The organism is Paenibacillus sp. PK3_47 (assembly GCF_023520895.1).
In the GTDB taxonomy this organism is placed as follows: Bacteria; Bacillota; Bacilli; order Paenibacillales; family Paenibacillaceae; genus Paenibacillus_AQ.
On record NZ_CP026029.1, the window covers coordinates 6,514,433 to 6,629,775 of the forward strand.

The 115,343-nt window shown below is 50.7% G+C and carries 100 protein-coding genes and 3 rRNA genes (2 of these 103 running past the window's edge); 20 read left to right on the forward strand and 83 right to left on the reverse strand.

What is annotated here, in order from left to right:
• Positions 1-494, forward strand: the 3' portion of a protein-coding gene (locus C2I18_RS28265; RefSeq protein ID WP_249899014.1) for an L-lactate dehydrogenase. Its footprint begins 433 nt before the window's first position; only the last 494 of its 927 coding nucleotides appear in the window; its start codon lies beyond the left edge, outside the window; its stop codon occupies positions 492-494.
• A gap of 193 nt (positions 495-687) precedes the next feature.
• Here the strand turns inward: C2I18_RS28265 and C2I18_RS28270 are convergent, their stop codons facing one another.
• Together C2I18_RS28270 and C2I18_RS28275 are read right to left on the reverse strand one after the other, a co-directional pair.
• Positions 688-1,671 carry a glycoside hydrolase family 113 gene (locus C2I18_RS28270; protein ID WP_249899015.1) on the reverse strand — a complete coding sequence of 328 codons (984 nt, stop codon included), beginning with the start codon at positions 1,669-1,671 and terminating at the stop codon, positions 688-690.
• 212 nt (positions 1,672-1,883) lie between these two features.
• Complete coding sequence (locus C2I18_RS28275) at positions 1,884-2,825, reverse strand: tyrosine-type recombinase/integrase (protein ID WP_249899016.1); 942 nt, start codon at positions 2,823-2,825, stop codon at positions 1,884-1,886.
• Between the two features lie 156 nt (positions 2,826-2,981).
• Here C2I18_RS28275 and C2I18_RS28280 point away from each other — a divergent pair, with 156 nt between their 5' ends.
• A complete protein-coding gene (locus tag C2I18_RS28280) occupies positions 2,982-3,932 on the forward strand; it encodes an alpha/beta hydrolase (RefSeq protein WP_249899017.1) in 951 nt (316 codons plus the stop codon).
• A gap of 70 nt (positions 3,933-4,002) precedes the next feature.
• On the opposite strand, the gene C2I18_RS28285 is transcribed toward C2I18_RS28280, so the two are convergent.
• Positions 4,003-4,359 carry a hypothetical protein gene (locus tag C2I18_RS28285; protein ID WP_249899018.1) on the reverse strand — a complete coding sequence of 119 codons (357 nt, stop codon included), beginning with the start codon at positions 4,357-4,359 and terminating at the stop codon, positions 4,003-4,005.
• 213 nt (positions 4,360-4,572) lie between these two features.
• Between C2I18_RS28285 and C2I18_RS28290 the strand changes: the two genes are divergently transcribed.
• On the forward strand, positions 4,573-5,889 hold the full coding sequence (locus tag C2I18_RS28290) for an outer membrane protein assembly factor BamB (RefSeq protein ID WP_249902279.1): 1,317 nt from the start codon (positions 4,573-4,575) through the stop codon (positions 5,887-5,889).
• 16 nt (positions 5,890-5,905) lie between these two features.
• Here C2I18_RS28290 and C2I18_RS28295 read toward each other — a convergent pair whose 3' ends face one another.
• Positions 5,906-7,135: an aminotransferase class I/II-fold pyridoxal phosphate-dependent enzyme gene (locus tag C2I18_RS28295; RefSeq protein WP_249899019.1), complete on the reverse strand. Its 1,230-nt coding sequence runs from the start codon at positions 7,133-7,135 to the stop codon at positions 5,906-5,908.
• Between the two features lie 346 nt (positions 7,136-7,481).
• Here C2I18_RS28295 and C2I18_RS28300 point away from each other — a divergent pair, with 346 nt between their 5' ends.
• The 3 genes from C2I18_RS28300 to C2I18_RS28310 are packed head-to-tail and all read left to right on the forward strand — an operon-like array spanning position 7,482 to position 8,322.
• The gene (locus C2I18_RS28300) at positions 7,482-7,685 is read left to right on the forward strand and encodes a helix-turn-helix transcriptional regulator (protein ID WP_249899020.1); all 204 of its coding nucleotides are present in this window, start codon (positions 7,482-7,484) and stop codon (positions 7,683-7,685) included.
• Positions 7,682-8,098 carry a hypothetical protein gene (locus C2I18_RS28305; RefSeq protein WP_249899021.1) on the forward strand — a complete coding sequence of 139 codons (417 nt, stop codon included), beginning with the start codon at positions 7,682-7,684 and terminating at the stop codon, positions 8,096-8,098. The genes C2I18_RS28300 and C2I18_RS28305 overlap by 4 nt, the downstream gene beginning before the upstream one ends.
• Positions 8,099-8,154: 56 nt before the next feature.
• Positions 8,155-8,322, forward strand: a complete 168-nt coding sequence (locus C2I18_RS28310) for a hypothetical protein (protein ID WP_249899022.1) — start codon at positions 8,155-8,157, stop codon at positions 8,320-8,322.
• Positions 8,323-8,434: 112 nt separating this feature from the next.
• Here the strand turns inward: C2I18_RS28310 and C2I18_RS28315 are convergent, their stop codons facing one another.
• The 10 genes from C2I18_RS28315 to C2I18_RS28360 form a co-directional block, all read right to left on the reverse strand.
• Positions 8,435-9,418: a cation diffusion facilitator family transporter gene (locus C2I18_RS28315; protein WP_249899023.1), complete on the reverse strand. Its 984-nt coding sequence runs from the start codon at positions 9,416-9,418 to the stop codon at positions 8,435-8,437.
• Positions 9,419-9,651: 233 nt separating this feature from the next.
• Entirely contained in the window at positions 9,652-10,995 is a 1,344-nt protein-coding gene (locus C2I18_RS28320; protein ID WP_249899024.1) for a hypothetical protein, read from the reverse strand.
• Positions 10,996-11,200: 205 nt separating this feature from the next.
• Entirely contained in the window at positions 11,201-11,593 is a 393-nt protein-coding gene (locus C2I18_RS28325) for a PucR family transcriptional regulator (RefSeq protein ID WP_249899025.1), read from the reverse strand.
• A 38-nt stretch (positions 11,594-11,631) separates the two neighbouring features.
• Positions 11,632-13,032: an allantoinase AllB gene (gene allB / locus C2I18_RS28330; protein WP_249899026.1), complete on the reverse strand. Its 1,401-nt coding sequence runs from the start codon at positions 13,030-13,032 to the stop codon at positions 11,632-11,634.
• Between the two features lie 56 nt (positions 13,033-13,088).
• Positions 13,089-14,141: a DUF6282 family protein gene (locus tag C2I18_RS28335; RefSeq protein WP_249899027.1), complete on the reverse strand. Its 1,053-nt coding sequence runs from the start codon at positions 14,139-14,141 to the stop codon at positions 13,089-13,091.
• A 41-nt stretch (positions 14,142-14,182) separates the two neighbouring features.
• Positions 14,183-15,052: a carbohydrate ABC transporter permease gene (locus C2I18_RS28340; protein WP_249899028.1), complete on the reverse strand. Its 870-nt coding sequence runs from the start codon at positions 15,050-15,052 to the stop codon at positions 14,183-14,185.
• Positions 15,052-15,951, reverse strand: a complete 900-nt coding sequence (locus C2I18_RS28345) for a carbohydrate ABC transporter permease (protein ID WP_249899029.1) — start codon at positions 15,949-15,951, stop codon at positions 15,052-15,054. The genes C2I18_RS28340 and C2I18_RS28345 overlap by 1 nt, the downstream gene beginning before the upstream one ends.
• Before the next feature lie 20 nt (positions 15,952-15,971).
• The gene (locus C2I18_RS28350; protein WP_249899030.1) at positions 15,972-17,309 is read right to left on the reverse strand and encodes an extracellular solute-binding protein; all 1,338 of its coding nucleotides are present in this window, start codon (positions 17,307-17,309) and stop codon (positions 15,972-15,974) included.
• A gap of 75 nt (positions 17,310-17,384) precedes the next feature.
• Entirely contained in the window at positions 17,385-18,047 is a 663-nt protein-coding gene (locus tag C2I18_RS28355) for a GntR family transcriptional regulator (protein ID WP_249899031.1), read from the reverse strand.
• 352 nt (positions 18,048-18,399) lie between these two features.
• Entirely contained in the window at positions 18,400-19,281 is an 882-nt protein-coding gene (locus C2I18_RS28360; RefSeq protein ID WP_249899032.1) for a LysR family transcriptional regulator, read from the reverse strand.
• Positions 19,282-19,415: 134 nt separating this feature from the next.
• Between C2I18_RS28360 and C2I18_RS28365 the strand changes: the two genes are divergently transcribed.
• Complete coding sequence (locus C2I18_RS28365) at positions 19,416-20,840, forward strand: MATE family efflux transporter (protein WP_249899033.1); 1,425 nt, start codon at positions 19,416-19,418, stop codon at positions 20,838-20,840.
• Here the strand turns inward: C2I18_RS28365 and C2I18_RS28370 are convergent.
• The 4 genes from C2I18_RS28370 to C2I18_RS28385 all read right to left on the reverse strand — a co-directional run bounded on the left by C2I18_RS28370 (position 20,837) and on the right by C2I18_RS28385 (position 24,285).
• Complete coding sequence (locus tag C2I18_RS28370; RefSeq protein ID WP_249899034.1) at positions 20,837-21,574, reverse strand: ZIP family metal transporter; 738 nt, start codon at positions 21,572-21,574, stop codon at positions 20,837-20,839. The genes C2I18_RS28365 and C2I18_RS28370 overlap by 4 nt on opposite strands.
• Positions 21,575-21,849: 275 nt before the next feature.
• Positions 21,850-22,347 carry a zinc ribbon domain-containing protein gene (locus tag C2I18_RS28375; RefSeq protein WP_249899035.1) on the reverse strand — a complete coding sequence of 166 codons (498 nt, stop codon included), beginning with the start codon at positions 22,345-22,347 and terminating at the stop codon, positions 21,850-21,852.
• Positions 22,348-22,356: 9 nt separating this feature from the next.
• The gene (locus tag C2I18_RS28380; RefSeq protein ID WP_249899036.1) at positions 22,357-23,145 is read right to left on the reverse strand and encodes a class I SAM-dependent methyltransferase; all 789 of its coding nucleotides are present in this window, start codon (positions 23,143-23,145) and stop codon (positions 22,357-22,359) included.
• A gap of 183 nt (positions 23,146-23,328) precedes the next feature.
• Entirely contained in the window at positions 23,329-24,285 is a 957-nt protein-coding gene (locus C2I18_RS28385) for a helix-turn-helix transcriptional regulator (RefSeq protein WP_249899037.1), read from the reverse strand.
• A gap of 115 nt (positions 24,286-24,400) precedes the next feature.
• On the opposite strand from C2I18_RS28385, the gene C2I18_RS28390 reads away from it, so the two are divergent.
• A complete protein-coding gene (locus C2I18_RS28390; protein WP_249899038.1) occupies positions 24,401-25,339 on the forward strand; it encodes a Gfo/Idh/MocA family protein in 939 nt (312 codons plus the stop codon).
• A 1,380-nt stretch (positions 25,340-26,719) separates the two neighbouring features.
• On the opposite strand, the gene rrf is transcribed toward C2I18_RS28390, so the two are convergent.
• The 14 genes from rrf to C2I18_RS28460 form a co-directional block, all read right to left on the reverse strand.
• Positions 26,720-26,836: ribosomal RNA gene (gene rrf / locus C2I18_RS28395) — 5S ribosomal RNA — on the reverse strand.
• A 127-nt stretch (positions 26,837-26,963) separates the two neighbouring features.
• A 23S ribosomal RNA gene (locus C2I18_RS28400) occupies positions 26,964-30,011 on the reverse strand.
• Between the two features lie 400 nt (positions 30,012-30,411).
• Positions 30,412-31,969: ribosomal RNA gene (locus C2I18_RS28405) — 16S ribosomal RNA — on the reverse strand.
• The 16S, 23S and 5S rRNA genes sit together here, the layout of an rRNA operon.
• 799 nt (positions 31,970-32,768) lie before the next feature.
• Complete coding sequence (gene nagZ, locus C2I18_RS28410) at positions 32,769-34,382, reverse strand: beta-N-acetylhexosaminidase (protein ID WP_249899039.1); 1,614 nt, start codon at positions 34,380-34,382, stop codon at positions 32,769-32,771.
• 27 nt (positions 34,383-34,409) lie between these two features.
• Complete coding sequence (locus C2I18_RS28415) at positions 34,410-35,963, reverse strand: glycoside hydrolase family 3 protein (RefSeq protein WP_249899040.1); 1,554 nt, start codon at positions 35,961-35,963, stop codon at positions 34,410-34,412.
• Between the two features lie 18 nt (positions 35,964-35,981).
• Positions 35,982-37,289: a 6-phospho-beta-glucosidase gene (locus C2I18_RS28420; RefSeq protein WP_249899041.1), complete on the reverse strand. Its 1,308-nt coding sequence runs from the start codon at positions 37,287-37,289 to the stop codon at positions 35,982-35,984.
• Positions 37,274-38,266 carry an N-acetylglucosamine kinase gene (locus tag C2I18_RS28425; RefSeq protein WP_249899042.1) on the reverse strand — a complete coding sequence of 331 codons (993 nt, stop codon included), beginning with the start codon at positions 38,264-38,266 and terminating at the stop codon, positions 37,274-37,276. The genes C2I18_RS28420 and C2I18_RS28425 overlap by 16 nt, the downstream gene beginning before the upstream one ends.
• Before the next feature lie 25 nt (positions 38,267-38,291).
• Positions 38,292-39,965, reverse strand: a complete 1,674-nt coding sequence (locus C2I18_RS28430; RefSeq protein ID WP_249899043.1) for an extracellular solute-binding protein — start codon at positions 39,963-39,965, stop codon at positions 38,292-38,294.
• A 23-nt stretch (positions 39,966-39,988) separates the two neighbouring features.
• Positions 39,989-40,882 carry a carbohydrate ABC transporter permease gene (locus C2I18_RS28435; protein ID WP_249899044.1) on the reverse strand — a complete coding sequence of 298 codons (894 nt, stop codon included), beginning with the start codon at positions 40,880-40,882 and terminating at the stop codon, positions 39,989-39,991.
• A gap of 22 nt (positions 40,883-40,904) precedes the next feature.
• On the reverse strand, positions 40,905-41,840 hold the full coding sequence (locus C2I18_RS28440) for an ABC transporter permease (protein ID WP_249899045.1): 936 nt from the start codon (positions 41,838-41,840) through the stop codon (positions 40,905-40,907).
• Between the two features lie 97 nt (positions 41,841-41,937).
• Positions 41,938-42,873, reverse strand: coding sequence for an AraC family transcriptional regulator (locus C2I18_RS28445; RefSeq protein WP_249899046.1), 936 nt, complete (start codon positions 42,871-42,873; stop codon positions 41,938-41,940).
• Positions 42,874-43,082: 209 nt separating this feature from the next.
• Positions 43,083-44,186 (reverse strand): AbrB family transcriptional regulator, encoded by a 1,104-nt coding sequence (locus C2I18_RS28450; RefSeq protein WP_249899048.1) that lies wholly within the window; start codon positions 44,184-44,186, stop codon positions 43,083-43,085.
• A 128-nt stretch (positions 44,187-44,314) separates the two neighbouring features.
• A complete protein-coding gene (locus C2I18_RS28455; RefSeq protein ID WP_249902280.1) occupies positions 44,315-45,202 on the reverse strand; it encodes an aldo/keto reductase in 888 nt (295 codons plus the stop codon).
• 109 nt (positions 45,203-45,311) lie between these two features.
• The gene (locus tag C2I18_RS28460; RefSeq protein WP_249899049.1) at positions 45,312-45,818 is read right to left on the reverse strand and encodes a GNAT family N-acetyltransferase; all 507 of its coding nucleotides are present in this window, start codon (positions 45,816-45,818) and stop codon (positions 45,312-45,314) included.
• A gap of 164 nt (positions 45,819-45,982) precedes the next feature.
• Here C2I18_RS28460 and xerS point away from each other — a divergent pair, with 164 nt between their 5' ends.
• Positions 45,983-47,065, forward strand: a complete 1,083-nt coding sequence (xerS, locus tag C2I18_RS28465) for a tyrosine recombinase XerS (protein WP_249899051.1) — start codon at positions 45,983-45,985, stop codon at positions 47,063-47,065.
• 30 nt (positions 47,066-47,095) lie between these two features.
• Complete coding sequence (locus C2I18_RS28470) at positions 47,096-47,968, forward strand: pentapeptide repeat-containing protein (protein WP_249899052.1); 873 nt, start codon at positions 47,096-47,098, stop codon at positions 47,966-47,968.
• Between the two features lie 159 nt (positions 47,969-48,127).
• Here the strand turns inward: C2I18_RS28470 and mobB are convergent, their stop codons facing one another.
• From mobB to C2I18_RS28515, 9 genes are all read right to left on the reverse strand, one after another.
• On the reverse strand, positions 48,128-48,670 hold the full coding sequence (gene mobB, locus C2I18_RS28475; protein WP_249899053.1) for a molybdopterin-guanine dinucleotide biosynthesis protein B: 543 nt from the start codon (positions 48,668-48,670) through the stop codon (positions 48,128-48,130).
• Positions 48,660-49,949, reverse strand: a complete 1,290-nt coding sequence (locus tag C2I18_RS28480) for a molybdopterin molybdotransferase MoeA (protein WP_249899054.1) — start codon at positions 49,947-49,949, stop codon at positions 48,660-48,662. Before C2I18_RS28480 ends, mobB begins: the two co-directional genes overlap by 11 nt.
• A 196-nt stretch (positions 49,950-50,145) precedes the next feature.
• Positions 50,146-50,652 carry a DUF4178 domain-containing protein gene (locus C2I18_RS28485; protein WP_249899055.1) on the reverse strand — a complete coding sequence of 169 codons (507 nt, stop codon included), beginning with the start codon at positions 50,650-50,652 and terminating at the stop codon, positions 50,146-50,148.
• 36 nt (positions 50,653-50,688) lie between these two features.
• A complete protein-coding gene (locus C2I18_RS28490; RefSeq protein ID WP_249899056.1) occupies positions 50,689-51,096 on the reverse strand; it encodes a DUF350 domain-containing protein in 408 nt (135 codons plus the stop codon).
• A 129-nt stretch (positions 51,097-51,225) separates the two neighbouring features.
• Positions 51,226-51,894, reverse strand: a complete 669-nt coding sequence (locus C2I18_RS28495; RefSeq protein WP_249899057.1) for a PspA/IM30 family protein — start codon at positions 51,892-51,894, stop codon at positions 51,226-51,228.
• 72 nt (positions 51,895-51,966) lie between these two features.
• Entirely contained in the window at positions 51,967-52,305 is a 339-nt protein-coding gene (gene lpdD / locus C2I18_RS28500) for a prenylated flavin chaperone LpdD (protein ID WP_249899058.1), read from the reverse strand.
• A gap of 61 nt (positions 52,306-52,366) precedes the next feature.
• A complete protein-coding gene (locus tag C2I18_RS28505) occupies positions 52,367-53,299 on the reverse strand; it encodes a dihydroorotate dehydrogenase (protein WP_249899059.1) in 933 nt (310 codons plus the stop codon).
• Positions 53,292-53,996, reverse strand: coding sequence for a dihydroorotate dehydrogenase electron transfer subunit (locus tag C2I18_RS28510; RefSeq protein ID WP_249899060.1), 705 nt, complete (start codon positions 53,994-53,996; stop codon positions 53,292-53,294). Before C2I18_RS28510 ends, C2I18_RS28505 begins: the two co-directional genes overlap by 8 nt.
• 209 nt (positions 53,997-54,205) lie before the next feature.
• Entirely contained in the window at positions 54,206-55,246 is a 1,041-nt protein-coding gene (locus tag C2I18_RS28515; RefSeq protein WP_249899061.1) for an NADH:flavin oxidoreductase/NADH oxidase, read from the reverse strand.
• A 192-nt stretch (positions 55,247-55,438) separates the two neighbouring features.
• Here C2I18_RS28515 and C2I18_RS28520 point away from each other — a divergent pair, with 192 nt between their 5' ends.
• Complete coding sequence (locus C2I18_RS28520) at positions 55,439-56,326, forward strand: polysaccharide deacetylase family protein (RefSeq protein ID WP_249899062.1); 888 nt, start codon at positions 55,439-55,441, stop codon at positions 56,324-56,326.
• Between the two features lie 113 nt (positions 56,327-56,439).
• On the opposite strand, the gene C2I18_RS28525 is transcribed toward C2I18_RS28520, so the two are convergent.
• Complete coding sequence (locus C2I18_RS28525; protein WP_249899063.1) at positions 56,440-57,105, reverse strand: 3D domain-containing protein; 666 nt, start codon at positions 57,103-57,105, stop codon at positions 56,440-56,442.
• Between the two features lie 312 nt (positions 57,106-57,417).
• On the opposite strand from C2I18_RS28525, the gene ppk1 reads away from it, so the two are divergent.
• A complete protein-coding gene (gene ppk1 / locus C2I18_RS28530) occupies positions 57,418-59,532 on the forward strand; it encodes a polyphosphate kinase 1 (RefSeq protein ID WP_249899064.1) in 2,115 nt (704 codons plus the stop codon).
• Here ppk1 and C2I18_RS28535 read toward each other — a convergent pair.
• The 7 genes from C2I18_RS28535 to glgB form a co-directional block, all read right to left on the reverse strand.
• Complete coding sequence (locus tag C2I18_RS28535) at positions 59,483-61,009, reverse strand: Ppx/GppA phosphatase family protein (RefSeq protein ID WP_249899065.1); 1,527 nt, start codon at positions 61,007-61,009, stop codon at positions 59,483-59,485. The genes ppk1 and C2I18_RS28535 overlap by 50 nt on opposite strands.
• 119 nt (positions 61,010-61,128) lie before the next feature.
• Positions 61,129-61,851 carry an amino acid ABC transporter ATP-binding protein gene (locus tag C2I18_RS28540; RefSeq protein WP_249899066.1) on the reverse strand — a complete coding sequence of 241 codons (723 nt, stop codon included), beginning with the start codon at positions 61,849-61,851 and terminating at the stop codon, positions 61,129-61,131.
• Positions 61,838-62,497 carry an amino acid ABC transporter permease gene (locus tag C2I18_RS28545; protein ID WP_249899067.1) on the reverse strand — a complete coding sequence of 220 codons (660 nt, stop codon included), beginning with the start codon at positions 62,495-62,497 and terminating at the stop codon, positions 61,838-61,840. The genes C2I18_RS28540 and C2I18_RS28545 overlap by 14 nt, the downstream gene beginning before the upstream one ends.
• A 147-nt stretch (positions 62,498-62,644) precedes the next feature.
• Positions 62,645-63,469 carry a transporter substrate-binding domain-containing protein gene (locus C2I18_RS28550; protein ID WP_249899068.1) on the reverse strand — a complete coding sequence of 275 codons (825 nt, stop codon included), beginning with the start codon at positions 63,467-63,469 and terminating at the stop codon, positions 62,645-62,647.
• 209 nt (positions 63,470-63,678) lie between these two features.
• The gene (locus C2I18_RS28555) at positions 63,679-63,900 is read right to left on the reverse strand and encodes a hypothetical protein (RefSeq protein WP_249899069.1); all 222 of its coding nucleotides are present in this window, start codon (positions 63,898-63,900) and stop codon (positions 63,679-63,681) included.
• An 803-nt stretch (positions 63,901-64,703) separates the two neighbouring features.
• Entirely contained in the window at positions 64,704-66,206 is a 1,503-nt protein-coding gene (gene glgA, locus C2I18_RS28560; protein ID WP_275100944.1) for a glycogen synthase GlgA, read from the reverse strand.
• Positions 66,207-66,242: 36 nt separating this feature from the next.
• Complete coding sequence (glgB, locus tag C2I18_RS28565) at positions 66,243-68,075, reverse strand: 1,4-alpha-glucan branching protein GlgB (protein WP_249902281.1); 1,833 nt, start codon at positions 68,073-68,075, stop codon at positions 66,243-66,245.
• A gap of 304 nt (positions 68,076-68,379) precedes the next feature.
• Between glgB and C2I18_RS28570 the strand changes: the two genes are divergently transcribed.
• Positions 68,380-69,603, forward strand: coding sequence for a glucose-1-phosphate adenylyltransferase (locus C2I18_RS28570; RefSeq protein ID WP_249899070.1), 1,224 nt, complete (start codon positions 68,380-68,382; stop codon positions 69,601-69,603).
• 114 nt (positions 69,604-69,717) lie between these two features.
• Here the strand turns inward: C2I18_RS28570 and C2I18_RS28575 are convergent, their stop codons facing one another.
• From C2I18_RS28575 to C2I18_RS28595, 5 genes are all read right to left on the reverse strand, one after another.
• Positions 69,718-71,151, reverse strand: a complete 1,434-nt coding sequence (locus C2I18_RS28575; RefSeq protein WP_249899071.1) for a sensor histidine kinase — start codon at positions 71,149-71,151, stop codon at positions 69,718-69,720.
• The gene (locus tag C2I18_RS28580) at positions 71,148-71,846 is read right to left on the reverse strand and encodes a response regulator transcription factor (protein ID WP_249899072.1); all 699 of its coding nucleotides are present in this window, start codon (positions 71,844-71,846) and stop codon (positions 71,148-71,150) included. Before C2I18_RS28580 ends, C2I18_RS28575 begins: the two co-directional genes overlap by 4 nt.
• Positions 71,839-73,128, reverse strand: a complete 1,290-nt coding sequence (locus C2I18_RS28585; RefSeq protein WP_249899073.1) for a hypothetical protein — start codon at positions 73,126-73,128, stop codon at positions 71,839-71,841. The genes C2I18_RS28580 and C2I18_RS28585 overlap by 8 nt, the downstream gene beginning before the upstream one ends.
• A 28-nt stretch (positions 73,129-73,156) precedes the next feature.
• A complete protein-coding gene (locus tag C2I18_RS28590) occupies positions 73,157-73,882 on the reverse strand; it encodes a phosphonate ABC transporter ATP-binding protein (RefSeq protein ID WP_249899074.1) in 726 nt (241 codons plus the stop codon).
• 90 nt (positions 73,883-73,972) lie between these two features.
• On the reverse strand, positions 73,973-75,100 hold the full coding sequence (locus tag C2I18_RS28595) for an MFS transporter (RefSeq protein ID WP_249902282.1): 1,128 nt from the start codon (positions 75,098-75,100) through the stop codon (positions 73,973-73,975).
• Positions 75,101-75,295: 195 nt separating this feature from the next.
• Between C2I18_RS28595 and C2I18_RS28600 the strand changes: the two genes are divergently transcribed.
• The 3 genes from C2I18_RS28600 (at position 75,296) to C2I18_RS28610 (ending at position 77,844) form a co-directional block, all read left to right on the forward strand.
• Positions 75,296-76,213, forward strand: coding sequence for an ArsR/SmtB family transcription factor (locus C2I18_RS28600; RefSeq protein WP_249899075.1), 918 nt, complete (start codon positions 75,296-75,298; stop codon positions 76,211-76,213).
• 44 nt (positions 76,214-76,257) lie between these two features.
• Positions 76,258-77,010, forward strand: coding sequence for an HAD family hydrolase (locus C2I18_RS28605; protein WP_249899076.1), 753 nt, complete (start codon positions 76,258-76,260; stop codon positions 77,008-77,010).
• A 96-nt stretch (positions 77,011-77,106) separates the two neighbouring features.
• Positions 77,107-77,844, forward strand: coding sequence for a thioredoxin domain-containing protein (locus tag C2I18_RS28610; protein ID WP_249899077.1), 738 nt, complete (start codon positions 77,107-77,109; stop codon positions 77,842-77,844).
• A gap of 116 nt (positions 77,845-77,960) precedes the next feature.
• Here the strand turns inward: C2I18_RS28610 and C2I18_RS28615 are convergent, their stop codons facing one another.
• Positions 77,961-80,258, reverse strand: a complete 2,298-nt coding sequence (locus C2I18_RS28615) for a type IA DNA topoisomerase (RefSeq protein ID WP_249899078.1) — start codon at positions 80,256-80,258, stop codon at positions 77,961-77,963.
• Positions 80,259-80,442: 184 nt separating this feature from the next.
• Positions 80,443-82,155 (reverse strand): proline--tRNA ligase, encoded by a 1,713-nt coding sequence (locus C2I18_RS28620; protein ID WP_249899079.1) that lies wholly within the window; start codon positions 82,153-82,155, stop codon positions 80,443-80,445.
• A gap of 483 nt (positions 82,156-82,638) precedes the next feature.
• On the opposite strand from C2I18_RS28620, the gene C2I18_RS28625 reads away from it, so the two are divergent.
• Positions 82,639-84,639: a methyl-accepting chemotaxis protein gene (locus C2I18_RS28625; RefSeq protein ID WP_249899080.1), complete on the forward strand. Its 2,001-nt coding sequence runs from the start codon at positions 82,639-82,641 to the stop codon at positions 84,637-84,639.
• A gap of 104 nt (positions 84,640-84,743) precedes the next feature.
• Here C2I18_RS28625 and C2I18_RS28630 read toward each other — a convergent pair whose 3' ends face one another.
• The 8 genes from C2I18_RS28630 to pdhA form a co-directional block, all read right to left on the reverse strand.
• A complete protein-coding gene (locus tag C2I18_RS28630) occupies positions 84,744-86,231 on the reverse strand; it encodes a glutamate synthase subunit beta (protein ID WP_249899081.1) in 1,488 nt (495 codons plus the stop codon).
• A gap of 239 nt (positions 86,232-86,470) precedes the next feature.
• On the reverse strand, positions 86,471-86,965 hold the full coding sequence (locus C2I18_RS28635; RefSeq protein WP_249899082.1) for a dihydrofolate reductase: 495 nt from the start codon (positions 86,963-86,965) through the stop codon (positions 86,471-86,473).
• Positions 86,966-87,014: 49 nt separating this feature from the next.
• Positions 87,015-87,809, reverse strand: coding sequence for a thymidylate synthase (gene thyA, locus C2I18_RS28640; RefSeq protein ID WP_249899083.1), 795 nt, complete (start codon positions 87,807-87,809; stop codon positions 87,015-87,017).
• A gap of 117 nt (positions 87,810-87,926) precedes the next feature.
• Positions 87,927-88,898 carry a S66 family peptidase gene (locus C2I18_RS28645; RefSeq protein ID WP_249899084.1) on the reverse strand — a complete coding sequence of 324 codons (972 nt, stop codon included), beginning with the start codon at positions 88,896-88,898 and terminating at the stop codon, positions 87,927-87,929.
• Positions 88,899-89,110: 212 nt separating this feature from the next.
• A complete protein-coding gene (gene lpdA, locus C2I18_RS28650; RefSeq protein WP_249899085.1) occupies positions 89,111-90,523 on the reverse strand; it encodes a dihydrolipoyl dehydrogenase in 1,413 nt (470 codons plus the stop codon).
• A gap of 3 nt (positions 90,524-90,526) precedes the next feature.
• Complete coding sequence (locus C2I18_RS28655) at positions 90,527-92,176, reverse strand: 2-oxo acid dehydrogenase subunit E2 (protein WP_275100945.1); 1,650 nt, start codon at positions 92,174-92,176, stop codon at positions 90,527-90,529.
• Positions 92,177-92,298: 122 nt separating this feature from the next.
• The gene (locus tag C2I18_RS28665) at positions 92,299-93,276 is read right to left on the reverse strand and encodes an alpha-ketoacid dehydrogenase subunit beta (RefSeq protein WP_249899086.1); all 978 of its coding nucleotides are present in this window, start codon (positions 93,274-93,276) and stop codon (positions 92,299-92,301) included.
• Between the two features lie 15 nt (positions 93,277-93,291).
• Positions 93,292-94,359, reverse strand: coding sequence for a pyruvate dehydrogenase (acetyl-transferring) E1 component subunit alpha (pdhA, locus tag C2I18_RS28670; RefSeq protein ID WP_249902284.1), 1,068 nt, complete (start codon positions 94,357-94,359; stop codon positions 93,292-93,294).
• Positions 94,360-94,625: 266 nt separating this feature from the next.
• On the opposite strand from pdhA, the gene C2I18_RS28675 reads away from it, so the two are divergent.
• Positions 94,626-95,357, forward strand: a complete 732-nt coding sequence (locus tag C2I18_RS28675) for an alpha/beta hydrolase (protein ID WP_249899087.1) — start codon at positions 94,626-94,628, stop codon at positions 95,355-95,357.
• Positions 95,358-95,500: 143 nt separating this feature from the next.
• Here C2I18_RS28675 and C2I18_RS28680 read toward each other — a convergent pair whose 3' ends face one another.
• Entirely contained in the window at positions 95,501-95,965 is a 465-nt protein-coding gene (locus tag C2I18_RS28680) for a low molecular weight protein-tyrosine-phosphatase (protein WP_249902285.1), read from the reverse strand.
• 134 nt (positions 95,966-96,099) lie between these two features.
• Between C2I18_RS28680 and C2I18_RS28685 the strand changes: the two genes are divergently transcribed.
• On the forward strand, positions 96,100-96,741 hold the full coding sequence (locus C2I18_RS28685; RefSeq protein ID WP_249899088.1) for a thiamine diphosphokinase: 642 nt from the start codon (positions 96,100-96,102) through the stop codon (positions 96,739-96,741).
• A 292-nt stretch (positions 96,742-97,033) separates the two neighbouring features.
• Positions 97,034-97,543 carry a C40 family peptidase gene (locus tag C2I18_RS28690; protein ID WP_249899089.1) on the forward strand — a complete coding sequence of 170 codons (510 nt, stop codon included), beginning with the start codon at positions 97,034-97,036 and terminating at the stop codon, positions 97,541-97,543.
• Between the two features lie 10 nt (positions 97,544-97,553).
• On the opposite strand, the gene C2I18_RS28695 is transcribed toward C2I18_RS28690, so the two are convergent.
• The 18 genes from C2I18_RS28695 to C2I18_RS28780 all read right to left on the reverse strand — a co-directional run.
• The gene (locus C2I18_RS28695) at positions 97,554-98,327 is read right to left on the reverse strand and encodes a winged helix-turn-helix domain-containing protein (protein WP_249899090.1); all 774 of its coding nucleotides are present in this window, start codon (positions 98,325-98,327) and stop codon (positions 97,554-97,556) included.
• A 79-nt stretch (positions 98,328-98,406) separates the two neighbouring features.
• A complete protein-coding gene (locus tag C2I18_RS28700) occupies positions 98,407-98,709 on the reverse strand; it encodes a Dabb family protein (protein ID WP_249899091.1) in 303 nt (100 codons plus the stop codon).
• A 20-nt stretch (positions 98,710-98,729) separates the two neighbouring features.
• On the reverse strand, positions 98,730-99,767 hold the full coding sequence (locus C2I18_RS28705) for a ThiF family adenylyltransferase (RefSeq protein WP_249899092.1): 1,038 nt from the start codon (positions 99,765-99,767) through the stop codon (positions 98,730-98,732).
• Between the two features lie 14 nt (positions 99,768-99,781).
• The gene (locus C2I18_RS28710) at positions 99,782-101,335 is read right to left on the reverse strand and encodes an ABC-F family ATP-binding cassette domain-containing protein (RefSeq protein ID WP_249899093.1); all 1,554 of its coding nucleotides are present in this window, start codon (positions 101,333-101,335) and stop codon (positions 99,782-99,784) included.
• A 140-nt stretch (positions 101,336-101,475) separates the two neighbouring features.
• Positions 101,476-102,981, reverse strand: a complete 1,506-nt coding sequence (locus C2I18_RS28715) for a serine/threonine protein kinase (RefSeq protein ID WP_249899094.1) — start codon at positions 102,979-102,981, stop codon at positions 101,476-101,478.
• Between the two features lie 134 nt (positions 102,982-103,115).
• On the reverse strand, positions 103,116-104,183 hold the full coding sequence (locus C2I18_RS28720; RefSeq protein ID WP_249899095.1) for an SAM-dependent methyltransferase: 1,068 nt from the start codon (positions 104,181-104,183) through the stop codon (positions 103,116-103,118).
• A gap of 1 nt (position 104,184) precedes the next feature.
• The gene (locus C2I18_RS28725; RefSeq protein WP_249899096.1) at positions 104,185-104,961 is read right to left on the reverse strand and encodes an ABC transporter ATP-binding protein; all 777 of its coding nucleotides are present in this window, start codon (positions 104,959-104,961) and stop codon (positions 104,185-104,187) included.
• On the reverse strand, positions 104,961-105,293 hold the full coding sequence (locus C2I18_RS28730; RefSeq protein ID WP_249899097.1) for a thioredoxin family protein: 333 nt from the start codon (positions 105,291-105,293) through the stop codon (positions 104,961-104,963). The genes C2I18_RS28725 and C2I18_RS28730 overlap by 1 nt, the downstream gene beginning before the upstream one ends.
• Positions 105,286-105,630, reverse strand: coding sequence for a cyclic-phosphate processing receiver domain-containing protein (locus C2I18_RS28735; RefSeq protein WP_249902286.1), 345 nt, complete (start codon positions 105,628-105,630; stop codon positions 105,286-105,288). The genes C2I18_RS28730 and C2I18_RS28735 overlap by 8 nt, the downstream gene beginning before the upstream one ends.
• Positions 105,631-105,648: 18 nt before the next feature.
• Positions 105,649-106,494, reverse strand: a complete 846-nt coding sequence (locus C2I18_RS28740) for a deoxyribonuclease IV (RefSeq protein ID WP_249899098.1) — start codon at positions 106,492-106,494, stop codon at positions 105,649-105,651.
• Complete coding sequence (locus tag C2I18_RS28745) at positions 106,484-107,299, reverse strand: Fpg/Nei family DNA glycosylase (protein ID WP_249899099.1); 816 nt, start codon at positions 107,297-107,299, stop codon at positions 106,484-106,486. The genes C2I18_RS28740 and C2I18_RS28745 overlap by 11 nt, the downstream gene beginning before the upstream one ends.
• A gap of 47 nt (positions 107,300-107,346) precedes the next feature.
• On the reverse strand, positions 107,347-108,135 hold the full coding sequence (locus tag C2I18_RS28750) for a TIGR01457 family HAD-type hydrolase (protein WP_249899100.1): 789 nt from the start codon (positions 108,133-108,135) through the stop codon (positions 107,347-107,349).
• Between the two features lie 290 nt (positions 108,136-108,425).
• On the reverse strand, positions 108,426-109,358 hold the full coding sequence (gene rnz / locus C2I18_RS28755) for a ribonuclease Z (RefSeq protein ID WP_249899101.1): 933 nt from the start codon (positions 109,356-109,358) through the stop codon (positions 108,426-108,428).
• A gap of 184 nt (positions 109,359-109,542) precedes the next feature.
• Positions 109,543-112,920 carry a methionine synthase gene (gene metH / locus C2I18_RS28760; protein ID WP_481857962.1) on the reverse strand — a complete coding sequence of 1,126 codons (3,378 nt, stop codon included), beginning with the start codon at positions 112,918-112,920 and terminating at the stop codon, positions 109,543-109,545.
• Between the two features lie 175 nt (positions 112,921-113,095).
• The gene (locus tag C2I18_RS28765) at positions 113,096-113,518 is read right to left on the reverse strand and encodes a FixH family protein (RefSeq protein WP_249899103.1); all 423 of its coding nucleotides are present in this window, start codon (positions 113,516-113,518) and stop codon (positions 113,096-113,098) included.
• A gap of 258 nt (positions 113,519-113,776) precedes the next feature.
• Complete coding sequence (locus C2I18_RS28770) at positions 113,777-114,562, reverse strand: HAD family hydrolase (RefSeq protein ID WP_249899104.1); 786 nt, start codon at positions 114,560-114,562, stop codon at positions 113,777-113,779.
• Positions 114,563-114,590: 28 nt separating this feature from the next.
• Complete coding sequence (locus tag C2I18_RS28775) at positions 114,591-115,118, reverse strand: hypothetical protein (protein WP_249899105.1); 528 nt, start codon at positions 115,116-115,118, stop codon at positions 114,591-114,593.
• Between the two features lie 48 nt (positions 115,119-115,166).
• Positions 115,167-115,343: the 3' portion of a DUF896 domain-containing protein gene (locus C2I18_RS28780; RefSeq protein ID WP_249899106.1), read on the reverse strand. Its footprint extends 33 nt past the window's final position; only the last 177 of its 210 coding nucleotides appear in the window; the start codon falls outside the window, past its right edge; its stop codon occupies positions 115,167-115,169.

Below are 115,343 nucleotides of genomic sequence, written 5' to 3' on the forward strand. Positions count from 1 at the left end.
TCGGTTCAGGTACGGTGCTCGACAGTGCGCGCTTCCGCTATCTGATCGGCAAGCACAAGGAAATCGATCCGCGCAGCATCCACGGCCAAATTATCGGAGAGCACGGGGATTCCGAGCTGCCGGTATGGAGTCTGGCCAATGTAGCCGGTATCGACCTCGGCTTTGATGAAGAGGAACGCAACGAGATTTTTGAAGACACCAAAAATGCCGCTTACGAGATTATCGAAGCCAAAGGCTCCACCTCATACGCAATCGCACTCGCGCTGGACCGGATTGTCGTCTCCATTCTCGACAACGAAGGCGCTGTGCTGAACGTCTCCACACTGCTTAACAATTATAACGGTGTATCGGACGTATTCCTCGGTGCGCCATGCATTGTTGACCGTTCCGGTGTACGTGAAGTGCTGGATCTGCCGCTGAGTGAAGATGAACAGCTCCTGTTCCAGAAATCCGCAGAGAAGCTCAAGTCGGAAATTGCCAAGCTTGAATTGTAATCCATTGCTCTAACAAAAGGTTGTCCGGTTGTCATGCGATGACCGGCCAGCCTTTTTGTTTTGGTGCAGGCATACAAAAGAAACCGCCCCTCCGGTGGATGGAAATGAACCACCACGAAAAGGACGGCTTTTCTGTTAATAATATAACATGAATTAAAATGGCCTGCCAACGGATTAAATCACATGCTGTAAATTACCATTCATATGATCTTGTAACAGGTAATTTGTAATATTCCTTCAGAATGCCCTCGGCTTCCTTGCCGTAAATATCAAATCCTACGTTAGAAGCGGCTTCCTCTAGCGGGTACAGGCGTGTACTCCAGTCCCACCAGAAAAATCCGGCGAACCAAGGCTCATTCCAGAAGGCTTCTAGTGCGGAACGGTAGAAATTTGCCTGTTCACGCTGTGACACCGGCAGCTCCTTGTGCTCAAAGTCCCAAGGCATGGTTGCACAGCCATGGGCGCTGCGGCAGCCGATTTCAATAAAGACCAGCGGCTTGCCGAACCGTTCCGCCAGCGCTTTCAGTCTCGGCTTTTGCTTCTGCCAGGCAGCGAGCATATTCTCATAGGAATCCCCCGGCACGGAGGCTACCGGATAATAGGCACTCGTTCCGATCAGGTCAACGGCATCCAGCCACTGAATCCCTTCTTCCTTGCCGTGATTGGCGTTGTATACGATCGGTCCTGTGTAGAGTCTTCTGACTTCTTCAATCAGTGTCCGCCACTCAGCCTCTCTTGCTTCCGTACCCACCATTTCACAGCCGATGCAGAACATCTCGCAGCCAAGCTCTTCCGCCAGTTCCGCATAATGCTTAATAAAGTTCGTATAGGAACGGAACCATGCCGCCCAGTAAATATCCGCATCCTCAGGAAAACCGATCCGAGCTCTCCAGATCCCGTCCCGTGAGTTAACAACCGGTTTGAGGCAGACCTTGAGTCCCAGCTCCTTGGCCAGGCGGACGGAATGTTCAACATCCCGGTCTGTCGGCGTGTAACCGTAATCAAAATGAATGTCGGTGGAATGAATGGTATCCTGCCAAGTCCAGAATGACAGGGCGATCCACTCACTGCCGGTTTCGGCAAGCTTGCGCAGTGAATCCTCCGCATAAGCCTTGCGGTACTCCCCTCTTGGGGTCTCCCAGCCGTAAGTCATGCCTTTAAGGAAAATATCTTTCACTATCATGTCCTCCTACAAGTTAGTATCAGAAACAGACAATATAAAAACACTTATATTCGTTAGAATAAATCAAACATAATATAATAACAAGTTATTTTTTTGTTATAAAAAACCGGCTGCTCCACACTTCGTACTGGAAAAGGTTGACCAGTAATCGGTAGGCACAGCCGGTCCTATTATACTTAGATCCATATTAGTTTACATAATATTCGTTATGTCACTTTTTTTGCGGCGGCCGCTTTGTTATTAGGCATAGCAATCTGCAGCTTCGCCATCGCCTCTTCTTTTTCGCGGTTTGTAATATGAGTGTACACTGTCGTAGTCTGAATGGATGAATGGCCCAGCAGCTCCTGAACCGTACGCAGGTCCGCGCCTTTACGCAGCAGCATCGTGGCGAATGAATGACGCAGCTTGTGGCTGGAGTACGGGCGGCGCTGTCCTGCAGGCACATCCTGCTGAAAGCGGCCAAAGGTATCCGCAGCTATGCCCTGGATCCCGCGGATGGACAGCCGCCGGCCTTTTTGCGAGATGAACATCGCTTCCTCTTTACTGCGCCAAGGCGTCAGGCGTTCGTCTATTGCCTGCTGCAGATAAGGAGCGATATCTTCAGGCACAGGTACATTCCGCCATTTGCGGCCTTTTCCGAATACCCGGAGAGAGCGGCGCTCTGTATTATAATCCCCTAAATTGAGCGTATGAACCTCTCCTACCCGAAGCCCCATATAGGACATCAGCAAAAAAACGGCCAGATTGCGGCTCTGATACTTTCCCCCTACAGCATTCAGGAAGTGCTGCAGCTCATTTTCATCGAGATAGACCGGTTCGCGGTTTTTTTCAGTTTTGGACTTCTTGATGCCTGCCGCCGGATTCGCCGTCAACAGCTCCATTTCAATCAGCGCCCTAAACAGGCAGTTCACGGAGGCATGCTTGCGGTTCCGGGTAGCATCGCTCACCCCGCGTTCACGTACAGAGGTCAAATAAGAGACTACATGAAGCTTTTTGACAGATTCAAGAGGTTTGCCGCCCAGTCTATCCAGAAACTCATGCACATCGGCGAGGTAAGACTTTTGGGTGTAGGGAGTATACCCGGCATCCTTCATCCAGATTACAAAAGCCTCCAGCTCTTCCTCATAGTCAGTTCCTGGTTCAATCATGCCATCCCCTCCTTTCGCCTGACTGCATTTTTTCAATGGATCTATTATCTGACACTCTATACCTAAATACAAGAAAAGCGTAACGTTTCAGAAAGTATTCAAAGGGTTATGAAAGGGTAGAGCCTGACCTATACCCATTAAAGGAGACTAGAAACCATGCCTGAGCCTAAAAAGATTGTTCTCGAACCCGCAGCACAGAAATTTGCAGACGATAATGCCGAGCCCCCGTTTCTGCCGGACCTCGGTCCTGAAAAAGGACGGGAAACCGTAAATTCTGTACAGTCCGGTGAGATTTCTAAACCTGAGGCAGATCTTCAGGATCTCACGGTTTCCGGTGGTCCCGGCGGTGAGGTTAAAGTAAAGGTTGTCCGTCCGGTTCATACAGCTTCCGCCTCCCTTCCGGTGATCCTGTACATTCATGGAGCAGGCTGGGTGTTCGGCAACAGCCATACCCATGACCGGCTCATCCGCGAACTGGCTGTTGGCGCTGAGGCAGCAGTCGTATTTCCGGAATACAGCTTATCACCCGAAGCCAAATATCCCACAGCCATCGAAGAAATCTATGCAGTACTGGAATGGATTGTACGCGAAGGGGCTGAGCATGGCCTGGACAGCAGCAGGCTGAGCGTAGCCGGCGACAGCGTCGGCGGAAACATGACTGCAGCAATTACACTAATGGCCAAAGAACGCAGCGGACCGAAGATTTCCAAGCAGCTGCTGTTCTATCCGGTTACCGATGCTTCCTTCGATACCGAGTCCTACCATTTGTTCGCAGAAGGCTATTTCCTGCAGAGAACAGGTATGAAATGGTTCTGGGATCAATATACCACGGACCCGGAAGAACGGGCGCAAGTTACGGCTTCTCCGCTGAGAGCCAGCCTTGAGCAGCTGAGTGGGCTGCCTGAAGCCCTTATTATTACCGGGGAAGCGGATGTGCTCCGTGATGAAGGTGAAGCTTATGCCAACAAACTTCGTGAAGCAGGCGTACCTGTAACAGCGGTAAGGTTCCAGGGGATCATTCACGACTTCGTCATGCTGAATGCGCTGGCGGATACGAACGCCAAAAAAGGCGCGATTCTGCTGGCCACTTCCTGGCTCCGCCAATAAGATGTGAATAGAAAAAGGCCGGCAGCGGGACTCTGTCCCCTGCCGGCCTTTCTTTTATAATGAAGAAACTCTATTTACGCTGGGAATAAAACTCCACGGCTTTCACCAGCATATCCTTTAACGAGCCAAAAGAGGTCGTTTTGCTGACATGCTCGTCCACCTCCTCCCGGGGCAAAGATTTAAGGTCCTCTGCTGAGGAAGCATGAAATCCGCCGCTTTGCAGCAGCTCGCTTATTGAACCAAAGGACGTAAATTTTTGCAGAAAAGAGCTCGACAGCAGCTGGTCTAACGGAAGTTTTTGCAACAGCTGATCAATAGGAAGCTGATCCAGCGGCAGCTTTTGCAGCAGCTCGCCTACTTTACCCTCTTTTAGATTGCCCACGAGACCCTGAATTTTGTCGCCGAAGCCTCCAATGTTAAAGCCCATAATGTTATACCTCCTGCACATTGTAGTTGCTCCTATATTACCCGGATTACGACAAAATGAATTTAGGTATACATAATTAAGATTATGTTAACATTTCTTGTGGTTACCCGCTCACATCTCCACCATCTCTAATTCCATCTTCTTAGCAACTAATCTCCTGCGCCGGCGTCTACATCTTATGGAAATATTAAGGAGATGAGTCTGTTGACTATAATGAACAAAACACTGGCCATGTTTACCACAGCATCTTTACTCTTATCTGCGGTAACCGGTCCACCCATTGGGGCAAACGAAAGTGCAGCATCCGCACAATCCGCAAACGCATCCGGCAGAGCAGCTGTAACAGCTCCTTCACTCACACTTAAATGGAAAACTCCTACAGACGGCAGCGGAATCTATGAGGAGCAGCAGCCGGTGCGTAACGGAATGATCTTGTATTCTGCAGACAATACACTCTACGCCCGGAACATTGCTACTGGACAGATCAAGTGGTCATTCAAAAATGGCGGGCGGCCGCAAATTCTGACCAACCATTCGGTTTTCTTTATTGATCCTAACCAGCAGCTCGTCAAAGTATCCCTGGGAACAGGCAAGCTGATCTGGAAAGTCAAAGTTGCCAAGCGTCCAATGGAGATCGGCGGTCAGGCCCGTTTAATCAACGGGAAGGTTATTTTCGCTAATGAGAGCGGCGGTATCGCAGCATTTCATCCGGTGACCGGCGCAAAGTTATGGGAAAACAACAACATCCCTATGTACGCGGGAAGCATCTACGGAGAATACAAAGATACGCTTGTGGTGTCTAGTACGGTAAATAATATCCGCAGCCAATTCTTTGGAATAAATCCTGAGACAGGTGCACGCATATGGAGAATTGAGGGGGTTTACTCTTTTTTAGCACATGAAGCGGGGCAGCTTGTTCTGCTTGAAAGTGATTTAAACCGGTACAGCACCTCCCCCAATCCTGTTCCCGGACATCTGCTGACACTGGTCAATCTGGATCCTGCCACAGGAAAAATCTCCAATCAGCAGCACTACCAGCCGCTTGAAGATGTAAGAGGAGTCAGCCAATATTACGTTTCCACCCAAGGCTCCTATCTTTATTCAGCGGACACCAAGTCGGATCAGGATGAGACCATACTTACCCGCTTTGCGCGCGGACAGAGCTCAGATTATGCTTTTAAAACCTATGACGACTTCGGCAGCTGGGTGGCTGGGCCGGTACAAGGGATGGCCTTCTTTATGAAGGGGGCACAGCTTAGAGGTGTTAACATGGCAGATGACAGCGTGGTGGAATTTGATCATCCTTCAGGCAAAATTGTCCGGGTGACGCGGTCCGGCAAAGTTGTGTTTGCTTCTTTTGAAAACGGTGATTTTTCGATCCTGAATGCATCGACCGGTAAACTGCTGGGGACCCTTCCAACCGGAGCCAAGCATCCGTACTTTGGCAGTATCGCTATTGTCAATCGCACGGTGCTGGTTCCGACTGAATCTGCTCTGCTGGCGCTGGCGCTTCCAAAAGAACTGCAGTAGCGCACTTCTTACCTGATTACAGCGAGCGAAGATACCTTCCGATTCTCCGGGCGGCTTCCAGAAGCCGTCCTTCTTCTTCTACAAGCGCAATCCGCACATACCCTTTACCCTGCGAGCCAAAAGCATCTCCCGGTATGACTGCAACGCCCGCATTCAGCAGAAGCTCATAGGCGAACTTGCGCGAATCACCATCTGTATAACAAGCCGTATAAGCCTCAGGCAGCGGAGCCCAGATAAACATCGTAGCTTTAGGTTTGGGTACATTCCAGCCTTCCCGCGCCAAGGCTTCCACAAAAGAATCCCGCCGCTTCTGATACACCGGAGCAACCGCAAGCCTTGCCCCATCTGTCATGGCCAGCTCCAGCGCATGTATTGCCGCTTCCTGAACCGGTTCAAACACACCGTAATCGACATTACTTTTGAGTTCTCTCAGCGCACTGACGGCTTCCCGGTTCCCTGTCATAAATCCGATCCGGCAGCCGGCCATGTTGAAGCTTTTGGAGAAGGAATGAAATTCAACCGCGGTATGTATCGCACCCGGAACCTGCAAAACACTTACCGGCCGGTATCCGTCAAAGCCCATTTCCGAATAAGCGAGGTCATGAATGACCAGCACATTCCACTTTTTGGCAAGCGCGATCAGCTTCTCCATATAAGCAAGGTCCACTGTAACGGATATCGGATTGCCCGGAAAACCAACCAGTATAAATACCGCCTCCTGCCACACCTCATCGGGAATACTGTCCAGATCAGGGACAAAGCCGTTACGCTCCAGCAGCGGAAGATGCCATGCCCTCACCCCTGCAATGGCAAGCGCCCCGGAATAGATCGGATAACCCGGATCAGGAACAATAGCCAGATCTCCCGGGTTGCAGATCGATAGTGCCAAGTGGGCCAGGCCGTCCTGTGAACCCATCAGGGCAACCATCTCCTCTTTATCATCTACATTAACGCCAAAACGCCAGTTCATCCAGGCAGCCGCCTGCTTGCGGAAGGCATCGCTTCCTTTGGAAGCCGGATAAGAGTAGCTGTCCGTTCTAAGCACAGCTTCACTTAAGCTATCACGGATTTCCTGCACGGGTGCCTGGTCCGGACTGCCGATTCCAAGATCAATCACATCCCGGCCCGCTTGTACTGCTTCCCCTTTCCATGCTGCCACCTCTGAAAAAATAGACGAGCCCAGCTGAGACAGCTTGTCTGCCCGCCATCCTTTTTTCGGTTCAAAACGCTTGGTAGTCAATTTCATGCACCCACTTGTTTTTTTGAATTATTATAGCATGTCTCCTGCAGGGATGGCTGAGAGGTTCAAACCATTTTCCTGAAGCATAAGTGCCTGCACTATATGTAATGGTTATTTATATGATATCTACTATAATGTTGCTATAATTTTAGTCCAACATATGCTCGTGTGTCGCAATAAAAATCCCTCAGAATCAAAACAGCGTATAATTTATGTTATACGCTGTTTTTTTGCCGCTCATCATTATCTGTTTAAGCTCATATCATGGAAAGCAGGCTTTACATTTTCTATCGGTAATGATATCTTTAATCATGGAAAGCAGACTTTCCATTCACAGGCGTGAGGTGATCTTTTGAATAACAGACTAGAGGAAATCCGCAAACAGCACGGCATCAAACAGGAGGAGCTAGCTGCAGCTCTGGAGGTATCCAGACAAACCATCGGATCGCTTGAAAACGGCAGATACAACCCTTCCATCATTTTGGCTTTCAAAATCGCACGTTTTTTCAACCTGCCGATTGAGGAAATTTTTATCTATGAGGAGGAAATAAAATGAGAAGATCAAGTGTCTTTTATGTAGGACTGCTGATTCTCGGTGCCTGCCTGGTAGCGGCAAGCTTCTTTTTTGACAATGAGGAATTCAAGGCTGTATCGGGTACTTTGATTGGAATTGGAGCGGGTAGTGCAGGATTAAGCGTATCTAACTTATTGATGATCCGGGCAGCACGCAAAAATCCCGGGCATGAAAAGCAAATCCGGATTGATTATCACGATGAACGGAACACCCTTATCCGTAACCGCGCCAAAGCTAAAGCCGGGGACATCACCCAGTGGCTGGTTATGGCCATTGCCTATATTACCATCCTCATCTCAGCACCTTTATGGGTTACCATGGCTGTAGTGGCAGTTTTTCTGATTTACAATTTCATGAGTCACTACCTGATTTTCCTGTACCAAAAGAACATGTGATGTGACGCCTGGCCCGGGCATAGGATAGAGTATTACAGGTGAAAGTGGGAATACTCATGTCCAAGAACAAACGCGGCAAAGCACTCTGGCGCCTGCCTTCCCGTGCAAGAGGCACTTGTCCGATCTGCAAAAGCACACGCATCAAGCTGCTGTACCTCGGCAAAGGAGCCGACGGCGGAAAGCTGGATGTCTGCAAGAAATGTGAAGGCAAACAAGCGGGCTGAATGTACAGAACCGTCCGGTTCAGGAGGGTGTACACAGCACAGCAAAAAGCCGGTTGAGCCCCTTCGCTCCACCGGCTTTTATGTTTACAGTACTCTTTTTATATAATCTTTGTCACCCGTCCTGCTGCGGCACCCAGTTGCGTACCCCGTTATCCTCCAGAATGCCAAGCGTCACGTCCGAGATATGCGGATCAGCCAGCAGCTTGTCCCTGACCTTGAACTTAATATCATCGGCATCTGCCAGCGTCATCCCCTTCTTCAGCTCTATGAGGCCTTCAACATGATAATAACGGCCTTCCTGCAAAATACGCATCTGATAAATATCCGTAACCAGCGGTTCATCCAGAATAATCTTCGCAATGCGCTCCTCAATATCCGGCGGGGCGGCGACACCAATCAAACCGACCATGTTGTCGTATCCGACCCGGAAGGCTACCGCGATCATCATAAAGGCGATCAGAATACTGCTCACGCCATCCAGCAGCTTGAAATTCGTGAATGCCGTAACCAATACCGCAATCAGAGCCAGCAATCCGCCGCTTGTCGCAACCAGATCCTCATAGAACACGAGCCGGGTCGGGGGAGCGGCTCTTTTTACATTTTTGAGTGATAACGTGAATTTGCGCAGTCCCTTCGCCTCGACTCTGGAATCATGGAGCACTTCATTCATTGCCTTCACCCAGACAAACCCGTCGGCAGCAATGGATAAAATCAATACCGCCACATTAATCCAGTATCCTTCGGATTCTTCAGCCGGATGCTGCAGTAAATGAAAGCCTTCGAGCATCGTTTCATACGCCATAATGGTTACTACAATGACTGCAACCATACAAAAAAGATTAATGACACGGCCGAAACCGTCCGGGAACCGCCTTGTCGGTTTTTTCTCCGCAAGTACACTGCCCGTAAATACAAACATCTGATTCACTGCATCCGCGATGGAATGCATCATGGTCGCAAACATGGACCCGCTGCCGGTAAGGGCAAAAGCAACTCCCTTAACAGCAGCAATGCAAGTATTGCCGATCGCTGCCGAGCCTGAAGACTTGTTGCCTTTCTTGATTAGGCTTGCGAGACTTTCCTTCTGTTCTGTCATGGGTCATTGATGCCTCCTTACACGTCTGCTCCCGATTATGGAGTATCCCGCCTGCCGGCCTGCCGGCTCTTTAATCCATGTAATCCGGGTCTATGATTTTACTTAAACTATTTAAGCAATTTTATATCACCTTCGCCGTATCCGTGCACCACAAAAAGACGCAGCCTGCTTCAAATGAAGGTGATTGCGCCTTTTTTGACCGTATAACCGGTTTGCTATGTAGAAGTATAGTTCTAGTCCATTTTCAGGAGCTCTCCTGTGCAGGCATCACACAACCAGTCACAATCCAGAGCATAGGTAAGTATTGCCCTCTTGCCGGCTGTTTCAGGTCTGTTTTCGTCAAAATAGTATTGCAGCTTGAACTCCAGCTTATCCTTCATTTGCTCCCAGGCTATCGCTGGTAAAAAGGTTGCTGCCTGCAGCTTACTCATATCCAGCCCCTTAGCTTCACGGATAAAGTCCAGTGTATCCACAACATTTTTAACTTCCCAGGTATGATGATCGATTACCAACCGGATCCCTGCACCTGTAATTGGAATATCATTGACTACCCGCTGAATCTCCACTACAACCTGGTTGCCCCGCATACTCTCAACAACGTCACGCCCCGGTCTCCCTATAAAAGCAAATTTGCAGGGATCTGCAGCGTGATGTGTTTTCAGATACGAGACAGCGATGTCCCGGGCCCGTAATTTCTCTTCCTCTGTAATCAGCGTAAAAAAGGAATGCGGCGCATACGGTTCAGCCTCCTGTACTCCGTCTTCCAGCTTCAGGCTGTCATAATCCGCATCAAAAATCGGCACCCTTAACACTGTAATCTTCTCATTACGCTGCGGTTCAGTTGTGGACAGGTCGATATTTTCCTGCAGCACCGCCTGATCCGAATATACCAGCTCCCCTGTCACTGCATTATAGATATCCTCCCGGCAGGCATAAAAAGGATGATTGGACTTAAGCAGATTGATATAGGTAAGGGACAGCTGATCAACCCCAAAAGCGGCTCTGAACTCTTTTTCCGGAATCAAACCGGCCTGCTCTGTAAATACGCAGTCATCCCATGTACAGTTTAAATGGATCAACTCATAATTGTGATTCAGCTTGATTTCCAGGGCCTGATAATCTCTGATGGCAATTCCCTGATAGTGCCGCTGAAAGCTCAGCCGGAACATCTCTTCACCGATAACGGTTTTACGGACAAGTCTCAGTTCCTGCGGGTCAATATGCAGACTTAATTTGTTTATCCAGTTCAGAACATGCGGATACAGGGCTTCAAAGGTGCTTTCATCCATTTCTTTCTCTTTCTGTTCCCGCACCCGCCTATGGTCATGCCTGTAAAAAGCAAGCAGTCTGCCCGTACTGGCGTCCAGCTCTGCACGTATATGATACCGGCTGACCAATCCCTCTTCATCCAGCTCTGCTTCCCCTTTTTTATTCCATTCCAGTTCAACTTTATAAAAAGGCTGCTGATGGTACTCCGGATTGCGGTAGATTCCGCTGTTAATCAGCTCATGGGAAGCCGGAATATGGACCCCTTGTTCCACTTGAGTAATTGCCTGCTCTATTGAAATCAGCTTCATGCGCTTATGCCTCCTGTCTAAATCCTATCCATTAGAAGATTATCGTATAGATATCCGGATGAGGCAATGGAACTTTTGGCAGGGTTGCAACAAGCTTGGATCTGCGCGAAAAAAAGCCATACCCTTTAATGGCTGTTAAAGGGTATGGCCTTGCTGTATATGTCTATAAATTAATTCTATTATATTTCTCTAATTATGAAGAAGATTAACGGCTCCGGTTGCCAGGGGCAAGGAGGCCGTTGCCGGGCAGTTCAGTCTTCTCTGCTTCTAACAGCCTGCAGAACAGGAATACCATATTGAGCAGCAGCAGGTTTTCCGGTTCTTTCAGCGGAATACCCAGGAGCCGCTCCAGCTTCTCCAGGCGGTACGCCGCCGTGTTCCGGTGAATGTACAGGCGGGAGGACATTTCATTCATATGGCCGTTACAAGACGCATACATTTCCAGCGTCTGCAGCAGCTCCGGGTCGTAACCGTCTGCCGCCAGCAAATTACCCAAATAGCGGTCGACATATTGCAGCATTAACTCCCGGGGAATCCCTTGGATCAGCAGAAGGAGATCTTTATGAACGGCGGATATTCCGCCGGCTGTTGCTGTCATCGCTTTCCCTCCCTTTGAAAAAAACGTCCTCTATGCAGCTAAGTACTTACATTCATTACTCCCGGATACACGGGAGTGAGCTCCCTTCCGGCACCGCAGTGATGAAGCCCGGTACCATCGCTATAGACCAGCCGGCCCCGCAGGAGTGTCATCTTTACCTTGCAGCCAAAGCTGCGGCCGATGTACGGCGATTGGCGGTGCCGCTGATAAAGATCCGATGCATGCAGCGTGTAGGAGGCATTCAGGTCAACAAGCGCCAGATCGGCATCACAGCCTGCTGCGATTCTCCCTTTCGTATGCGCAAACCCGAATCGCTCGGCCGGAGCTCCTGACAGCAGCCGTGCCAGTACCGGCAGAGAAATTCCCCGTTTCAGGTGGCCTTCATCCAGCATCAGCGTTAATGTACTCTGCACACCCGCAATGCCTCCCCAGGCTTCGAACAGATCATTGCCTGCCTTCATGCCGGGAGGGCAGGGCGAATGGTCCGAAGTCAGGTAATCGAACCAGCCCTCCTGTAATCTGTTCCATAGTCTCCCTTGTTCTTCCCTGTCACGCAGCGGTGGCGCACATTTGGCAACTGCACCCATGACAGCGAAGTCTTTGTCAGTGAGGCAGAGATAATGCGGACAGGTTTCCAGAGTTACATCAAGTCCCGTTTTACGTGCATCGCGTATCCTTCCGGCAGCGGATTCGCTGCTGATATGGACAAAGTGCAGCCGGCATCCGCTTTCTGCAGCATAATGCAGGGCCTTCTCCACTGCTTCCACCTCTGCCTCTACCGGGCGGGAGGCGGTATAGCTCTCCGGGCCGGACTGGCCCCTGCTGCGGGCTTCGAGCGTGAGCCGGGATACGGTCGGCTCATGTTCTGCATGAAGCGCCAGTATCTTGCCCGTCTGGGCAATAATCTTCATCCCTTCTCTCAGTGTGTCGTCGTCCGAGCGGCGGAACCCGTCCTTGTCCTTGTCCCCCGGAGAGGACATGAAGGCCTTGAACCCCATAACTCCGGCATCCGCCAGCAGCGGCAGCTCCTTTAAATAACCCGGCATCAGTCCGCCCCAGAAGCCGTAATCCGCATAAGTTCTGTCTTTTGCGCAGTCTCTTTTCCGCTGAAGCGCACTGACCGTCACCGTAGGAGGAAGGGCATTTAGCGGCATATCCAGAAAGCTGGTCCCCCCTCCGGCGGCAAGAGCGGCAGAACCCGTCCGGAGTCCTTCCCAGGCTTCAAGTCCAGGCTCATTGAAATGCACATGAGTGTCAATCACGCCAGGCATTACCGTCAGTCCCCGTCCATCGATGACCTGCGCTCCCTCCGGATCTATACTTGTGGAGATTTCGGTAATTCTGCCATCAAGAATTCCGATATCCTTACGCTCCACGTCCGTTTCTGTAACGATAGCTCCGCCAGTGATGACCAGATCATAACGCCCTGCGGATCCCATATTCTTCTCCTCCTCGTCGGTGCTTAGGGTTACTTCGGCAGACCCGTGTATCTCTATTAGCTGATTCCGATTAATCTTGCCGGGTTCGTAGCTACCATACGGTAAATATCATCCGGGGCGAACTGGTAATCCAGCATACTGGCAATCATTGTCCTCATGCCTTGTACTGGCGATGAGGCAGCGCGGATGCCATAATCTGTGCCGAGCACGAACTGGTCGATTCCGACTTCCCGGATCGTTTTCATCCATTTCGTCGCATTGGAGAACCTGCCAAGTTCAGCGCCCATGTCCATATACTCCCTTTCCACATAGTAATGGGTCCGGGGAACATCAGGGTACAGCCAGTCTACAAGGCAGGCTTCCAGGAAAGCCCCTCTGGCTGCAGCGGCTTTCTGCTCCTCAACCGTCATCTTACCGCGTACAGGATGGGCAATCAGCACTTTCGCAATGCCGTATTGTTCCGCAAGATCCAGCAGGCGGAGCGCTTCCGCAACAGATACATGACCGGTATTCAGATACACTTCCGGGTGTTCGGCCACCAACCTTAATATTTCATCCAGTTCTTCCGGAACGGGTCCATCCAGCGGGATCGATGTTGCCACAGGCAGCTCCTTTTCGGCAAATTTCGGAAAGGCATCCTTGAACGGAACCAGTTTGCCATCGATCAGTGTCGATTCCCGCTCAGCCGAATGGCGTGTACAGTGTGATCCGAAGCTGATGAAGCGGCAGCCCTCTTCCATATGCAGCGCGGTTTTGACGGAACGCGGATTCATGCCGCCGTGGCAGGAATTCATCAGGTAGCCTCCATAGGTATGAATGCCGGGTACATGACGGTTCACCACCCAGGCCATTCCTGATGCCCAGCCGAACACATCGTAATATACAATGCTTTTCATGCCGGCGGCTGCAGCTTCCTGCGCTACCTGAATCGGATCCAGATGACCGGGATTTGAATTTAATACCGGACCGGCATGCACATGACTGTCAATGGCGCCAATCAGCAGCTCATCCGGAAGTTCCATTGATCTGCGGTAAAAGCTTTCGCTCCATTTGGAACGGTCCGGCGAGTGTTTCAGGGGTTGTTCTTGATTCTGATCATAATTAAGCATAGTGTTCCCTCCATTAACGGTAGATTTAGATTAACTAGCGGTTATCCCTTCACAGCTCCGGACATGACTCCGGATATAATCCGTGAACTGAATGCAAAGTATATGATGGTAACTGGCAGCATGGACAGAATCATTCCGGCCATCAGCTGCGGATAGTTGGTGCTGTGCTGGGATTTGAAGTAAGACATGCCAAGCGGAACTGTACGTAGCGACTCATCTTTGAGAAGTACCAGGGCAAAGGAAAATTCATTCCAGCAGGAAAAAAACTGCAGGATAGCGACGGTGGTCAGAACCGGCACGGCTATAGGGAGGATAATGCGGTACATTGTTCCGCTGAAGCTGAGGCCGTCGATGGCTGCAGCTTCTTCAATCTCCTTTGGAATGCCCATCACGTAGCTGCTGACCAGCATGATCGGCAGGGACAGATTAAAGGCAATATACGGGATAATCAGTGTATACCACTGATCTGCCAAGCTGAAATTTTTAAACAGCAAATAGGTTGGGACAAGCAGCGCATGAATGGGCACCAGCATGCCAAAGAGGTAATAAAAGATCATCGCCTGCTTACCCTTGAAGTCAAGCCTTGCTGTGATATAGCCTGTTACGAATGAGATCGCTGTAATACCCAGGACTGACAGGATTGTCACTCTTGCGCTGTTCCACGACAGCTGGAGCATGTTCGTCAGCTTGATCGCTTCCATATAATTCGCAAACTGGGGTGCGCTGGGCAGGCTAAGAATGCTGTTGGCGAATTCGGCTTGTGTTTTCAGTGATGAATACCCGATCCAGACCAGCGGTATGATGCAGCTGGCAGTAAAGAGCAGCATCAGCGCATTCACTGCCAGCTTAGCCGGACTGGGAAGAAAACGGCGGGTACTGGGCTGTGATTTCAATTCCAGTTGCAGCTCCATTAATACACATCTCCCTTCTGATGTCTCCGGCGCTGAAGCGCGAGTGTCGAGAGCAGGATCATGAGCATGGTCAGCGCAATGATGGCTATAGCCAGCGCAGAACCATAGCCATACCGGAAACGCAGGAAAGAAGTTTCGTACGCATACAGGGCCATTACAGAGGAGGAATTACCCGGACCGCCCCCGGTCAGGGCATAGATATGTTCAAAGCCGCGCATGTTGTTGGCGATGCAGAGCAGTGAAGCAACAACCAGGGTGGGCTTGGCTAGAGGAATAATGATATACCATGCCTTACGTATACCTGTTGCCCCGTCCAGCTCGGCAACCTCCAGGACCTCCTTATTAATCGACGATAGACCAGCCAGCATTAGCAGTGTAAAAAATCCGATATTTTGCCAGGACAGAGGGATGGAAGCCAGCAGGACGATCGGACCAGTCAGGTCAAGCCAAGATTGCACAAAGCTGCCAAGGCCAAGCTTGGTTAGTCCGGCGTTCAGTAAGCCGTAGTTGTAGTTATAGATCAGCATCCATAGAAAGGCGATAATTACCGGAGCTAGTGTGGAGGGAAAGTAACTCATTGTCCGGTGAAGACCCTTTAGCTTTACCATTTTGGACATCAGCAGCAGAGCGAAAACAAAGGCCAGCCCGACTTGTCCGATTAACCCGTAAACTGTCATCAGCACATTATTGAGAAAGGAATGCCAAAATACATGGTCCTGAAGAATTTCCTTATAGTTCTCAATACCGATATAGGTTTTTTTGGGGCCTCCCGTCCAGGAATAGAAGCTGTCTCTTAGAGCGGCAAGTATGGGAACCAGCACGACAAAGGAATAGATTAGTAGTCCCGGAAGAAGGTATGCCAGAAGCACCCAGCTTTTCGGGCGCAGTGCCTTGCCCATGTTCTCACCCCTTTAGTGGTTTAAGGTTTGTTCAATAATGTCTCATAGGCCTGCTGGGTTTCCTCAGCCAGCTGTTCCGGTGTACTGGAGCCTGCCATCACACCTTGAATCCCTGTATTCAGTACCTCTACGATCGAAGCATCAAACCAGAGGTCGAAAATCTTAGTCGCATCCGCTGCAGCACTTGCCTCGTAAGCAGCCTGGGCTACCGGATGCAGCTTGCTTTTATCGAATTCACCGGGATCATAGGCAGGAAAGCCGCCGACTTCTGCCATCAGCTTGGCGCTGTCCGCACCGGTCATATAATCCAGCATCGTCATGATGGCATCCAGCTTCTCCCCTGCTTCTATACCGGAGTTAACACTGTAATAGACGCCGGCGCCTCCGGAAGAACTAAGCGGATTACCAAGTCCGCCTTCCACACCCGGGAACACCGCGACCCGGGTCGCTGACGTAATCTCTTCGGGGGCATTGTTCACGACATTCATCGCGGACCAGATGCCGCTGACAAATGCTGCTGAGCGGCCTTCAAAATAATAATTGACCATCGTGTCAGTATCTACAGAATTTAAATCCTTGTTCAGATAACCTGCTTTAGCCAGCTCACTCATCATGCTGATGCCTTTGACAAAACCGTCATCGGTAAATTTGGCACCGCCGCCGTTCAGAATGGATTCGGTCCAATCGGGACCGTTAATCCGGTCGGTCAAAGCACTGATCCAGCTGGACATGGCATAGCCCTTGGATTTGTCTCCGTAAGAAAACAGGTTGATTCCTTTCTCTTTCAGTTTTTCTCCGGCATCCATCAGCTCCGGCCAGGTAGACGGGAACTGGTCATAGCCTACACTTCCGAACATATCAGCATTATAATAGATGAGATGTGTAGGACCGGCTGCAATCGGTATACCGTACACTTGCCCTTCGCGGGTTCCGGCATCCAGTGTTCCCGGGCGGTAACCGTCGCGCCACTCAGGACGCTTATCCATTTCGCCGTTCAAGGGAAGTACGATTTCGTTAGTCACGAAATTATCCATCCAGGAGCCGGGCACGATGAACACATCGGGCATATCGTCCGCCGCTGCCAGTGCCTGAGCTTTAATCGAGTAGTCCTCGTTCTGAAGCTGCTCTTCTATAATCTCGACATTCGGATAATCTGCCCGGAACCGCTGCAATCCGTCAAGCACTGCAGTATCCTCGGGACTTTTGCCGATATTGGATTCCTGATACCTGTGCATCAGCGATATTGTAATGGTACTGCCGCTTTCGGCTGCCGCTTCTTCATTCTCCCCGTTTCCGCAAGCACTCAGCACAGACGCTGCTGCCACCATTACCCCCAGCATGAATGACCGTTTTTTCAAATTTCCCCACTCCTTTGTATGCATTTTCAGGTGATTTTGGAATCCAACATTGGATACAATCTAATCTAAAAAAAATCACTTCTGAAAGATCTCTTTGAAATTCAGGACATTGGTTGCCGTTTCGGCGAAATTCAGCGAGCGTTCAATTTGCCATAGATGATCTGTCATAATACGCGCAGCAAGCTCTCCGTCCTGCTGCATTACAGCTTCCAGTAAGTCAACGTGATCATGACAGAAGCTCTGATTGGTCCCGTAGAGGGCAATGATAACTGAAGTCAGCGAGACCAGCTCTTCGAGAAAATGATAATAATAATAGTTATCCGTCAGCTCCGCCAGTTTAAGATGGATATCTACAGTAACATCCAGCGCACCTACAATGTCGCCTTCGTGGCTGGCCTGGTGTTCCTCATGGATCAGAACCTCCAGCGGTTTTAATTGCTCCGGCTTTACCATCGTGCACAGCTTCCGGACCATCGAAGTTTCAATCACTCTTCGCATTTCGAAGACCTCTCTGGCTTCCTCGACGCTGGGACAAGAGACAAAGGCTCCCCGGTAAGGAATAACCGTAACCAGCTTCTCCATCGCGAGCCTCCGCAGCACATTTCTTATCGGCGTCCTGCTGACTTCAAAAGCTTCTGCCAGCGCATCCTCCACAAGCTGCGAGTTAGGCAGTATCTTATGCTGTGTGATCGCCAGTTTGATGTGCCGGTAGATTTCCAACTCCTTCCTTTTGGTCATATGCGGCATCACTCCGTCTCTCTTTAAGGGGTATAAGATCATTAAGAAAGTCTCCTTAATTGAGTATTATGATAAATTCAGTATCATTTAACGTCAATATATGTAACGTTTTTTCGGAAAAATGCACAACATTCTAAATATAAACCGCTTTCTTTAACGTTCGAATTGAAAAATCCGAATTAAATATGACATGAATATGTGAGTCTCAGCTCTTCCAGGGAAATAAGGGTTGTCAGAGACCAGTATGGTTTGCATTAAAAAACCGCCCTCGGCTGCCGGGGCGGTTTGATCTATAAGCGAATTTTGCAAAGCTGATAACACTATTTTAACGGCTTATGTCCCTGCAGTCCTTCTACGCTGGTTCCCGCCACATTAGTTCTACGGCAGCCGCGATCTCCCGCAGGAGCGGATCGTTCAGCTTCTCTTTCGGATAGCCAAAGTATAGATCGACATACAGATCGATCCCTTTCCAGATCTTAAGGTTGTTCTGTTCTGCAAATTCAAGAGCTGCCGGTTCAGGAAGGAGTGCACAGCCAACTTCGTTCCGGACCAAACTTCCGATCAAAGCGTCGTCATCGGCATACATCACTTTGTTCGGTACTATATTCCGCTCCAAAAAGTAATCATTAGACATTTTATAAAAGAAGCAGCCCCGGGTCGTCCAAATCCACGGCTTCGCAGCAAAATAGCTCTCAGACAGCTCTTCCGGCGGTTCCCAGCTTTCCGGATACACCACGGCCATCCGGAAGGAATGCAGCTTGACCGCTTCCAGACCCGGATCCAATTCGTCAGTGTAAAAAAAGCCTGCCTCAATCTTTGAATCGGCCAAATTTCGTACAAAGTCCTCGCTTTTGGTATGAATAAATTGGAGCTCCACCTGCGGCAGCAGCGCTCCTACCAAACTGATCAGATGGCTGATCCGCATCAGTTTTCCTTCAGAGCCAACTCCTATCCGTACTGTTTCCATAATACGATTCTGAAGCACGCCCACCTTCCGGTAATAGCTGCCCATGGCGTCAGAGATTTTACGCGCTTCGACCAGCAGCTCTTCTCCGTGTTCCGTCAGGATCATTCCTTTGGGGGTACGGTAAAAAAGCGGGAAGCCCGTCTCGCCCTCCAAAGCTTTAAGATGGGCACTTGCAGCCGGCTGGCTCGTGTTCAAGCTCGCAGCTGCCTCGGTCAAATTGCCTGTCCGGGCGATTTCAATAAAGGTTTTTAACTGGTACAGCTCCATCTGACCGCTCCTTGCCGCGCTTCATATGCGCACATCCGTTTTTCTGATCGGCTCAATCCATACATACAATTGGACGGTGAGTACACGCCGGAGTATATTATCCCCAGGAATATTGTATAAAAAGTTATTTGTAAATGTCTATCCTATTTGAATGTGAAGAAACGGAGAACAAAATGACGACTCAGAATACGAAACGCCTGACCTTGTTTGGGCTGACCTGGCCTATTTTTATTGAATTATCACTGCAAATGCTGATGGGAAACGCCGATACACTGATGCTCAGCCAATACTCCGATCATTCAGTGGCGGCGGTAGGTGCAGCCAACCGGCTGATCTATATTGTCATCCTGTTCTATGGGGTGATCGCTACAGGCGTTTCTGTTCTGGTGGCGAGACATCTCGGTGCAGGGGAGCATTTGCAGGCCTCGGAATCCGCTGCAATTGCAGTCTCAGTCAACCTTCTTATCGGCCTCGGATTCAGCGTTATGATGCTGGTATGCGGGCAGGACCTGCTGCATGTTATGGGACTGCCGGGTGAATTGTACAACGAGGCCATGCCCTATGTAATATGGGTGGGCGGGTTTTCTTTTGTAACCGCGGTAAGTCTGGTACTCAGCGCCGTGCTTCGCAGCCATGGCCACACCAGGGATATTATGTTTGTCACGTTTGGAATGAATCTGCTTGATCTTATCGGCAATTATTTGTTTATTTTCGGCCCTTTTGGGATTCCGGTTTTGGGTGTGACAGGAGTTGCAGTGACGACCACGATCAGCAAAACGTTAGGGTTGATTGTCCTGCTTTTCTTAATAAGAAGACATGTCCGCCATCCTCTTCCATTCTCCCGGCTGTTCCGTCTGCCACGGGTTCATTTACGGAATTTGCTGCAAATCGGTATCCCTTCTGCGGCAGAGCTTATGTCCTACCATACGTCGCAGCTGGCCGTGACCATCATCGCTTCAACACTTGGGACTGCAGTGCTTACAGCAAAAGTATACACCGAAAATCTGATGATGATCATTTATCTCTTCAGCATGGCTATCGGCCAAGGTACGCAAATTTTGGCCGGGCATCTGGCAGGTGCGGGACTGCTTCAGGACATCTACAAGCGCTGTCTGCGCAGCGTGGGCATTTCTTTTGGCGTATCGGCAATAACCGCTGTGCTTATATTCGTCTATTCCTGGCCGCTCTTTTCCCTGTTCACCGACAATACGGGTATCATCCGTACCGGCCGCACACTCCTCTTCATCACTATTTTTTTGGAACCCGGTCGTTCTTTGAATTTGGTTATTCTGGGAGCATTGCGCGCTTTGGGAGATATTAAATTTGCTGTGTATTTGGGGATTGTATCCATGTGGGGGATCGGTGTGGGCTTGGCTTACTTTCTTGCGATACCGCTTGGACTTGGACTGGCCGGAGTCTGGATCGCTTTTGCTATTGATGAATGGCTTCGGGGGATTGTCCTGCTGCAAAGATGGAACCGCAGAGTGTGGCAGCAGCGTTCGAAACGTAAAAATAGCGCTTCCGGAAGCGCTATTTTTACAAGTGGCTCAAAAGGTTAAAGATGATCCAGGACAAGGGAGGCCAGCAATCCCAAAGCCGCCATAAAACCAATAGCGGGTCCTCCTTCTTCATAGGCTTCAGGCATCATGGTGGATGCAACCATAGCAATGATGCCGCCGCCTGCGAAGGATGCGACAATAGCAGTGATATATTCCCCTGCACTGTCCATGAAAAAGTAACCACCAAGAGAAGCGAGGGAAGAAATTACCAGAACACTGGCCCACAGGCCGATGATTTTCCATTTGGTAAATCCGCCTTTTTTCAGTCCGATCGTACTGGACAGGCCTTCCGGAATGTTACTGATGAAGATTGCAATCACAAGCAGCATACTGACTCCTTTGCCGGTGACCAGACTGGCGCCGATCATAATGGATTCGGGAATAGCGTCCATCACAGTGCCGACAAAAATCCCTAAACCGCCTGATGCATCTGTCTTTGCCTTATCCTGATCTTTGGAACGTTTGCGTCCGGAACCGCCTCTTTTTGAAATAATCCAGTCCAGGGTTGTAAAAACCACTGCACCTGCCATGAAACCGATCAGTGTCGGCTCCAGTCCCCCTTTTTTTACGGACTCTCCTACTAATTCATAGGTCGCCGCACCAATCAGCACCCCTGTTCCAAAAGCCATAATAAAGCCGGTCAGCTTCCTGGGAATCTTGAGGAACAGAGCCAGCAAAGCTCCCAGCAATACGGCAGAACCGGATATACCTCCCCACATTGCTGCAGTCCACATCGTCAATTTCCTCCGTTAATGAATAGTCAATTTTCTTCTTGTGTCTGCTGTCAGCAGGGTCCAAGCCATATTTATTAATATATAAAATGGTTGGCAAGCTTACTGTTTTTTAAACAGGGATATTTGCTGTTAAACAAAATTGGTCCTGCGTCATAACCGGGCGGGGTCTTTCGTTCGCAGCATTTAATATTGAAACAGCGGCAGCCGCGGACGGATTCGTCACGGGCTGCCGCTGTTTTTGTGAGATGATATAAAAATACCCATCAGAATAATGCCTAACCCTGCTTCAGTTCTTTCCCGCAACTGGGGCAGAACCGGTAAGCTTCATTTGCCAGCTTATTTCCGCAATAAGGGCAGTACGTAAGGTTATCTTCACTGCTGTAGGCGTCGGTGCTGTAGGATGCTGAACTTGAGGATGATTTTCTAAAATAAGAATCTAACGGATCCGGTTCTTCATTGCCACTGGTAATATCCATCAAGGACATACGGTTTTTCCCTGTCGCATTTTTATAATGATAAATTCCCTGGGCTACCGCAATCCCGACAAAAATAACACCAAAGCCTACAAAAAATAACGGCGCTCCCATCTGTGCTGCCCCGATCGTCCACAAGACCCCGAATAAGCCGGCGCCAATACTTCCTATCGCCCCCATGCCGGAAGGGCCGCGCCCTGGTTTGACGCTTCTCATTTGCACACCACCACCCCTCAGTAAATTAAAACCAGCTATAAGATCTTTCAATATCCATACCACAAAATGGATGAATATAAGCAAGAGGGTTGTCTAGCGATACAACGGTGTTAGTTGAACTTCCAGCTTATCTGCAATAAGGGTATAGAACTCCGGAAAACTGGGATCCCCGGCATACCTTATTTCTTCAAAAGTGCGGATACACAGCCCTGCGGCTGCCGCTGATGATATAATATCGCCAACCGTCCAGCTCCGTGTCAGCACTGTGCCTAAGCCCTGCCGTTCTTCTTCCGGAAGCAGCTTGGCAAATGCAATTTCACCTTCGTGGATGCTATCATCAAAATAGCGCCCTGTCGGGTTCTGCAGGTTAACCGTCTGTTTCCATGTTCTGGCGAACGGGTGGAAGTCTGTTAACAGCAGCCGTCCATTTGGGGCCAGTCTTCTGCCCGCCAATGCAAATATGGGGCTCAGCTCTGTAAAATAATGCAGAATCCCAAACTCCATCAAAACGTAGTTAAACTTCCCAAGCGTCTCTTCATCAGGAATATGTAATACATCTGCGCAAATATAGTTCAGGTTAACTCCTGCAGCCGCTGCCAGCCCTCTGGAATATAAGGCGTTTTCTTCTGATATATCCACGACGGTAACATCAGCACCTAGCAGAGCCAGACAAACTGCTTTTTTACCGTGGGAGCCAAGCAGATTCAGCACTTTTTGACCGGAAGGATTTCCTGTGTACTTCAGCCAGTAGCGCAAAGGATGCCTGGGGTCCTCCTTCAATCGGCAAGCATGCACCTCGGGTGTCCCGTGTTCCCTGACCCATGCCTGATAAGCCTTCGTTTCCCACGCCGCTTTGTTTATCTGCGAAATGTATTCTTGCATAGAACCCTCCTCAGTAAGTTTGGGAAATATTCACACTCGTATAAGCTTAACTTTGTTAAGGGGAACTATCAATTGTATTTTTGGTTAGATGTTTTTGTTTTTAATCTTTATTAAGGGTTTGGGAAAATAGGTTTACATAATATTATATATGTTAACTAATTCCCGTTATGTACTCTGCCGTTATTAAAAGTACACTTTTTGCAGCAGCAGGATCTTTTCCTTTATGTACTCTCTCAGCATTACCGGCTCCAGAACCTCAATGTCTGCCGGCAGCGTCATCACCTTGTCGCAAGCCTGCTCATAGCTGTACATATTTACGGTCAGGATGTGATCGTTCCTTTTCACAAGTGTCTTCATCACTTCCAGTTTGGATATGAGCTCAGGGTGAGGCTTCCTCATTTTGATCAGGACCGGGTAGAACTCCTCTGCTCTGCGGTTTTGCCTGAAAATCTTTTCCCTGCTGCCCCAGAATGCCTCTAACGAAAAATCTTCAGGAATCGTATATTCCTCTTCCAGCCCCTCCACAGAAGTAATCCGTTCACACTTGAAAGTACGCAGTTCCCCCGCCGTTTCGCAAAAGCCCACCAGATACCAGTCCCCCTGCTTCACAACAAGCCCGTAAGGCTGCAGCTTGCGGCAGGAGAGTTCCCCGTTTACTTTACGGTAGATAACTTTGATTTTATAAGAACGCCACAGAGCGGCCCTCAGGCTCTCCAGACAGGGAAGCGCAGGACGTTCACTCCACCAGGGGGTATCATCGAACAAAAAAGCACTCCGGGCTTTGCGGATATCCTCCTGATAGGGCGCGGGCAGGCTTTTTTCCAGCTTGAGCAGGGCATTTTTCAGTTTCAGGCCGGATTCGTTCTGGGCTCCCGGATAAAAGCCTAATCCCGACAAATAAAGATTAATCACTTCGTCCCCGTTCAGCTGCCGTAAATTTACCGTGTAGCCTTCCATTAGCGAGATCCCGCCGTTTGGACCGGAAGTTGTAGTCATCGGTATGCCCGCTTCCGCCAGCACGTCAATATCTCTATAAATAGAGCGTACAGAGGTTTCAAGGGCAAGCGCCAGATCCTTTGCCTTTATTTTGCCGCGGGATTCCACCAGCAGTAAGATTGCGATCAGACGGTGTACACGCATTGCGGGCCCCCTTTTATCAATTAAAAACATTTAACCCGCCAATCATTCCTGCCAATATATTGTCAACAATAACTATCTATAATGAGAATGTATCAGATGAGAGGAGTGTTTGTATATGAATATTGGTATTCTGGGAACAGGATTTGGCGCCTATCATGCCGCATTATTGAACAAACTTGACGGTGTCGGCCGGATCACGGTATTCGGAAGGAATGAAGATAAGCTGAACAAGCTGAAGGAAGAGTTCGGGGTTGAGATTACGCAGTCTGCTGCGGACATTATGAATGATCCTTCTATAGGCGTAGTTGATATTTGCCTGCCTTCTAATCTGCATAGCGAGTACGCAGTGATGGCGCTTAAAGCCGGAAAAGATGTGTTTTGCGAGACCCCCGTAGGTCTTACCTTGGAAGATGCCAAGAAAATGGCTGATGCAGAGAAAGCTTCCGGACGACGCGTACTCGTTAACCAATTCATTAAGTTTGAGCCCGCTTATCAATACCTGTATAACGCAGCCAAGCAGGAAACCTACGGAAAGCTGTTAAAATTAACCTTAAAAAGAGAATCCGCCCCCCTCTGGGGAGATCTCGGCCTTGAGATGATTACTCCCACATTTATGATTCATGAACTGGACTTCATTACTTGGCTGCTGGATTATCCTGAAATTTCTGATGTTTGGGGCACAACCGGTGTTAATGCCGAACAGTCTCTGGTCTCCGCCTCATTTTATAAACAGGATATTTCTGCCGGGGTCCTGGTTTCTTCATTAATGCCGGATACATATCCGTTTACTGTAGAGTACGAGGCTTATTTTGAACGGGCAAAGTTAAAATTCCACGAATGCGATGACATGAAGGGCGGCGTTGATACCGCATTATATGAGTATACAGCCTCCGGCAGAAAGCGTATTGAATTAACCGCACAGAATCCATATGAAAAAAGCCTGCAGTACGCATTGACATGCTTCCAGAATGGGTCGGAATCAATTTTAGCGCTCCCGCATGCTGCCCGGTCCCTGCAAATGGCATTATCGTTGAGGCGGCAGCTTATAAAGTAATTTCACTGTGATTACGCGGTAGGAGTAAATTTAACTTTGCATTAAGGGGTTGATTGGACTGCTGATTCGGGTTAGGATTTTACCTTTTTCTGATTTTGGTAGGTTAGCAGGTTAATGGTATGCGTGTGTGGGATGGGGGGTCGCGGGTCGTTTTTTGTTGTTTTCTGTTTTGAATTTTTCATATGTTGAAATATTTATATAAGAAAATGGATCTTTTTTAAGGTCTATTTTTAAAAATGTTGTTTTTGTATAGTAGGTCTTCTTAATGTGAATTTTTCATATGTTGAAATATTATTTGATGATATTATCGTTGTTTGGAAATGTGCTTTTTTATTGTGGAAAGCAGTTCAATATATGTTACCATATTATTTATTATGTAAACTATATTGTTAGGATTCTTCTATGGAATCTGCCAGAACTATTTAAAGCTGCTACGGAATAGGCAGGGTCTTTATTGTAATAATGGCGCTCTAACCGTAACGCCCACGCTGTTATCTGTGTGATACCGGCTAAACTAGCTTTTCAGAGTATATTCATATTCACTTTGGCCACGACCTAAGAATGAGATTAGTCTAAAGCCTAAAGCTTCTAACCACAAATACAAAGCCACTGCTGAGCGGTCAGCAATGGCTTTGTGTGCATAAAGACATCCTGCTCTCCATTGGACCTTTCACTCCTAGTACAGTTAGATAAAATTCATAACCTAAGATTAACTCATGAAGTGGCTTAGTGGCTTAGTCGTTAAAGTGGCTTAATGCCTAAATGTAACCGCGCTTTTTAGCAGGCACTTCTCAGGTTAGTTGGAATTTCTCCTGCTAATATCAGCATTCTTGATCATATAGCATAATTAATTGGAAATGTTCCACCTATTTCAGTGTATATCAGTGTCTGGGGGCGTATCCGGCATATTTAAATGGAGTTTTTCCAACTAACCTTGAATTAATGTGATTTGACCGAGATTTAGAGGGAGAAAATCCACTTAGGTTTTAATACAGGTATTATGATTCGTCATGCACGATACGTCTGCAGTATCCCAACAGCCGGCTGGATAGAAGTTTACTTTAAAGTAGAATCTCTTGTACTCAATGCTACCTTACACGTACGTTTTGCTCATTTACCGCCTCGGAAGCACATTGTATTCAATTTTTCGCATACATCTGCGTATTGCCCTCTCGCGGTAGCACATTTTAGTCGATTTTCCGTATACATTTGCTCCTTAGCCCTCTTGGTAGGAATATTGTATTCGATTTTTCGCATACATTTGGCTCGTTTATTTGCTCATACGATACTTATAAAGCGGGGGAAGCAATTCTTCCTTTGTGGCAAGCTTCTAAATACAACAAAAAAGCCACTGCTGAGTGATCAGCAGTGGCTTCATGTGCTTGGCGGCGTCCTACTCTCCCAGGACCCTTCGGTCCAAGTACCATCGGCGCTGGAGGGCTTAACGGTCGTGTTCGGGATGGGTACGCGTGGAACCCCTCCGCTATCGCCACCAAACATGCGTTTGTGAAACAAACGCTGGCGCTAGAAATTACGTTCATCACGGTTGTGTGAATGAATTTCGTTGCGTACAGGCTTGATCGCCTGAAAACTGAATCCGAAACGAATTTGTGTGTTAGTTTTTTTGGATAAGCCCTCGACCGATTAGTATTGGTCAGCTCCATGCATTACTGCACTTCCACCTCCAACCTATCTACCTCGTCGTCTTCAAGGGGTCTTACTCATTGGGAAATCTCATCTTGAGGGGGGCTTCACGCTTAGATGCTTTCAGCGCTTATCCCGTCCGTACGTAGCTACCCAGCCATGCTCCTGGCGGAACAACTGGTGCACCAGCGGTACGTCCATCCCGGTCCTCTCGTACTAAGGACAGCTCCTCTCAAATTTCCTGCGCCCACGACAGATAGGGACCGAACTGTCTCACGACGTTCTGAACCCAGCTCGCGTACCGCTTTAATGGGCGAACAGCCCAACCCTTGGGACCTACTTCAGCCCCAGGATGCGATGAGCCGACATCGAGGTGCCAAACCTCCCCGTCGATGTGGACTCTTGGGGGAGATAAGCCTGTTATCCCCAGGGTAGCTTTTATCCGTTGAGCGATGGCCCTTCCATGCGGTACCACCGGATCACTAAGTCCGACTTTCGTCCCTGCTCGACTTGTAGGTCTCGCAGTCAAGCTCCCTTATGCCTTTGCACTCTTCGAATGATTTCCAACCATTCTGAGGGAACCTTTGAACGCCTCCGTTACTCTTTAGGAGGCGACCGCCCCAGTCAAACTGCCCGCCTGACACGGTCCCTGTACCCGCTTAGGGTACCAGGTTAGAACCTAGATACGATCAGGGTGGTATCCCAACGGCGCCTCCACAGAAGCTTGCGCTCCTGCTTCTACGGCTCCCACCTATCCTGTACAGATCGTACCCAAATTCAATATCAAGCTGCAGTAAAGCTCCATGGGGTCTTTCCGTCTTGTCGCGGGTAACCTGCATCTTCACAGGTATTAAAATTTCACCGGATCTCTCGTTGAGACAGCGCCCAAGTCGTTACGCCATTCGTGCGGGTCAGAATTTACCTGACAAGGAATTTCGCTACCTTAGGACCGTTATAGTTACGGCCGCCGTTTACTGGGGCTTCGGTTCATAGCTTCGGGTTACCCCTAACCACTCCCCTTAACCTTCCAGCACCGGGCAGGCGTCAGCCCGTATACTTCGCCTTGCGGCTTCGCACAGACCTGTGTTTTTGCTAAACAGTCGCTTGGGCCTTTTCACTGCGGCCCCCTCGGGCTATTCACCCTACCGAGGCACCCCTTCTCCCGAAGTTACGGGGTCATTTTGCCGAGTTCCTTAACGAGAGTTCTTCCGCGCGCCTTAGAATTCTCTTCTCGCCTACCTGTGTCGGTTTGCGGTACGGGCACCTTCTCCTGGCTAGAGGCTTTTCTTGGCAGTGTGAGATCATGACCTTCGCTACTGTAATTTTCGCTCCCCATCACAGCCCAGCCTTACGGTGTGCGGATTTGCCTGCACACCAGCCTCACTGCTTAGACGGACATCCATCAGTCCGCGTCACTACCCTCCTGCGTCACCCCATCGCTCATAACGGATTACGGTGGTACAGTAATTTCAAACTGTTGTCCTTCGACTACGCCTGTCGGCCTCGCCTTAGGTCCCGACTTACCCTGAGCGGACGAGCCTTCCTCAGGAAACCTTGGGCTTTCGGCGGATCAGATTCTCACTGATCTTTTCGTTACTCATACCGGCATTCTCACTTGTGTACTCTCCAGCGCTCCTTACGGTACACCTTCAACGCATACACAACGCTCCCCTACCCCTGGATCGACTTCACTCCAGCTTCGAAGCACATGTGTTTATCCCCTGGAAGCATTTAGCCATTCATCCTTGCAGATGATTCCTGGCAACAATGTCCTCCGGACAAACACCGCCTCAAAGACGCAGTGAAGTCGATCCAAGCCATAGCTTCGGTGGTGTGTTTAGCCCCGTTACATTTTCGGCGCAGAGTCACTCGACCAGTGAGCTATTACGCACTCTTTCAATGGTGGCTGCTTCTAAGCCAACATCCTGGTTGTCTGTGCAACTCCACATCCTTTCCCACTTAACACACACTTGGGGACCTTAGCTGATGGTCTGGGCTGTTTCCCTTTTGACAATGGATCTTAGCACTCACTGTCTGACTCCCGGCAAGAAGTAAATGGCATTCGGAGTTTGACTGAGCTTGGTAACCCTTGCGGGCCCCGCACCCAATCAGTGCTCTACCTCCACCACTCCATTCACCGAGGCTAGCCCTAAAGCTATTTCGGGGAGAACCAGCTATCTCCGAGTTCGATTGGAATTTCTCCGCTACCCCCACCTCATCCCCGCACTTTTCAACGTACGTGGGTTCGGGCCTCCAGTGCGTGTTACCGCACCTTCACCCTGGACAGGGGTAGATCACACGGTTTCGGGTCTACGTCCACATACTTAGTCGCCCTATTCAGACTCGCTTTCGCTGCGGCTCCGGCTTCTCACCTTAACCTTGCATGTTAAACGTAACTCGCCGGTTCATTCTACAAAAGGCACGCCATCATCCATATAGAGGACTCTGACTTCTTGTAAGCACACGGTTTCAGGTTCTATTTCACTCCCCTTCCGGGGTGCTTTTCACCTTTCCCTCACGGTACTGATTCACTATCGGTCGCCAGGTAGTATTTAGCCTTAGCAGATGGTCCTGCTGGATTCATACGGGGTTTCACGTGCCCCGCACTACTCGGGATCCGTCTCGGAGGGGTTAAACTTTTGGCTACAGGGCTTTTACCTCTATCGCGGGCCTTTCCAGACCTCTTCGCCTAACCTAACCTTTTGTAACTCCATGTGAGACGTCCCACAACCCCAGGAGGCAAGCCTCCTGGTTTAGGCTGTTCCGCGTTCGCTCGCCGCTACTGACGGAATCACTATTGTTTTCTCTTCCTCAGGGTACTTAGATGTTTCAGTTCCCCTGGTCTGCCTCAACACACCCTATGTATTCAGATGTGAGTGACTGCGAATTACCACAGCCGGGTTTCCCCATTCGGACACCCCCGGATCAAAGCTTGCTTACAGCTCCCCGAGGCAGTTTCGTTGTTCGCCACGTCCTTCGTCGGCTCCTGGCGCCTAGGCATCCTCCGTGTGCTCTTATTAGCTTAACCAACGCTACGGTGTTTCGCTTGTTCGCTCATCTTGTTTTGAATAGCGCGTCCGGATCACTCCGTACGCTAGAATATTCAAAGCCAAAAGTCGCTGCACAATCGAAAACCTTCGCTTTCAGCATCGCTATTAAATCTTCACTTGTTTACACAAGTTCAGCTTAAAGGAATGTTCTAAAACGCAAATTCGTTTCGGTATCCAGTTTTCAAGGATCAAGTGTTCCGGATTTAACCCCGGAAGAAGATCATATCATATTTCAAAACCTCTTGACTACAAGCAAGTTTTGGAAAAGATATGCCTTTGAGAGCTTAAACTCTCAAAACTGAGCAACGAGTGAGCATCTAACCGACCGGTTAGATTTAAGATTTGAATGTCTTCATTGCAGAAGACGATTCTCCATAGAAAGGAGGTGATCCAGCCGCACCTTCCGATACGGCTACCTTGTTACGACTTCACCCCAATCATCTACCCCACCTTCGGCGGCTGGCTCCCTTGCGGGTTACCCCACCGACTTCGGGTGTTGTAAACTCTCGTGGTGTGACGGGCGGTGTGTACAAGACCCGGGAACGTATTCACCGCGGCATGCTGATCCGCGATTACTAGCAATTCCGACTTCATGCAGGCGAGTTGCAGCCTGCAATCCGAACTGAGACCGGCTTTGCTGGGATTGGCTCCACCTCGCGGCTTCGCTTCCCGTTGTACCGGCCATTGTAGTACGTGTGTAGCCCAGGTCATAAGGGGCATGATGATTTGACGTCATCCCCACCTTCCTCCGGTTTGTCACCGGCAGTCACTCTAGAGTGCCCAGCCTTACCTGCTGGCAACTAAAGTCAAGGGTTGCGCTCGTTGCGGGACTTAACCCAACATCTCACGACACGAGCTGACGACAACCATGCACCACCTGTCTCCTCTGTCCCGAAGGCCGCCTCTATCTCTAGAGGATTCAGAGGGATGTCAAGACCTGGTAAGGTTCTTCGCGTTGCTTCGAATTAAACCACATACTCCACTGCTTGTGCGGGTCCCCGTCAATTCCTTTGAGTTTCAGTCTTGCGACCGTACTCCCCAGGCGGAGTGCTTACTGTGTTAACTTCGGCACCAAGGGTATCGAAACCCCTAACACCTAGCACTCATCGTTTACGGCGTGGACTACCAGGGTATCTAATCCTGTTTGCTCCCCACGCTTTCGCGCCTCAGCGTCAGTTACAGCCCAGAAAGTCGCCTTCGCCACTGGTGTTCCTCCACATCTCTACGCATTTCACCGCTACACGTGGAATTCCACTTTCCTCTTCTGTACTCAAGCGACCCAGTTTCCAGTGCGACCCCAGGTTGAGCCCAAGGTTTAAACACCAGACTTAAATCGCCGCCTGCGCGCGCTTTACGCCCAATAATTCCGGACAACGCTTGCCCCCTACGTATTACCGCGGCTGCTGGCACGTAGTTAGCCGGGGCTTTCTTCTCAGGTACCGTCACTCCGGTAGCAGTTACTCTACCGGACGTTCTTCCCTGGCAACAGAGCTTTACGATCCGAAAACCTTCATCACTCACGCGGCGTTGCTCCGTCAGGCTTTCGCCCATTGCGGAAGATTCCCTACTGCTGCCTCCCGTAGGAGTCTGGGCCGTGTCTCAGTCCCAGTGTGGCCGTTCACCCTCTCAGGTCGGCTACGCATCGTCGCCTTGGTGAGCCGTTACCTCACCAACTAGCTAATGCGCCGCAGGCCCATCCCGTAGTGACAGATTGCTCCGTCTTTCATTCTTTCTTCAGGAGAAAAAAGAAATTATCCGGTATTAGCTACCGTTTCCGGTAGTTATCCCAGGGCTATGGGGCAGGTTGCCTACGTGTTACTCACCCGTCCGCCGCTAAGCAACGGTTTCCCAAGGGAAACCGTTAGCTCCGCTCGACTTGCATGTATTAGGCACGCCGCCAGCGTTCGTCCTGAGCCAGGATCAAACTCTCCAATTAGGACGCTTGCTTCGCAAGCGTCGCCTGTATCCTCTTCGGTCCAGCTCAGCTGAGCGGATGAAGAGGATACAGTATAGAAAGAGCGACAGCTCATTTTGAAACATCTGACGAGAATTTGCATTCTCAGGATGAATTTCTAAAGCGTACCAGACGCTGTGAAAATCATCAATTTTTGGAATTCACCGAAGTAATTTCCGATACTCACTCGTTGTTCAGTTTTCAAAGATCAAGCTCGTCATCACTAACGATCACCTCGTCAGCAGCAACTCTTATAATATATCACATAGTGTGTAACATTGCAAGACTTTATTTTAACTTATTTATTCACCAGTCGCTGTCAGCGGCAGGATTAATAATATATCACGGATTGAACAAATAAGACAACCTCAAAATATTCCATCTGTTAAAGTGAATTTACCCGAAACTAAAATCCCGCTGAGTTTGATGCAGAGCTTATGGTTATCCGTTTTGCAGCTACTCGCTGCAGGCCATCCACCAGTTCTAAAAAAGAGCATTGAAAATTTAATTGTTACTATCATCTTTAAACATCCGGCCGGGGCTTCTGTATCTCCTCAATTAACCACACCGCATATCGGACGTTGAGATGGCAGCGCTGAATCATATCTGGAAACCCGCCACCAGCGATTTGCTGCATTCCCCTCATAAACAGCATTCAGAACATACTGACTCCCTCTATAATAGAAAAACGGCTATCCATCCCCAAACTAAGGAAGATACCCGCCTTCTATAGAAGCCCCAACTATTCACATCATACTCATAAAAGGAACTCACAAACTTTTCAGTGAATACTCCCCGAGCCGTAAGCAAACTCACCGACCGTCACCGGAAGGACCCCCCTCGCAATGCTTTGCCCTGCCAGAATTTTAGCCACTGACTGCATGGCCAGCGCTTTGTTCTCATAACTGGCTAGATAAGTGCGTATCCCGGGTACGGCAGTGTAGTCATACGGGTTGCGTACCGCTACTACGACCAGCCTGCCCTCTGTCCTTGCTGCGAGTTCCTGTAAAATCATACGCTGGCCTGGTGAGAAATCAGCATTATAAGTGGCGGCAACGATCTGACTGAAGGATTGGCTCTCCTCAAGAACCTCCCGGATTTCTTCATCAGAAGGGTCCACACCAATAATCCGCTCACGAACATTGTTAAAATAAGGCTTCAGGGCAGTTCCCAGAGTCATGCTTTCCTGCAGCGCCTCTACCACTTCATGGCTGACGCGGACTTCTGGCCAGATGACGTAGATACCTTCCTTTTCCATAAGCGGAAGCTGTCCATCATCGCACAGCAAAGTAATGCTCTGTTCACTCAGTTCACGTGCAACCTCCAGTGAGGCTTCGGAAGCGAGCTTCACCTTAATATCAGCAAAGGCTGGCGGCTCTTCCTTTGTAATCTCCCGCTTCTTTTTCAGTCCTGCGAGCCGCTGCACGGATGCGTCAATTCTTGTTTCAGGTATCTCTCCACTGACGACTGCCTCAACCACAGCTTCGATCGCTTCGACCTGCCAATCATACGTATGACTTACGAGAATCAGATCAGCTCCGGCTTTGACAGCCTGCACCGCCCCCGGCCCGACACCAACGGTCTGCGATATCGCATTCATCTCCAGACAGTCGGTCACAATGACTCCATCAAAAGCCAGCTCCTCGCGCAGCAATCCTGTCAGGATTTTTTCGGAGAGCGTTGCGGGAATATCTTCATCTTCATAGGCTTTAAAAACGACATGTGCAGTCATAACCGCATCCACTCCAGCTTCGATGATCCGCTTAAAAGGCAGCAGCTCAATTTCCGCCAGACGTTCACGCCCGTGCCCGATACTCGGAAGGGCCAGGTGGGAATCTGTATCCGTATCACCATGGCCCGGAAAATGCTTGATCGTTGCCGCAACGCCCGCCTGCTGAAATCCGTCAGCTGCGGCAGCCCCCATCTCACTTACTAATACCGGAGATTCACCGTAGGAGCGGACACCAATGACCGGGTTGGCCGGATTGTTATTTACATCCACACAGGGTGCAAAATTCATGTTAATACCTAAGTGTCGCAGCTCCCTCCCGACAACTACAGCCGCTTGCCGCACTCCTTCCACATTACGGGTTGCACCAAGTGCCATATTGCCGGGCATCAGCGTCACATCATCTTCAATTCTCGCCACCATCCCGCCTTCCTGATCAACAGCAATCAGCAAAGGCTCGGCGGCAGCCTGCTGCAGCGCGGCCGAGCAGGCATAAACCTGCCGGGCCGTCCCTATGTTGCGTCTGAAATAGATGATGCCGCCAATGAAGTATTCCTTTATCAGCTTTAGAATATCATCGTTTGGTGTGGTATCCGTAAATCCGCACATAAACATCTGCCCGACCTTCTGCCGGATCCGGATGTCCGGATGCGATGACGCTTCCATATGAGCTTCAGCCCCTTTGATCTTATGTTATGGTTCTGTACTTCCGGAAGTCAGGACATCGGCGAGCGCCGCCAGCGAAAAGGATGAAGTTCCGCAAACCAGAATGACGGACGCTGCTGACGGCAGCCGTCCGGCATCATAAGGATTGCGCAGCACAGCGGCAATCAGCGGCTTATGAAGAACAATGGCCGCCGCCAAATTCACCTGTCCGCTAAAAACATGAGCATTCCAGGTGCCCATAATAACGGCATCACAATTCTCCAGCCCCTCCATCACTTCAGCTATAGTCCCTTCATCAGGGTTATTGGGAATAAACTTCACTTTAACCTGAAGTCCCCTATCCGTAAGAAGTCTTCCCAGCCCGAGGTCACTGCTGTCGGTATTGTCTGCCAGCGTCAGTCTCTCGGGCCGCGGCAGCAGCAGCAGGTAGCGGACTCCTGCCGCAAGCGGCAGCTGTTGACCCGGATCACGTTCAAGCTTCACAGTCCTGCGGGTCAGCTCAACAATCCTATCCTTCCACTCCGAACGCGGCAGTGGTGAGGCATGCCGGCTGTGCTGGAGCATCCGCTCCTGCAGCCGGGCAATCCGCTTAAGAGATTCATCAATTCTGGATTCAGCAATCCGGCCTCCGCGCACCGCAGCTGCAATTCCACAGATGACGCGGTCCTGGAAACCCGGCGTGTGGCACATGAGAATCAGATCATTACCGGCAATCACCGCCAACTCGCTGATAACTTCCGGTTCGAAGCTGTTCCGGATGGCTCCCATTTCGACATCATCGGTGCAGATGACACCTTCAAAGCCCAGCTCTTTACGCAGCAGTTCTGTAACAAAATACGGGCTAAGAGAAGCCGGCAGTCCCGCCGACTGCGGAATAGCCGGGAAAACAATATGGGCCATCATGATGGCATCGCATCCAGCGGCAACAGCAGCTGTGAATGGAAGAAGCGGTCCGGATTTCAGCTCCTCCAGGGTCAGCCCGCAAAAAGGCAGCTCAATATGTGAATCACCATCCACTTGTCCGTGACCCGGAAAGTGCTTGGCCGTTACGGCTATACCCGCCTCATGCATACCGCGGATATAAGCGGCGCCAAGCTCAGCTACTGCAGCCGGATCTTCGCCAAATGAGCGGACACCGACTACCGGGTTCACAATGTTCGTATTCACATCGAGCACCGGTGCCCAGTTCATCGGAATGCCCAGTGCAGCGAGCTGGCTGCCGATAAGCTTTCCCTGCAGAAATGCACCCTCAGGATCAGCAGTCAATCCGATAGCCCGGTTGCCCGGCACCGGCGGGAAAAAGGATTTCAGATTGGCGAGGCTTCCCCCTTCCTCATCTATCGAAAGATAGTAAGGTGACTGAATCCCGGACCTTCCGGCGGCATCCTGTACACCGCGGATTAGGCTGCGCAGCTGGTCTTCATTATCAATGTTATGGGGAAACAATCCAATTCCGCCCATAGGCAGGTCCCGAAGCCGTCCTTCAAAAGCAGAATCTGCATGCAGTGAGGGCAGGCCGGCGACACACATCCGGGCGATTTTTTGTTCCAGTGTCCAGGCAGCTGTTCCGTCAGAATTCATCGGCCTTTCTCCTTATCTTTAAGTATGCTGAAAGAACCCTGGAAGATAAGCCTTATTCTGATCCAGCATCTCATCCAGCATAGCCTCTGCATCATTGACTGAAGGAACGAGCGGATGATGCGCCAGCGCCAGCAAGGCGGTTTCCCGGCTTCCGCTGACAGCGGCTTCTATAGCCAGCCCTTCATAAGTTTTAACGGAATGAATCAGACCTTTTACAGCTTCAGGTACATTAGCAACCGGTATTACCTCAGGGCCCTGCTTATGCACTCTGCAATTAACTTCTATACAAGCATCATCCGGAAGGAAGTCAAGAATACCCTGATTCGGAACATTCAATGTTTGAATATCACCGGAATTATTATAGAGGGAATTCATCAGCCGGACAGCAGCCTCAGAGTAATATGCTCCCCCGCGCTGCTCCAATTGCCTGGGCTTTTCGGCCAGGCTTTCATCCTTGTACAGCTCGAACAGTTCATCCTCCAGACGCTGCACGGTTTCAGCCCGGGTCTCTCCTTTGGCCGCTGCAGCCTGCTGCTCCGCCAGAATCTCGCGGTGAAGATAGAAATACTTCAAATAATAAGAAGGAATTGCACCGAGTGACGATAACAGCGCCCCATTCCAGTCATACTGCGGAACATTCCGAGCAGAATAGCCGTCCCGGTTCGCGAGCAGCTCCGGCAGCTTGGATTCCCCGTCAATGGTAATAGTACTGATCCAGTGTAAATGGTTCAGACCGGCAAACTCGCAATAAATATGTTCAACCGGCACCTGGTAGAGCGCCGACAGCCACTTATAGGCAGCGATCGGCGAATTGCACAAACCGATAGATTTGATGCTTGAATGCTTATGAATGGCCTCGGTCACCATACCCGCAGGATTCGTAAAGTTGAGCAGCCAGGCATCCGGACATAGCTGCTCCATCTCCCGGGCTACCTCAAGCAGCACCGGAATTGTCCGCAGCGCCTTCATCATGCCGCCCGGACCGGTAGTCTCCTGCCCGATCATTCCGTATTTGAGCGGAATGGTCTCATCCCAGCGGCGGGCTTCCAGTCTGCCGACCCGTATTTGTGTAGTCACAAAGCTGGCTCCCTCAAGCGCCGAGCGCCGGTCAAGCGTGAGGCTCAGCTTAATCGGCAGCCCGGATTTGGCAATCATCCGTGAGGCAAGCTGTCCGACAATGGACAGCTTGTGGAATCCTTCCTGTATATCGACGAGGACAATTTCTGTTACAGGAAAAGTAGAGTAGTTCAGGATAAACCCCTCGATCAGCTCAGGGGTATAAGAGGACCCTCCCCCGATTACCGCTACTTTCAGTCGTTGATCCATACTGCATTCGCCGCCTTTACAGATAAGGTATGATGTAACTGTTCATAGACTGCTTCTTCCACCTGAATCCCGGATTTCTCCATGGCCAACAGCAGGGCCCCGGCTACCGGCTCTTGTCCGAGCATCTGCAGGGTGCAGCCCGGGGCTGCAACTGCCACTGTTTCCTCAATATACGGGACCACATACCGGCTCTCCCCCCGGGTCAAAATACTGCCGGCCAGTACCAAGTCGAAGGTATCCTGCTCCATGCCGAGTTTACGGATGACTGCACTGGCCGCGAGTCCCAGCTCCCTGCCTTGCTTCTGCAGAATTTCACGGGCCAGTTCATCCTCAGGCGCAACCTCGAAGATCAGCTTGGCAATCTCATGAGGCACTCTAAGCCCGTGGTCAAGGAAATGGTGGAACATGGCTTCTTCCGAAGCGTAGCCCAGCTTGCCGAGAATCGCCTGGGCCAGCCGGGTTGGCCGCCCCCGCCCTTCCCAGGCGCGGATTACGCCGCGGAAGGCTTCTACCGCCAGCTCCGAACCCCCTCCGAAATCACCGAAGACATAACCGAAGCCGCCTACCTGCAGTTCCTGCCCGCTGCGGCTGATGCCGTAGCAGTTGGTTCCGGTCCCGCAGATGACTACAACCCCATAGGGCTTTCGTGTACCCGCCCGCAGGCCGATTACAGTATCGCAGACAATACCATGAGGCTCCATGCCCATTCCCGCAATCATCGGACGCAGGATTTTGTAATCAGCTTCCCGGTCAGCCCCAGCCAGCCCGAACATGGAATAGGTGATCTGCTCTTTACGGAGACCCGCCTGGCTCAGCGCCTCTTCTACCGCCTGACGGATGTTGCTTTCAGCCCTCTCGGCGCCTGTCTGATGGTTGCCGCATCCGCTTGCGCCGCGGCCGGTAATCCGGCCCGCAGCATCGGATATGACGGCCAGCGTTTTGCTGCCTCCGCCGTCAATGCCCAAGTAATAGTTCAAGGTCTCCCGCTCCCGTATGTCAGTTTCATTTTCCCAACTTTCTCAGGTTCTCCTGCCATTTCTCCGTCTTGAATTTGAGCAGCTCGCTGTATCCCACCTGCTGGGCATCCGCTTCAGCCTTATCCAGAACAGCCAGGACCTCTGCTTCATTTTTGGCATTGAGCACAGCTTGCGCTCTCGCTTTTTCGTAAATTTCACCAACGCTTTGGGAGATAATCCCCTCCTGGGAGTCGCCGGCCGGAGCCAAATTCACAAATTCGGTCGTATCATATTGGGTCTTCCAGGTAATTTCAGACTGCCATTTGGTTTCCCAGCTCTTTTGGTCTTCCGGCAGCGTAGACTCGAACTTCATCTTGGAATTATCCACGTATACCGTATTGCCGTTCCACTGCAGATTGACCGTTGCGTTCATCAGCTCATCGCGGCCTTTAGTATCTGTGGTAAAAGCTTCTGTAAAGAGCGGCGCCCCCTCTTCATCTGTTCCGTCCCAGTACTTGCCTTCGGGTCCCCACATAATAATCCGTTGTCCCTCGGGTCCGGTGAACCAGTCAAGGAAGGCGAAGACGGCTTCCGGATCTTTTGCCGCAGTCGTAATGACACTCACGTTCCAGCCCAGTTGATTATAAGCTCCAGGGAAAATCTTGTTCTTATCCAGGCCCGCCTTATGAATCGGCCATACCATGATATATCCGGCATCCGGGTCCTGCTCTTTCAGCAGCGAGTTGCCGATTGCGCCATACTCAGTCGGACTTGACGCCGCGTATACTGCGATTTTGCCTGTAATGATCTTTTGCTCCACCTGTTCCAGGTTCTGGGTGAAGGCATCCTGGCTAATCAGTTTATCCCGGTACAGCTGGTTGGCATAGACCAGTGAAGAACGGAAAGCTTCATCTTTAAATACAGAAGTCATTTCATTACCATTTGGAATTGCCATCATGCTGAGTGCACTGTATACATACGGACGGTTTTCCGCAAAAGCTGACGACAGAACGTCAACGCCTTCAGCGCCTTGCCCTACCTCAAATGGAATCACGTCCGGATATTTTTCTTTTACCAGCTTCAAATAGGCATAGAGGTCATCGGTTGTCTCCAGCGGGGGTGTGCCCAGCTCATTATAGATTTTTTTGTTGACCAGATAACCGGTATTACCGTTAGGCTGCGTAGTGTACCAGTTCGGGAACTGATAGAGCTTGCCGTCGGAGGAACGCAGCATATCCAGCGTCTCTTCGCCTGCCCATTCCTTCAGATTGGGATATTTATCGAGATAATCATCAAACGGCACCAGCGCACCGGCCGCCCGGAGCTGCTCCACATCCGCACCGCGTTCCATCCAGATGACATCAGGCAGTTCGCCGGAGACGATCATCGTGCTGAGCTTCTGCTTGGCATTGCCGCCGGAGCTGACCGGCTCAACCTTCACCTTTTTATTATCGAGAATCCATTTGGTGGAAAGATCTTCGCCCCAGGTAGGCATCGTGTACCAGTCATAATGGCCGTAAAAAGAAAACTCCAGCGGCTGCTCGCCAAGAACGTATCCCCCGCCTTCAGCAGTCTCCGCAGTATTGCTTTCCGTGCCGGCGGTATTACCGGAGTTGACCGTATTCGTAACCGTGTTGTTGCCGCCTGAACAAGCTGATAAACCGATCATGAGACTAAGTACAGCCGCTAAAGACGCCACTTTGGATTTGCCTGAGATCATTGCTAATTCCCCCTTGAGTTCCTTTATTCTTTTAGTGAACCGACCATAACACCTTTTACAAAGTACTTTTGCAGAAAAGGATAGACGCATAAAATCGGAATGGTAGCGACCATCATCGTGGCCATGGACAGGGATTTCGTTGTTACCGCGCGCATTTTGTTCATCCGCCCCTGTGCAGCCGCGTCCAGCTGGGCCATCTGTTCCGCCATGATGTTGGAGTTGAGGATCTGCTGCAGCTTGGTCTGAATCGGCATTAAATCGATGTTGCTGATATAGATACTTGGTGTGAACCAGTCATTCCAGTGATAAACGGCAGTAAACAAGGATAAAGTCGCTATCACCGGCCCTGACAAAGGCAGCACGATCCGCATCAGCACCCCCCAGTTGGAGCAGCCGTCGATTCTCGCGGATTCCTCCAGACCGGCAGGGATTCCTTTGAAAAAAGTCCGGAAAATAATCATATTCCACACGCTGATCAGTCCCGGGATAACCATGACCCAGAAGGAGTTGAACATCCCCAGCTCGCGGATCAGCAGAAAGGTTGGAATCAGACCGCCGCTGAAATACATCGTAATAATGCAGAACACCATATAAAATTTGCGTCCCATCAGCTCCGATTTGCTCATACCATAGGCGAACACCGCTGTAGCAGCGATGGAAGCAAGCGTGCCGATTACGGTCCGCAGCACTGAGATCATAAAACCGTTAATCAGGCGGCTGTCCTGGAATACCACCGAATAATTCTCCAGCGAAAACTGTCTCGGCCAAAAAGTTATCCCGCCGCGCATAGTATCTGTACCGTTGTTAAACGAAATTACCGCAGCATTCCAGAAGGGATAAAATGACATAAAGGCTAATATGGCGAGCAAAATATATATTACCGTTACGAGCGTCCGGTCACCGGCTGACAGCTTCATCTGCACCTGCTCCTTTCATTCTTTACCATAGGCTGTTCCCGGATTTCCGTGCGGCATAGTTAGCACCGACGAGCAGAAACACTCCGATTAGAGATTTGAACAATCCGGCTGCCGTGGCATAAGAATATCGGTTGTTCTGTATACCGATCCGGTATACATAGGTGTCAATGACATCTCCGACGTCGCGAAGCACGGGATTGGAGCCCAGCAGGAGAATGTCTTCAAAGCCTGCGCTGAGAAGATTGCCGATCGCCAGAATCAGAAAGACGATAATGACAGGCAGGATAGACGGCAAAGTAATGGAAAACATTTGTCTGAGCTTGCCTGCACCATCCATTGAAGCCGCTTCATTCATATGCGGATCAATCCCGGCGATGGCTGCCAGATAGACAATGGAGGAAAAACCAATCTCCTTCCATACACCGGTAGTAACGAGGATGGTCCAGAAATACTGCGGCAGGGAGAGAAAGTTGATCGGATCTTTGATCAGATTCAGCTGCTGCAGCAGCATATTCACACTGCCGTTCTCCGTGGAGAGCATGGACATGACGAAGCCGGAGACAATGACCCAGGATAGAAAATGCGGCAGATAGCTGATCGTCTGCACCGTCCGCTTGAATACTCTGCTGCGCACCTCGTTAAGCATCAGCGCCAGCAGAATGGGTGCCGGAAACCCGATCAGCAGCTTCAAGAGACTGATGACGAGCGTGTTGCGGATGATCGTCCAGAATTCAGGTGCGGCAAAAAACATTTCAAAGTGCTTTACCCCCACCCACGGACTGCCACCGAACCCTTTGAACAGATTGTAATCCTGAAAAGCCATTAGGACACCGTACATCGGAATGTAGCTGAATACGAGGATAAAGAACAGGGCCGGAAGCACCATCAGCTGAAGATCCCACTGCCGGGCAAAGCGTTTCACTGCATTTGGCTTCCGGATCTCCTCTTTTGTTTCCATGTGATAAGCGATCTTCTGCATTTTAACCTCCTCTTCCATTTACTTCTTGTTAATACTGATAACTTATGTTGTTATATTTACTGACTTCATCATAAACCTATTCCATTTCAGACACTCCGCCTAATCGCTCAAAAACTGATACTATCTTACTGTCGATAAGGGCAGTCTGGGTACGGACGTTACGGGGCTCGGTTCCGATATGGCGTTTGAACAGGCGGTTAAAATTGGATAAGGTGCGGAATCCGCACTCCAGGGCGATGTCGAGGATTTTACGGTCCGTTGTCTGCAGCAGTGTATAGGCGTTCTCCAGGCGTAGTTGGATTAAATACAGCAGCGGGGACATGCCGGCTGTGCGGCGGAAGATATCACTGAAGCGGGAAGGGCTTAAATAGACCAGGGCGGCAAGCTCCTCAAGCGTCCACGGATAAGCGGGCTGCTCTTCCATCACGCGGGTGACATGCCAGATTTTTTCGAGCTGGGTGGCAGTGACGGTGGATTTGCTTGGCTGCAGGGAATCCATGCGGAAATACCGGTTGATATACACGAAGAATTGCAGCAAATGGGCATAGACAAGAGAGGTGTAGGATCTTTGTCCCCCTTCATGTTCCTCCTGCATTTGCAGCAGAAGTGCGCGGAGCATCCCCATATGTTCATTGTCACGGTCCAGCAGATTGCTGAAATAAAGGCCCATTTCCTTAAAAGGAGACAGCACATCCGGATCACAGCGCACCATGCCCATAAACCAGGAAGCGTCGAAGGTGACCACCAGCATGATCAGATTCTCGGTCTCATAGGCACAGTGCAGGTCATTGGAATTAATCAGCAGAATGTCCCCTTCACGGAAATCATACCGCTCCCCGTTGATCATATAGTAACCCGTCCCTGATTTGATCATATTAATCTCCAGCGCATCATGGGCATGCAGTCTTTGATAAGTGGAGGTCACTCCTACGGTGTCGCCAAGAATAACGGGATACTGTCTGGAAAATACAACCTTTTCAATGAGGCTCTTATGGGCGCGCGGCTGTGTCAAACGGACTCCCTCCTTTATGTAAGAACATTATTATGCAAACAAAACCTACTGTATCTTGCTGAATGTTATTGTAAACTGCTTATAAATATCCTAGTTGAACCAAATATTCGTGTCAAGAATTGTTACATACTAACTCAAATTTATACAAAAAATAGCGTATTTCCGGTAATTACCGGAGAATACGCTATGCAGAACTCCCATAAATGATGTCAACTGACTACAGGATTTTGTCCTTTCTTCGCTCTGAATATCATTCTGAAGATCGGCGGAACCGCAAAAAAGATAAAAAACGTCCTGAACAGCTGGTATCCCGCTACTAGGGGCAGATCAGCTCCTACTTCATGTGCAATCAGACTCATCTGGTCCATGCCGCCGGGGGACAGGCTCAGCAGTGCGGTAGAACCTGATACCGACTCCGCATAGGCAAAAATATAGCTGAGCCCGTACGCCCCGCCAATCAATACCATACTGCTTCCCAGCGCCAGAGACAGTATCAGCAGCTTATTGTTCAACTTGCGCGGGTCAAGCAGAAGGCCTACATAGATGCCAATCATCAGCTGCGCCGCATTGGTTAACAGGTCAGGCAGCACAGGGGCATGAAGCCCCGCAAACTGCAGGATGGAGGTGATAAATGCCGGCCCCAGCAGATAGGCGGTTGGAAATTTGATTTTTTGGCCAAGAACAGCACAAACCGTGCATGCAGCCGCAAAGTACACAATATTGGGAAACAGACTCTCCCAGCCGGTGACTGCCGCTGCTGCCGGAGCACCTCCTGCGGAATAGCCGTTATCAAACAAAGGGCTGAATATCAGCAGCGGCACACTGACAATGATCATGATCAGACGGACCACCTGGATTACTGTCACCACAGTGAGGTTAACATCCTCCGATTCTTCAGCTAGCACCAGCATCTGGGTCAGTCCGCCCGGGATGGTGCCAAGCAGTGCTGTTTTGTAATTGATGCCTGATATCCGCGATACCACCCAGGCCATGCCGGCACAGAACAATAGCAGCAGCAGCGTCATCATCAGCATGGAAGGAAACTGTCCGGACATCTCCCTCACCGCTGGTGCGGTTAAGGACAAACCGATGGTATAGCCGACAATGATCATTCCGGCATTGCGGATTTGCCCGGGCCATTCATAATGCTTTTTGAATACGTTATTCCCTATCAGCGTAGCAATCATAGGACCGAGAAGCCAGGGAACCGGAAGCTTCAGCAACATGAAGAGTCCTCCGCCGGCCAAAGCGGTCAGCAGCGAAATCAGAATTTTAAAACTTCCGGGTATATTGTTTTTCCTTTGCATTTGCATGTAAAGCCTCTTTTCTATTCCCGGCGTCGAATAAGTTATATGTACGCCAAAATAAAAAGACGTACCGCGCCATGACGGTACGTCCATTATACTCAATACCTGTATCGTCATCCTCCTGTAATCAGGAGTTAAGTCTGGCCTACCCAGTCCGCTCCGGCGGTCTCATGCCAGCGGGAACGGATTTGTTGATACAAATCACTGGGCAGCTTTCCTTTTTCCAGCAGTGCGGCATTCTGTACCCAGCGGTCGGGATTCCGCGTCCCTACAATCGCTGTGTGGACACCTGGAGTGCTCAGTGTGAATCTCAGCGCAACCTCTACACCATGCTGCACATCATCAAGAAATCCGTAGTTCAGCTCCTGCAGTCTTTTCCAGTAAATATACGGATAGTCGGTCTCGGCAAAGGATTCAAAAGCCCAGGCCGCATTGGCAATCGGCCGTTTGGCTGTGATGCCCATTCCCCTGCTTACCGCCTCATCCAGGGTCAGATCAATCATCTCCTGGTCGGCAATATTGAGCGACGTTTCCAGGCTGTCGAACAGCCCTGTCTGCACAGCATACAAGGCATCATTTCTGTCCCCGCTGTATCCGATGTACCGGGTCTTCCCGGCTTCTTTGGCCTTCTCAAGCACCCGGATGACTTCCCCGCGGCGGAGGATCTCCTCACTGCAGCTGTGCAGATGAATGACATCGACATAACCGGTATTCAGGCGCTTCAGGCTGCGGTCAATGCTTTTCTCCAGCAGCACCGGATCCCAGTCGGCAAAATCAAGCCCGGAGGCATGTCCGCATTTGGTGAACAAATAATAATCGTCACGCCGGCCGGCCAGTGTCTTGCCGATCAGCTCTTCACTCCGCCCGTAGCATTCCGCCGTATCAATCAGGTTCAGGCCTGCATCCAGCGCGCTGCCGAGCAGCCGGTCGACTGTCCCTTCATCTTCACCGCCGATTTCCGCACCGCCGAATCCTAGGATGCTGACCTGCATATCCGTGTTACCATACTTGCGCTTCTCCATCATGTATCCTCCTTTGCCCTTATAAGGATCATTTCAAGGCTTGCGTCACCCACTCTGTAGTTACCCGTTTCTTAGCCCCGCTAAAGCAATAAAGAAGCATTTGCCGGTTTTATTTTATCTTGTTAATACTTAATGTGCTGAAATATTGACTCGGGTTGCCCTGCTGCGGATTAAAGCGTTCGGTAAAATCTCCGCCGGTATAGCTGCCGATGACCCTGTGCCAGAAATTACGGGCTGGTGTATTGGCGCGGACCTGCGACACCTTCCAGTCCCCCGGGAACATGTCGAACAGCCTGTGGGCAGCCCAGGTGCCTACGCCGCTGCGGCGGTATTTTTGCAGCACAAAAAACTCAGTCATATAAAACTGGCCTTCAGAACTGCGCACCAGCCTGTCCACCAGCGCAAACCCGGCGATGTTATCATCCGCTGTAAATAAATACGCATACTTATTGTTACCGCTGCTCCAGTAGGCTTCAAGTCCGGTATATGCCGGAAAAGCGCCGTCGCGGTCTATTTCAATATCCAGGTAGCGGGTGAAATCATACAGATAGAACTGCATCAATCTGCTGATGATCTGCTTCCGTTCTCTGGGTACCAGTTCGATTCCGAGTTCCATTAGGATCACCTCTATGCTTAACGTTTACTTCACATCATATAACTTTGTTTCCTGCGCCGCAAGGCAGCCGATTTCTCCCTTAACATTCCCCGGGCCTTACAAAACATGATAAAATAACGGAACAGCACTAATAAACTTTGGGAAACTAGAAAAAGGTGATCGTCATGAGCATTCAAAAAAACAGCGACCGGAAAAAGCTGGATGACCGGCTGCCCCTTATGCCCTGGTATGTACAGCAGTTTATCGATTACAAACGCCCTGACCTGTCGCCCTCCACACTGCTGGAATATATTCGTGATTACGAGTCTTTTTTCGGATGGCTCCGTGCGGAGGGCTTGACCACAGCGGAGACGAATGCCGGTATTACCCTGCTTGATCTGGAAACCCTGCATATGGACAGCATTGTCGGGTACCGCCTGCACTTAACGACACGGGCGGAAAGCACGAATACAAGGGTGACGGTTTCCCGCAAGCTTTCGGCGCTGCGCTCTTTATTCCATTATTTAAGCCAGATTGCCGAGGACGAAAACTTCTATCCGCTGCTGAAGCGCAACATCATGGCTAAGGTGGAAATCAAACGGATTCACAAACCGAAGGATACGGCTGCCAAGCTGAAAGGCAAAATTCTCGAGGACGAGGAGCTGCTGGAGTTCGTCGGCTACATCTATGAAGGATACGGCCGTGATGTGGAAAATAACAAGCAGGCTTATTATTCCTTCCAGCTGAACCGTGAGCGCGATGCCTGTATCGCCAGCCTCATTCTGAACTCGGGGCTCCGTGTTTCCGAGGTCGTTAATCTCAACGTGGATGATCTGGATTTGAACAACAAACTGCTCTATGTATACCGTAAAGGCAACAATGACGAAACCTTCAAGACTCCTGTGTATTTCCGGGAGCAGGCCAAGGATGACCTTTCTGTATACTTGAGCCTGCGCCAGTCCCGCTACAAAACGCCAAAAAGGGAAAAAGCCTTATTCATTACCCTGCCCAACGGCAGCCAGGAAGGCAAACGGATGACCAAACGGGCGATCCAGGAGATGATTATCAAATATGCCAAGCGGTTCGGCAAGCCCTACCTGACCGTGCACAAGCTGCGGCATTCCTTTGCGACAGATTATTATCTGCAAAATGATATCTACAAAACAAAAGAACAGCTCGGACATGCCTCGACCGAAACTACAGAGGTCTACGCCCACCTGACAGACAAAACGATGTCTGAAGCCATTGAGCGGCGTGCGGAGAGCTGATTACACCATTATTAACGGAGGGAATTAGTTTTGGCTGAACATTCCAACTATTCAACGGCCCCGGCTGCCGGAGCAGCGCTTGACCTGCAATCGGACTGCGGCAGCTGTTTCGGATTATGCTGTGCGGCCCTGCCTTTTGCTGCATCTGTTGACTTTGCCATAGATAAGGCTGCCGGCCAGCCCTGCCACAATCTGCAGCAGGACTTCCGGTGCGTCATACATACAAGCCTCAGGCAAAAAGGGTTCCGCGGCTGCACGGTATACGACTGCTTCGGCGCAGGCCAGAAGGTATCCAATATAACCTACAAAGGCCGCGACTGGCGTCAGGCACCCGAAACGGCCGGTCAAATGTTCAACGTCTTTCCGGTGATGCGCCAGCTTCATGAGCTGCTGTGGTATTTGCGGGAAGCGCTGGCACTCGCGTCCTCTGCACCGATACACCTTGAACTGACTTCGGCACTTGAGACAACAGTCAAGCTGACAGAGCTTCCGCCTGAAGCTTTGCTGGAGCTGGATGTGTCCGCCCACCGCGGGAATGTCAATGAGCTGCTGCTGCGGACAAGCGAGCTGGCGAGAGCGGCCGCCAGCCGGCAGCTCAAGCTTTCGCCAAAAGGGCGAAAAAAATTCGGGCGTGGCGCTGATCTGATCGGAGCCAAATTAAAAGGCGCTGATTTGCGGTGTGCGAATCTGAGAGGAGCGTTTCTGATCGCAGCCGACCTCAGTTACAGTGATCTAAGGTCTGCCGACCTGATCGGCGCTGATTTCAGGGATACCAACCTGCGCGGGGCCAATCTTACGGATTGTATTTTTTTGACCCAGTCCCAGCTTAATGCGGCACAAGGTGACGCGAAGACCCAGCTGCCTCCTGGACTCTTGCATCCTGCCCATTGGACTGCCGTCTGACGATATATTTCCATTGTGTTTACTAGCATATAAAAAAAACAGCGGCCCGTTTCCCCTGCAATGCGGGAGAACCGGGCCGCTGTTCCTTTTGACCGGGGTTGGAAGAGACATATGGAGTATAGTCATCCGTAAATCTTTGGACTCTCTATTTTGAATTTTTCATATGTTGAAATTTTGAAAATTAGTTCGTTGCTGCCACAAAAATCCGGCGATTCCAGCGGTATCGTTGATGTCAAACCGGCTGATTCCCCCGGATTGGGCTGCTTGTCTACCGGCCGCATCGTTCATTGGCTCCCAAACGGCGGCTGCCTTGACATTCACTGCTTCCTGCAGGAGCTCAAGATCGGATTCATGACGGATTAATACGATTTTGGGATAAGCTTCTGTCTTGAAGCCTTCCACCAGCACATAATCATAACCGGCAAAACGTTTTATCAGCTCGGACAGACTGCTGCTCCGCTCCTCAATGACAGAAGTACGCGTACTGCTTGTTATGGCAATTGCCGCTGCCCCGGCCTGCCGCTGTTTCCAGGTATCCGTGCCGGGATGATCCATATCATAACCGTGAGCGTCATGCTTGATGACCGCCACTGAGCAGCCCTGCTGCTGCAGCAGCGGAATCAGGGCACAAATCAGTGTGGTCTTGCCGCTGTTCTTGTAACCGGCGATCTGGCAGACCGCAGGTGCTGATTTAGGCTTCATATATTTCCCCCGGAAGTTTGAGTACAGTTACTTTGGCTCCGGCGGACATGCCGCGTTCCTCCGGCGGAACGATGATCAGGCAGTCGCTGTCCTTGATCGTTACCATCACGGATGATTCATCGATTGCGGCAGGATAAGCATGTACAACACCATCACGTATTTCAAGACGGGCACGCACGTAACGCGTATAGTTGTTCACTTTGCTGTAATCTGTTCCCAGCACAGCAGTCCATTCCGGCAGAAAAGGATGGGCCGCGCCCTGCATCCGGGCAATGACCGGACGGGCAAACAGCTGGAATCCGACAAAGCAGGCTCCCGGATTACCGGACAGCGCGAGCAGAAGTTTGCCGCCGCGGACAGCCGCTGTCGTGACACTTCCCGGGCGCATGGTCACTTTATTGAAGAGCATGTCCCCGCTTTTTTCGCGGACCAGATCGCCCATTATATCGTAATCGCCAACCGATACGCCCCCAGTAGTGATTACCATATCACAGCTGTCCAGCGCCATGTGTACTCTGCTGCGGGCCAGCTCCAGATCGTCGGCAATCGCCCCGAGCATTACCGGGTCCCCTCCAGCCTCTCGCACCAGTGCCTCCAGCATCGGAGAGTTGCTGTTGCGGATTTTGCCCGGCTGCAGCGGTTCATCCACTTCAAGCAGTTCACTTCCTGTAGCAAAAATGCCAATCTTCGGCCGGCGGTGCACCTTAACGGTATGCACGCCCATTGCGGCGAGGGCAGCAATATCCCCTGCTCCGATCAGCTTGCCTGCCGGCAGCACCAGATCTCCTGTCCGCAGCTCCTGTCCAATTGGAGTAACATTGCGGCCTGCGGCCTGTGGCTTCCGTATCCCCACATAGGTAACACCATCCTTCTCGAGGCTTTCAGTTACCTCAAACATGACAACGGTGTCCGCGCCCTCTGGCACCTGCGCACCGGTCATAATCCGTGCAGCCGTACCCGGTGTGATATCCACGCTGGGAACAGCACCGCAGGGAATCTCATCTACAACCTTCAACCATACGATGTTGTCGCTTCCGCAGTCCTTCGTGTCCTCTGCAATTAACGCATAACCGTCCATTCCCGAACGGTTAAACGCCGGAAAAGGATGCGGCGTAATCAGCTCGTCAGCCAGATATCGCCCGCAGCTCTGATTCAGCGGTACCTCTTCGGCAGCTAATAGCTGGGCATATTCCATGACCCGGGACTGGGCCTCCCCGACCTGCAGCGCTTTGCGGTGAAATTTCAGATCTGGCTTGTCCTCCTGATGGTTCAGTGTCATTTGTGGCCCTCCCTTCATTTGTATGTGGCAGCCACTCTCATCGGTGCGCCAAGTACAGCCTTATTTTAACATGACATTCTGTAAAGTGAAATTTAGGCCGCTGTGCCCTTAAACGGCTAACCGCAAAAAAGATGCCCCCCGCATACTGGAGAAAGCATCTTATTTAAGCAGATGTTAAAGCGTTTCTATGAATTGATCAGGAGGCTCTGATCACTCTGACGTCAGCGGGAATAACCTTCTCCCCTTCATAGAGCATAAACCGCCCGTTCTGCCACTCCACCCGCAGCAGCCGGTAATCATCAGACTGATACTGCCAGACATGCTGCTGCCCGCCGTTCATGAACGGGGTCTGCCCGGTGACAGCCGTGTACCCTTCATACTCTTCTTCCATATGAAACGTATATCCATCCAGCTCCAAAGTAGCCGGAACCTCGGCGGGATTATCCAGTCTTCCGTCAATCGGCTGATACAGCGCATAGAGCAGCTGCTCACGTTGTTCTATATACAGGTAGGCAATCCGGCTTCCGTCGCGAAGTGTCAGTACTGCCGCATTACGTCCGCTGGTCTGTGTCCGTCCCGTAACCTCATAAGTCACCAGCGAAACTTCGCAGATGTCACCGGGAGAAAGATTCAGCATGCTTTTCGGCACAGCCGGCGCCTCAGGCTTCGAAAAGAGATTACCAATCCTTTTCCATATACTCAACGCCATCATTCCTTCTGTAGAGTTGTAAGTAATTTATTATCGGATAAAAGCAGCTATGATCAAAGCACCGGTCACATGAAGCGAGCCGGAGACCAGTCCATAGCCTATTTTGCCCAGCTGTGTGCCATGGTCCAGATTAAGGTGGCCCCACCGGGCCAACAGCAGGTGGACTGTCTTTTCCAATACAATTAACAGTATAAAAGAAACGACGGAGACAACCAGTGCTTCCACAAGCCCGTTCGAAGCATGAATAGAGGAAGCCAGAATGTAGCCCTGGGCCAGAAGCTTCAGCACAAAACGTGTCGTAACCGCCATGTTGCCGCTGCGCAGCTCCTCCATATCATTGTAACGGGTAAAAAGCGAATCTGCGAACATCAGCAAACTCAGCAGCACTGCGCCGCTCACCGTCCACACCACCATGGACACCAGGTCTTGGAAATCCATTGAACTAGCCCCCGCTTATTCAGTATACCTGCCTTTTCGGGCAGCATAGATAAAGCGAAGGAGAAAGACTTGCTTCTGTCTCCCCTTCGCTTGTGTACACCGGGATAACGTCCGGTACATTGACTATCCTTATTGTTTCTCGTATTGCTTCATCAATGCAGCCAGCTCGTCTTCTACAGCCTGGTCCTTGCCGAGCTTCTCGAATTCGTCATCCAGCGATTTGTTGCCGGAATTCATCTCGTTGCTTGCTTCAGCCTGGGCTTCAGCGGCCAGCATTTTCTCTTCCATCCGTTTCAGTCCGGCAGAAGCTGAATCCGAGCTGAATCCGCTCATAGCCTTATTGATTTCGGTCTGCGCCTTAGCTGCATTGTAACGTGCAACCAGCGTCTCGCGTTTGTTCTTCATCTGGGTAAGCTGTTTGCGCATCTCTTCCAGCTTGGCACGGAGGTTATCGGCAGATGCCTTGTTCTGGTCGAAGCTGGTTTTGTACTCTACCAGTTTCACTTCCGCACTTTTCTTCTCTTCCAGTGCACGGCGGGCCAGATCGGCATTGCCGGCTTGGGCAGCGGTGTGAGCCTGCTGGTTACGCTTTGCTACAAGTGCTTCCTGCTCTTCATACAGCTGCTTGAACTTCTTCTCAATTGCGATTTGGGCGGCAACCGCTTTTTCGGCATCCTCCAGGTCTTCGGTCATATCACGGATATACTGATCCGTCATTTTGATCGGGTCTTCAGCTTTGTCAATAATCGCATTCACGTTGGACATGGTCAGGTCACGCAATCTTTTGAATATAGACATATGGTTCATTCCTCCAAATTTAAAGTGATTTGCTCATATGTTATCTCTTACGCACGAAATACCATCATCGTTTCAAATATGTTGCAATAAATATTCATCCACTTTGCTGTTGACGGTTTCGACGACCCTTCCAATCTGTTCCCTGCTGAGATTGTCATAATGAATGCCCATAACCACTGTCACTGTTCTGCCAAGCGCCGAGGCAAGTTTCAGTGCAATGGATTCGCTGATGGTATGCTCCTTATGATGGGGAACTGCGGAAGTCTGTGCTTTAACATTGCCGTCTTCAGCATAAGCGGTGCTCGCAGCCCCGATATGCCGGACGCCTCCGGTAATCAGCACCAGCAGATCACGGCCGACATCCATAGCTGTAAGCTCGATATCTTCAGGCTGGAACTTCTGTACAGTCAAGCAGCATCCCTCCTCCCATTATATTACCCCGGGTGAACAAAGATATCTCAGGCTAAGCGCCTTAAATAATTCCGCGGATTTCGTCCAGGGATGAAATGTGTTCTTCGATCATAAACTGCTGAAGCTCCTCTACAAGCGTACTGCCTGCCCGGAGATTCATAAAATTATAGGTGCCCACCTGAATGACAGCCGCCCCGGCCATAATAAACTCAATGATATCCGTAGCAGAGGTAATTCCGCCCATGCCGATAACCGGGATGCTCACTCTCTTCGCAACCTGATGGACCATGCGCAGGGCCACCGGCTTGATCGCGGGGCCGGAAAGACCGGCATACAGATTGTGAAATACACTGCGGCGGCGGCGGACATCAATTTTCATGCCGGAGATTGTATTAATCAGTGAGACAGCATCCGCACCTTCAGCCTCGCACATCTCAGCCATTTCGGCAATATCCTCGGCATTCGGAGACAGCTTCACGGCAAGGGGCAGTCTGGTCGCGGCTCTGACCGCACGGACTACCTCTCTTGCTGCCGGCGTTTTGACGCCGAAGGCGATGCCGCCCTCTTTTACATTAGGACAGGATATATTCAGCTCAATCATATCTACCGCCCGTTTGCCGGCCAGCCTCCGTGCATCGTCATCCTGCTGGATCAGTTCTGCCCCCAGGACATAATCCGGCAGGGTATTGCCTCCAAGATTTACGATTCTGGCGGTGTCCAGCGTCTCCCAATAGGGAAGCTCTTTGGATAAAAAAGCCTCCACTCCGGGATTCTCAAGACCGACACTGTTCAGCATGCCTGAAGCCGTCTCATACACCCGCACCCCCGGATTGCCCGGCTTGGCATGCAGCGTAAGTCCTTTGCCCGAAATGCCGCCCAGCATGGACACATCATACAGCTTCCCGTATTCACGGCCGAAGCCGAAGGTCCCGGATGCCATCACAACCGGATTCTTGAAGTGGACACCTGCGATATTTGCCGTCAGATTAATCATGGAAGATCACCTCCCGGGATAGAAAAACAGGCCCGTCCGCACAAGCCTTGCGCTGGCCGTCCCGGCAGGAGACGCTGCACACAAGACAGGCTCCGATGCCGCAGGCCATCCGGTTTTCCAGGGAGAGATACACTTGCGGCCCCCTGCCCTCCTGTTCAGCTGCCATCGCCTTTAATTGGGCCGCCTTGAGCATCGGATGAGGTCCGCAGACGAAGATATGATCATAAGCGGTAAAATCAACACTGTCCAGCACCAGTCCGCCGACATTGATATTCAGTTCGCCGGCCAGTGGGCCGAAGGCTTCGGTCCGGAAAGCTTCACGGCTGAAGCCCAGGTAGATATCGCTGCCCGGCAGCTTCTGGGCGCAATAATAGAGCGGCGCAATGCCAATGCCGCCCCCGACCAGGGCAATCCTGCCCTCCACTTCAGGAAATCCGTTGCCGAACGGCCCCTCCAGTTCTATACTGTCACCGGGTGTCAGACCCGCAAAAATCTCTGTTCCTTCTCCGACTACATGATAGAGAAAGTCCACACCCCTGTCCGTTACTTGATGTATGCTAAGCGGTCTGGACAGCAGCGGATAGGCTCCCCATGCCCGCAGCATGTAGAATTGACCCATTGCCCCGCCGTATTCTCCTTCAACCTGAAGGTGGTACACTCCATCAGTCAGCCGCTCGTTACTTATCACCGTTGCCACGTTATCAAGCTCCTTCAAATTTTATCTTATTAACCATGCCTTAGAAGGAGCTTAAAATCTGTGACATATTTCACAATATATATCCTGATATAACGATGTCCTAAGAATGACATGGTTATGGAAGCCTCGAATTTGGCGGAGCCACATTGAGGGCCTTCTGCGAAATTTCATCTAAAGTGCCGCGATGGAACGGCATAAATGTCAGCTGACTATTTTCTTTTCCACACTCCGCGCTCATAAGGCTTGGGCACATTCCCTTTGGCCACACCGCCAAGCGCTTCCTCCGCATGCAGTGCCCAGTAAGGGTCGCTGAGCATTCCTCTGCCGATTGCCGCCAGCTCCGCCTTCCCTCCGGCTACGATGGACTGGGCTTCCTCATAGGATTCCAGCCGTCCTACCGCAATGACGGGAACCTGCAGGCCGCTGCCGATATACTGTGCCAGTTCTGCCTGGTAACCAGGTCCTGCATGGGGCCCGCCATTCGAGCCGATCGGCCCTTCACCGCCTGAAGATACATGGAACATTTCCACCCCCGCATCCTTGTAACGGCGGCAAAATTCTAACGCGTAAACTTCATCGTACCCGCCGTCTACATATTCTTTGGCAGAAACGCGCATGATCAGCGGCATCCCCTCAGGCAGCACTTCTTTTACAGCCTTTACAACCTTTTCGCCGAACAATGCCAAATCGGTCCCGTATTCATCTTCTCTGATGTTCGTAAGCGGCGAGTGAAACTGGTGAATCAGATAGCCGTGTGCACCGTGGAGCTCTACGGTATCAAATCCGGCCTCGACTGCTCTGCGCGCTCCCTCGCGGTACGCGGCAATAAGCTGGTCAATGTCTTTTGTTGAAAGCGCCTGAGGTGTCTTGGAACGCTCATCAAATGGGATGGCAGACGGAGCAACAGGCGGCTCGGCATCCTGTGCTTTACGTCCGGCATGCCCCAGCTGAATGGCAATTTTGCTGCCATAGCTATGTACGGCATCCGTTATTTTCCGGTAGGCGGGAATCTGGTCATCGCTCCATATTCCGGTGTCCTGATTTGTAATCCGCCCGTCCGGGTGCACACCGCTCATCTCTACAATAATGAACCCGGTACCTCCGACGGCACGGCTGACATAATGCACAAAATGCCAGTCAGTAGGGATACCATCCTGCGCTTCCACTGCATATTGGCACATTGGCGGCATCACGATCCGGTTCTTCAAGGCAAGTTCCTTCAGTTTGTAAGGGGTAAATAAATCCGTCAATTCCGTCCCGTCCTTTCCTGTCCGCTGTAATTACGGAAGTCATTTCTCCCGCTGCTATAGTATACACCCATTATTAGAGGTAATAAATCTCGCCTCCTTCACAAGGTACCGCGGCATAATCCGCTGTCTGGGTGGGGATAACAAGTGAAGATAATGATTGCCATCGGGTTACCCGGGAGGAGTGGTCAGTTCATGGATAATTTGTTGAAGCTTCAAAAACTGCTCATTGTCACAGCCGTCTTCCTTATGCTTCCCTGCCCGTCTGCCAGCGCCGAATCTGGTTCTGTCTCCTCTCCTGCTGCAGAATTTTATAATAATAAAGAATATAATCCGCTGCCGGCGGCGGATGACCGCAGCGATCCTTCCATTCCGGCAGGCTCCGCTTCAGCACAGGCTGAAGCCCGGCGCCAAAAACGCAGCAAAGGCTTAACCCTCAGCCAGCTTATCCGGAAATATCCGGAGACCATCATGACACAGGGGCCGCGCAATAAAATGATCGCCCTCACGTTCGATGATGTTCCGGATCCGCGTTTTACGCCGCAGCTGCTGGATGTGCTCCGCAGGTATCACGTGAAAGCAACCTTTTTTGTCGTCGGCAGCCGGGCGGAAAAGCATCCTGCCCTTGTAGCCCGGATGATCCGCGAAGGACATGTGATCGGCAATCATTCCTATAATCATCCGGAGTTCGGCAAGCTGGATCTGAATGCCTTCCGCTCGCAAATTGTCCGCACAGAAAATATCATCTCAGCGGTTGCGGGTTACAAGCCCCGGCTGATCCGCCCGCCTTACGGTGACGTCAGTGAACAGCAGCTGAAATGGGCAAAAGCCCGCGGCTACAAGCTGGTGAACTGGAATGTCGATTCACTGGACTGGAGAAGCCTGCCGAAGGCTCAGGTAAGGAATAATATTCTGGCTCAGGCAGGCAAAGGGGCGATCATTCTGCAGCACGGCGGCGGCGGCAAGGGCAGCAATCTGAATGGAACCATTCAGGCGCTTCCGGAGGTCATCAGCATTTTGCGCAAAAGAGGCTATACCTTTGTAACCGTTCCGCAGATGCTGAAGATCAGTAAAAGCAAATGAAAGGCAAGCTAAAATCGGGATAAAAAAAGGAAACGAAGACAGCTTATACTGCTGTCTTCGTTTCCTTTATCTGTATTATGGATGCGTACTGCTTAACAGGCGATGTGATGCGGTTATTTTATAATGAAGAGATTGACGTACTGGTATCCAAAATCAGCTACAAAGCTTTGGCTCCCGGGGATGAAGATATCAATCCGTTTGCCCTTTATGGCGCTTCCTATATCTGTTGCAGTGGCCATAAACGCCTGATCAGGCAGGCCCGGATGGGAATGCCCGGTAACCAGGACCTTGGTGCCCAGCGGAATCACGCTTGGATCCACGGCAATGGTACCCAGCTTCAGCGTATTTCCGAAATAATCAACGGCTCCCCATTTCCCGTTCTCGCTTGCTGCCGATGAATATGCGGATGCTTTAACCTGGAGCACTTTGTCATAGCTGAATTCTTTGCCCCAGGCCTCAACCTTGCTGCTGTCCGGCGAAACGTTCAGGCTGGCCGAAATGATGGATGCCGGAGCAGAGGCTGCTGCAGTAACGGTCTTGGCTTGTGCAGCCCCGGGTATGTTAAGCTTAAGACCGGGGTAAATGTTTTCCGCTGCAACCGACTTGTTGGCACTTATGATGTCATTCATGTTAATACCGTAATAAGTGGATAATGTATAATAAGTAGTGTTTTCTCCTGCAATATGTACGCGTTCCGCCAGGGCTGGTGCTGCATGCAGCATGGTACTGATGCCGATGGCTGCTGCCATGGCCGTAAGAGCTTTAAGTCTGATTTTCATGTGCGCCTCCTTATGTCCGCTGGCATATCATGCCGGAACAATTGTAAACTGACAGTAATGAATATATCACAATTTTGTAACCTATGCTCATGAAAATGTTACCACTTTATTAATAATGCTTTATCTACTGCCCTTTTTTATGTTCAAATAATTACATTATGTTAATAATCTCTGTGCGAGTGATGAAGACCAAAGGATTTTCGTTTAATCTACACGAAGATTTTACACAGCGTTAACATTTCCCCCTTACTCAAATAGTAGAATAATAGGTACGATAAGAATAATAGACATTGACGCACACTTGGAGGGTCCATGAATACTGAAGAGAAAAAAATCAACCACAGCAGCCCGTCTGCTACATATCTTAACCGTGATTTAAGCTGGATCGAATTTAACCGCCGTGTGCTCCAGGAAGCACAGGAGATGGACAACCCGCTCATGGAGCGTGCGAAATTTCTGGCGATTACATCCAGCAATCTGGATGAGTTCATCAGCGTCCGTGTAGCAGGGATCCAGGATCAGATCAGAGCCGGCTACACCAAAAAGGATTTTACCGGCTATACCCCCTCCGGACTTTACAAACGCCTGATCAAACGGGTATCCAAAATTGTCGCTGACCAGTACCGCACCTTCCGCGATATCTCCCGGAGTCTGCATAAAGAAGGCATCGTTTTCGTTGATTACGAGGATCTGACCCATGCCCAGGAGCAATCCATTGAGCAGTATTACCGTGATATTATCTTTCCGGTTCTGACGCCGATGGCCGTGGATCAGAGCCGTCCTTTTCCGCTCGTTCACAGCCAGTTTATTTATCTTGCTGTAGTGCTTACCCGCAGAAACGGACAGGAGGAGGAGCCTTTCTTCGCGATTCTGCAGATTCCGTCCAACCTGCCGAGATGTATCCCGCTCCCTCACCGTTCCAACAGCAAGAAACGGCAGTTTGTATTTATTGAGGATGTAATCCGCCATCATATCCAGACCCTGTTCAGCGGCTATGAGCCGGTGGCTGTCAGCGAGTTCCGCTTAACGCGTAATTCCGATCTGACAATCGATGAAGAAGGCGCCGAGGATCTGCTGGAGGAGATTGAGAAGGAGCTGCGCAAACGCCGCCGGGGCGTACCTGCGCGTCTTGAAGTGCAGAAAGGGATTCATCCCTATGCGCTGGAGCAGCTGCAGGCTGAATTTGAGCTGGAGGATTTCGTCTTTGAAATAGACGGTCCGCTGGATCTGGGATTCCTTAGAGGCTTTGCGAACAGCCTGAAGGGCTTCAACTATCTGTATGAAGCACCTGTGGAGCCGCAATATCCGGTGGAGTTTGATGAAAATGAGGATTTCTTCGAGGTGCTGCGCGAACGCGATGTTCTCGTGTATCATCCGTACGAATCCTTTGACGCCATGGTTGACTTCATCACACAGGCTTCTGAGGACGAACAGGTTATGGCTATCAAGATGACGCTGTACCGAGTCAGCGGCAACTCTCCGCTGATTGCCGCGCTCGCCCATGCTGCCGAATCAGGCAAGCAGGTTACTGTGGTCGTGGAGCTGAAGGCACGTTTTGATGAAGAACGGAACATCGCCTGGGCCCGGAAGCTGGAACAAGCCGGCTGCCACGTCGTTTACGGTCTCGTAGGACTGAAAACCCATGCGAAGGTTACGCTGATCGTCCGACAGGAAGGCACTGAGCTGCGGCGCTATGTCCATGTGGGAACAGGTAACTACAATGACAGCACAGCCAAGGCTTATACCGATATCAGCTTGTTTACAGCCAATAGTGAGATCGGACTGGATGCTTCTGAACTGTTCAACCAGATGACCGGCTATTCCGCCAACCATGACTGGAACGCCTTTATCGTCGCACCAACGAATATGAGCCTCTCGCTGCAAAAGCTGATTCTGCGCGAAGCAGAGCATGCCGCGGCCGGAAGACCGGCAAGAATTATTGCCAAGATGAACTCGCTGTCCAACCAGGAGGTTATCGACAATCTTTACAGTGCTAATCAGTCAGGCGTAGCCATTGACCTGATTGTACGCGGCGTCTGCTGCCTCCGCCCGGGCATTGAGGGGCTTAGCGAAAGAATCACTGTGCGCAGCATTGTGGACCGTTTCCTGGAGCATTCCCGGATTTACTATTTCGAGAACGGCGGTGAACCGGAGGTGTACTTGTCCAGTGCTGACTGGATGACCCGCAACCTGACCCGCCGGATTGAGCTGATGTGCCCCGTGCTGGACAATGTTATCCGCAAACAGATTGTAAAAATTATTGAGCTGTCTCTTAATGATAATGTGAAATCCAGCTTCCTCCAGCCGAACGGATATTATGAACGGGCAGACGACAAAAAGGCCCCGTTCCGGAGCCAGTTCGCCGCTATGGAAGTTTCTAAGTGGAAGGGTAATCAAGCTTTACCTTCACAGCCCAAGCATTCTTAAAAGCTTTCAGGGCGTTCTCAATGTCCTCCTGACCAATGAGGACCTTGCCTTCGCCCTGCAGCTCCAAATGAAGCGTATGGCCGTGCAGATGGGCATTTACACCGCGGACAAAGCCGATCTCCGTACTGTCCAGCGCAATGCTAAGCTGCACAAGCGTGCCCAGCTTATGAATCCATTCCTCGTCGGAAGCCAGCAAAATGTCCTTATGAACCTGGGACAGTTTCTGCTTCCGGCTTTTTGTGCTGTAGGAAGCAATCAAAGCGCTGAGGATCAGCTGGCGGTGGGTAAGACCGCGGATAGGCGAATTCATCAGCCAATAACGTGTATGCCGCTTAGACTGGTAATAGTTGATGTTGGAGCCGGTACGGTGCAGCATGACAGACACATAGATCAGCATCTCCTGTTCCGCCCGGTTATCAGCGGCTTCAAAAGCATCAAATATACTCCCGGCCAGCTTGTAAATATGATCAAGATGCTGCTTGGAAGTGCGGATGTCAAACCGGATAATCGTATTGAGACTATATTCCAGCGCACTGTCCCGCACCGGCTGCTCCGGATTCAAAAGATCATGCAGCATTCCCTCGCGCAGCCCTTCCCCGCTGATCAGGCCCTGGCTGGCCCCGATATATTTGAATACGGTGTGAAAAATAATCAGCCCCGAGACGATGATATCTGCCCGGCTCTTGGACAAGCCGTCCAGATCCTTACGTTTCTCATAAGGCATCGCCGGGAGAACCTCCATAAAGCGGTCAATTGTCTCACTGGACAGCCTGTATCCGTGTGAATTAGGCAGGGAATAGTCGCGGCTCTTCTGGTCCAGCTTGCCGAGCGAACGAAGAGTTCCCCCCAGACCGTACAAAGGCAGCCCGGCTCCGGTATTCAGCCAGTCATGCTCCACAAGCCTGCCTGTAACATAAGCCTGCAGCTTCTTCACCTGCTCCGCATTCCAGTTGCCGTTGTGACTGAACATGAGATTCGTATTAACCGCGCCAAACGGAAAGGAAATACTGTTCTGATACCTGCGCCCGCGGAACAAGGTAATCTCCGTACTGCCTCCTCCGATATCTATAACAAATCCGTCCTGGACATCAAACGCATTGATGACACCGAGAAATCCGAAATAAGCTTCCTGATAGCCGCTGATAATCTCGATCCGGATGCCTGAAGATTCCGAAAGATAGGTGATAATCTCCACAGAGTTGGCTGCGTTGCGGATAGCAGCTGTTGCACCGGCGCGGATGTTGTCTACTTCAAAACCTTCGCATATCTCCTTAAACTGGCGCAGAACCGGTATAACCGTGTCCATATCCTTATGCTCCAGCCTGCCCTCTTTCGTAATTTTCTCACTCAGACGTGCGGAGTACTTGCACTCCTTGATGATTTTGTAGCCCCCTTCAGGCGTTGTGTCGTAAATTACAAGCCGTATGGAGTTGGAACCAATATCAATGATGCCGATCCGGCAAAGATCATCTCTCATCTGTAAGTACTCCTTTGTATGTAGTTTGTCCATTTTATATACTATATCACCCATTAGGGGGATATCCAAAAGCAAAACGGCCGCTGAAGTTAGTTTCAGGGCCGCTTGGCATCAGAAAGCTATAGAACTTTGCTAAGGAAATCCTTGGTCCGGGCATGCTGCGGATTGCCGAAGACTTCTGCCGGTGTACCCTGCTCGACAATGTATCCGCCGTCCATGAACAGGATGCGGTCACCGACTTCACGGGCAAAGCCCATTTCATGGGTTACGATAACCATTGTCATGCCGTCTTCAGCCAGCTTCTTCATAACCTCCAGCACCTCACCGACCATTTCAGGGTCCAGCGCTGAGGTTGGTTCGTCAAACAGCATCACATGCGGCTGCATGGCCAATGCACGGGCAATGGCGATCCGCTGCTTCTGTCCGCCGGAGAGCTGGTCAGGATAGGCATCACGCTTGTCTTCAAGCCCCACGGTGCGCAGCAGATCCATTGCGATTTTCTCCGCTTCAGCCGGCTGCTGCTTCTTGACTTTGACCGGAGCCAGCATAATGTTCTGAAGCACGGATTTGTGCGGGAACAGGTTGAACTGCTGGAACACCATCCCCATCTTTTCCCGGGTTACATTAATATCATGCTTTTTGGCTGTGATGGATTGTCCTTCAAAGGTGATTTCGCCTCCGGTAGGCTGCTCCAGCAGATTCAGACAGCGCAAAAATGTACTTTTTCCCGATCCGCTGGGTCCGATGACGACGACAACCTCGCCCTTTTTGATTTCCAGATCAATTCCTTTAAGAATTTCCAGTTTGCCAAAATGTTTTTGCAGGTTATTAACGGCGATCATTCGTATTCAGCCTCCTTTCCAGTATGCCAAGCAGCTTGGACAGCGTAAATGTCAGAACAAAATACATCACTGCGATAACAATCAGCGGATTAAGTCCTTCATAGGTAATCGTGGTAATGGTTCTCGCCTGGAACAAGAGATCCGCGACACCGATCATCGACACGATGGACGACTCTTTAATAATCGTAATAAATTCATTCCCGATGGCCGGAAGCACATTCTTCAGCGCCTGCGGGAGGACAATATAACGCATGGTCATCCCTTGTCTCATTCCTAAAGACCGTGCGGCTTCCACCTGTCCCCGGTCAACCCCTTGAATACCGGCGCGGAAAATTTCCGCCAGATAAGCAGAGCTGTTAATGGTCAGCGTAATCGCACCGGATTGAATCGGTGTAAATTCCATACCGAATTCCGGCAGGCCGTAGTGGATCAGGAAGAGCTGAACCAGCATCGGCGTGCCGCGCAGAAACTCCACCCAGGCTGTCGCTATAAAACGCAGCACCCTCCATTTGGACATCCGGAGCAAAGATACGATAATACCCAGTACAAATCCGAAAAATACACCCATTACCGCCAGCAGCAAGGTGTATCTCAGACCGGAGAGAAAAAAGCTTCGGTATTCATAAGCCATATCAAATACATTCATTTTCGGCATAACCTCCTGTTCTCAAAGTCGTATTCAAAAAAATAGAAAACGGCGGATCACCGCCATTTTCTTAGAAGAAAAGCATAACTCTGCAGCGGACTGCAAAGGTGGGCATTGTCCTGCGCGAACCGGTAAATTAAGGCTGAATTATTCGCTTTCGGCAAGCTCGCTGGCTGCAGCTACGAATTCATCAATCTTGCCTTCGGATTCCAGACGGTCCAGCGTTGCGTTGACTTTGTCAAGCAGCTCTGTATTGTCCTTCTTCACACCGATAACATAACCGTCATCTTCAACCGGAGGTTTGGCATCAGTAATGACCAGGCCGTCAACGTTCTTCACGAAGGATTCAGCCACCGGACCTTCCATGATGGAAGCATCGACACGGTTGGAGTTCAGCTGCAGAACGATCTCGGAGATTTTACCAAGGGAAGTCAGCTGTGCGCCTTCAATATCTTTAGCGATTTCTTCCTGAATCGAACCGGTTTGTACGCCGATCTTGGCGCCAACCAGCGATTCCATAGTAGCATATTTATCTTTGTCGGCTTCACGCACTACGACCGCTTGTTCTGCTTTGTAGTAAATGTCGGATAAGCCTACTGCTTCTGCACGTTCAGGTGTCGGGCTAAGACCGGAAATAACCATGTCCACTCTGCCGCTCGACAGTTCATTCAGCAATGAATCAAAAGGCAGATCCTTGATTTCCAGCGTTGCGCCCATATCGGCAGCAATTTCTTTGGCGATGTCGATATCAAAGCCTACGATCGTATCTTTGCCGTCAATCATTTTATGGAATTCATATGGCGGGAAGTCCGCGCTTGTTCCAAGAATCAGGGTTGTAGCACCCGCTGCACCGCTGTTAGTGCTGTTGTTGCTGTCAGTTGCTGCAGTGTCCGCATTGTTGTTGGAACCGCATCCTGTTATAAGTCCCACTGCCAGCAGCATTCCTAAAGAAAGTTTACCCCATTTGTTCATCCCTATATCTCCCCTGTTCTTTTTGTGAGTGTTCTCCTAGTTGTCCCATTGACCGATTTATTATAAATCACTTCGCATGATTATGCAAAGACAAATTGTTACAATGTCATTTATTTTTCATAATTTAAAAAAACACGCAAAAGGCCTGGTCCCTTAAAGTTTCGCTCCCCCTGTCTCATGAAGTATATAATACTATGTACTATCTCCAGTTATTTACTGGTCATGCTCACAAAACTTAAGTATGCTTCGTAGCAAGTTTTGTCCGGATGAAGATTGCGTGCGCAAACAAAACAAATCCCTGCGTGAATGTAAATGCCGACCAGCTTCAGGAATGTTAAAACGATCCCTGCATAGTTTATGAGCGTGCCGGTGAGATCATACATTTCATCGTTTGGATGAATAACACGCCGTATCCCCATACCCTCAGCCATTCCATGGAAACCGACGAGTGGCGTGATAGCTCTGCGGCTACCGGATAGTTTACAGTGATCTTGTCTAAACCTACTTACAGCGGGAAAAAGCACAGTGTATGCGAAATTGAGTACATTGGGCCACGGTAGAACAAAAGTAGCATATTATACTCGAAAAATCGAGTACATTGGGCTGCGGCGGATCAAAAGTAGCACATTATACTCGAAAAATCGAGTGCATTGAGCCACGGCGTATCAAAAGTAGCTTATTATACTCGAAAAATCGGGTACATTGGGCCACGGCGGATCAAAAGTAGCACATTATACTCGAAAAATCGGGTACATTGGGCCTCGGCGGAGTAAAGTCGCACATTATACTCGAAAAATCGAGTACATTGAGCCACGGCGTATCAAAAGTAGCTTATTATACTCGAAAAATCGGGTACATTGGGCCGCAGCGGAGTAAAAATTACACATTATACTCGAAAAATCGAGTACATTGGGCCACGACGGAGTAAAGTCGCACATTATACTTGAAAAATCGAGTACATTGGGCCGCTGCCAATGAAGTTAAAGCGCTCAAATAATTTACCAATGTATTTCCACATCGTTTCATCACAAGCTATACTTATTGCCGCCATCTATGCCCCATTCCTTCGTTTGGGCCTGGACCTCCCATTTCTATCTGAAAGGTTTCATGGTTCATACAGTGTTTTTTATTGCGCACCTAATACGCACACCACTGACTAAAACCCAAAGCAAAATAAGGACACACCGCTTTGATCATCACTGATCTGGCGGGTGTCCTTTTTAACATTTACAGCTTAAATTACAGTTTCCGTATCAATTCCATTACCAATTACAGGATCAACTTCAGCATTAGTTTCAATTTCAGCTTCAGCCTGACCCGTGATGCTGCTGTAAATATCAATGTACTGCTGAGCAGATACATTCCAGCTGTAGTCGCCTGCGAAGGCGTTCTTCGTGACCTTCTTCCAGTGCTCCGGCTGCTGATAGAAGGATACTGCCCTGCGGAGCGTATACATCATATCATGAGCGTTATAATCCTTAAAGGTGAAGCCGTTGCCTTCCCCTGTCACTTCGTTGTACGCCTGCACGGTATCATTGAGACCGCCCGTCTCGCGGACTACCGGGATGCTGCCGTATCGGAGTGCCAGCAGCTGGCTGATGCCGCATGGCTCGAATTTGGACGGCATGAGGAAAATGTCGCTGGCGGCATAGATTTTGCGTGACAGCGCATCATTAAACAGAATTTGTGAGGACAGCTTGGTCGGATAACGCCATGCAGCCTCACGGAACCACCGTTCATAAGAGGCATCGCCTGTGCCGAGCAGCACAAACTGGATGTCATCATAATACAGCAGTTCATCTAGCACACGTGTCAGAAGATCAAGGCCTTTGGAATCAACAAGGCGTGTAACCATAGCAACCATCGGGATATACGGCGCGACCGGGAGTCCCAGCTCCTGCTGCAGCCCCAGCTTGTTCTCTGCCTTCTTGGCCAGGTTCGTACGGTACCGGGTGAAAATAGCCTGGTCTGAAGCCGGATTATAGCTCTTCGTATCAATCCCGTTGACAATTCCGCTGAGGCTGTCTGCACGGTGGTTAAGCAGGCCGTCAAGCCCGTATCCGTAGTATGGCGTGCGGATTTCATTCGCATAAGTCGGGCTGACCGTGGTCACATGATCGCTGTGCACAATGCCGCCTTTCATATAGTTCACATTGCCGTAGTACTCGACATCATTAAAATAACTGGTGTCCAGTCCAAGCAGCTCATCCAGCACAGCGTAAGGGAACACCCCCTGATACAGCAGGTTATGGATGGTGAATACGGTACGCATATTGCTGTAGAACGGATCATGTCGGTAGTGGGCATTGAGCAGCAGCGGAATTACCGCAGCATGCCAGTCATGGCAGTGAAGCACATCCGGCTGGAAGCCGATTTCCGGCAGGCAGTGCAGAACCGCCCGGTTAAAGAAGGCAAACCGTTCACCGTCATCCATGTATCCATAGATACCGTCACGTCCGAAATAATATTCGTTGTCGATAAAATACACCGGGACACCGTCATGGATTATCCGTTCGACCCCGCAATACTGGTTGCGCCATCCTACGGGTACCTCCGCTACTGCGATATGCTCCATCTGGGAGGCATATTTCTCGGGAATTCCGCGGTACTTGGGCAAAATCACACGCACATCCACTCCGGCAGCCTTCAGAGCCTTGGGTAATGCGCCAATGACATCGGCCAGACCGCCTGTTTTGATAAACGGATGGGCTTCAGCAGCGGCAAATAGTACTTTCATAACTAGATTTCCCCCTTAAATGAACGGATTATTTCATCATTTATTTACCTTGCGCCCTGCTTTCTTCAACACCAGGAAGCCCAGAGGCGGTATGGTAAGCTCTATGCTGTTCAACTGGTTATGCCATTCCTTCTTCTCACTTTTTATCGGCGGATTATGAATTCCGGAGCCTCCGAGCTCCACACTCTCCGAACTGAAGATCTCTTCATAGGTACCCGGCCGCGGAACGCCCAGACGGTAATGAAGCCGCTCCACCGGCTGGAAGTTAATGATGATCAGCAGCGTATCCACTGGTTTTTTCCCTCTGCGGATATACGATAGAACACTTTGGCTGTTATCGTCGGCTTCAATCCACTGATAACCCTCCATATTATGGTCCTGCTCCCACAGCGCCCTCTCTGACAAATACAGCTTGTTCAGGGCTGCAGTATACGCCAGCATGCGGCGGTGGCTTTCGTAGTCCAGCAGGAACCAGTCCAGCGGCTCTTCATCCTTCCATTCAATGAACTGGCCGAATTCTCCGCCCATGAACAGCAGCTTTTTGCCCGGATGGGTCGCCTGATAACCAAGCAGCAGACGCAGTCCGGCGAATTTCTGTTCATAGGAGCCAGGCATCTTGTCCAGCAGGGACTTCTTGCCGTGCACCACTTCATCATGGGACAGCGGCAGCGTGTAATTCTCGGAATAGGCGTAAGCGATCGGGAAGGTCAACAAATTATGATGGTAGGGTCTTGCCCCGAAATCATGTTCTATGTAACCCAGTGTGTCATTCATCCAGCCCATATTCCATTTGTAATTGAAGCCCAGCCCGCCTTCATGAACAGGAGCGGTAACTCCCGGCCAGGCGCTTGACTCCTCAGCCATCATAAGTGCCCTAGGATAGTATTGAAAAATCGTCTTATTAAGCTGCTGAATAAACCTGATGGCTTCCAGATTCTCCAGCCCTCCGTTACGGTTGCGTCTGAACTGGTGCTCCTGTTTCTCAAAATCGAGCCGCAGCATACTGGTAACCGCATCTACCCTCATCCCGTCAATATGGTACATATCAAACCAGAACAAGGCATTGGAGATCAGAAACGAGGAAATTTCGGGTTTGCTGAAATCAAAAGAGAGTGTACCCCAGCCCGGCTTCTCAGCCAGCATCGGATCTGCGTATTCATATAACGGGGAGCCGTCGAACATTCTAAGCCCATGTGCATCTTTGGCAAAATGCGCCGGTACCCAGTCCAGAATCACCCCGATGCCTGCCTGGTGCAGGCGGTCAATCAGGTACATCAGTTCATGAGGTTCGCCGTAACGGCTTGTAGCTGCAAAATAGCCCGTTCCCTGATATCCCCACGATAAGTCATATGGATGTTCAGCAAGCGGCATAAATTCAACGTGAGTATAGCTCATTTCCAGCAGATAAGGAATCAGCAGCTCAGCCATCTCCGCATAGGTGTAAAATTCACCGTCTTCCTTCTGCTTCCATGTGCCAAAATGCATTTCATAAATGTTCACCGGGCCGTTATAAGCAGTCTTGGTACGTCTGCGCCAGGCGCTGTCCCCCCATTTATATCCGGTGATATCGGCAACCACAGAGGCAGTGGCCGGCCGTACTTCAGCTTTGAAGGCATAAGGATCGGCTTTGAGAAAACTTGCGCCGTCGCTGCCGATAATTCTGTATTTGTATAAAGTTCCCAGCTCTATACCCGGGAAAAAACGACTCCAAAATGCTGAATCGGGTATCTTATATAATGAATCTACATCCTGTGTTCCGTCCCAGCCGTTATGATCACCAGCCAGTCCTACATAGGCCGCATGAGGAGCCCAGACGGTAAAGCGTACACCCTTCTCCCCATCTTCATCGGCAGTGTGCGCACCGAGCATCGTATAGCTGCGATAATTGGTGCCTTCATGGAACAGGTAAATATCATCTGAGGACGGTAAGTTTACTGGTTGTTGTATGTGAGGCAAATCATCACCACCTTTTTTATATATGATGCACCTATAACATTACCCCAATGTTGCGTGTTTGAAAATGATTTAGCCATAAAAATAAAGATTTCCTGAATACCAAAAATATTTATGTAATTTTTACTGTTATAAGGCAATATATTTCACCTATGTCGTTTCAAGAGCTTGTGGGGAGTTTATATTACAAGCATTGACAAAAAAATGGGAGGGATAACAAATGAGTAAAAAAGAATGTATCGCCATGCTCCTGGCAGGCGGAGAAGGCCGCAGATTGGCCCCCCTGACCAGCACAATGGCAAAACCAGCAGTCCCTTTCGGCGGACAGTATAGAATCATTGACTTTCCCCTCAGCAACTGTGTGAATTCCAGTATTGACACTGTAGGCGTACTGACGCAGTACGAGGCTGAATCATTGCATGAACATATTGGTGAAGGAGAACCGTGGGGGCTACATACCAGTACGGATAAAGGTGTAACGCTGCTTCCTTCCGGAGTGGAAGGACGTGACAGCTACACAGGAACAGCTGATGCCATTTATAAGAACATTGATTATATTGACAGCAACCATCCTGAACACGTACTGATTCTGTCAGCCGACCATATTTACCATATGGATTACCGTAAAATGCTGGATTACCATATCAGCAAATCGGCCAAAGCCACCATTTCCGTTATGGAAGTGCCTTGGGAGGAAGCCAGCCGCTTTGGCGTGATGAACGTAAATGATGAGCTGAAAATTTCCGAATTTGCCGAGAAACCGAAAGTTCCGAAGAGCAACCTGGCTTCGATGGGCATATATTTGTTTGAATGGAAATATCTTAAGGAGCATTTGCTGCGCGACGCCGCTAACCCGGAATCCAGCCATGACTTCGGTAAAGATGTCATTCCGACCATGCTGGATGGTAATGACGAGCTGTTCGCTTACCGTTTTGAAGGATACTGGAGAGATGTTGGTACTGTAGGCAGCCTCTGGGAAGCTCACATGGACCTGCTCCAGGAAGATAACGGCTTTAAGCTGGATAACGCCAAATGGCCGATGTACAGCCGTTCCCGCCGGATCAAGCAAGCGGTACACAAGCCGCGCTTACAGATTCCTGCAGCAGATTGCCTGGTCAATGAGACCTGCCATCTTGAAGGGAATTTGAACCGTTCCGTCATTTTCGGCGGTGTTGAAATCGGCAAGCTGACGCTGATCAAACACAGTATCGTAATGCCAAATGCACGTATCGGGCGTGGTGTACTGATTGAGAATGCAATCATTGGTGAAGGCGCAGTAATCAAAGATGGCGCTGTAATCAAGGGCAGCGAAGACAATATCGTAGTCGTAGGACCTTATGAGACAGTAGCCGCTAAGCCGGTCATCCGCACCCAACCTTCCCGCCTCCTGCAGGAGGTATACGAAAAAGCTGGCAGACTGCGCGCAGAAAGCCTTCCTTCCTAAGCTTAAAATACAAAGTAAATGAATAAAGGCTTCAGACACCGGTTAACCCAACCTGTGTCTGAAGCCTTTATTCTTGTAAAATCAGAGGGGAAGCCTGCGCGCTTCCCCTCTTCTTCATGCCTCATTCTCATCGGCCGGATGAACTGCAGACGGCGGAACCTCGGTGGTCAACGGCAAAATAACCGTAACCTGGGTTCCCTTGCCCAGTTCACTGTCCATCTCCAGTTTACCGTGATGAAGCTCTACAATCTGCTGGGAAATCGCCAGCCCCAGACCGGTACCACCGTTCAGCGCATCCACCTGGAAGAAGCGGTCTTTGACCCGGGACAAATGCGCTTCGCTGATCCCGATACCGCTGTCCCGCACAATTACCGCCATTTCCGTACCCGAGAGCCGCTGCGCAGACAGAACTATGCTGGAATCCTCGGGAGAGAATTTCACCGCGTTGTCAACCAGGTTCAGGAACACCTGCTTCAGCCGGTTGGGATCGCCTTTGATATAGATGGTGTCTTCACATTCCAGCAGCAGATGAATCCGCTTCTTCTCCGCTTTGGCCCAGATGTTGAGGATGGTTTCCTGCAGCACCACTTTGATATCCACCAGCACTATGGAGAGTTTCATCTCATTCTGCTGCAGCTTGGAAAAGTCGAGAATCTCCTCCACCAGCCCGATGAGACGGTCGCTCTCCTTGGATATAATCCCAACACCGAGCTTGGTTTCCTCGGGATCATAACCGCCGGATATCAGCGTCTCACTCCAGCCTTTGATGCTGGTAAGCGGTGTCCGCAGCTCATGGGAGATCGAGGATATAAAATCATCCTTGATCTGATTGCTGCGGATAATTTCATCCGCCATATAATTCAGCGTGGAAGCCAGATCACCGATTTCGTATTTGTAATCGCCTTTGATCCGGGTAGTGAACTTCCCCTTCGCCATTTGCGCTGACACTGCCGTAATATTGTTGAGCGGCTTTACGATCGAGTTGGCCAGCCCGAAGCTGAACAGCACAACGATAGCCATAACTGCCGCACCAATGCCGATGGACACCATGGTGAGATTGAACAGATCCTTATCTATCCGCTCCATGGAGGTCAGGTAACGGATCACATAAGTATCGCGGGCGTTAATCTGCAGCATTTTGGACACAGCCATTACACTCTCATTGGTACCGGGCTGTCTTCCGACCCAGCGGCCGATACTGCCGCCCACCGCCTCCGGAACATCACTTGTCGTAATCGTACGGTCCGGCTGGAACCCTGTGGAGCTTGTGAGAATATCACCGCTTAGGGTTAATACCTGCAGCTCTGTTTTGTCCAGCCAGAAGAAATCCAGAATATTCTGCATTTGATCAGGCGAGTTATCGCCTGTGAACCTGTATTTGATAAACTCTTCCGCTGTAGCAATCTGGGTCGTGATTTTGCTGTAGACGCTGTTGTAATAGTACGTCCGGATCGCCAGGAGGAAAATAACCTCCACGAGGAGAAGCGCCACAAAGACTACAAGAAGATAATGCAGTACAATCTGTCTGCGCATCCCCTTTCTGATCATTGGCCTTGGCCTTTCCATTTATAGCCGTGCCCCCATACAGTCTGCAGATACTCGGGTTCTGACGGGTTGTTCTCGATTTTTTGGCGCAGCCGGCGGATATTTACATCGACAATCTTCGGATCGCCCATGTACTCTTTGCCCCAGACATGATCCAGAAGCGAGTCGCGGCTGAGCGGTGTGTTTTCTTTTTCCAGAAAAAACTGCACCAGCGAAAATTCAGTCGGCGTCAGTTCGATCGCTTCCCCGCTGCGTTTGAACTGCTTGGAAATCAGGTCCAGCGTAAAAGGTCCCGAATGAAAGGATACCTTGGCCGACTGCTCACGGTGTACGTTAACCCGGCGAAGCAGCGACTGGATCCGGGCGATCAGCTCTGTAGGGCTAAAAGGTTTGCTGACATGGTCATCAGCGCCTACAGAAAGTGCATATACTTTATCCTGCTCCTGCACTTTTGCCGTCAGAAAAATAATTCCCAGCCGTTCGTTGGTCTCTCTGATGCGTCTGCAGACCTCAAAACCGTCAATGCCGGGCACCATTACATCCAGCAGCGCAATATCAATGTCGGGGGTTGTAGTCAGCTTGTGCAGTGCCTCGTTGCCGTCAGCGGCCTCCAGCACTTCAAATCCGTTGCGTTTGAGATTAATTACAATAAAACTGCGGATAGACTCTTCGTCCTCCAGAATCAGTACCTTACTCATCAAGTCCCTTCCTTTCAATAGGAGCGGTTATTTTGTCGTTGTCACCCCAGCTTGTGCTTTGTTCCAGTTCACCCCGGTAGCCGATAATTTTGTCCATGTCACGTCCCAGCAGATCCCAGCCTGAATTCTTCGCCTTGCTCCATTCCTCTTCCGTAAAAAAGGAAACCTCGGCAACGGTCTCACCGGTATCGGACATAATGAACTTCAGCGATTTATCCTGGACGGATTTCGTATCGACTGTAATATTCTCCAGCCATTCCGGAGAAAAATCAATCGTGAACCTGCCCGAAGGGTCATGATATTTCTTGGTCGAGAAGGTTAACCCGTCTTTGCCGTCCCACTTGTAATAGGAGTTAAAATAGGGAATGGTCTCCGGATCAAAATACTCCCAGCCTTTGGGCGGCTCAAGCAGCCCGATCTCGATAATACCGTCTTCGTCGATATCTTCGCTGACAATTTTGCGGTCTTTAAAGGTGCGGGCGTCTCCGGGGATCACTACACGCAGCTTGCTGTTCTCCATCACGACCATCGTTGTATAGGCCGAGCGTGAATCCACCGCCGAATCCAGTACTATACCTTCTTTGTTCTCTGCTACTTTACCTGAGACAATATTGTAATAATTACTGAAATACGGATCCAGGTCCTCCAGCTTATCCAGCACCTTAAAACCGTCGTTATATTGGTAGGTTGTTATAGTCGCAAATTCATTGCGTTTGAAGTACACGATCGTAAGGTCTTCGATACCGTCCTCGTTCAGATCATCGAGCAGATATTTGGTATAAGGCTCAGTGAGCACTTCTTCCAGCTCTCCGCCGGAGTAGTTGTAGACTACCATGCCCTTCTCTTCTCCGCGGGAATATCCTGTAATAATGTTTAGTTTGCCGTCACCTGTCAGATCTCTCAGATCCACAGAATCCAGCTGTGTGCCGTCACCGTCAAAATCCAGCTTCTTCACCCATCCGTCTTCCTGCTTCTCCAGAATCATGCCGTGGATCAGCACCGCTTCGTTGCTGGTCAAATAGAAGACCAGCGTCTCCAGCGTACCGTCGTTATCCAGATCCTCGGTAAATATCGAGCTGTCGTTGTTATTGGTCGGGCGGATCAGCGAAGAGCCTGCCGGAATCAGCGAGTTGATCGCTGTCATCAGTGAGGCTTTGTCGGCAGACAGATCGGGCACCTTCATCCGTGAAACAGGATCACTGATGAAGGTGCAGCCTGACAGAACAGACAGCGACAGCGCTGCTGCTGCCAGACGCTTCAGAACATGTGTATTCAACTTCATCACTCTTCCCTGTTCCCTGATTGGCTCATTATAGATTGGCCCGCTCCTGGGACGTCAGGCGGCGGCCTTTGACATCATGCTTGATTCTGCCGTTCTCCAGTACCCATAGACGGGTGGCATAACGTTCAGCCAGCTCCAGCGGCAGCACAGTAATCACCGTCAGACCGGTCTCTTTGCAGAGCTTGCGCAGGGTCTCCATCACGCCCTCGGCAGTCCGCGGATCCAGGCCCGTCACCGGCTCATCCGCCAGAATCACCTTGGCTCCGTGAACAAGCGCCCGGGCAATCGCCACACGCTGGCGTTCTCCCCCGCTGAGCTGGCTGGTCTTCATCTTCGCTTTATCAAGAAGTCCCAGCAGATCCAGTTCGTCCATGGCTCCCATGTAATCATCGGAGCGCACCATACCTGTAACCATCCGCCAGAGCGGTGTCTGTGAAGATTGGCCGATCAGGACATTCTTAAGCGCTGTCCGGTTCGGGTTGAGCTCGGCATTCTGCTCCAGGTAGGCCCATTCGCGGCGTATCTTCCGTCTCCCGGCAAAAGCATTTCCTTTAATATCGATTCCATCCACTCTGAAATTGCCTCTGTCCCATTTTTCTTTTAGCGCCAGGCAGCGCAGCAGCGTAGATTTGCCGCTTCCGCTGGCCCCCAGCAGCACCACCAGTTCCCCCGGTTCTAATTGAAAGCCAATATCCTGCAGCACAGGAACCTTGTCCTCTCCTACTGTTTTGGCCAGATGTTCAACTGTGATCATAGTTCGACCTCTCCCTGTCTTCGACTCTATTCTATAGTGTACTCTGAAAGCGGGATCAAATTCCATGCGAGCATTCGTTCTTATCTTACCTTAAATCGCTTTTCTTTGCGAGAATAATAACCCTGACAAACCGAACAGAATATAGAATACGCCCATCAGTGCGAATACACCGCCGCCCCAGCCGAATTCAAGCAGCAGTCCGCCGAGCCCCGGTCCGATGATACTGCCGGCGCTGAAGTGGAAGGAAGCAACTACATTCGCGGCAGGCAGCAGATTGCGCGGAAGAATGTCTGCAGCATAGCTGAGGCCCAGTGAGAAGAACGAACCTACCAGGCCGCCCGCAATCGTGAGCAGCGCCAGAGTGAGCAGGAACTGATTCCCGGCTGCAGGCAGCAAAGCAAACGCAGTACCGCCTGCCACTCCGCAGAGGATCAGAATCTTCTTCCGGCCGTAACGGTCACTCCAGATGCCCAGCGGCAGCTGGAGCACCAGCCCGCCGATACCGGCAAACGGCAGCAGCGCAGCGATCTGATCTGCAGTGAAGCCTGTGCGAAGACCGTAAACAGGAAAGCTGCTGTTCAAGCTGGCTTCCATGTATCCGTAGAGCAGAGCCGGTATTAACGCATACCAGGCCAGCATATACACTCGCCCGAACCGGCGGGCTTGTCCCTCGTTATGCTCCACGGCTTCAGGACGGGAATCCGGAAGCTTGACCAGCACCAGCAAAAGTGCAAACAGAAACAGTACAGCGGTAATAAGAAAAGGTGCAGCTTCGCCAAACCGCAGCAGGCTGATGCCAAGCGGCCCCAGGCTGAATCCGAGTCCATAGGACATTCCGTACAGGGACAGGTATCTGCCCCTGTGTTCGGCCGGCGCCATGAGCAGCACCCAGAGCTGTGCGGCATAATTGATGGCTGAGTCGCCGATACCGACCAGCAGCCGCAGCACAAACCATACTTTGATGCCCGGCAGCAGCGGGAACAGCAGCAGGGCTGCCAGCACGAGGGTGAGCCCGGCGGCAATAAGCTTTTTGAAACCGATGGCTCCAAGTACCCGTTCAGCAGCGAGGGTCATCGCAAATGAACCCACATATAACGCGGCCGCATTAAGCCCGTTCAGAGAGGAGGACACGCCCTTTTGCTCCAGCAGGATGGAGAGTACAGGCAAAAGGAGCCCCTGGCTAAGGCCTGCGGCGATAATGACGGTGATCAGAATCATGTAATTCAGCTTGCTGTTTATTTTAACTGTCTGTTGTAGCGGGTCTGACACGGATAAATCCTCCTATACTAACTATGTAATTATTCAGTTATTAAATCTTACGCCAACCGGCAAACATCGAACATTATAGTAGACAACCCTCTTCATAACAAGAGATAATATATAGAAGTGACGGAATTCCCTGGGGGTGTAAGCATGAGTTATGAACTAAAAATTGATGTCTCGCCTGTATATGAACTGCTCGACAGTTTTATGTTATATGTGACCCGCAAGTGGATTTCCAACCTGGATATCGGCATTGACTGGGTGCGTGATCTCGATAACCGGATTCCGCCGCAGCAATTGTCCCTCCTGCGGGGGGCTGCCGAATGGCCTTTCAGCGATTATGACGTGCTGTATGCATGGGCGTACAACCGCGGCCCGGCGTCCAAGGTGCTGCAGTTTCTGGATGAGCTGGACGATACTCCGCTGGAGGAAATCTTTTTGCGGTCAGTGCCGCTGTTCCCGGACTTTACGATGGAAGAATGTGCCCGGATCAAGAACAGCTACAGCCCGCTTCTCCGTCTGTGGCATGAACAATATTTCCGCCATGTGGAGCACAAGATTCTGCCCCTGCTCATCGAGGACGCCTCAGAGAAAAAAATGCTGCAAAGCAAAATGGATCCTACAGCATTGATCGAGTATGCCTCAGGAGGCGTTGTCATTGAGGATCTGCCCGGGCTGGATACCATCGTATTGCTGCCCACGGTACATAACCGGCCGATCAATACTTACTGCTTCTACAATACATTGATGATCATCCAGTATCCTGTCGATGTACCGTTAGACAATGAGGACGAACCGCCCACTGTACTGCTGCGAATGACCAAGGCACTCTCGGATCCTACGCGGCTCCGGCTGCTCCGCTATGTAGCCCATGAGCCCAAAACGCTCTGGGAAATGCAGTCCGAGCTGAGCCAGTCCAGTGAAATGCTGATGCATCATCTGCTGATTCTGCGGGTTGCAGGGCTGCTGCGTGTGCATCTCTCCGGTGAGAACAGCGAGCGCTTCAGCATACGGCCGGACGGTGCTTCTGAACTCCAGATGTTCCTGGAGTCATATATTCGGATATAATTAGAATACAACTGCAGCTATGACTACTGAGAAGGAGTGGACACATGACATATATGAAACAACAAGTCATTTTTGACCTGGACGATACACTGGTGCACTGCAATAAGTATTTCGACCTCATTCTGGGCCAGTATTTCGAGCTTATGAATGACTGGTTCAGCGGAGACGGCATACTTACCAGCGAAGTCCGCAGCAAGCAGGTTGAGATCGATGTGGAGACTGTGAGCACAAGCGGACTGGCGAGCGAGAACTTTCCCAAATCCCTGATTGCCACCTACCGTTATTTCAGCGCCAGACTGGGCAGGCCTGCGGATCCTGTTCAGGAGCAGCAGCTGATGAAGCTGGGGCTTAGCGTATATGACCAGGAAATTGAAGCCTACCCCGGCATGGTGGAGACACTGGATATGCTGAAGCAGGACGGGCACGATCTGTATCTCTACACAGGCGGAGATGATACGATCCAGCAGCGCAAAATTGAGCAGATGAAGCTTGATTTGTATTTTGATGACAGAATCTTTATCCGCCAGCACAAAAATGTGGAATCCCTGGAGAACATCCTGAGCACACACCATTTTGACCGCAGCCGCACATGGATGATCGGCAATTCACTGCGTACGGATGTGCTTCCGGCCCTGACCGCAGGGATTAACACCATCTATCTGAAACAGCAGAATGAATGGCTCTACAACCTGATTGAGCTTCAGCGGGAGATGCAGCAATCCGTAGTGACCATATCATCCATTATTGAAGTTCCGCCGGTGATCCGGTCTGCAGCCCAGCGTAAGAGCCACGGCTAATCTATAGCACTGTAATGTTACAAAAGACACATTCATCCTGCACCCGGTATGATTATACTGTTTGAGAAGATTGTCATCTCAAGCAGGAGGTACGGAATGAACAAAAAAGTTAGCCGCGGAAATAGCCCGGTGCGGCAGCACTGGCTCCCGATGCTGCTGGGTGTGGTTGTTGTCATCCTGATTATAGCCCTGCTCTACCTGGCGGCAGGGAGAACTGCCGGCGATGCCGGTGATCTCGACAACCTGCCCAATTACACGGATGTAAAGGGCAATTTTGTTGTTGACGGGCTGAAGTATGAGAAGCAGCCGCATCTCGGAAGCGCCGAAGCGAAGGTCAAGGTTATTGAGTTCGCTGATTTCAAATGCCCTGCCTGCAAAAAATGGACAGCCGCTTATCTGGATACCTTCATTAAGGATTATGTAGACACCGGTAAGGCTGAGCTTTTCTTCATGAACTTTGCCTTTATCGACAGGGACTCCTATTTGGCGGCCAGTGCCGGGGAAGCCATCTACAGGCAGAGCAATGAAAAGTTCTGGGAATATGTCCACAAGCTGTACGACAACCAAGGTGATGAGAGCACCATCTGGGCCACCCAGAAGTTCATTCTTAACTTTGTCAAGAACAACATTGAAGGTATTAATTACGAGCAGTTCGAACAGGATATCACCCGTCATACCTATATGTATGATGTGAAGGAAGACTTCAAGATCGCCGGAGCCTACGGCGTAAACGGCACGCCTAAATTTATGGTGAACGGCGAGCTGCTTCCGGATTCCTCTTACGAGGGCCTGACCGCAGCCATTGACGCAGCACTGGCTGAGTCTGCACAGTAGCCGCCGGCAACAGGCAAGAACAAAGATAAGGATGTGTCCCCGCCAATGAATCACGGCCGCGGACACATCCTTTTTGCGGTTGCAGCAGAGCGCAGCTGTTCATCCGGCTCCGGCTGTTATTCTATCTCTAACTGCCCCGTATCCATATTAGCCAGCACCAGCTTGCCTTCCTGCGGGGAACCGTCCGCCCCGGAAAGCTTCAGCTTGCCTGTCTTCCCTTTCTCAATCAGCGCCTTCACCTGTGAATCCGTGAGACTTCGTCCGTAGCTTTCCTTCCAGATCACAAATTTACAGCCTTCCTTGTAACGGGAGCAGCCATATCCTTTGCGTCCCATAAAGATCATTCCGCCGCAGCCTGGACGCGGACATGAACCGATCACTTTCGGACCATCATCCGCCGGTTTCGCAGGTCTGGCTGTTCCTGCCGCAGGGATGCGGACCGCTGTACCGGCTGCAGTCTCTCCGCTTCTCTTACGCTGTCCGGAAGCAGCAGCTTTGCCCTCACCTTTCCGCGCCGAACCTGCCTTGCCCCGGCCTTTGCTGCCGGCAGGCGGTGTATCCCCTTCAAAGGAGGTTTTGTCGGCTCGGGACTGTTTCCTTACCTTGTCCACGATCATGGAGGCAAAACGTTTGACGTTCTCCATAAACTGGCTGTCTGCCGCAGTGCCTCTGGCAATTTCATTAAGTCTGCGTTCCCACTGTCCGGTCATCTCCGGCGAGGTCAGCAGCTCCACACCGGCGCCGCGGATCAGCTCGATCGCCGTCCGGCCCTTTTGTGTGATGGTAATTTTTTTACCCTGCATTTCCACATATCCGACATTCTTAAGCCGCTCAATGGTTGCCGCCCTTGTCGCCGGAGTTCCCAGTCCGGAATCCTTCATGGCATCCCGGAGTTCCTCATCTTCGATCTGCTTGCCGGCACTTTCCATTGCCTTGAGCAGCGTACCCTCCGTGTAGTGTTTGGGCGGCTGGGTATCCTTCTCCTTGACGATGGCGTCACTGCAGAGCACTTCCTCCGCAGGCGAGATCGAGAAGGGTTCACTGACCTCTATCTCTTCGTCCTCTTCATCCTCTTTGCCTTTGCCCTTTGCAGGCTTGGACGCTGTCTTCTTCTGGTCCGCATAAATAACTTTCCAGCCGAGGCTTAACAATTCCTTGACCGTGGTTTTGAAATTCTCGCCTTCAACCTCTGTAATGACTGTATGAACCTTATATTCCGCTGCCGGATAAAATTGCGAGAGAAAACGGCGCACAATCAGATCATACAGCTTGGCTTCATCTGCGCTCAGTCCGGATGCTTTGCGGTATGTAGGCAGAATGGCATGGTGATCTTCCACTTTGGCAGGATTGCAGATAAATTTATTGCCTTTGTGGACCAGATTCCGGTTAGCGCCCTTTACCCATTCATCGTAAGAGGTTCCCTGCAGCGCAGATAAGGTTTTGTGCATTTCCGGGATATTCTGCTCCGTAACATAGTTCGAGTTTGTCCTCGGATAGGAAATGACCTTGTGCTTTTCGTAGAGTGCCTGGGCAATATCCAGTGTCTTTTTGGCGGAAAAAGCATACTTGCCGTTCGCTTCGCGCTGCAGCAGCGTCAAATCGTACAGCTTGTTCGGATACTCCTTCGTCTCCTTGACCTCATAGGAAGCAATCCGGCCCGGTTTGCCCTTCACCTTGGCGGCAAGCGCTTCGGCTTTGGCCCCATCTGTCATCCGCTCGCCCTGCCACATTCCCTTGTAGCTCATCTCATTCTGGGTAAAATGTCCCTCCACCTCAAAAAACTTGAGCGAAGAAAAGGCTTCAATCGTCTTTTGCCGGTCATAGATCAGCGCCAGCACCGGAGTCTGTACCCTGCCGACCGAGAGCAGCACATTATGCTTGGTTGTAAAAGCGCGCGAGCCGTTCATGCCGATCAGCCAGTCGGCTTCACTGCGCGCTCTGGCCGCTTTGGTCAGATTCTCGTACTCGGAGCCGTCCTTCAGCTCCTGGAATCCCTTGCGGATCGTTTCCGGCGTCAGGTCGGAGATCCATAATCTTTTGACAGGCTGGCTCAGCTTCAAATGCCGCTGGATCAGGGAAAAGATATGCTGGCCCTCCCGCCCGGCATCGCAGGAATTGACCAGCAGATCACTGCGTTTGGCCAGCTCGCCGATGACTTTCAGCTGATCCAGCGTACGCGCATTCGGCACCAGCTTGAACTGCTCGGGAATAATCGGCAGATCGTTAATATTCCATTTTTTATATTTGTCGTCATAGGCTTCCGGTTCGGCCAGACCGATGAGATGTCCGATCGCCCAGGTGATGATGTACTGCTCCCCTTCCAGATAGGAACGGTGATTTTTGGCCTTCGGTTCTATTGCGGCGGCGATATTCCGCCCCATATCCGGTTTTTCCGCAATAATGAGTGTTTTCAAAAATAATCGCTCCTTACCTTCATTCTTCCAAAACACGTCCAGTAGTCTATTATACCATTTTCCCGCACATTTTAGCAGGTTCATGCAAAAAGCTAGATTTGTCCAACAAAATAAACTTGCCCCGGCATGCAAAAACCCGTCAGTCCATGGCTGACGGGTTTTGTACAGAAAAACTGCAGACTGCCTAGCTCCGGCTTTGAATGACACGGGCTGCGGCGTCAGAGATATTCATCAGCTCTTTCGTGTTTTCCCTGCGGTCCATCCACTCCACTTTTCCCGCCACAGCGTCTTTACCTACTACAATGGCTATTGGAATCCCTATTAAAGCTGAATCCTTAAACTTTACACCTGCCCGTTCATCCCGGTCATCCAATAATACGTCAATTCCTGATTGAGTCAACTGTTCATACAATGCTTCAGCAGCTGCAGCCTGTTCCTTGTCCTTAACCGACATGAGCAGGATATGCACTCGATAAGGAGACAGCGCAGACGGCCAAATCAGCCCTTGTTCATCATGATTCTGCTCAGCCACAGCAGCAGCCAGCCGGGAAATTCCGATACCGTAGCAGCCCATGATCATGTGATGCTTCCTGCCCGCAGCGTTTAAATAATCTGCGCCCAGCTTTTCACTGTATTTCGTACCCAGCTTGAACACATGACCCACTTCAATTCCCTGATGAAAATGAAGCACTCCCCTGCCGCACTGCGGACAGCATTCCCCTTCAGCGGCATTGCGGAAATCGCCCACATGATCCAGAGAAAAATCCCGGCCCGGTACAACTCCGCGCAGATGATAATCTTTTTCCCCTGCTCCCGTTACTGCCTGAGCCATTTCTGCCACCGCCCTGTCTGCCAGAATCGGCATAGACAAGCCGACAGGACCCACGAACCCGCTCTCAACGCCGGCTGTATCCTTGAGGGCTTCATAACCGGCCAGGCTCACTTCACTGACTCCCATAGCTCTGGCCGCCTTGATTTCATTAACTTCATGATCCCCTCTGACCAGGACGGCAAAAGTCTTGTCACCACCGGTATACACCAGTGTCTTGATCACCTGCTCCGCTGTAATATTAAGTCCCTGCTCCAGTTCTTGAATGGTCCGCATAGCCGGAGTATGAATTTTCTCTGCAGCGGGAAGTGCATCCCCATTTAATTGCAGCGGTGTGCGCTCTCCGGCATGTACCTCTGCCTGCTCCAGATTCGCTGCATAATCACATTCTGAGCAGACTGCTACGATGTCCTCGCCAATGTCCGATATAGCCATGAACTCATGGCTCCCGCCTTCTCCGCCGATGGCTCCGGAATCTGCCTGGACAGCCACATAGTTAAGTCCGCAGCGCGCCAATATCCTCTGGTAGGCTGCATACATCTGTACATAAGAGCGGTCAAGGCCTTCCAGGTCAATATCAAACGAATAGGCATCCTTCATCAGGAACTCCCTGCCCCGCAGCAGCCCGGAACGCGGACGCCGTTCATCACGGAACTTGGTCTGTATCTGGTATACCGTTACCGGCAGCCTGCGGTAGGAGCTGATTTCCCCGCGCAGCAGTGTTGTAATGACTTCCTCGTGTGTGGGTCCAAGGACGAATTCCCGCTCATGACGGTCCTGTAGCTTTACCAGCTCCTTCCCGTATACTTCGTACCGTCCCGATTCTCTCCACAGCTCAGCGGGCTGCATGGCAGGCAACAGTACCTCCTGTGCTCCGGCTGCCTCCATCTCCTCACGCACAATATTCTCGATCTTGCGCAGTACTCTGCGGCCCAGGGGCAGGTAGGTATAGATTCCGGCCGCCAGCTGGCGGATGTAACCGGCACGAAGCAGCAGCCTGTGGCTGGCAGTCTCCGCTTCGGACGGAGCTTCACGAAGAGTTGAAGCCAGCAGATTGTTTTGACGCATATTCATCAGCTCCCTTTAATGTGTTGATTGGATACTGAAACGCAAAAAAGACATATCCGTCAGGGACGAATATGTCGTGTTACCACCCTTTTTTAACCGCCCAAATTTGAATGGCAGTCCTCTCTACCTGATAACGGCAGGTCCCCGGCTGCATTCAGCATCAGCAGAATACGGCAGCTTCCAAGGCAGGGTATGCTTCTATCGTACTCGAAGGACCTCTCAGCCGGTGAGTCCTCTTTCTGTTCTGACGATACCGTAAAGCATAGATCCTTGATCAACGCTGTTCCTGTATAAAATATGGTTATAAATGTATCCGAAAATAGCAAGCACGTCAAGTAATGTTCTTTGAAACATCTTTTTCGACATTTTTTAAGATTAAATATGAAAATATTGTGTCTTATTACCGAAGATAAAAATAAAACATTTCTTGAAGCGGAACAAGTTATCCAATCTGCTTGAATGAGTCTAGGGGGAACCGTATCCATGAACACAGCCATGCAACGTTTGCTGCAGAAGTTTTCAGCCCAGTCACTGCAAAGAAGAATGATGTTATTCTTCACTATACTGCTGGTGGTGCCTATTCTGCTGGTCAGCTATTTTTCGTACACCGGAGCAAGTCAGCAGCTTGAGCTCAAAATGCAGGATGCGACACGTGAAAACGTAGATCTTCTCGGCGGTACACTTAACGAAACACTAACTGCAGCGGTCAAAAATCTCCAGCAGCTCAGTCAGCAAATCACTTCGGATGACATCGAAGCCAAGACACCGGCAACCCGGACTTTAATTGAATTGTTCATGAAGGAACATCCGGAGCTTGAAATTCTGACCGCGGGAAACAACAACGGCTCTTGGATGAAGGCCCCGGACCCGGGCCCCCAGGATTATGATCCGCGCACCCGTGACTGGTATAAAGCCGCAATGGGCAATCCCGGTAAAGTCACTATCATAGATCCTTTTGTATCCGCTACTTCAGGGAATTATAATTTATACCTTTCTGAGACCTTAAAAGACGGACAGGGAGCGCTCACCGTCAGCCTTAATCTGAAATTGATGAGTGAACAGATTAACGGGGTTAAGCTCGGTACAAGCGGTTATTTCTTCATCATGGACCGTAATCACAAATTTGTCTCCCATCCGTCCAAAGCAGCTGGCGAAGATGTAGAAGCGTATGTGGCGGGTCTGCTGGACCAGGACAGCGGCAAGCTGTCATACACCAATCCCGATACAGGTCAGCAAATGAGCGGTTACTACATTACCAATCCCGCTACCGGCTTCAAAATTATCGGTGTACTGGACACTAAAGAATTCTCTGATGCCTCCCTGCCGATCATCTACAAAAATCTGATCGTATTGGCACTGGCTTTAATTATCGCATTAACGCTGCTCTACTTCATTGTCCGCTCGATTACGCGGCCGATCCGCAGCCTGAACGAATCTGCACGCCGGGTCAGCGAAGGATATCTGAACGAACAGATCCACAGTAACCGCAAGGATGAAATCGGCGAGCTTGCCAAAAACTATAATCTTATGGTGGGTTCTCTCCGCAGTATTGTAGTCGATATTACGGATACTTCCGGAGCTTTGGCTTCTTCCAGTGAACAGCTGACCGCGACCACTGAAGAGAACTCCAAAGCCACAGCCTATGTGGCCGAGCTGGTGCAGGACTCCAGTGAAGGGGCAGAGATACAGACCGCCTCCATGGTGGAGACATCACGCGCGATGGAGGAGATGTCTTCCGGGATTCAAAAAATAGCTGAAGCCGCAGCGATGATCGTCGATTCATCCGCAGATACGGAAGCAGATGTTCTCAGCGGCAGCAGAGTCATGGAACAGGTCACCCGGCAGATGGATGCCATCAGGCAGTCTACCGAGACCTCAGCTGGACTGATCGGACAATTAAACGGGCTTAATGCCCAGGTATCCTCCATGAGCCTGGCCATCTCCGATATTGCCGCACAGACCAATCTCTTGTCCCTGAACGCAGGCATTGAAGCTGCACGTGCAGGTGAACACGGCAGAGGATTCGCCGTGGTAGCCACAGAAGTACGCAAGCTTGCCGACCAGTCCAGAAGGACAGCAGAAAATATTCAGGAAACCATTGCCGAAATGACGGGTCTGATTGATCAGACTTACGAGGCCATTCAGACCCGCGTGTCTGCTGACGTGGAGCTTGGTATTAAGGTTACTGTTCAAGCGAAAGAAGCCTTCTCCAGCATTGAGCTTTCTACCGCCAAAATTAACGGCCAAATTCATGATGTTTCAGCCATCACCGAGCAAATGTCGGCAGGTGCGCAGGAGGTGGCAGCTTCTGTCCAAGAAATTGCCAGCATCTCGCGCTCCACATCGGATGCGTTCCAGAATGTAACTGCAGCGACAGAGCAGCAGCTTGCATCCATGGAAGAGATTTCAGCATCATCCACAGAGCTGTCCCGGATGGCCGCGGACCTTCAGAGCAAGATTGAGCGCTTCAAGGTTGAAGGGTAAGAATACAAGCCATTGTAAAGGCAGACAAAAAGCCGTCCCTCCAGCGTAGGCTGAGGAGACGGCTTCTTTGTGATCTAATTGAGTTAAAATAGATAAAATGCCTTTTAGACAAGCACTGTGGATCCCATCAGATATTTGTCGACTTCACGGGCAGCTGCACGTCCTTCGTTGATGGCCCAGACCACCAGACTCTGGCCGCGGCGCATATCGCCAGCTGCAAAGACTTTATCCACGTTTGTGTTAAATTTGCCGTAGCGTGCCTTCACATTGGAACGGCGGTCTGTCTCAAGGTTCAGCTCCTGAATCATATCCTGCTCAGGGCCGTCAAAACCGATTGCGATCAAAGCCAGCTGTGCCGGATAGACCGCTTCAGTTCCGGGAACCGGCTGATAAATCTTACGGCCTGTCTCGTCCACCATCCGGCGGATCTGCGTCGTGTGTACTTCCTTCAGGTTGCCTTCCTCATCACCCACAAATTTGGTGGTCATGATCGAGAATTCCCGCGGATCTTCACCGAAGACCGCTTTGGCTTCCTGCTGTGCATAATCAAGCGTATATACATTCGGGAATTGCGGCCATGGATTGGCAATCGGATCGCGTTCCAGCGGCGCTTTGTCATGTGTACCGAACTGTGTAATGCTCTTGCAGCCGTGACGCAGTGAGGTGGCTACACAGTCTGATCCGGTATCTCCGCCGCCCAGTACAACGACATCCTTGCCTTCAGCTGATACATAATTACCGTCCTGCAGGCCGGAATTCAGGTAGCTCTTGATCGTGCCGTTCAGATAATCCATGGCGTACATAACGCCTTTAAGGTCGCTGCCCTCCACATTGAACTGGCGTGCTTTGGTCGCTCCGCCGCAGAGTACAACGGCATCATATTCATCCACCAGCTGCTGCGTAGGAATATCCTTGCCGATTTCAGTGTTGACCACAAAATTCACACCTTCAGCAGCAAGCAGATCCACGCGGCGCTGTACTACGCGCTTGTCGAGCTTCATTGTCGGAATACCATATGTCAACAGCCCGCCTACACGGTCGCTGCGTTCGAATACAGTAACAGTGTGTCCGGCTTTGTTAAGCTGCGCGGCTGCGGCAAGTCCTGCCGGACCCGAACCGACAATTGCCACTTTCTTGCCCGTACGCTTCTCAGGAGGACAAGGGACGACCCAGCCTTCCTCAAAGCCTTTATCAATAATCGCCAGCTCAATCGTCTTAATCGTCACCGGCTGGCCGATCAGGCCGACGGTACATGAGCCTTCGCAAGGTGCAGGACAGATGCTGCCTGTGAATTCCGGGAAGTTATTCGTCTTGTGCAGACGCTCCAGCGCTTCCTTCCAGAGCCCCCGGTACACCAGGTTATTCCATTCCGGAATAAGGTTGTGCACAGGACAGCCGGATGTTCCTCCCATCATATCAATGCCGGTATGGCAGTAAGGGGTTCCGCAATCCATACAGCGCGCGCCTTGAGTCCGCAGCTCTTCCTCGCTTAGATGGTGGTGGAATTCCTCCCAGTCTTTGATGCGCTGTTCAGGATCCCGGTCACCTGGGAGCTGGCGCTTATACTCCATAAATCCAGTAGGTGTAGACATATTTACGTTTCCCCCATCCGTTCTCTTCGTCTTGATGTATAGTACATTGTAGCATATTGCTGCGGAATGATCTCAGTTCAGCGCAATAGTACCTGCACATTCTATACTACTTTCAAGTTTAGCATTTCTAATTTTAACTATAGTAGCATTCAACACTTTCGCACTGTAATGGACTAATCTGCTGATTATTTGCACTATTTCACATGAAGTGTCAGAGAAAATAGTAAGAAAACGCTTTTTTACCGATCCGTACGTTTATAAACATAAAATCGGTAATCGTGCGGATTTTTCTCATCACGTATGCCCGGCGTATTGGACACTTCTTCCCACTGGCTCCAGTCCACTTCAGGAAATTTCGTGTCCCCCTCGAACGCCTCTTCAATCCGGGTCACCTGCAGCTTATCCGCATAGGGCAGCATCATCTGATAAATCTCTGCACCGCCTACGACCATCAGTTCATCATCCTTGCGGCCTTCCGCGAGTGCTTCCTCCAGACTGTGCACCACCTCTGCACCTTCAGGCGCATAATCAGTGTCTCTGGTCAAAATAATGCTCGTTCTCCCCTTCAGCGGCTTCCCGCCAAGGGAATCCCAGGTTTTGCGGCCCATCAGCATTCTTTTGCCCAGTGTCTCCGCTTTAAAATAAGCAAAATCGCGCGGGAGATGCCAGGGCAGGTCGTTATTTTTGCCGATCAAACCGTTAGCATCCATTGCCCAGATCAAAGTTATACTCATCGCTATGCCCTCCTGTTCAAGGAATTAAGAGTAAATGCTTCAAGTCCTGCTATATCGCTACCGGTGCTTTAATTCCCGGATGATGTACATAATCCACAAACTCGAAATCATCGAAGGTGTAATCAAAAATGCTGTCCGGCTTACGGCGGATGTTCAGCTTAGGCAGATCATAAGGCTCCCTGGCCAGCTGTGTGGCTACCTGCTCCAGGTGATTTGTATAAATGTGCACATCTCCGCCGGACCAGATGAAATCGCCGACCTCAAGACCTGTCTGCTGGGCAACCATATGTGTCAGCAGGGCATAGCTTGCAATGTTAAAGGGCAGTCCCAGGAAGGTATCTACCGACCGCATGGTGAGCATACAGGACAGCTTGCCGTCGGCCACAAAAAACTGAAACACAAAATGGCACGGCGGAAGCTTCATCTGGTCAATTTCGCCCACGTTCCAGGCACTTACAATATGCCGGCGGGAATCCGGGTTGTTCTTGATCCCTTCTATAACTGCAGTAATCTGGTCAATATGACGGCCATCGGCGCTTTCCCAGGCCCGCCATTGGGAGCCGTACACCGGTCCAAGCTCACCGTTCTCATCCGCCCATTCATCCCAGATCGAGACACCGTTCTCTTTCAGATAGGCTATGTTCGTTTCTCCCTTAAGGAACCACAGCAGTTCATGCACAACCGATTTCAGGTGGATGCGCTTCGTCGTTACCAGCGGGAATCCTTCTGACAGATCAAAACGAAGCTGCCGCCCGAATACGGATAATGTGCCGGTTCCTGTCCGGTCACTTTTTGGTGTGCCGTGGTCCAATATATCCTGAAGTAAATCCAAATATTTACGCAAACTGCAGTACTCCTCTCCTCTATCTCTTATATCAGTTTACCATGAGCTGACCTTCCTTGTAACTTACTAAAGAGCTGGAAATGCAAATTCATTTCCGGCTGTCCTGACTCTTAGCGTTTACCGGATCCGCAGCCTCACCTTATCTGGAGACGCCTGCAGCTCAGCATGTCCACCCAGCGGAAAAGTAATGATCGGCGAAGTATGCCCGAAGTTAACATCAGCGACAACAGGGATAGCATCAAGCTCCGGCTTGGTATTGATGATGTGCTCCAGCAGCTGCCGGGACATTGCCGAAGCCCGCTGAAATCTGCCGATGACCAATCCCCTTACATGCCGGAACTCCGGCTGGTGGATTAAAGACTGCAAATCGCGGTCAAAGGTCGCTGGATGAGACTCATAATCATCCTCCAGAAACAATATGGCATCCTTCAGACCCGGCATATATTCCGTTCCCTGCAGCAGGTTGAGCGTACAGAGATTCCCGCCGATAATTTTTCCTGCCGCTTGTCCTGCATGAATGGTATATGGCCCTTCGTTCATTTCAAAGGTGCGGTTTTCCTGATCCAAATACCAGGCATCATCGCTCCAGTGTTCGGAAGGATACACATCAACAGGTTCATCTGCCATCATCATTTTAACGAAATAATCCACAGTATACTCATTCCCGTAACGCATGGCAAGCGTTGAAAAATGAGGGCCTGAATAAGTGATCAGCCCTGTTTTGGCATAAATGGCACTGCCCAGCGCTGTAATATCCGAGTAGCCGCACAGACGCTTGGGGTTAGCCGCAATCAGAGGATAATCCAGATGCCGGAGCAGCTGGTTGCAATTAAATCCTCCAATGGTTGTAAGTATTCCTTTCACATTTGGATCGCTAAAAGCATTATGGATGTCTTCAACCCTCGACTGCACAGAAGAAGAAGCAAATTCATCATGTTCATAGGCATGTTCTGCAAAAGACACCTTAAATCCCAATGACTCCAGCTTCTCTACTGATAAGGAGATCTGCTCCTCTGAAATAATGCCTAAACTGTTAGACGGAGAAATAATTCGGATTTCATCACCGGGCTGCAGTGCTGCTGCTTTCATCGGCCCTCCTCCTGTTCTGCTGGTATATACTCGACTTCCCCGCCGGACAACATCCTGGCGTCTGATCAAGTCTTTACTCAGCCAAGCCTTCCTCCCTAAATCTTAACACAGCTTATTATCCCTGCCATCAAAAAAGAGGGCGTATCTCCTGTCATTTTCATGACAAAAGAATACGCCCTCTTCAAAATATCTGCTAAAGCAGATCTGAATTATTATTTCACTACATGAATCGGGTGGCCTTCCACCAGCTCAGCCGCTTCCATGACGATTTCGCCAAGGGTCGGATGCGCGTGGATGGTCAGAGCGATATCTTCGAGTGTAGCGCCCATTTCGATTGCCAGACCAAGCTCAGCAATCAGGTTGGAAGCTTCAAGACCAACGATTTGCGCACCCAGAACGAGGTTGTTCTCGCTGTTAGCCACAATCTTGATGAAGCCGTCAGGAGCGTTCAGGGATACCGCACGGCCATTGCCCGCGAACGGGAATTTGCCGGCTTTTACTTTGTAGCCTTTATCTTTGGCTTCCTTCTCAGTCAGACCAACGCTGGAGCATTCAGGATCTGTGAAGACAACAGCCGGGATGACTTTGTAATCAACCACGGATTTGTGTCCGGAGATCGCTTCTGCTGCGATTTTGCCTTCGTAAGAAGCTTTGTGTGCCAGAGCAAGACCAGGAACGATATCGCCGATAGCATAAATGTTAGGGATATTAGTGCGTCCTTGGTGGTCAACCTTGATCAGACCGCGGTCATCCAGCTCAACGCCGATCAGATCCAGACCCAGTTCGCCGTCAGTGTTCGGACGACGGCCTACAGTAACAAGCAGGTATTCCGCAGTAACTTCCTTGGACTCGCCGCCCACGGAGTATTTCACGGTAACTTCCTTGTCGTTTTGTACAGCACTTTCCGCTTTGGCATTGGTAACGATATCGATGCCGGTTTTTGCCATGTTCTTGGCAACCAGACGGGTCATATCCTTGTCAAAGCCAGGCAGAACAGTGTCCAAACCTTCGATGATTGTTACTTTTGTGCCGAATTTGGAGTACATTTGACCCAGCTCGGCACCGATGTATCCGCCGCCGATAACGATCATGCTCTTCGGAATTTCCGGCAGATCCAAAGCTTCTGTGGAGGACAGGATACGTCCGCCAAACGGGAATGGCTTCAGTTCAATCGGACGGGAACCGGTCGCGATGATACAGTTGTTGAATTTGTAGCGCGGGGACTCATGGTCATTGAACAAACGGGCTTCGTTTGTGCTGATGAACATAGCTTCGCCGCTGAATACTTCAATTTTGTTGCCTTTCATCAGGCTGGTTACGCCGTTTGTCATTCTTTTTACAACACCGTTTTTGAACTCCATAGTTTTGGACCAGTCAACTTTGACGTTCTCGGCAGTTACACCGAAAACTTCGCCGTGCTGAGCAGCCTCAAATTGATGAGCTGCAGAGATCAGTGCTTTGGAAGGGATACATCCGCGGTTCAGGCACACGCCGCCGAGTTCCGATTTATCCACGATGAGAACCTTTTGGCCGAGCTGGGCGGCACGAATTGCCGCCACATACCCGCCGGGACCTGCACCAATTACCAATGTGTCGATTTCGATTGAAGCGTCTCCGACTACCATTAATTACACCTCCATAACTAACATATCAGGATTTGCAAGCAGGGTCTTAATGTAATTCATGAAGTTCTGTGCTGTAGCGCCGTCAATGATCCGGTGGTCAAAGCTCAGGGACAGAGCCATTACCGGAGCTGCTACCACTTCACCGTTCTTGATAACCGGCTTTTCAGTGATGCGGCCTGTACCAAGGATCGCAACTTCAGGGAAGTTGATGATCGGTGTGAAGAACATACCGCCGGCGGAACCGATGTTACTGATGGAAATCGTGCTGCCTCTCATTTCGTTAGCAGACAGCTTGCCGTCACGTCCGCGTACAGCCAGATCAGTGATTGCACTTGCGATCATCCAGATGCTCTTACGGTCAGCGTCCTTGATAACAGGAACAATCAGGCCGTTATCAGTATCTGTAGCGATACCGATATTGTAGTATTTTTTGTAGACAATTTCATTGGACTCTTCGTCAATCATTGCGTTCAGCGCAGGGAATTGACGGGATGCTGCAACCAGTGCCTTAACGATGAACGGAAGATAAGTAACCTTCACGCCTTTCTTCTCGGCAACAGGCTTCATGCGGGTACGGAAAGCTACCAGCTCAGTAACATCCACTTCGTCCATGATGGTAACGTGAGGTGCTGTGTATGCCGATTTAACCATCGCATTGGAGATCGCTTTACGGATACCTTTGAACGGTACGCGTTCTTCTTCAAGGCTTGCGTTGCCGGAGGCTGCAGGTGCTGCTGCCTTGGCAGCTGCCTTTGGAGCTTCAGCTGCTGCTGGTGCTGCAGCTTGAGGAGCCGCTGCTGCCGCAGGTGCTGCAGATCCGCCTTTGAGGAAGTTCTCAACATCTTCAAGAGTGATCTTGCCGTTCTTGCCGGAACCGTTCACCTTGGAGATATCAACGCCCTTGTCACGGGCAAATTTGCGTACACTTGGCGTAGCCAGAATGTCACGGTTAGGAGCTGGAGCAGCAGCTTGTGCAGCTGCCGGAGCCGCTGCAGCTTCCTGTGCCGCCGGAGCGTCAGCGTGGCCGCCTTCCTGCTGCGGCACTTCACCTTCAGCAGCAATTACAGCTACAACTTCGCCAACACGGCAGACCTGTCCGTCCTTCACACGCACTTCAAGTACGGTTCCGTTAACCGGGCAAGGCACTTCCACTACTGCCTTGTCGTTCTGTACTTCCATTACGATATCATCGTCAGTTACTTTGTCGCCGACTTTGATATGCATTTTGATGATTTCACCTTCGTGCAGGCCTTCACCCAGCTCAGGGAAACGGTATTCAAAGTTCACGGAACCTCCGGCAAGCGGACTGTCAGCAGCAGGGGAAGAAGTAGTGTCCACTGCACCTTTAGATGCATCGGCTTCCTGGGCAGCTTGCTCAGCAGGATGTCCGCCCTCTTGCTCAGGCACATCGCCTTCTGCATCAATAATTGCAACAACTTCGCCTACACGGCATACTTGGCCGTCTTTGGTGAAGACTTCCAGTACTGTGCCGTTAACCGGACACGGCACTTCTACTACCGCCTTGTCATTCTGTACTTCCATTACGATATCGTCATCGGTTACTTTATCGCCGGCTTTGATATGCATTTTGATAATTTCGCCTTCATGCAGACCTTCGCCCAGCTCAGGGAACCGGTACTCAAATTTTGCCACCTTGATAACCTCCCATAAAATGTGATAGCCGCTGCAGCTTCGATTTAACTATTAACGCATCGGCCCAATAGTGCAGAAAACGGGTGCCGTCCTTGTATAAGGACGGCAAAAGATAAAGCTTCTTAGAATTCCAGAACTTGCTTAACAGCTGTAATTACACGTGCTGGTGTTGGAATCCAGGTATCCTCGATTTGTGCAAAAGGATATACAGTATCCGGGCCTGCAACACGGAGTACAGGCGCTTCCAGATGAAGGATTGCTTTTTCGTTGATTTGTGCGATAACTTCAGCCGCCACACCGGAGCTCTTTTGTGCTTCCTGCACAACGATCGCACGGTTGGTTTTCTTCACAGAAGCTACAATAGTATCGATATCAATCGGACTAACTGTACGAAGGTCAATAATTTCAGCCTTAATGCCTTCCTTCTCAAGCTGTTCGGCCGCTTTGGTAGCAGTATGTACCATCAGGCCGTACGTGATGATCGATACGTCAGAGCCTTCGCGGACAACATTTGCTTTGCCCAGCTCAACGGTGTATTCGCCTTCCGGCACTTCAGCGCGGAACGCATGGTACAGGTTCAAGTGTTCCATGAAGAATACAGGGTCATTGTCACGGATCGAGGCGATCAGCAGTCCCTTGGCATCGTAAGGGTTGGAAGGAATAACAACCTTGATACCAGGACTTTGGGCAATCAGGCCTTCCAGGGAATCCGTGTGCAGTTCTGCCGCTTTAACACCGCCGCCGAAAGGCGTACGGAATACGATTGGAGCATTATATTTACCGCCGGAACGGTAGCGCAGGCGTGCAGCCTGGATAACGATCTGGTCGAGTGCTTCAAAGATAAAACCTACGAACTGGATTTCAGCGATCGGACGGAAGCCTTGTACGCCCAGACCGAAAGCCAGACCGCCGATTGCGGATTCGGCAAGCGGTGTATCGAAGATACGCTCTTCGCCAAACTCTTTTTGCAGCCCTTCCGTTACACGGAATACGCCGCCTACATTACCAACGTCTTCTCCGAAGATCATGACGTTAGGGTCACGACTCAGTTCCACGCGCATTGCGTCGCGGATTGCTTCTTTCATATTCATTTGTGCCATTGCCTGAAATCCCCCTTATTCAAAATCGGCTTTTTGCTCTTCCAGATGCTTCGGAGTTACCTCGAACATGCTGTCGATCAAGCCGGACACGGTCATTTTTTCGGTTTGCTCTGCTTTTTTGATCTGCTCGTTAACAGTCGCTTTCGCTTCTTCTCTTACGCGCAGTGTATCTTCTTCGGTCCAAAGGCCCTTCTTCTCCAAATACTTGGCAAGACGGTTGATCGGATCCTTCTCGCTCCATTGTCCTTCTTCGTCCTTGGAACGGTATTTGCTGGCGTCATCAGAGAGGGAATGCGGACGGAAACGGTAAGTTACAGCTTCAATCAGCGTAGCACCTTCACCATTGCGGGCACGTTCAGCAGCTTCGCGAACTGCAGTAATAACCGCAAAAATGTCCATACCGTCAACTTTGATACCCGGAATACCGACTGCTACCGCCTTGTGGGCAATGGATTTGGAAGCTGTTTGTTTAGCGAACGGAGTCGTAATCGCGTAGCCGTTATTTTGTACAAAGAAGATTACCGGCAATTTGAAGCGTCCTGCAAAGTTCAGGCCTTCATAGAAATCGCCTTCGGAAGAACCGCCGTCACCTGTATAAGTGATTGCAACGTTCTTTTGTTTCTTGAGCTGGAAGCCCATCGCGATTCCGGTAGCGTGCAGAATTTGTGCACCGATAATGATCTGAGGCATCAGGACGTTAACGCCGTCCGGAATTTGTCCGCCATGCTGATGGCCGCGGGAATACAGGAATGCTTGATATAATGGAAGCCCGTGCCATACCAGCTGAGGAATGTCACGGTAGCCTGGGCAGATAAAGTCTTCTTTCTCAAGTGCAAATTCACTGCCGATCATTGTTGCTTCCTGGCCGGATACCGGCGCATAGAAACCAAGACGGCCTTGACGACCCAGGTTAACAGCACGGTCATCCCATGTACGGGTAAATACCATACGGTACATAATTTCTTTCAATTGATCATCAGTAAGGTCAGGCAGTTTATCCTTGTTGATAACTTCTCCATCCGGCGAAAGCACCGAAAGGGCCTCTACGTCCTCTGTATACACTTCATAAGGAACTCTGGTCATCATTTTCACCTCAATAAAAAAATTTGAATATCAGTGGTCTCTGTTATAGAATTATTATACACCTGTTTTATCTGTTTCGTCAAAGAAATACGCATAAAATTTATGTTTCCATAAATTTTGTATGTATAACAGGATGTTGAATATCCTATAACAGAGAAGTCATTTCCCGGCAAGTAAATGAGGAATAACACATTAACCTGCCCGTGTCATTTTAACGCAAGCGCATGTTTAATGCAAAATTCGACAAGAAAGGTGACGATTTAGCTATGAGCGAACCTGTTTTTCTGAAACGTACAATTGTTAAGCAAACCTTGTGGAGCGAACACCTGCAGGAAGAGCGGAAGCTGCGCATTTATCTTCCACCCGGTTATAATGAAGTTCTCAGCTATCCTGTTGTATACTGCCAGGACGGGGAGGAATTCTTCAACTTCGGCCGGATTGCCACCCTCGCCGGGCAACTGATTGCAGAAGAAGATGTGGAACCCTTCATTATTGTAGGTGTTGAAGTTAATATTCCTGTACGGACGCAAGAATATGCTCCCTTTGGCAGCAGATTTAATCCGTACATGGCCTGCTTCGCCGAGGAGATTGTTCCCTTCATTGAACATAATTATCCGGTCCGCCGCACGCCTGATGAGCGGATTATCGCCGGTGATTCACTGGGCGGCAGTGTCTCACTGCATATAGCCCTTGCTTACCCGGGATTGTTCAGCCGGGTTCTCAGCCTGTCCGGCGCCTATTACCCCGAATCCCAGGATATTATCGCCAGGGAAGAGGATCTCTCCTGGCTTGATATTAATATGGTCGTAGGTCTTCAAGAGCGTGATTATCAGACAGATACGGGAATTTATGATTTTGTGCAGATGAACCGGGATACAAGGGATTTGCTTGCATCCAGGGGAGCAACTGTATCCTATCGCGAAAAAGACGGCCGCCATCTCTGGGGATTCTGGCAAAAAGAGCTACCTGAATCATTACTCTATTTCTTTAACCAATAAAACAGCCTTGAAAAAAGAAATCGTGAACATCTGGCGAACATATGTAAGATGAGGCGTTGGACACGCTTTCAACCGGGACGGGTACAGCGGTATCCGTCCTTATTTTTAAGGACGGCATCCGGTCTTAGCACTTTCAGCACCCTTTACAGCTTTTCGCTGGCAATCCGGTCAAGCAGCACATCACAGCCTGCACTGATCAGGTCATAGACCTGTTCAAAGTTTCCGGTAAAGTACGGGTCAGGCACCTCCCTGAGCTCTTCCTCCGGCAGCAGATCCATAAAAAACAGCAGCTCCGCCTTATCCCCTCCGGGAAGCTTCCGAACATTCTCGCCATTCGACTTGTCCATGCAGATAATATAATCAAACCGGTCAAAATCATCGCTGTTCACAAGCCGAGCAGTCATATTCTTGTAACTGATCCCGTACTGGTCCAGTATCCGCCGGGTACCTTCGTGCGGCACTTTGCCGATATGCCAGTCTCCGGTACCGGCTGAATCTACCGCAATCCGGTTGTCCAGCTTACGCTGTTCAATCTTGCTGCGCAGTACCGCTTCCGCCATCGGCGACCGGCAAATGTTACCCAGGCATACGAACAATACATTTATGATGGTTCTCACCCCCTGTTCTATAAACGCACTTCCTTTATTTTAGCGTCTGCCGCGGCAATTGTACAACTTTTCAAAACTGCATTATACTTGGTCAGGATAACAAACCATACACCAATAGAAGGAGAGGAATTGTATTGCCAGTGAGTCGTGTTGTTATTGTAGCCGGCGGAGAGCTGTCCGAAGATTGCCTTCGCCTATTAGATGAAGGGGATTTTGTGATCGGCGCGGACCGCGGGGCGTTGTTCCTGGTATCCCACGGCATTACACCCGATATATCTGTAGGGGATTTCGACTCCGTGTCTCCGGAGGATGTAATAAGAATTGAACAGGGAAGCAAGGAAATCATCAGCTGCGATCCGGTTAACAAGGATCTGACCGACAGTGAGATGGCGCTGGAGCTGGCCCTTGAACAACAGCCTGAGTCGATCCTGATTACAGGGGTAACAGGGACGCGGATGGATCAAACTCTTGCCAGTATCCAGATGATGACCCGTGCGCTCCAGCGGCAGGTAAGCTGCTCTATTGTAGATGCCCACAACTATATTACTTTGACAGGTTCCCATGCTTTGGTGCTCGACCGGGGGTATACCTACGTCTCTCTGCTGCCTCTGACTCCAGAAGTGACGGGAATAACCCTCCAGGGATTTTTGTATCCGCTGGAAAATGCTACGCTAAAGCTTGGACAATCACTTGCGGTAAGCAACCGTCTGCTTGGAGAGTCAGGTATCGTAACCATAGAGAGCGGACTGCTCCTGATTATTCAAAGCAACGATTAAAATGATAGAATTACATAGCGTTATGGAGACATGTTTGTAACTTTTGTTTCAAATCCAAAAGTCCGGTAACCCCTTTGACAGCAAGGGATTTCCCGGGCTTTTTTTGCTTTTAAATGCTTGATATATTAATATTTTGTAACTTTTAATCAAATTTTAATAAAACGCTTCCATGCCAGTCCCGGCCTTGGTTTGAGGCCTCCGAGGAAAGATTTAGGGGATGAATTTCCTGATATACTACGTAACAGAGCAAGACGAAAGACAGAAAGATTTAAACCTGGGAGGTAATTACAACATGAAGAAGCAACAATGGTTCAAGCAAGCAATTGTCATCGGGATGTGCACTACTATCGGATTCAGCACCCTGATAGCTAGCGGAGCCGGCACAGCACCCGTTGCTGCCGCATCCGTGTCGTCGTCCTCTACCGGACAGAAGATTATTAATTTGGGGAAAAAATATATGGGCACCCGCTATGTATTCGGGGCATCCACTTCTACTACTAGATATTTTGACTGCTCGTCATTTACTAAATATATCTTTTCAAAATATGGTGTCAATCTTCCCCGCACCTCTGCAGCACAGTCCAAGGTCGGAAAAGCCGTATCCAAATCGAATCTGCGTGTAGGCGATCTGGTCTTCTTCTCCAGCGGCAGCAGAGCTAATGGTAAAAATGTAACGCATGTAGCGGTATATGCAGGCAACGGCAAGATTCTCCACACTTACGGCAAACCTGGTGTGACAGTTTCCAACCTGAATTCGGGCACATGGAAAAAAACTTACCTGAAAGCACGCCGCGTACTGTAGGCATCATTATTTACAATGCGGGGCCGCCTTGCGGCGCCCTCATTACATATCCCGTTCCGCGGACTGTATGAATCAATTTATGACGGTACCCCTTATCTACCTTCAACCGGATGTGCCGGATATAGACGTCAACCACGTTGGTGTCCGCATGAAAGTGATATCCCCACACATGCTTTAGAATTTCCTCACGCGGGCAGGCATGTCCCAGATTCGCTGCGAGATAATAGAGCAGATCGAATTCTTTGGGAGTCAGTGTCAGCGGGATTTCATCCCGGCTGACCAGCCTGCGGGCCGGATCAAGCAGCAGGCCGTCCACCTTCAGCAGGGAATCAAGTCCCCTGCGGCGGCCTGTAAGCATGAGCAGATTTCTTACTCTGCATTTGAACTCCCCCCGGTGTAATGGGCTGCTCATATACTCATTTCCGCCATTTTCAAAGGCTTCTACAATTACCCGTTCCTCCCTGCCTGCGGCTACAACCATCACCGGAAAAAACATCCCCTGCTCCCTCATCTCCGAAATGATGCCCCACCCCGCCCATTCACTGATATTATTCAGCTCCGCAAGCATAAGTAATGGCTCCACTCCGGTCAGCAGTAAGCGAAGATCCCCGGGATCTTCGCTTTTTGCCGTCTGCAGACCCAGCTCATCAAATACGCCGGTAATCAACCGGGCCTGTTCTTCATCCGCACGCTGTGAACTATACCACACGACAGCCTCGTTCATGTACATCCCCCGCATCCAGTCAGCTCTAACTGCAGCGTTTTCCCTCTGCCGCTTCATCATTAGATTTCCCGCAAAACAAAAAGACCATTCCCGGGGAACGGCCTATTTGTCCATGTTATCATTATGAGAATGAACCGGATTATTTCATCAAATCGATTTCCTGAAATCCCGCTACCTCAGTATCCCAGCGCTCGGAGACAAACGCCTGATGGTCCGGATGATTGTTATAGGCGTCATATGCAGCCTGATCTGTAAATTCCATCGAAAACCCATACTCAAAATCACATTTGGCACTAATCTGGCGCAGCACCTCAAAATTGTTCACTGCCGGTATATTGCTCAGAATCCGCACTCCGTCCTGCAGAAATTTCTCAGCCTCCGCTGAGCCCGCAGGATGCTTTAAAGTAAAAATCGCCATATGCCTGATTGTTCCGTTGTTCATTGTAACTCCCCCTTCAGATATTATCCGAAATAACGGTGATAAAAGCTCCGGGCGGCTGCAATCTCATTCGTTCCATGAATCAGGGCCCGTCCATCCGCAAAAACGACCATACGGTACGGCTCTTCCGTGAATGAAACCAGATAGGGGTTGCGCTCCACTTTGCCGGCTCCAAGCCTGGACAGTCTTGCTGCCGTTTCTTCCAGGTTCAGCTGCTGCCGCCCTGCCGGCCGGATCTGCACCGTATCTCTGCCGCAGAGCACATCACTGCGCTCCGTATTGGCTGCTGAAAGATAAGGATATACAGGACGTAAGCCGCAGGATGGGCAATCCTCCTTTTTGGCTGCTTTTACCCCGATCTCCTGATGTTCATTCCGCCATACATCGAAGGACAGCAGCTTGCTGCGCAGATGCTCCCGCCGTCCTCCCAGCAGCTTGATCGCCTCTGCAGTTCCATTGGCGGTCACAAGCTGCACTGCCTGAGGCAAAATCCCGGCTGTATCACAGGTATCTCCGCCCAGAGGGATGGTTCCCAGCAGACAGTTCAGACAAGGCGTCTCACCAGGCAAAATGGTGTATGTAATGCCATAGCTTCCAACACAAGCGCCGTAGATCCAGGGGATACGATGTTTTTGGGCGAGATCATTGATGATCAGCCGGGTATCGAAATTGTCTGTGCCGTCCATGATAAGATCCACGTCTGACAGCAGAATCTCCAGCTCTTCGGCCCTGACATCCATCACATGGGCTTCAATCATGATTTCCGAATTGACCTGCTCAAGCCTTGCTTTGGCAGCCGCAGCCTTCGGGAGACGCCGGACCGCATCCTCTTCTGTATACAGCTGCTGGCGCTGCAGATTGCTCCACTCTACATAATCCCGGTCGGCAAGAATAATCCGTCCCACTCCGCAGCGGGCCAGTGTCTCGGCAATGCCCGTGCCGAGCGCACCGGCTCCTACAATCAGCACACTGGAGCACGACAGCCCCTGCTGCCCCTCCTCCCCAAAAGGCGTAAAACGGACCTGCCGCGAATACCGGCCGTTCCGGTCATTATTCCCCATCTCTCGGCACCTCCTTATACTTTTTGAGCCGACCACTGCTCTACATTCCAGATCTTCGTGACCAGGCCGTCATAGAATTCAGGTTCGTGGGAGACCAGCAGAATCGTGCCTTTGTATTCCTGCAGCGCACGCTTCAGTTCAGCTTTGGCCGTAACATCAAGGTGATTGGTCGGTTCATCGAACAAAATCCAGTTGCTCTCGCGCATCATCAGCTTGCATAGCCGCACCTTTGCCTGCTCGCCGCCGCTCAGCATATTCAGCGGACGGGTGATATGCTCATTTTTGAGACCGCAGCGGGCCAGATGCCCGCGCACCTCATTCTGGGTCAGACCGGAAAATTCATTCCACACATCTTCAATCGGCGTTATATTGGCGGCTTTGACCTCCTGCTGGAAATAAGCCGGATTCAGGTAGTCACCCAGATACGTTTTACCGCTGAGCGGGGGGATGACACCAAGAATTGTTTTGAGCAATGTGGATTTACCGACACCGTTATACCCTACTATGGCTATTTTGTCACCGCGTTCAATTGTCATATTCAGCTTGGGCAGCAGCGGGCGGTCATAACCGATCTCGAAATCGATACCCTCAAAGACCGTTTTACCGCTCGAACGGCTCTCTTTGAACGAAAATGTCGGCTTTGCCGCTTCCTCCGGCCGGTCAATCAGCTCCATGCGTCCCAGCTGCTTCTCACGGCTTTTGGCCCGGCCCGATGTGGATGCACGCGCTTTGTTTTTCTGGATGAATTCTTCTTGTTTTTTGATGTATTCCCGCTGCTTCTCGTAAGCATCGATATGCTGATTTTTATTCATTTCGGCCATATCCAGGAATTTCTCATAATTGGCCGTATAGCGGGTCAGCTTGGCAAATTCCAGATGATACACAACGTCTACGACCTTGTTCATAAACTCTGTATCATGGGAAATCAGCATAAATGCATAAGGATACTGCTTCAGATAATGGGTAAGCCAGTCGATATGCTCTACGTCCAGATAGTTGGTAGGCTCATCCAGCAGCAGAACGTTCGGCTTTTCCAGCAGCAGCTTGGCCAGCAGAACCTTGGTGCGCTGTCCCCCGCTTAAGGAGGAGACGTCACGGTCCAGTCCGATAGCTGATAAGCCGAGCCCGTTGCTCATTTCCTCTACTTTGACATCGATCAGATAAAAATCACCGATATCCAGCTGCTCCTGAATTTCACCCATCTGTTCAAGCAGCTGCTCCAGCTCTTCGGGTGAGGCATCGCCCATTTTACCGGTAATCGCCATCATCTCATTCTCCAGCTCCAGCAGCGGCAGGAATGCGTCCTTCAATACATCCCGGATGGTCTTCCCCGGTGTCAGAATGGTATGCTGGTCAAGATATCCGTAACGTACCCGGGGCGTCCATTCCACTTTACCGCTATCCTTAAGCAGTGTTCCGGTCAAAATATTCATCAGCGTCGACTTGCCTACGCCATTCGCACCCACCAGTCCCACATGCTCGCCGGGCAGCAGCCGGAAATTTACATTCTTGAACAGCTGCCGTTCTCCAAAGTTGTGGGATACATCTTCTACTGTAAGTAAACTCATAATTCTCTATATAACTCCTGTCTATTTGTAACGTAAGGCACATCATGTCAGTACATATAACGCCCATTTTATCATAAAATCAGATCGCAAAACAGGAATATGAGCGAAAATGAACGAAGAATGTAATTCAAACACTGTTTTTATGATTTTTTCTGAAAAAATCCAATTCGTTTTCCAGGAACCGCCGGTCTTGGTATGTCTGCGAGCAGGGCTTTAACTGCAACTGCCAGTTTTCCCTTGCTGAGAAAAGGGTCATGCTGGACCGGCAGGCTGCAAACCCGGCCGTTCATCATACCGAGTCCTTCTTCGAGCAGGGCTGCTGCTGAGTCTCCGGCAAAAGGCAGACAAATCCGCCACTTATCCTGTGGTGTCAGACGGCTGCGCTGCAGCCATTGCAAAGTCTCCTCAAGCCGCCAGTCGGCTCCCGAGGCGATAAGCACCGGAAGTTCACTGTCCGCGAACATTTTCAGCTTCTCCGGATCGCTCCCGTAACCGAGGTCGAGAACGATATAGGCGTAATCCAGGCTTCCGGGCAAATCGGGTATACTCCCGTGAGGAGGTCTCTTCCAAAAATGAATGCCCCTCCATTCCATACGGGTAGCAGTCCCGCCACTGAACCTTCCGCTGTCTGTAACGCCTTGCAGCACATTTCGCATGCGTTCGTACACCACTGCCTCAGGACTGAAATCTATCCAGGCGGTCAACCCTTTACGTGCCAGCGCATGGCTAACAGCCAGCGAGGTATGTGTCGTTCCAAGACCGGGCGCCGTACCGAGCAGTGCAATGACAACTGCTTCGGACCGTCCGGGATAAGCTTCAAGTCTTCCGCGCCATTCCTGTTTCTTAAAAGATGCAGCTGCATCCAGTGCCAGCATTACTTCTGCTGCGCTCTGGTAGCGTTCCTCCGGGTGATGGCGGAGCAGCCTGCGGATGACAGGATTCAGCGCCTCCGGTATTCTTCCGCGCAACAGGTTTTCCATTCCCGGCTGCCAGCTGCTGTACCGTCCTCCAGAAGACATATACAGCAGCAGTGCTCCCAATCCGTAGAGATCAGAGGCCGGCCCGCTTTGTCCTCTGCCGTACTGTTCCGGTGCCGCAAAACCGACCGTCCCCAGCTTCTCTGTATCCTCTGCTGAACCGCTTCTGTAACTTCTCGCAATGCCGAAATCAATCAGCCTCAGCTCATCGGGACCGGTCAGCATCACATTACCCGGCTTCAAATCCCGGTAAATGAGCGGCGGATGAAGACCGTGCAAATACTCCAATACTTCAAGCAGCTGTCTCGCATAGCTTATAATCTTTTCCCCTTCTATAGGCTCAGGGTGGCCAGCCATATATTGCGCCAGGCTGATTCCGTCAATGTAATCGATCACCAAATAACAATATCCCGCTTCATCCGGAGCAAAAAAATCTGCCACACCCGGAAGCAGACGGTGGTTGAGCGACAGCAGCAGCTCTGCCTCCGCTTGCAGATCTCCATAACCTCCTTCAAGCTGCATGCCTTCTTTAACCGCCCAGCGTTTGCCTTTCAGCCGCAGATCTTCCGCCAGATAAACATGGCCCATCCCCCCTGAGCCGATCAACCCTGTAATGATGTATCTTCCGCCAAGAATATGTCCTGCTGCAAGCTTCGATTGGAATTTCATCCATAATTCCTCCTTGTACCAATAAAAATAAAAGAGAGAAAGCTCCGCCGCCCAAGCTAAAACCGCCGGATAACCGGCAGCATGCTGAGCGGGATGCTTTCCCTCTTCGATCTGCTAACATATTATTCAGTTGCTTAATACTTAATCATATAAAGTGTGATCTCGTCCCGGTTGTGAAACAGCTGCTTCGCCCGCTGTATCTGCATCCGTTCACCTTCGAACATGGCGATAATCTCCTTGATCACAGCCATCGGCTTCTTATGCATCAGCTTGACTGTAACCACCGCTGTTCCTCCGGGTGCAAGACTCGGAAGCAGGCCTGTAACGAGCTTCGCCATCAGCTTCGGGCTCCAGCTCATATCGCAGACCAGCAGATCAAATTCATTCTCGCGGAATTTTACTTCACCGGCATTTTTGCGCAGAATTTTCAGCGCGGGATGCTTGCGGAGTGACTCATGCATGAGCGCGGGATCAACTGCGGTGACCTTCAGGCCGCGTTCCAGCAGAAAAGAGGTCCAGCCGCCCGGAGAAGCGCCGATATCCACAGCATTACGGAAGCCTGCAAATGGAATGGCGAATTCCTTCTCGGCCTCCATCAGCTTAAACTTGGCGCGTGAGATTTGGCCGTCCTCTTTCCGGAAACGGATCATCCCGCCGTTCCAGCTTGACAGGTTTTCTTCGGGCCGGGATACACCGGCATACAGCGCATCTCGATCTGCATATACAGAAATAACCCAGGCCGGGTCCTGTACAGTAAACTCTGCTTCAAGACTCCCGAGCCGCTCCTGCAGCCATTCCCGCAGCTCCCCGGGACTGTCCTGCCAGAAGGAGGCTTGCCCTTTGCGGACATGCAGCGATATTTTCGCACCCTCCAGCTCCTGGCGGCGGCTTAAATAGACCGCAAGGCGTTCCAGTGCGGACATGTCGCCCTGATCCTGGAACTGGACTGGCTGAATATGGCGCAGAAATACCGGCAGGTTCTGACTCAGCAGCCGTGTCACCTCTTCCGGCTCTGCCTCAAGCGTCGCCAGGAAGACTTCGCCCGGCAGCAGCAGCGTACTTTTGACGGCACCGAACAGACGCCGGAGCTCTTCCTGGGCATAAGGAGCAAAGCCGTGGTTAGCTGTACAGATATATCTTGAATAGGTTTTTGTCTCAGGAGCAGTGGCCTGCTCCCCGTTATCTTCTCTAAAATCGTTCAAATCAATTGCCTCCAGGTCTGATTTTAATCCAGGGGCGACCGCTGTCCCATTCAATATGGGCTGGAATGTCGAAGGTAGCCATGATCATATCATCAGTTAATACTTCTTCTTTGGGCCCGGCACCGGCCAGTTTGCCGCCTTTGATCAGTGCCACGTGCGTAAACAGCGGCACAATTTCCTCCACATGGTGCGTTACATAGACAACATTGACATTGCGCTGTCTCAGCTTGTCGATCTCCGCCAGCATTTTCTCGCGCTCATACAGGTCAAGGCCGGCACACGGCTCGTCCATAATCAGCAGCTTCGGCTCAGCGATCAGGCAGCGCGCCAGCATTGCTTTTTTGCGTTCGCCCTGTGACAATGTGCCGAAGGGGTGATAGGCAAGCCCGCCGAGATTCATATCTTCAAGCAGCTTGACAGCCTGCTGCTTCACTTCTTCAGGTATAGCCTGGTAGAAACGGAGATAAGCATAGGCTCCGGTTGCAACCACTTCCCATACCGGATCACTAAGCGACAGCTTCTCCATGAGAGACGGCCCGATATACCCGATCTCCTTGCGGACTTCGCGCAGATCGCATTGTCCGTATTTATACCCGAGCACTTCGACCGACCCGCTGCTCGGGAACAGGTAACCGGTCATCATTTCCAGAATCGTTGTTTTCCCTGAACCGTTACGGCCCAGCACCACCCAGTTTTCACCAGGCTTCATTTCCAGGGATACATCATCAAGAATCAGGCTTTGTTCCCTGCGCAGGGTAAGATGTTGTAATGATATCATTATGAAGTCACTCTCCTTATGTATTCCAGCACCCTTTCAACAGAGCCCATAGAATAGTAAATCTCCGGTTCGCTTCCGCGTTCTGCCGGGACTACCAGCAGTGCAGGTACACTTGAAACACGGAACCGGTTCACGATGTCCGGCAGCATATTCACGTTCGCTGAACCTAAATCCAGTTCCTCTGGCAGCAAATGCGCGGCTACCTCCAGCATCCGTCTTGCCGCCTTGCAGGTCCCGCACAGCGGTGTGTACAGGAAAGCTGCAAAAGGCCGCCCTTTACTTTCCAGCTTATTCTGTAATTCCGCTTGATTCATTTCCACGATTTCAGTCATTCCGCTTCGCCCCTGACGCTATTTCAGCAAGTCTTCCGGCGCTGAGTGGACCATTATGCAGCTCCGTGTCCGCAGGAAGACCCGCATACAAGATCTCATACATTTTCCTGCGCCCACTGGCGCTTGAGGTATGCAGATAAATTTCACGGGGGAACAGCTGCTCCAGCACAATCCTCGCAGCAACTTCCTTCCCGCTGTAATCGCCCGGCCCCATATCATAATCCAGAGATAAGATGCCAACCTCGCATTCCCGCAGCAGCAGCAGACATTCCTCTGTAGTCCGGGCCAGCGTGAATCCCTGCGGATGTTTTCTGAGGTCGTCCATAAATACATTAATCAATGCCGATCCTCCGCTTCAAAACCATTTGCGAACCATAGCCATCTCCTGGCCGTGGGTCCCGTCAGCATCTTTCTCCGTTTCCATGGCCACAGCCCTGCCGCGGAAAGGCTCTGATGTCAGCAGTTCCCGCAGACTTTCTTCACCAATATGCCCCTCACCAATACGCGCATGCCTGTCACGGCGTGAACCAAAAGCATATAGGGAGTCATTGAGATGTACAGCGGCCAGATGCGGCCAATAATCCAGCTCGGTTCCGCGCTTCAGCAGCGCCCCTGTATCCTGAGGATTCCAGATGCCGGCGGCATAAGCATGGCAGGTATCAAAGCAGAACCCGACTTTGCCAGGATAACGGCACAGCTCACGGACCTTGACCAGCTCTTCCAGCGTCATGCCTTCACTTCCGCGGTTGCCGGCCATATTCTCGATCAGCAGCTTGGCCGCTCCATCCCAGGCATCCAGCGTTTCATTCATACATTGTATAATATTTTGATATCCTTGTAACGGCTCCATGCCGGCAAAGTGGCCAAAATGCACAACGATCCCCAGCGAACCGCAGGCCTCGGCAATTTCCAGGTCATTCAGCAGGGAAGCTACCATATGCCGGCGCGGTGATAATCCTTCTGTTCCTGCCGCCATATTGGTCGGATAAGGCGTATGGGCAATCGAGACCATCCCCTTCTCCCGGCTGAAGGCGGCACATTCCGCTGCATCCCTGACATTCAGCGATTTCAGGGCCAGGCTGCGGGGATTTTTCGGAAAATACTGAAAACATGTCGCACCGCTCTCCCAGGCGGACCGGGCTGCCTGCCGGAATCCGCCGCGCGTGCTGACATGAGCGCCTACGTAAATGCTATGCCTCATGCTGGCAATCCGGGCAATAAAACACCTTGCGTCCGGACAGCTCGATCTTGACAATATTTCCCCCGCCGCGCAGACAAGGCTCGCCTTCACGGTCATATACTTTACATTGGTCATTGTATGAGCCGGTAATTGTATCACCAGCCATGAACGGCATTTCCATATAGCCGCCGATTTCCGTCGCTTCGGTCAGGACCTTGCGTACACTGTCGTACAGCCGGACTACCGCTTCTTCGGACAGGTTCTGAACCTGTGCTGATGGAAGAAGCCTTGCTTCAAAAGCGATCTCGTCTGCGTAGCAGTTGCCGATTCCGGCCATGACCTGCTGATTGACCAGCAGGCTCTTCAGCGCACCGCGCCGGCCTTTAAGCAGCTGGGCGAACCGGTCAGGCGTCATTCTGCGGTCGAGAAGCTCGGGACCCAGCTTGCCCATCGCGGCTTCACTTTCTTTTACAGACAGAAGATGCAGATACCCGAGGCGCAGGCCCATAAAATACAGGATCCGGTCGCCAAAGACGAGCTCGACCTGGGTTGTACGCTCCGGGCGCTCTTCTTCTGTCCCGTAGAACAGCAATCCCCCCAGCATCAGATGCAGGAGCAGTCTCCGTCCGTCGTGAAGATGGAACAGAATATGCTTGGCCCGGCGCTCCACAAATACGATCCGTGCTCCGACCAGCGCATTAACGAATGCCTCTGTCCCCATATTGATTGTTTTTTCTCTGTTTACGGTCACGCCCGTAATCGGTACATTTATAAGATGCTGACTCAGCAGCTTCCGGTAATTCTCCATTTCCGGCAGTTCCGGCATAATAAAATCGTCCCTTCTAGGTTGGTAAAATGGTCATACCTCTGACATTATACACCGAGCATCACCATTAGTTCAGCTAAATCAGTATATATTTCATCAGGTGTGACGCCGGTGATGCTCCGGTAATGCTCATAATTGTCTCTTGTAGTCAGTCCGGTCAGTGTCAGGATCGTCCGGCAGCCGGCGTTTTTGCCCGCAGAGATGTCTGTACGCATATTATCACCGACCACCACAGCTTCCTCAGGCGTAATGCCAAGTACAGCCGTAGCATACGTGATCAGATGTGATTCCGGCTTCCCGATAACAACCGGAGACACTCCGCTTGCGGCTTCAATTGCAGCTCCCAGCGACCCTGCTCCCGGCATGACGCCATCATCGGAAGGCAGCATCAGATCAGGATTGGTCAGCACGAACTTGGCACCTTCCTGGATCCAGCGGGAGACCCGGGCCAGTGACTCGTATGTAAAGGAACGGTCAATCCCCTGCACAACATACTGCGGTGATTCCGTAACAATGCTCAGTCCCGCCTCAGAACAGGCCTGGATCAGCCCTTCTTCTCCCAGTATCGCCACCCTTGCCTCCGGCAATTCTCCGGCGATATAACGCGCTGCCGCCAGCGAGGAGGTGCAGACCTCTTCCGCCTTGGCGTCAATTCCCATACCGCTTAAATGGGCAGCTACACTTGCAGGAGTCCGTGACGAATTGTTCGTAACAAACAGAAAAGGAATGCCCGCCTGCCGCAAGCCTGCTATTAGCTTATCCGCACCGGGGATCATCACTCCGCCATGGAACAAAGTACCATCCAGATCAATCAGCAAGCCTCCAATATCTTTCATAGCTCCTCCTCCAAAGTCATTCATGTTGTTAATTATTAAGGTTGTAAATGGAACCCGGATTTTATTCCGGCTGCTCCACGCCAGTTAAGGCCCAAGCACACTTTTTCGGCATTTTCCCTACTGCTTCGTACACTTTTTAAAGATCATATACTTCAAAATTAACACACTTCGTCGAATGATATCGAACCACTGCTGCAGAAGGGCTTTTTTGCCGCCGCCCTGTCATTTCCTGCGCTTTCCCGGAAAATAATTTGATTCCCCCATGCATTTCCCGGGGCATTTCCCTGTATTTATGAGCGTCTGCGGTGTACCGGGAAGGTACAAAACTCTTCGGCAAGCAGTGTATTCGGAAAGACAGCCTGGGCCTCTTCCAGCAGTGGGGCAAGCTCCTCCTGTGATACATAACGTGAACTGAAGTGGGTCAGCAGCAATTCGCGCCCTTCTGCCTCACGTGCCAGCTCAGCTGCCTGCCTGGCCGTACTGTGGTGATACTGATAAGCCATTTCGGACAAGTCATGGGCAAAGGTAGCCTCATGAATAATGAGATCCGCTCCTTGTGCCAGCGGCAAGGTTCCTGCACATGGCCTGGTATCCCCCAGAACCGTCACGATGCGTCCCTTTTTAGGCTCGTTAATAACATCCGCTGCATGGATGACTGTCCCGTTTTCTGTGGTGACATCCTCACCCTTCTTCAGCTTGCCGTACAGCGGTCCCGGTTTCAGCCCAAACTTCATAAGCAGCTCCGTATTCAGGCTTCCGGGACTGTCCTTCTCCGTAACCCTGTAGCCATAGCTGTCGATCCGGTGCTCGAGCAGGCCGGCCTCCACCTTAAAGCTGTCATCTTCAAAAATCAGACCTCCAGTATGCTCTACAATATCAAGCTTGTAGGGAATCCGGGACTGGCTTACCGACAGCGAAATGTCCAGATAAGCTTTTAACCCGGGAGGGCCATACACCGTCAGCGGTGCTGTACCGCCCTGGTATCCACGGCTGGACAGCAGCCCCGGCAATCCGAACAGGTGGTCACCGTGCAGATGGGTTATAAACAGCTTCTCCAGCTTGCCCAGCCGCAGCGGAGAACGCAGCACCTGATGCTGCGTGCCTTCGCCGCAGTCGAACATCCAGAAGCTGCGGCGTTCCTCCAGCAGCCTAAGCGCAACTGAAGTAACATTACGCTGAATCGTGGGCACGCCCGCATTGGTTCCCAAAAAGTATATTTCCATAAGACGCCTCCTCTCTTCTTGCTGACACTATGAAATGAATTCTACCTCTTTTGGGCAGTGAAATCATCTTTCAGATGTGACAGAACCGTTATTCCTGTGTACCAGCAAAAAACCTCCCGGTTACGGGAGGTTCCGCGGAGAAGGAGTACAGCTCCTTCTGACCGGGCTCTATAGTCGGTACAGGCTACATTTTTTCAACATTAAAGTACTGTGCTTCCGGATGGGCAAAGACCATGGCCGATACCGAGGCTTCCGGCTCCATCATGAACCCTTCGGTAAGATGTACGCCGATGTCCTCCGGGGAGAGGAGCTTGAACAGCGGCCCCTGGTCCTCCAGATCCGGACAAGCCGGATAACCGAATGACACGCGGATTCCCTGATAACGTGCTCCATGTCTCTGCTTCATGGTCATGTCCGCAGGGTCCGGGAAGCCCCAGGTGTCGCGCATCATATGATGCACCCGCTCGGCCAGACCTTCCGCTACTTCCAGCGCTACAGCCTGCAGGGCATGGGAGCGGAGGTAATCACCTTTATCCTTCAGCTCGGTCGACAGCTCACGGACCCCATGTCCAGCTGTTACCACCAGGAATCCTACATAATCCATAATCCCGCTCTCCACAGGCTTCAGGAAATCAGCAAGGCAGAGATAAGGCTCCACATTCTGCCGCGGGAAGGTATAGGTATGCAGAATTTTGGACGTATCCTTCGGATCGTAGATCAGAATATCGTTCCCCTGCGATTGTGCCGGGAAGAACTGGTACATCGCATGAGGCGTGATTGTGCCATTAAGCATCGCCTGATGCAGAAGATCATCAACGGTATTCTTCAGCTCCACGGTACGGGGATCGCCTGCTGCGAGCTGGGCCTCCACAGAACCGCGAAGACCGAGATGATGGCCCAGGAGCATCTGCATGTTCACATAAGGAATGATATGCCCCAGCGGGTAGTTACGCAGGACATGGCGTTCGGTATCAGGCGGAATATATACTGGCGCATCCGCTGAAATCTTGGAACGGACTGCACGGGTCAGCACAGGCAGCTCCTGCTTCGGAGCCGCTGCTGCCGCTGTCTCTGCTTCCAGGCGGATTTCCTCCTCCAGCTTGGCGCGTTCTGCCGGATTCATCAGCCGGTTGGCAATATCCAGGCCGTCCATGGCATCCTTGGCATACAGTACCATCCCGTCGTATTCAGGCCGGATACGGGTCTTGGTAAACTTACGGGTCAGGGCGGCGCCGCCCACCATGATCGGTACATCAATCCCTGCAGAACGCAAATCCTGTGCGGTGAGCACCATCTGCTGGGCGGATTTCACCAGCAGGCCCGAGAGGCCGATGGCATCGGCTTTTTCCCGCCGGAAGGCTTCAATGATACTTTCAGGTGGTACTTTTATACCCAGATTTACGATCTGGTAACCATTGTTGGAGAGAATAATCTCCACAAGGTTTTTACCGATATCATGGACATCTCCCTTAACGGTCGCCAGCATGATTTTGCCTTTGACGGAAGACTCGTCCTTCTTCATAAACTGCTCCAGATGGGCTACAGAGGCCTTCATCACTTCAGCGCTTTGCAGCACTTCTGCGACAATCAGCTCATTATTATTGAACAGCCGGCCGACCTCTGACATCCCCGCCATCAGCGGACCATTAATGATCTCCAGCGGGCCGTTTTTGGTCAGCGCTTCGTTGAGATCAGGAATGAGGCCTTCTTTGGTTCCTTCAACAACATAAGAAGCGAGCCGTTCTTCGAGGGAGAGATTCGAAATCTTCTCCTTCTTCTCCACTTTTTTCTCACGGAATGCAGCGACAAATGCCGCGAGGGTGTCATCATTCGTATTATAAATCAGCTGCTCTGCCAAATGCCGTTCCTCTTCCGGAATGGAGGCATAACGCTCCACCTTCTCCGTATTGACAATGGCATAGTCTAGTCCAGCCTTAGTGCACTCATAGAGGAATACCGAATTCAGAACTTCACGCCCGGCCTCCGGAAGACCAAACGAAACGTTGCTGATCCCGAGAATGGTATGAACGGAAGGAAGCGCTTCTTTGATCAGTCGGATACCGTCGATCGTCTCCTTGGCAGAGCCGATATACTGCTCATCGCCTGTCCCTACCGGAAATACCAGGGTATCGAAGATCAGGTCCTCCGGCGCAAGCCCGTACTTGTTGACCAGCAGATCATAAGAGCGTTTGGCAACCTCCAGCTTGTCATTGGCTTTGATTGCCTGCCCGGATTCATCGATGGTGCCGACAACAATCGCTGCACCGTATTTGTGAATCAGCGGTGTGACCAGCTCGAATTTCTCTTCGCCATCTTCAAGGTTAATGGAGTTAATTATCGCCTTGCCCTGGGAGTATTGCAGTGCCAGGTCAATGACTTTGGGATCGGTGGTGTCGATCATCAAAGGAACCTTCACCTTTTTGACGACCAGTTCCAGGAACTGTTTGATATCTTCGCTCTCATCACGGTCCGGGTCCTGCACGCAGACATCGATAACCTGCGCCCCGCTCTTCACCTGGGCCCGGGCAATTTCCGAAGCTTCCTCGTATTTGCCTTCCACAATCAGACGCTTGAACTTCCGCGAACCGAGCACATTGGTGCGTTCCCCTACCATATAAGGGCGGTTGTCATTCTCGATATAAACCGGGTCTATACCGGATAATGCAGGCGGATGATTACCGTCCAATTGGCGGGGAGGATAAACCGTGAGCGCTTCTGCCATGGCACGGATATGATCAGGTGTGGTTCCGCAGCAGCCTCCGGCAATGTTCAGCCAGCCCTTCTCGGCAAAGCCGGCAAGCTTGCGGGCCAGAGAGTCCGGCGACTCATGATAATGCCCGTTCTCATCCGGCAGCCCTGCATTGGGGTAGCAGCTGATCGCGGCCGACGATATTGCCGACAAGGAGCGGATGTGATCACGCATGAACTCCGGTCCTGTTGCGCAGTTCAGCCCGACAGAGATCGGCTTCAAATGTTCCAGCGAGATGTAAAAGGCTTCAATATTCTGGCCGGCCAGTGTCGTCCCCATAGGCTCAATCGTTCCCGAAATCATCACCGGCAGTGTAATGCCTGTTTTCTCAAAAGCATTGCGGATGCCGATGCTTCCGGCTTTTACGTTCAGTGTATCCTGTGAAGTCTCCAGCAGCAGCACATCCACTTTCCCGTCTATCAAAGCGATGGCCTGCTCTTCATAACTGTCGACCAGCTCCTGAAAAGTTACCCCACCGGTAACAGATAACGTTTTGGTTGTCGGCCCCATCGCACCCACAACATAACGGGGATGTTCAGGCGTATCGTATTTATCCACAGCGTTCCGGGCCAGCCGGGCTGCCTCCAGGTTAATCTCTCTCGCCCGCTGGGGAATATCATATTCGGCAAGCACAACCGAGGTTGCGCCAAAGGTGTTCGTCTCAATCAGATCCGCACCTGCTTCAAGATATTTCTCATGAATGTCCTGTATCACTTCGGGCCGGGTAAGCACCAGCATTTCATTACAGCCGTCAAGCTCTTCCCCGCCAAAATCCTCTCCCGTAAGCGGCACCTGTTGAATCATTGTGCCCATTGCCCCGTCAAGGATCAGTATTCGTTTCTGCAAGCTTTCAGCAAGTGTATATTTAGCCACTTCATATCCCCCCAGAAAAACATTAGAGTAAGTTTAGCAGAATAAAGCGGAATCGAACAGCCTTCCAGCCTTTTCTGCATTATAGTTTATTGTTATAATGCCGTTTTTCATCTTTTTATGGCAGCACTGAAAGCTCTTTGGACGGCATGGAATGCTGTGTCCGTGCTGTTACATGTGAAGTAACCTTGTATGTGCCTTCCTGGTTAAGGCTTCCTTCCGCTATATATGTACCGTTACCTGCAGATTCTCCTGCCAGCTCCAACTTTTGCGTTTCATCCCCGGAATTCACAATCTCAAAAACCACCTCTCTGGCATCATCCACCGGTTCCCCCTCCTGGGTAACCACTGCCTCGAAGATTACCATCTGGTTGACAGAAATATCCGCCGGACTCCAGCTCAGCTCCACCTTGATAGGCTCCATGGATACATCTGCTGCTGTATGCATATGGTCATGTTCACTGTTGTTACCGGAACAGCCGCCAAGCACCGTTATTGCAGCAATACTTATCAGAGCCATCCATTGTTTCGGTTTGTTCATCCGGATTCCTCCCGAGGATAAGGTGATGTACATTGGACAATCTTGCGCTTGACCGGTCGTTCCATAGAACTTACATTATGCGTCACTCATTCTTCTACTTATTATACACAACATAGTCGCTTTTTCGGAGATGGGATTCTATATTGCCTATATTTTTGTGACCAGGATCATATACAGATATATTCCAGCCGCTCTTTATATAGAAAAAGGATGCCCCTCAAGCCGAACGGCTCCGGGACACCCCTTGTGTAAATAATATTATAAAGTTTGCACCAGCGGGAGCAGCTCAGAGAGATGCTTGATCTCATAGTCCGGCTGAATCTCCGGGTTCGGAGTTTTGCCGGTACGGTTGATCCAGACGGTTGTGAGACCAGTGGTCCGCCCGCCGAGAATATCCGTCGTCAATTTATCGCCGACCATCATTCCCTGTTCAGGGGAAATATCAAGCAGGGAAAGTGCATGCTGGAAAATTTCCTTATCCGGCTTTCCTTTGCCGAAACTGCCTGAGATGACAATGTGGTCAAAGTAAGGGATCAGGTCAGGCACTCCGTCCAGCTTCTCCTGCTGTAGGGCAGGACAGCCGTTCGTAAGCAGCAGCAGCTTGACTTTACCTTTCAGCTCATCCAGAATCTGCAGTGTTTCCTCATACATGTAAGGCCGGTTACGGCGCTCAGCAGCAAATCTGGAGGCCAGCGTATCCGCCAGTTGTTCATCATCTACGCCAAGCGACGCCAAACCTCTGCGCCACGATTCCTTCCGGTAACCGGGAGCAAGCTGCTCCAGCTGGCGGAATTCCTGCTGCTCGCCGGCCGAAAAATTCGCCCACAGCGCTTCAAAAGGATTAATACCGATCATTTTGGTAAAAGGAAACGTCTCGTATGATTCATAAAGGCTTCTTGCTTCCCTGCGGACGGCAATTTCCAGTTCTTTGGGGTCAATGGAATCTCCCGCAGCTTCACAGGCATACTGGAATGCTTCCTCAATACTCCGCTCATCCCAAAGCAGTGTATCGTCAAGGTCAAATAGTACGGCGTTAATCGGCATTATCGTTCTCCCTCTCCCTGTGCTGGTTCTACTCGTGCACTACTTCAATATTGTTGGACTTGGCGAACTGCGCAAGGCTTGCACCCATCGCCTCAGTGTCATAACGGTTAATCAGTTTGGAGAAAAGCCATTGCTTGCGTTTGCCTTTGTACTTCAGAATTACAACATTGCGGGACAATGTGATTTTCTCAATTTCTGAAGCCTTCAGAAACCGTTCGCGGTTGTATTTAATTGTAGAAACTCTATCGCGTTCTACCTTCAAATACGGTCTGCGGAAGAACAACAGCGCCGCAAGTGCAAAATACAGCACTACCCCCAGCCAATTCGCCAGAACGCCCTGTCCCTGCACCTCATCAATGGAACCGACCACCCAGAACATGATTCCAAGCAGCATTAGCACTACCGGAAATACAATGTTGCGGCCCTTAAAAACCTCAGTGCTCTTGGCAGCTGATTTAGACGAAGCAGCATAAATGGAGTCCTTCCCCTGCTTCTTTCTTTGCTTGTTGACCTGCTGTGTGTTGCGTTGAACCATTCTTTCCCAAGAACGGGCCATCTAAGTTCCCCCTAGTCATTCTGAAATATCTATGAAAAAGACAAAAGGTTACTGTAACGGTCCCTTGCTGCCTTGTCCATTCCCGTCTTCATCCACAATCTCAATGGTATCCAGCTGGGCGCGGAAGTTGCGGCGGATGTTGCCCAGATAGATTTCGCGGAGCTTGGCGCGTTCTGCCAGTTCCTCTTCAGTCAGGCCGTCACTTTTCTGCTTACGGGCCAATTC

Coding starts and splice junctions, on each gene's coding strand:
- C2I18_RS28275 (WP_249899016.1), bottom strand. CDS start 2,825: ATGATTGAACCAGGAACTGACTATGAGGAAGAGCTGGAGGCTTTTGTA.
- C2I18_RS28280 (WP_249899017.1), top strand. CDS start 2,982: ATGCCTGAGCCTAAAAAGATTGTTCTCGAACCCGCAGCACAGAAATTT.
- C2I18_RS28285 (WP_249899018.1), bottom strand. CDS start 4,359: ATGGGCTTTAACATTGGAGGCTTCGGCGACAAAATTCAGGGTCTCGTG.
- C2I18_RS28290 (WP_249902279.1), top strand. CDS start 4,573: ATGAACAAAACACTGGCCATGTTTACCACAGCATCTTTACTCTTATCT.
- C2I18_RS28295 (WP_249899019.1), bottom strand. CDS start 7,135: ATGAAATTGACTACCAAGCGTTTTGAACCGAAAAAAGGATGGCGGGCA.
- C2I18_RS28305 (WP_249899021.1), top strand. CDS start 7,682: ATGAGAAGATCAAGTGTCTTTTATGTAGGACTGCTGATTCTCGGTGCC.
- C2I18_RS28310 (WP_249899022.1), top strand. CDS start 8,155: ATGTCCAAGAACAAACGCGGCAAAGCACTCTGGCGCCTGCCTTCCCGT.
- C2I18_RS28315 (WP_249899023.1), bottom strand. CDS start 9,418: ATGACAGAACAGAAGGAAAGTCTCGCAAGCCTAATCAAGAAAGGCAAC.
- C2I18_RS28320 (WP_249899024.1), bottom strand. CDS start 10,995: ATGAAGCTGATTTCAATAGAGCAGGCAATTACTCAAGTGGAACAAGGG.
- C2I18_RS28325 (WP_249899025.1), bottom strand. CDS start 11,593: ATGACAGCAACAGCCGGCGGAATATCCGCCGTTCATAAAGATCTCCTT.
- allB (WP_249899026.1), bottom strand. CDS start 13,032: ATGGGATCCGCAGGGCGTTATGATCTGGTCATCACTGGCGGAGCTATC.
- C2I18_RS28335 (WP_249899027.1), bottom strand. CDS start 14,141: ATGCTTAATTATGATCAGAATCAAGAACAACCCCTGAAACACTCGCCG.
- C2I18_RS28340 (WP_249899028.1), bottom strand. CDS start 15,052: ATGGAGCTGCAACTGGAATTGAAATCACAGCCCAGTACCCGCCGTTTT.
- C2I18_RS28345 (WP_249899029.1), bottom strand. CDS start 15,951: ATGGGCAAGGCACTGCGCCCGAAAAGCTGGGTGCTTCTGGCATACCTT.
- C2I18_RS28355 (WP_249899031.1), bottom strand. CDS start 18,047: ATGACCAAAAGGAAGGAGTTGGAAATCTACCGGCACATCAAACTGGCG.
- C2I18_RS28360 (WP_249899032.1), bottom strand. CDS start 19,281: ATGGAGCTGTACCAGTTAAAAACCTTTATTGAAATCGCCCGGACAGGC.
- C2I18_RS28365 (WP_249899033.1), top strand. CDS start 19,416: ATGTCTATCCTATTTGAATGTGAAGAAACGGAGAACAAAATGACGACT.
- C2I18_RS28370 (WP_249899034.1), bottom strand. CDS start 21,574: ATGTGGACTGCAGCAATGTGGGGAGGTATATCCGGTTCTGCCGTATTG.
- C2I18_RS28380 (WP_249899036.1), bottom strand. CDS start 23,145: ATGCAAGAATACATTTCGCAGATAAACAAAGCGGCGTGGGAAACGAAG.
- C2I18_RS28385 (WP_249899037.1), bottom strand. CDS start 24,285: ATGCGTGTACACCGTCTGATCGCAATCTTACTGCTGGTGGAATCCCGC.
- C2I18_RS28390 (WP_249899038.1), top strand. CDS start 24,401: ATGAATATTGGTATTCTGGGAACAGGATTTGGCGCCTATCATGCCGCA.
- nagZ (WP_249899039.1), bottom strand. CDS start 34,382: ATGGAAGCGTCATCGCATCCGGACATCCGGATCCGGCAGAAGGTCGGG.
- C2I18_RS28415 (WP_249899040.1), bottom strand. CDS start 35,963: ATGAATTCTGACGGAACAGCTGCCTGGACACTGGAACAAAAAATCGCC.
- C2I18_RS28420 (WP_249899041.1), bottom strand. CDS start 37,289: ATGGATCAACGACTGAAAGTAGCGGTAATCGGGGGAGGGTCCTCTTAT.
- C2I18_RS28430 (WP_249899043.1), bottom strand. CDS start 39,965: ATGATCTCAGGCAAATCCAAAGTGGCGTCTTTAGCGGCTGTACTTAGT.
- C2I18_RS28435 (WP_249899044.1), bottom strand. CDS start 40,882: ATGAAGCTGTCAGCCGGTGACCGGACGCTCGTAACGGTAATATATATT.
- C2I18_RS28440 (WP_249899045.1), bottom strand. CDS start 41,840: ATGGAAACAAAAGAGGAGATCCGGAAGCCAAATGCAGTGAAACGCTTT.
- C2I18_RS28450 (WP_249899048.1), bottom strand. CDS start 44,186: ATGCAAATGCAAAGGAAAAACAATATACCCGGAAGTTTTAAAATTCTG.
- C2I18_RS28455 (WP_249902280.1), bottom strand. CDS start 45,202: ATGGAGAAGCGCAAGTATGGTAACACGGATATGCAGGTCAGCATCCTA.
- C2I18_RS28460 (WP_249899049.1), bottom strand. CDS start 45,818: ATGGAACTCGGAATCGAACTGGTACCCAGAGAACGGAAGCAGATCATC.
- xerS (WP_249899051.1), top strand. CDS start 45,983: ATGAGCATTCAAAAAAACAGCGACCGGAAAAAGCTGGATGACCGGCTG.
- mobB (WP_249899053.1), bottom strand. CDS start 48,670: ATGAAGCCTAAATCAGCACCTGCGGTCTGCCAGATCGCCGGTTACAAG.
- C2I18_RS28480 (WP_249899054.1), bottom strand. CDS start 49,949: ATGACACTGAACCATCAGGAGGACAAGCCAGATCTGAAATTTCACCGC.
- C2I18_RS28490 (WP_249899056.1), bottom strand. CDS start 51,096: ATGGATTTCCAAGACCTGGTGTCCATGGTGGTGTGGACGGTGAGCGGC.
- C2I18_RS28495 (WP_249899057.1), bottom strand. CDS start 51,894: ATGTCTATATTCAAAAGATTGCGTGACCTGACCATGTCCAACGTGAAT.
- C2I18_RS28505 (WP_249899059.1), bottom strand. CDS start 53,299: ATGATTAATCTGACGGCAAATATCGCAGGTGTCCACTTCAAGAATCCG.
- C2I18_RS28520 (WP_249899062.1), top strand. CDS start 55,439: ATGGATAATTTGTTGAAGCTTCAAAAACTGCTCATTGTCACAGCCGTC.
- C2I18_RS28525 (WP_249899063.1), bottom strand. CDS start 57,105: ATGAAAATCAGACTTAAAGCTCTTACGGCCATGGCAGCAGCCATCGGC.
- ppk1 (WP_249899064.1), top strand. CDS start 57,418: ATGAATACTGAAGAGAAAAAAATCAACCACAGCAGCCCGTCTGCTACA.
- C2I18_RS28535 (WP_249899065.1), bottom strand. CDS start 61,009: ATGAGAGATGATCTTTGCCGGATCGGCATCATTGATATTGGTTCCAAC.
- C2I18_RS28540 (WP_249899066.1), bottom strand. CDS start 61,851: ATGATCGCCGTTAATAACCTGCAAAAACATTTTGGCAAACTGGAAATT.
- C2I18_RS28545 (WP_249899067.1), bottom strand. CDS start 62,497: ATGAATGTATTTGATATGGCTTATGAATACCGAAGCTTTTTTCTCTCC.
- C2I18_RS28550 (WP_249899068.1), bottom strand. CDS start 63,469: ATGAACAAATGGGGTAAACTTTCTTTAGGAATGCTGCTGGCAGTGGGA.
- C2I18_RS28555 (WP_249899069.1), bottom strand. CDS start 63,900: ATGGCTGAGGGTATGGGGATACGGCGTGTTATTCATCCAAACGATGAA.
- glgA (WP_275100944.1), bottom strand. CDS start 66,206: ATGAAAGTACTATTTGCCGCTGCTGAAGCCCATCCGTTTATCAAAACA.
- glgB (WP_249902281.1), bottom strand. CDS start 68,075: ATGCTCGGTGCGCACACTGCCGATGAAGATGGGGAGAAGGGTGTACGC.
- C2I18_RS28570 (WP_249899070.1), top strand. CDS start 68,380: ATGAGTAAAAAAGAATGTATCGCCATGCTCCTGGCAGGCGGAGAAGGC.
- C2I18_RS28575 (WP_249899071.1), bottom strand. CDS start 71,151: ATGATCAGAAAGGGGATGCGCAGACAGATTGTACTGCATTATCTTCTT.
- C2I18_RS28580 (WP_249899072.1), bottom strand. CDS start 71,846: ATGAGTAAGGTACTGATTCTGGAGGACGAAGAGTCTATCCGCAGTTTT.
- C2I18_RS28585 (WP_249899073.1), bottom strand. CDS start 73,128: ATGAAGTTGAATACACATGTTCTGAAGCGTCTGGCAGCAGCAGCGCTG.
- C2I18_RS28590 (WP_249899074.1), bottom strand. CDS start 73,882: ATGATCACAGTTGAACATCTGGCCAAAACAGTAGGAGAGGACAAGGTT.
- C2I18_RS28595 (WP_249902282.1), bottom strand. CDS start 75,100: ATGATTCTGATCACCGTCATTATCGCCGCAGGCCTTAGCCAGGGGCTC.
- C2I18_RS28600 (WP_249899075.1), top strand. CDS start 75,296: ATGAGTTATGAACTAAAAATTGATGTCTCGCCTGTATATGAACTGCTC.
- C2I18_RS28605 (WP_249899076.1), top strand. CDS start 76,258: ATGACATATATGAAACAACAAGTCATTTTTGACCTGGACGATACACTG.
- C2I18_RS28610 (WP_249899077.1), top strand. CDS start 77,107: ATGAACAAAAAAGTTAGCCGCGGAAATAGCCCGGTGCGGCAGCACTGG.
- C2I18_RS28620 (WP_249899079.1), bottom strand. CDS start 82,155: ATGCGTCAAAACAATCTGCTGGCTTCAACTCTTCGTGAAGCTCCGTCC.
- C2I18_RS28625 (WP_249899080.1), top strand. CDS start 82,639: ATGAACACAGCCATGCAACGTTTGCTGCAGAAGTTTTCAGCCCAGTCA.
- C2I18_RS28630 (WP_249899081.1), bottom strand. CDS start 86,231: ATGTCTACACCTACTGGATTTATGGAGTATAAGCGCCAGCTCCCAGGT.
- C2I18_RS28635 (WP_249899082.1), bottom strand. CDS start 86,965: ATGAGTATAACTTTGATCTGGGCAATGGATGCTAACGGTTTGATCGGC.
- C2I18_RS28645 (WP_249899084.1), bottom strand. CDS start 88,898: ATGAAAGCAGCAGCACTGCAGCCCGGTGATGAAATCCGAATTATTTCT.
- lpdA (WP_249899085.1), bottom strand. CDS start 90,523: ATGGTAGTCGGAGACGCTTCAATCGAAATCGACACATTGGTAATTGGT.
- C2I18_RS28665 (WP_249899086.1), bottom strand. CDS start 93,276: ATGGCACAAATGAATATGAAAGAAGCAATCCGCGACGCAATGCGCGTG.
- pdhA (WP_249902284.1), bottom strand. CDS start 94,359: ATGACCAGAGTTCCTTATGAAGTGTATACAGAGGACGTAGAGGCCCTT.
- C2I18_RS28675 (WP_249899087.1), top strand. CDS start 94,626: ATGAGCGAACCTGTTTTTCTGAAACGTACAATTGTTAAGCAAACCTTG.
- C2I18_RS28690 (WP_249899089.1), top strand. CDS start 97,034: ATGAAGAAGCAACAATGGTTCAAGCAAGCAATTGTCATCGGGATGTGC.
- C2I18_RS28695 (WP_249899090.1), bottom strand. CDS start 98,327: ATGATGAAGCGGCAGAGGGAAAACGCTGCAGTTAGAGCTGACTGGATG.
- C2I18_RS28700 (WP_249899091.1), bottom strand. CDS start 98,709: ATGAACAACGGAACAATCAGGCATATGGCGATTTTTACTTTAAAGCAT.
- C2I18_RS28705 (WP_249899092.1), bottom strand. CDS start 99,767: ATGGGGAATAATGACCGGAACGGCCGGTATTCGCGGCAGGTCCGTTTT.
- C2I18_RS28710 (WP_249899093.1), bottom strand. CDS start 101,335: ATGAGTTTACTTACAGTAGAAGATGTATCCCACAACTTTGGAGAACGG.
- C2I18_RS28715 (WP_249899094.1), bottom strand. CDS start 102,981: ATGAAATTCCAATCGAAGCTTGCAGCAGGACATATTCTTGGCGGAAGA.
- C2I18_RS28725 (WP_249899096.1), bottom strand. CDS start 104,961: ATGATATCATTACAACATCTTACCCTGCGCAGGGAACAAAGCCTGATT.
- C2I18_RS28730 (WP_249899097.1), bottom strand. CDS start 105,293: ATGACTGAAATCGTGGAAATGAATCAAGCGGAATTACAGAATAAGCTG.
- C2I18_RS28740 (WP_249899098.1), bottom strand. CDS start 106,494: ATGAGGCATAGCATTTACGTAGGCGCTCATGTCAGCACGCGCGGCGGA.
- C2I18_RS28745 (WP_249899099.1), bottom strand. CDS start 107,299: ATGCCGGAACTGCCGGAAATGGAGAATTACCGGAAGCTGCTGAGTCAG.
- C2I18_RS28750 (WP_249899100.1), bottom strand. CDS start 108,135: ATGAAAGATATTGGAGGCTTGCTGATTGATCTGGATGGTACTTTGTTC.
- rnz (WP_249899101.1), bottom strand. CDS start 109,358: ATGGAAATATACTTTTTGGGAACCAATGCGGGCGTGCCCACGATTCAG.
- metH (WP_481857962.1), bottom strand. CDS start 112,920: ATGGGCACAATGATTCAACAGGTGCCGCTTACGGGAGAGGATTTTGGC.
- C2I18_RS28765 (WP_249899103.1), bottom strand. CDS start 113,518: ATGAACAAACCGAAACAATGGATGGCTCTGATAAGTATTGCTGCAATA.
- C2I18_RS28770 (WP_249899104.1), bottom strand. CDS start 114,562: ATGCCGATTAACGCCGTACTATTTGACCTTGACGATACACTGCTTTGG.
- C2I18_RS28775 (WP_249899105.1), bottom strand. CDS start 115,118: ATGGCCCGTTCTTGGGAAAGAATGGTTCAACGCAACACACAGCAGGTC.